The sequence below is a fragment of the Candidatus Kurthia intestinigallinarum genome (genome assembly GCF_003991225.1).
GTDB lineage: Bacteria > Bacillota > Bacilli > Bacillales_A > Planococcaceae > Kurthia > Kurthia populi.
In genome coordinates this window covers 1-115343 of sequence record NZ_JTFC01000026.1, presented here as the reverse complement: position 1 = coordinate 115343, position 115343 = coordinate 1, and the positions used below count along the sequence as shown (strand labels likewise).

Annotated in this window: 108 protein-coding genes, 1 tRNA gene, 3 riboswitches and 2 other annotated features (1 of these 114 running past the window's edge); of the genes, 58 read left to right on the top strand and 51 right to left on the bottom strand. The window is 40.0% G+C overall.

What is annotated here, in order from left to right; translation table 11 throughout:
* The 18 genes from ilvB to QI30_RS06455 all read left to right on the top strand — a co-directional run.
* Positions 1–869, top strand: partial view of a biosynthetic-type acetolactate synthase large subunit gene (gene ilvB, locus QI30_RS06540; RefSeq protein ID WP_126990128.1) — the final stretch only. 883 nt of this gene lie to the left of the window's left edge; the window shows 869 of its 1752 coding nt (coding positions 884–1752); the start codon falls outside the window, past its left edge; the stop codon is at positions 867–869.
* Positions 866–1381, top strand: a complete 516-nt coding sequence (gene ilvN, locus QI30_RS06535; protein WP_126990127.1) for an acetolactate synthase small subunit — start codon at positions 866–868, stop codon at positions 1379–1381. The genes ilvB and ilvN overlap by 4 nt, the downstream gene beginning before the upstream one ends.
* A 46-nt stretch (positions 1382–1427) precedes the next feature.
* The gene (gene ilvC, locus QI30_RS06530; protein WP_126990126.1) at positions 1428–2444 is read left to right on the top strand and encodes a ketol-acid reductoisomerase; all 1017 of its coding nucleotides are present in this window, start codon (positions 1428–1430) and stop codon (positions 2442–2444) included.
* 1 nt (position 2445) lies between these two features.
* Complete coding sequence (locus QI30_RS06525; protein ID WP_126990125.1) at positions 2446–3984, top strand: 2-isopropylmalate synthase; 1539 nt, start codon at positions 2446–2448, stop codon at positions 3982–3984.
* A 72-nt stretch (positions 3985–4056) separates the two neighbouring features.
* On the top strand, positions 4057–5151 hold the full coding sequence (gene leuB, locus QI30_RS06520) for a 3-isopropylmalate dehydrogenase (protein WP_126990124.1): 1095 nt from the start codon (positions 4057–4059) through the stop codon (positions 5149–5151).
* Positions 5152–5167: 16 nt separating this feature from the next.
* Entirely contained in the window at positions 5168–6574 is a 1407-nt protein-coding gene (gene leuC, locus QI30_RS06515; RefSeq protein WP_126990123.1) for a 3-isopropylmalate dehydratase large subunit, read from the top strand.
* Positions 6575–6586: 12 nt separating this feature from the next.
* A complete protein-coding gene (leuD, locus tag QI30_RS06510) occupies positions 6587–7177 on the top strand; it encodes a 3-isopropylmalate dehydratase small subunit (protein ID WP_126990122.1) in 591 nt (196 codons plus the stop codon).
* 217 nt (positions 7178–7394) lie between these two features.
* Positions 7395–7655: a hypothetical protein gene (locus tag QI30_RS06505; protein ID WP_126990121.1), complete on the top strand. Its 261-nt coding sequence runs from the start codon at positions 7395–7397 to the stop codon at positions 7653–7655.
* A gap of 526 nt (positions 7656–8181) precedes the next feature.
* The gene (locus QI30_RS06500) at positions 8182–9036 is read left to right on the top strand and encodes a tetratricopeptide repeat protein (protein ID WP_126990120.1); all 855 of its coding nucleotides are present in this window, start codon (positions 8182–8184) and stop codon (positions 9034–9036) included.
* A 43-nt stretch (positions 9037–9079) separates the two neighbouring features.
* Positions 9080–9781 (top strand): hypothetical protein, encoded by a 702-nt coding sequence (locus QI30_RS06495; RefSeq protein ID WP_126990119.1) that lies wholly within the window; start codon positions 9080–9082, stop codon positions 9779–9781.
* A gap of 156 nt (positions 9782–9937) precedes the next feature.
* Positions 9938–10663 carry a (Fe-S)-binding protein gene (locus QI30_RS06490; protein ID WP_126990118.1) on the top strand — a complete coding sequence of 242 codons (726 nt, stop codon included), beginning with the start codon at positions 9938–9940 and terminating at the stop codon, positions 10661–10663.
* A 3-nt stretch (positions 10664–10666) separates the two neighbouring features.
* Positions 10667–12097 (top strand): LutB/LldF family L-lactate oxidation iron-sulfur protein, encoded by a 1431-nt coding sequence (locus QI30_RS06485; protein WP_126990117.1) that lies wholly within the window; start codon positions 10667–10669, stop codon positions 12095–12097.
* Positions 12097–12801, top strand: coding sequence for a LutC/YkgG family protein (locus QI30_RS06480; RefSeq protein ID WP_126990116.1), 705 nt, complete (start codon positions 12097–12099; stop codon positions 12799–12801). Before QI30_RS06485 ends, QI30_RS06480 begins: the two co-directional genes overlap by 1 nt.
* A gap of 173 nt (positions 12802–12974) precedes the next feature.
* Entirely contained in the window at positions 12975–13367 is a 393-nt protein-coding gene (locus tag QI30_RS06475; protein ID WP_126990115.1) for a thiol-disulfide oxidoreductase DCC family protein, read from the top strand.
* Between the two features lie 146 nt (positions 13368–13513).
* The gene (gene acnA / locus QI30_RS06470; RefSeq protein WP_126990114.1) at positions 13514–16222 is read left to right on the top strand and encodes an aconitate hydratase AcnA; all 2709 of its coding nucleotides are present in this window, start codon (positions 13514–13516) and stop codon (positions 16220–16222) included.
* Positions 16223–16375: 153 nt separating this feature from the next.
* Entirely contained in the window at positions 16376–16627 is a 252-nt protein-coding gene (locus tag QI30_RS06465) for a M14 family zinc carboxypeptidase (RefSeq protein WP_126990113.1), read from the top strand.
* A gap of 45 nt (positions 16628–16672) precedes the next feature.
* Positions 16673–16906: a hypothetical protein gene (locus tag QI30_RS06460; protein ID WP_126990112.1), complete on the top strand. Its 234-nt coding sequence runs from the start codon at positions 16673–16675 to the stop codon at positions 16904–16906.
* Between the two features lie 57 nt (positions 16907–16963).
* Positions 16964–17389, top strand: coding sequence for an acyl-CoA thioesterase (locus QI30_RS06455; RefSeq protein ID WP_126990111.1), 426 nt, complete (start codon positions 16964–16966; stop codon positions 17387–17389).
* 167 nt (positions 17390–17556) lie between these two features.
* On the opposite strand, the gene QI30_RS06450 is transcribed toward QI30_RS06455, so the two are convergent.
* Both QI30_RS06450 and plsY read right to left on the bottom strand, forming a co-directional pair.
* A complete protein-coding gene (locus QI30_RS06450) occupies positions 17557–17850 on the bottom strand; it encodes a HesB/YadR/YfhF family protein (RefSeq protein WP_126990110.1) in 294 nt (97 codons plus the stop codon).
* Between the two features lie 19 nt (positions 17851–17869).
* Entirely contained in the window at positions 17870–18472 is a 603-nt protein-coding gene (plsY, locus tag QI30_RS06445; RefSeq protein ID WP_126990109.1) for a glycerol-3-phosphate 1-O-acyltransferase PlsY, read from the bottom strand.
* A 262-nt stretch (positions 18473–18734) separates the two neighbouring features.
* On the opposite strand from plsY, the gene parE reads away from it, so the two are divergent.
* Together parE and parC are read left to right on the top strand one after the other, a co-directional pair.
* Positions 18735–20684, top strand: a complete 1950-nt coding sequence (parE, locus tag QI30_RS06440) for a DNA topoisomerase IV subunit B (RefSeq protein WP_233600543.1) — start codon at positions 18735–18737, stop codon at positions 20682–20684.
* 2 nt (positions 20685–20686) lie between these two features.
* On the top strand, positions 20687–23107 hold the full coding sequence (gene parC / locus QI30_RS06435; protein WP_126990107.1) for a DNA topoisomerase IV subunit A: 2421 nt from the start codon (positions 20687–20689) through the stop codon (positions 23105–23107).
* A gap of 50 nt (positions 23108–23157) precedes the next feature.
* Here the strand turns inward: parC and QI30_RS06430 are convergent, their stop codons facing one another.
* Positions 23158–23955, bottom strand: a complete 798-nt coding sequence (locus QI30_RS06430) for an alpha/beta hydrolase (RefSeq protein WP_126990106.1) — start codon at positions 23953–23955, stop codon at positions 23158–23160.
* 279 nt (positions 23956–24234) lie between these two features.
* On the opposite strand from QI30_RS06430, the gene QI30_RS06425 reads away from it, so the two are divergent.
* Positions 24235–25575, top strand: a complete 1341-nt coding sequence (locus QI30_RS06425; protein WP_126990105.1) for a gluconate:H+ symporter — start codon at positions 24235–24237, stop codon at positions 25573–25575.
* Positions 25576–25652: 77 nt separating this feature from the next.
* Here the strand turns inward: QI30_RS06425 and QI30_RS06420 are convergent, their stop codons facing one another.
* Positions 25653–26498 carry a MurR/RpiR family transcriptional regulator gene (locus QI30_RS06420; RefSeq protein WP_126990104.1) on the bottom strand — a complete coding sequence of 282 codons (846 nt, stop codon included), beginning with the start codon at positions 26496–26498 and terminating at the stop codon, positions 25653–25655.
* A 137-nt stretch (positions 26499–26635) separates the two neighbouring features.
* On the opposite strand from QI30_RS06420, the gene gnd reads away from it, so the two are divergent.
* The 8 genes from gnd to QI30_RS06380 all read left to right on the top strand — a co-directional run bounded on the left by gnd (position 26636) and on the right by QI30_RS06380 (position 36531).
* A complete protein-coding gene (gene gnd / locus QI30_RS06415) occupies positions 26636–27532 on the top strand; it encodes a phosphogluconate dehydrogenase (NAD(+)-dependent, decarboxylating) (RefSeq protein ID WP_126990103.1) in 897 nt (298 codons plus the stop codon).
* Between the two features lie 298 nt (positions 27533–27830).
* A complete protein-coding gene (locus QI30_RS06410; RefSeq protein WP_126990102.1) occupies positions 27831–28613 on the top strand; it encodes a transglutaminase domain-containing protein in 783 nt (260 codons plus the stop codon).
* Between the two features lie 80 nt (positions 28614–28693).
* Positions 28694–29434 (top strand): arylamine N-acetyltransferase family protein, encoded by a 741-nt coding sequence (locus tag QI30_RS06405; RefSeq protein ID WP_126990101.1) that lies wholly within the window; start codon positions 28694–28696, stop codon positions 29432–29434.
* Between the two features lie 299 nt (positions 29435–29733).
* Entirely contained in the window at positions 29734–34362 is a 4629-nt protein-coding gene (locus tag QI30_RS06400) for a metallophosphoesterase (RefSeq protein WP_126990100.1), read from the top strand.
* A gap of 249 nt (positions 34363–34611) precedes the next feature.
* On the top strand, positions 34612–35004 hold the full coding sequence (locus tag QI30_RS06395; protein ID WP_126990099.1) for a response regulator: 393 nt from the start codon (positions 34612–34614) through the stop codon (positions 35002–35004).
* A 69-nt stretch (positions 35005–35073) separates the two neighbouring features.
* On the top strand, positions 35074–35817 hold the full coding sequence (locus QI30_RS06390; protein WP_126990098.1) for a tyrosine-protein phosphatase: 744 nt from the start codon (positions 35074–35076) through the stop codon (positions 35815–35817).
* A gap of 67 nt (positions 35818–35884) precedes the next feature.
* Positions 35885–36142: a hypothetical protein gene (locus QI30_RS06385; RefSeq protein ID WP_126990097.1), complete on the top strand. Its 258-nt coding sequence runs from the start codon at positions 35885–35887 to the stop codon at positions 36140–36142.
* A gap of 188 nt (positions 36143–36330) precedes the next feature.
* Entirely contained in the window at positions 36331–36531 is a 201-nt protein-coding gene (locus tag QI30_RS06380) for a hypothetical protein (RefSeq protein ID WP_126990096.1), read from the top strand.
* Between the two features lie 23 nt (positions 36532–36554).
* Here QI30_RS06380 and QI30_RS06375 read toward each other — a convergent pair whose 3' ends face one another.
* Positions 36555–38615, bottom strand: coding sequence for a sigma-54-dependent Fis family transcriptional regulator (locus QI30_RS06375; protein WP_158620976.1), 2061 nt, complete (start codon positions 38613–38615; stop codon positions 36555–36557).
* Positions 38616–38772: 157 nt separating this feature from the next.
* On the opposite strand from QI30_RS06375, the gene QI30_RS06370 reads away from it, so the two are divergent.
* The 18 genes from QI30_RS06370 to QI30_RS06285 all read left to right on the top strand — a co-directional run bounded on the left by QI30_RS06370 (position 38773) and on the right by QI30_RS06285 (position 57627).
* Positions 38773–39939: an acyl-CoA dehydrogenase family protein gene (locus tag QI30_RS06370; protein WP_126990094.1), complete on the top strand. Its 1167-nt coding sequence runs from the start codon at positions 38773–38775 to the stop codon at positions 39937–39939.
* An 8-nt stretch (positions 39940–39947) separates the two neighbouring features.
* Positions 39948–40988, top strand: a complete 1041-nt coding sequence (locus QI30_RS06365; protein WP_126990093.1) for a CaiB/BaiF CoA transferase family protein — start codon at positions 39948–39950, stop codon at positions 40986–40988.
* Between the two features lie 22 nt (positions 40989–41010).
* Positions 41011–41775, top strand: coding sequence for an SDR family NAD(P)-dependent oxidoreductase (locus QI30_RS06360; RefSeq protein WP_126990092.1), 765 nt, complete (start codon positions 41011–41013; stop codon positions 41773–41775).
* Positions 41776–41864: 89 nt separating this feature from the next.
* The gene (locus QI30_RS06355; RefSeq protein WP_126990091.1) at positions 41865–42611 is read left to right on the top strand and encodes a threonine/serine exporter family protein; all 747 of its coding nucleotides are present in this window, start codon (positions 41865–41867) and stop codon (positions 42609–42611) included.
* Positions 42612–42623: 12 nt separating this feature from the next.
* Complete coding sequence (locus QI30_RS06350; RefSeq protein ID WP_126990090.1) at positions 42624–43082, top strand: threonine/serine exporter family protein; 459 nt, start codon at positions 42624–42626, stop codon at positions 43080–43082.
* 153 nt (positions 43083–43235) lie between these two features.
* Complete coding sequence (locus QI30_RS06345) at positions 43236–43388, top strand: transcriptional regulator (RefSeq protein ID WP_126990089.1); 153 nt, start codon at positions 43236–43238, stop codon at positions 43386–43388.
* A gap of 128 nt (positions 43389–43516) precedes the next feature.
* Positions 43517–43701: riboswitch (cobalamin riboswitch) on the top strand.
* A gap of 107 nt (positions 43702–43808) precedes the next feature.
* Positions 43809–45359, top strand: coding sequence for a prenyltransferase/squalene oxidase repeat-containing protein (locus QI30_RS06340; protein ID WP_126990088.1), 1551 nt, complete (start codon positions 43809–43811; stop codon positions 45357–45359).
* Positions 45360–45426: 67 nt separating this feature from the next.
* On the top strand, positions 45427–46422 hold the full coding sequence (locus QI30_RS06335; RefSeq protein ID WP_126990087.1) for a DUF4430 domain-containing protein: 996 nt from the start codon (positions 45427–45429) through the stop codon (positions 46420–46422).
* Between the two features lie 8 nt (positions 46423–46430).
* The gene (locus QI30_RS06330) at positions 46431–47348 is read left to right on the top strand and encodes an energy-coupling factor transporter transmembrane component T (RefSeq protein WP_126990086.1); all 918 of its coding nucleotides are present in this window, start codon (positions 46431–46433) and stop codon (positions 47346–47348) included.
* Positions 47285–48958 carry an ABC transporter ATP-binding protein gene (locus tag QI30_RS06325; RefSeq protein ID WP_126990085.1) on the top strand — a complete coding sequence of 558 codons (1674 nt, stop codon included), beginning with the start codon at positions 47285–47287 and terminating at the stop codon, positions 48956–48958. The genes QI30_RS06330 and QI30_RS06325 overlap by 64 nt, the downstream gene beginning before the upstream one ends.
* Complete coding sequence (locus QI30_RS06320) at positions 48948–49661, top strand: ECF transporter S component (RefSeq protein WP_233600538.1); 714 nt, start codon at positions 48948–48950, stop codon at positions 49659–49661. The genes QI30_RS06325 and QI30_RS06320 overlap by 11 nt, the downstream gene beginning before the upstream one ends.
* A gap of 54 nt (positions 49662–49715) precedes the next feature.
* The gene (locus QI30_RS06315) at positions 49716–51200 is read left to right on the top strand and encodes a S8 family serine peptidase (protein ID WP_126990084.1); all 1485 of its coding nucleotides are present in this window, start codon (positions 49716–49718) and stop codon (positions 51198–51200) included.
* An 11-nt stretch (positions 51201–51211) separates the two neighbouring features.
* The gene (locus tag QI30_RS06310) at positions 51212–51970 is read left to right on the top strand and encodes a hypothetical protein (protein WP_126990083.1); all 759 of its coding nucleotides are present in this window, start codon (positions 51212–51214) and stop codon (positions 51968–51970) included.
* Positions 51971–52011: 41 nt separating this feature from the next.
* Positions 52012–52219 (top strand) — a binding site (T-box leader).
* A gap of 92 nt (positions 52220–52311) precedes the next feature.
* Entirely contained in the window at positions 52312–53709 is a 1398-nt protein-coding gene (gene trpE / locus QI30_RS06305) for an anthranilate synthase component I (protein ID WP_126990082.1), read from the top strand.
* Positions 53706–54293: an anthranilate synthase component II gene (locus QI30_RS06300; protein ID WP_126990081.1), complete on the top strand. Its 588-nt coding sequence runs from the start codon at positions 53706–53708 to the stop codon at positions 54291–54293. Before trpE ends, QI30_RS06300 begins: the two co-directional genes overlap by 4 nt.
* A gap of 59 nt (positions 54294–54352) precedes the next feature.
* A complete protein-coding gene (locus QI30_RS06295; protein WP_126990080.1) occupies positions 54353–55669 on the top strand; it encodes an MFS transporter in 1317 nt (438 codons plus the stop codon).
* A gap of 12 nt (positions 55670–55681) precedes the next feature.
* The gene (locus tag QI30_RS06290; RefSeq protein WP_126990079.1) at positions 55682–56110 is read left to right on the top strand and encodes a GatB/YqeY domain-containing protein; all 429 of its coding nucleotides are present in this window, start codon (positions 55682–55684) and stop codon (positions 56108–56110) included.
* A gap of 137 nt (positions 56111–56247) precedes the next feature.
* Positions 56248–57627: a tetratricopeptide repeat-containing diguanylate cyclase gene (locus tag QI30_RS06285; RefSeq protein ID WP_158620975.1), complete on the top strand. Its 1380-nt coding sequence runs from the start codon at positions 56248–56250 to the stop codon at positions 57625–57627.
* A 38-nt stretch (positions 57628–57665) separates the two neighbouring features.
* Here the strand turns inward: QI30_RS06285 and QI30_RS06280 are convergent, their stop codons facing one another.
* From QI30_RS06280 to QI30_RS06255, 7 genes are all read right to left on the bottom strand, one after another.
* Positions 57666–58847: a hypothetical protein gene (locus tag QI30_RS06280; RefSeq protein ID WP_126990077.1), complete on the bottom strand. Its 1182-nt coding sequence runs from the start codon at positions 58845–58847 to the stop codon at positions 57666–57668.
* Between the two features lie 348 nt (positions 58848–59195).
* Positions 59196–59342, bottom strand: coding sequence for a hypothetical protein (locus QI30_RS20355; RefSeq protein WP_158620974.1), 147 nt, complete (start codon positions 59340–59342; stop codon positions 59196–59198).
* A 155-nt stretch (positions 59343–59497) separates the two neighbouring features.
* Positions 59498–60292: an ABC transporter ATP-binding protein gene (locus QI30_RS06275; protein ID WP_126990076.1), complete on the bottom strand. Its 795-nt coding sequence runs from the start codon at positions 60290–60292 to the stop codon at positions 59498–59500.
* Complete coding sequence (locus QI30_RS06270) at positions 60292–61323, bottom strand: FecCD family ABC transporter permease (protein ID WP_126990075.1); 1032 nt, start codon at positions 61321–61323, stop codon at positions 60292–60294. The genes QI30_RS06275 and QI30_RS06270 overlap by 1 nt, the downstream gene beginning before the upstream one ends.
* The gene (locus tag QI30_RS06265; RefSeq protein WP_370323600.1) at positions 61320–62288 is read right to left on the bottom strand and encodes a FecCD family ABC transporter permease; all 969 of its coding nucleotides are present in this window, start codon (positions 62286–62288) and stop codon (positions 61320–61322) included. Before QI30_RS06265 ends, QI30_RS06270 begins: the two co-directional genes overlap by 4 nt.
* Positions 62289–62350: 62 nt before the next feature.
* A complete protein-coding gene (locus QI30_RS06260) occupies positions 62351–63400 on the bottom strand; it encodes an iron-siderophore ABC transporter substrate-binding protein (protein WP_126990074.1) in 1050 nt (349 codons plus the stop codon).
* 349 nt (positions 63401–63749) lie between these two features.
* Positions 63750–65045, bottom strand: a complete 1296-nt coding sequence (locus tag QI30_RS06255) for an NCS2 family permease (protein ID WP_126990073.1) — start codon at positions 65043–65045, stop codon at positions 63750–63752.
* Between the two features lie 126 nt (positions 65046–65171).
* A riboswitch (purine riboswitch) is annotated at positions 65172–65272 on the bottom strand.
* A 574-nt stretch (positions 65273–65846) separates the two neighbouring features.
* On the opposite strand from QI30_RS06255, the gene QI30_RS06250 reads away from it, so the two are divergent.
* Positions 65847–66581: an MBL fold metallo-hydrolase gene (locus QI30_RS06250; RefSeq protein WP_126990072.1), complete on the top strand. Its 735-nt coding sequence runs from the start codon at positions 65847–65849 to the stop codon at positions 66579–66581.
* Between the two features lie 37 nt (positions 66582–66618).
* Here the strand turns inward: QI30_RS06250 and QI30_RS06245 are convergent, their stop codons facing one another.
* The 4 genes from QI30_RS06245 to QI30_RS06230 form a co-directional block, all read right to left on the bottom strand.
* Entirely contained in the window at positions 66619–66897 is a 279-nt protein-coding gene (locus QI30_RS06245) for a hypothetical protein (protein WP_126990071.1), read from the bottom strand.
* 341 nt (positions 66898–67238) lie between these two features.
* Positions 67239–67580, bottom strand: coding sequence for a DUF4440 domain-containing protein (locus QI30_RS06240; RefSeq protein ID WP_126990070.1), 342 nt, complete (start codon positions 67578–67580; stop codon positions 67239–67241).
* A 10-nt stretch (positions 67581–67590) separates the two neighbouring features.
* A complete protein-coding gene (locus QI30_RS06235) occupies positions 67591–68262 on the bottom strand; it encodes a response regulator (RefSeq protein ID WP_126990069.1) in 672 nt (223 codons plus the stop codon).
* A gap of 9 nt (positions 68263–68271) precedes the next feature.
* Positions 68272–69870: an ATP-binding protein gene (locus QI30_RS06230; protein ID WP_126990068.1), complete on the bottom strand. Its 1599-nt coding sequence runs from the start codon at positions 69868–69870 to the stop codon at positions 68272–68274.
* A gap of 80 nt (positions 69871–69950) precedes the next feature.
* Here QI30_RS06230 and QI30_RS06225 point away from each other — a divergent pair, with 80 nt between their 5' ends.
* Positions 69951–71009 (top strand): DctP family TRAP transporter solute-binding subunit, encoded by a 1059-nt coding sequence (locus QI30_RS06225; protein ID WP_126990067.1) that lies wholly within the window; start codon positions 69951–69953, stop codon positions 71007–71009.
* A gap of 16 nt (positions 71010–71025) precedes the next feature.
* On the opposite strand, the gene phaC is transcribed toward QI30_RS06225, so the two are convergent.
* Positions 71026–72132: a class III poly(R)-hydroxyalkanoic acid synthase subunit PhaC gene (phaC, locus tag QI30_RS06220; protein ID WP_233600537.1), complete on the bottom strand. Its 1107-nt coding sequence runs from the start codon at positions 72130–72132 to the stop codon at positions 71026–71028.
* A 136-nt stretch (positions 72133–72268) separates the two neighbouring features.
* Positions 72269–72802, bottom strand: coding sequence for a polyhydroxyalkanoate biosynthesis repressor PhaR (locus QI30_RS06215; protein WP_126990066.1), 534 nt, complete (start codon positions 72800–72802; stop codon positions 72269–72271).
* Between the two features lie 168 nt (positions 72803–72970).
* Here QI30_RS06215 and phaQ point away from each other — a divergent pair, with 168 nt between their 5' ends.
* From phaQ to QI30_RS06200, 3 genes are all read left to right on the top strand, one after another.
* Complete coding sequence (phaQ, locus tag QI30_RS06210; RefSeq protein WP_126990065.1) at positions 72971–73369, top strand: poly-beta-hydroxybutyrate-responsive repressor; 399 nt, start codon at positions 72971–72973, stop codon at positions 73367–73369.
* Positions 73370–73431: 62 nt separating this feature from the next.
* Positions 73432–73944, top strand: a complete 513-nt coding sequence (locus tag QI30_RS06205) for a PhaP protein (RefSeq protein WP_126990064.1) — start codon at positions 73432–73434, stop codon at positions 73942–73944.
* Between the two features lie 246 nt (positions 73945–74190).
* The gene (locus QI30_RS06200; protein WP_126990063.1) at positions 74191–75486 is read left to right on the top strand and encodes a dicarboxylate/amino acid:cation symporter; all 1296 of its coding nucleotides are present in this window, start codon (positions 74191–74193) and stop codon (positions 75484–75486) included.
* Between the two features lie 709 nt (positions 75487–76195).
* Here the strand turns inward: QI30_RS06200 and QI30_RS06195 are convergent.
* The 12 genes from QI30_RS06195 to QI30_RS06140 form a co-directional block, all read right to left on the bottom strand.
* Positions 76196–76942: a cyclase family protein gene (locus QI30_RS06195; RefSeq protein ID WP_126990062.1), complete on the bottom strand. Its 747-nt coding sequence runs from the start codon at positions 76940–76942 to the stop codon at positions 76196–76198.
* An 82-nt stretch (positions 76943–77024) separates the two neighbouring features.
* Positions 77025–77125: riboswitch (SAM riboswitch) on the bottom strand.
* Positions 77126–77179: 54 nt separating this feature from the next.
* On the bottom strand, positions 77180–78145 hold the full coding sequence (locus QI30_RS06190) for an NAD(P)H-dependent flavin oxidoreductase (RefSeq protein WP_126990061.1): 966 nt from the start codon (positions 78143–78145) through the stop codon (positions 77180–77182).
* Positions 78142–78459, bottom strand: coding sequence for a CHY zinc finger protein (locus QI30_RS06185; protein WP_126990060.1), 318 nt, complete (start codon positions 78457–78459; stop codon positions 78142–78144). The genes QI30_RS06190 and QI30_RS06185 overlap by 4 nt, the downstream gene beginning before the upstream one ends.
* 12 nt (positions 78460–78471) lie before the next feature.
* Positions 78472–79215, bottom strand: a complete 744-nt coding sequence (locus tag QI30_RS06180) for an energy-coupling factor transporter transmembrane component T family protein (RefSeq protein WP_126990059.1) — start codon at positions 79213–79215, stop codon at positions 78472–78474.
* Entirely contained in the window at positions 79163–79990 is an 828-nt protein-coding gene (locus QI30_RS06175; RefSeq protein ID WP_126990058.1) for an energy-coupling factor ABC transporter ATP-binding protein, read from the bottom strand. The genes QI30_RS06180 and QI30_RS06175 overlap by 53 nt, the downstream gene beginning before the upstream one ends.
* A complete protein-coding gene (locus QI30_RS06170; protein ID WP_158620973.1) occupies positions 79975–80730 on the bottom strand; it encodes an energy-coupling factor ABC transporter ATP-binding protein in 756 nt (251 codons plus the stop codon). Before QI30_RS06170 ends, QI30_RS06175 begins: the two co-directional genes overlap by 16 nt.
* Complete coding sequence (locus QI30_RS06165; protein WP_126990056.1) at positions 80724–81464, bottom strand: SDR family NAD(P)-dependent oxidoreductase; 741 nt, start codon at positions 81462–81464, stop codon at positions 80724–80726. The genes QI30_RS06170 and QI30_RS06165 overlap by 7 nt, the downstream gene beginning before the upstream one ends.
* Before the next feature lie 4 nt (positions 81465–81468).
* Positions 81469–81783, bottom strand: coding sequence for a MaoC family dehydratase (locus tag QI30_RS06160; protein ID WP_126990055.1), 315 nt, complete (start codon positions 81781–81783; stop codon positions 81469–81471).
* 6 nt (positions 81784–81789) lie between these two features.
* A complete protein-coding gene (locus tag QI30_RS06155) occupies positions 81790–82104 on the bottom strand; it encodes a hypothetical protein (RefSeq protein WP_126990054.1) in 315 nt (104 codons plus the stop codon).
* Positions 82101–83228 carry a thiolase family protein gene (locus QI30_RS06150; RefSeq protein WP_126990053.1) on the bottom strand — a complete coding sequence of 376 codons (1128 nt, stop codon included), beginning with the start codon at positions 83226–83228 and terminating at the stop codon, positions 82101–82103. Before QI30_RS06150 ends, QI30_RS06155 begins: the two co-directional genes overlap by 4 nt.
* Positions 83213–84565: an AMP-binding protein gene (locus tag QI30_RS06145; protein WP_126990052.1), complete on the bottom strand. Its 1353-nt coding sequence runs from the start codon at positions 84563–84565 to the stop codon at positions 83213–83215. Before QI30_RS06145 ends, QI30_RS06150 begins: the two co-directional genes overlap by 16 nt.
* Before the next feature lie 21 nt (positions 84566–84586).
* Positions 84587–85156, bottom strand: coding sequence for a biotin transporter BioY (locus QI30_RS06140; RefSeq protein WP_126990051.1), 570 nt, complete (start codon positions 85154–85156; stop codon positions 84587–84589).
* 394 nt (positions 85157–85550) lie between these two features.
* Between QI30_RS06140 and QI30_RS06135 the strand changes: the two genes are divergently transcribed.
* Positions 85551–86585, top strand: a complete 1035-nt coding sequence (locus QI30_RS06135; RefSeq protein ID WP_126990050.1) for a PTS transporter subunit IIC — start codon at positions 85551–85553, stop codon at positions 86583–86585.
* Positions 86586–86649: 64 nt separating this feature from the next.
* Positions 86650–87150 (top strand): MepB family protein, encoded by a 501-nt coding sequence (locus tag QI30_RS06130; RefSeq protein WP_126990049.1) that lies wholly within the window; start codon positions 86650–86652, stop codon positions 87148–87150.
* Positions 87151–87200: 50 nt separating this feature from the next.
* Here the strand turns inward: QI30_RS06130 and QI30_RS06125 are convergent, their stop codons facing one another.
* Complete coding sequence (locus QI30_RS06125) at positions 87201–88907, bottom strand: sensor domain-containing protein (protein WP_126990048.1); 1707 nt, start codon at positions 88905–88907, stop codon at positions 87201–87203.
* A 147-nt stretch (positions 88908–89054) separates the two neighbouring features.
* The gene (locus QI30_RS06120) at positions 89055–90029 is read right to left on the bottom strand and encodes a tyrosine recombinase XerC (RefSeq protein ID WP_126990047.1); all 975 of its coding nucleotides are present in this window, start codon (positions 90027–90029) and stop codon (positions 89055–89057) included.
* Positions 90030–90748: 719 nt separating this feature from the next.
* Here QI30_RS06120 and QI30_RS06115 point away from each other — a divergent pair.
* Both QI30_RS06115 and QI30_RS06110 read left to right on the top strand, forming a co-directional pair.
* Positions 90749–92734: an SDR family oxidoreductase gene (locus QI30_RS06115; RefSeq protein WP_126990046.1), complete on the top strand. Its 1986-nt coding sequence runs from the start codon at positions 90749–90751 to the stop codon at positions 92732–92734.
* A gap of 11 nt (positions 92735–92745) precedes the next feature.
* Positions 92746–93480 (top strand): SDR family NAD(P)-dependent oxidoreductase, encoded by a 735-nt coding sequence (locus QI30_RS06110; protein ID WP_126990045.1) that lies wholly within the window; start codon positions 92746–92748, stop codon positions 93478–93480.
* Positions 93481–94182: 702 nt separating this feature from the next.
* On the opposite strand, the gene QI30_RS06105 is transcribed toward QI30_RS06110, so the two are convergent.
* Positions 94183–95142, bottom strand: a complete 960-nt coding sequence (locus QI30_RS06105) for an MBL fold metallo-hydrolase (protein ID WP_233600536.1) — start codon at positions 95140–95142, stop codon at positions 94183–94185.
* Positions 95143–95265: 123 nt separating this feature from the next.
* Between QI30_RS06105 and QI30_RS06100 the strand changes: the two genes are divergently transcribed.
* Positions 95266–96333 (top strand): AbrB family transcriptional regulator, encoded by a 1068-nt coding sequence (locus QI30_RS06100; RefSeq protein ID WP_126990044.1) that lies wholly within the window; start codon positions 95266–95268, stop codon positions 96331–96333.
* A 77-nt stretch (positions 96334–96410) separates the two neighbouring features.
* On the opposite strand, the gene QI30_RS06095 is transcribed toward QI30_RS06100, so the two are convergent.
* From QI30_RS06095 to QI30_RS06065, 7 genes are all read right to left on the bottom strand, one after another.
* Positions 96411–96701, bottom strand: a complete 291-nt coding sequence (locus QI30_RS06095; protein WP_126990043.1) for a hypothetical protein — start codon at positions 96699–96701, stop codon at positions 96411–96413.
* 113 nt (positions 96702–96814) lie between these two features.
* Positions 96815–97588 (bottom strand): tryptophan synthase subunit alpha, encoded by a 774-nt coding sequence (gene trpA, locus QI30_RS06090; RefSeq protein WP_126990042.1) that lies wholly within the window; start codon positions 97586–97588, stop codon positions 96815–96817.
* Complete coding sequence (gene trpB, locus QI30_RS06085) at positions 97588–98775, bottom strand: tryptophan synthase subunit beta (RefSeq protein ID WP_126990041.1); 1188 nt, start codon at positions 98773–98775, stop codon at positions 97588–97590. The genes trpA and trpB overlap by 1 nt, the downstream gene beginning before the upstream one ends.
* Positions 98775–99371 carry a phosphoribosylanthranilate isomerase gene (locus QI30_RS06080; protein ID WP_126990040.1) on the bottom strand — a complete coding sequence of 199 codons (597 nt, stop codon included), beginning with the start codon at positions 99369–99371 and terminating at the stop codon, positions 98775–98777. Before QI30_RS06080 ends, trpB begins: the two co-directional genes overlap by 1 nt.
* The gene (gene trpC, locus QI30_RS06075; protein WP_126990039.1) at positions 99368–100150 is read right to left on the bottom strand and encodes an indole-3-glycerol phosphate synthase TrpC; all 783 of its coding nucleotides are present in this window, start codon (positions 100148–100150) and stop codon (positions 99368–99370) included. Before trpC ends, QI30_RS06080 begins: the two co-directional genes overlap by 4 nt.
* Positions 100150–101175 carry an anthranilate phosphoribosyltransferase gene (trpD, locus tag QI30_RS06070; protein ID WP_126990038.1) on the bottom strand — a complete coding sequence of 342 codons (1026 nt, stop codon included), beginning with the start codon at positions 101173–101175 and terminating at the stop codon, positions 100150–100152. Before trpD ends, trpC begins: the two co-directional genes overlap by 1 nt.
* A 126-nt stretch (positions 101176–101301) precedes the next feature.
* Positions 101302–101523: a binding site (T-box leader), on the bottom strand.
* A 171-nt stretch (positions 101524–101694) separates the two neighbouring features.
* Positions 101695–102342 (bottom strand): alpha/beta hydrolase, encoded by a 648-nt coding sequence (locus QI30_RS06065; RefSeq protein WP_126990037.1) that lies wholly within the window; start codon positions 102340–102342, stop codon positions 101695–101697.
* Between the two features lie 274 nt (positions 102343–102616).
* Here QI30_RS06065 and QI30_RS06060 point away from each other — a divergent pair.
* Positions 102617–102690, top strand: a tRNA-Lys gene (locus QI30_RS06060).
* Positions 102691–102746: 56 nt separating this feature from the next.
* On the opposite strand, the gene QI30_RS06055 is transcribed toward QI30_RS06060, so the two are convergent.
* The 11 genes from QI30_RS06055 to QI30_RS06010 form a co-directional block, all read right to left on the bottom strand.
* A complete protein-coding gene (locus QI30_RS06055) occupies positions 102747–104570 on the bottom strand; it encodes a hypothetical protein (protein WP_126990036.1) in 1824 nt (607 codons plus the stop codon).
* A 119-nt stretch (positions 104571–104689) separates the two neighbouring features.
* Positions 104690–104818, bottom strand: a complete 129-nt coding sequence (locus tag QI30_RS21070) for a hypothetical protein (RefSeq protein WP_255411555.1) — start codon at positions 104816–104818, stop codon at positions 104690–104692.
* On the bottom strand, positions 104815–106494 hold the full coding sequence (locus QI30_RS06050; protein WP_126990035.1) for a glycoside hydrolase family 13 protein: 1680 nt from the start codon (positions 106492–106494) through the stop codon (positions 104815–104817). Before QI30_RS06050 ends, QI30_RS21070 begins: the two co-directional genes overlap by 4 nt.
* Before the next feature lies 1 nt (position 106495).
* Positions 106496–107506, bottom strand: coding sequence for a LacI family DNA-binding transcriptional regulator (locus QI30_RS06045; protein WP_126990034.1), 1011 nt, complete (start codon positions 107504–107506; stop codon positions 106496–106498).
* Positions 107507–107518: 12 nt separating this feature from the next.
* Complete coding sequence (locus tag QI30_RS06040) at positions 107519–108334, bottom strand: carbohydrate ABC transporter permease (protein WP_126990033.1); 816 nt, start codon at positions 108332–108334, stop codon at positions 107519–107521.
* Positions 108335–109192: a carbohydrate ABC transporter permease gene (locus QI30_RS06035; protein WP_126990032.1), complete on the bottom strand. Its 858-nt coding sequence runs from the start codon at positions 109190–109192 to the stop codon at positions 108335–108337.
* A gap of 79 nt (positions 109193–109271) precedes the next feature.
* Positions 109272–110579, bottom strand: a complete 1308-nt coding sequence (locus QI30_RS06030; RefSeq protein WP_126990031.1) for an ABC transporter substrate-binding protein — start codon at positions 110577–110579, stop codon at positions 109272–109274.
* A gap of 70 nt (positions 110580–110649) precedes the next feature.
* The gene (locus QI30_RS06025) at positions 110650–111735 is read right to left on the bottom strand and encodes an ABC transporter ATP-binding protein (RefSeq protein WP_126990030.1); all 1086 of its coding nucleotides are present in this window, start codon (positions 111733–111735) and stop codon (positions 110650–110652) included.
* A gap of 18 nt (positions 111736–111753) precedes the next feature.
* On the bottom strand, positions 111754–113397 hold the full coding sequence (locus tag QI30_RS06020) for a glycoside hydrolase family 13 protein (RefSeq protein WP_126990029.1): 1644 nt from the start codon (positions 113395–113397) through the stop codon (positions 111754–111756).
* Between the two features lie 359 nt (positions 113398–113756).
* Positions 113757–114239, bottom strand: coding sequence for a hypothetical protein (locus tag QI30_RS06015; RefSeq protein WP_126990028.1), 483 nt, complete (start codon positions 114237–114239; stop codon positions 113757–113759).
* A 4-nt stretch (positions 114240–114243) separates the two neighbouring features.
* Positions 114244–115343, bottom strand: a 1100-nt coding sequence (locus tag QI30_RS06010) for a sensor histidine kinase (RefSeq protein WP_233600535.1), incomplete at its 5' end; no start/stop codon positions are given.

The window sequence follows — 115343 nt, the reverse complement described above, 5'->3', positions numbered from 1 at the left end:
TACTAAATATCGGTGCCCGCTTCGATGACCGTCTAACAGGGAATTTATCAAAATTCGCACCAAATGCTACTGTGATTCACATCGACGTGGACCCAGCAGAAATCGGTAAAAATGTACCGACAGATGTACCAATCGTATCCGACGCGAAAGAAGCATTAAAAGCATTATTAAAACAAGATTTTGATACAGCAGATTTCTCTGAATGGACAACGCAACTGAATGACTGGCGTACACAATATCCGTATTGGTACGAGGAAGATGAACAAGGCGTACTGTTACCACAGCAAGTACTAGCAGCAGTCAATGAGTTAACGAATGGGGAAGCAATTGTGACAACGGATGTTGGGCAACACCAAATGTTCGCCGCACAGTATTTCTCATTCAAAAAAGATCATCGTTGGGTAACATCCGGTGGACTTGGTACGATGGGATTCGGTTTCCCAGCTGCCATCGGAGCGCAATTCGCCTTCCCTGATGAGCAAGTTATCGCAGTTGTTGGCGACGCAGGATTCCAAATGACGCTACAAGAGCTAGGGTTATTACAGGAATTTAATTTACCAGTAAAAGTCATCATGCTAAACAATGCCTGTCTAGGTATGGTACGACAGTGGCAACAATCATTTTACGATGAACGTTACTCATCGTCATTAATGCCGGTACAACCAGACTTCTTAAAGCTAGCAGAGGCATATGATGTAAAAGGCTTTATCATCGATGATCCAGCAACAGCGAAAGCGCAACTACAAGAGGCCTTAGATTACGACGGTCCAGTATTAGTTGACTGCCGCGTAAAACAATTAGAGCTTGTAACACCAATGGTTGCACCAGGTGCAGGGCTAGCTGAGATGATTGGAGTGGAAAAAGAATGAAACGTATCATTACGGTAACAGTAATTAATCAAAGTGGGGTACTTAACCGCGTAACCGGGCTATTGATGAAGCGTCAATTTAATATTGAGAGCATCACAGTAGGCCACACCGAACAGCCGGGGATTTCAAAAATGACATTCATCGTGAATGTAGAAGATGAAGGCAAAATTGAACAACTCGTTAAACAATTGTCGAAACAAATCGATGTGATTAAAGTAAATGACATCACAGATAAATCAACGGTTATTCGCGAGTTAGCATTAATCAAAGTCGTAGCGCCACCGAATTTACGCGGTGAAATTAACTCCATCGTTGACCCATTCCGTGGGCAAGTGATCGATATTGGTAAAAATGTCGTAACGTATCAAGTAGTCGGCTCACCAGAGAAAATCGATGCGTTCATCGAGCTTGTGAAGCCATATGGCATTAAAGAATTAACACGTACTGGTGTTACAGCGTTCGTTCGTGATTCGCAACTTCAGCAGAAGACACAACTATCGCTTTTACAATAAACTAACATACTAAAAAAAACTTACATTCATTAGGGGGAAAAGCATTATGGCACAAATGTATTACAATCAGGACATCAACGAGAAAGTATTAGAAGGGAAAAAAATCGCAGTAATCGGTTACGGTTCACAAGGTCATGCACACGCACTTAACCTAAAAGAATCTGGTTTTGACGTACGCATCGGTATCCGTCCAGGGAACTCTGCAGATCGCGCGAAAAATGATGGCTTAGACGTAAAATCAGTAGCAGAAGCTGCACAAGAAGCAGATGTAATCATGGTTCTTCTTCCAGACGAAACACAAAAAGCAGTATACGAAGCGGAAATCGCACCAGGTTTAGTAGCTGGTAACGCTTTAGTATTCGCTCACGGTTTCAACATCCACTTCGAACAAATCGTAGCACCTGCTGATGTGGACGTATTCCTAATCGCACCAAAAGGACCAGGACATTTAGTTCGTCGTACATACCAAGCAGGCGCTGGTGTACCAGGATTAATCGCTGTCTATCAAGATGCCACTGGCCAAGCAAAAGATTTAGCCCTTGCTTACTCTAAAGGAATTGGCGCAGCTCGTGCAGGCGTTCTTGAAACAACGTTCAAAGAAGAAACAGAAACAGATTTATTCGGTGAACAAGCGGTACTTTGCGGTGGCGCAGTTGAGCTAGTAAAAGCGGGCTTTGAAACATTAGTAGAAGCAGGTTACCAACCAGAAATCGCTTACTTCGAATGTTTCCACGAATTAAAATTAATCGTTGACCTAATGTACGAAGGCGGTATCGAAAACATGAACTATTCAGTATCTGATACAGCTGAGTGGGGCGAATACGTTTCAGGTCCACGCGTTGTAACAGCTGAATCAAAAGCAGCAATGAAAGATGTATTAACAGACATCCAAAACGGTACATTTGCTCGCGAATGGATTCAAGAAAACGAAACAAATCGTCCACAATACACTGCGAAAAAACAAGCAGTTAAAGATCACCAAATCGAACAAGTTGGCGCTAAATTACGTGAAATGATGCCATTTGTAGGTCAAAAAGCTTCTGCTGAAGTAGTAGGTAAATAAGATGACGAAGATTGATATCTTTGATACAACCCTTCGTGATGGAGAACAGTCAGCTGGTATTAACTTAAATACTGGAGAAAAACTTGAAATTGCGAAGCAGCTAGAACGTCTAGGTGTCACCATTATTGAAGCAGGATTCCCGGCTTCATCACCTGGCGATTTCGAAGCTGTATCACGTATCGCAACAACAGTGAAAAATTCGACTGTGACTGGATTAGCTCGTGCGATGCAAAAAGATATTGATGTGACATGGGAAGCACTTAAACATGCTGAAAACCCTCATATCCATGTGTTTCTTGCGACGAGTCCAATTCACATGAAATATAAGTTAAATAAAACACCTGAAGAAGTGATTGAAGCGAGTGTTGCTGCTGTAAAGTATGCAAAGCAATTTTTCCCGCTTGTTCAGTGGTCTGCTGAAGATGCCTTCCGTTCGGATAAGGAATTTTTAGTACGCATCATCGATGAAGTGATCAAGGCAGGTGCTACAACGATTAACGTACCAGATACAGTAGGCTACGCAAGTCCTGCTGAGTACGGTGCATTATTCAAATACTTGATTGAAGAAATTCCAAACAGCGACTTAGTGAAATTCTCATCTCATTGTCATGATGATTTAGGAATGGCTGTAGCGAATTCGATTGCAGCAATTGAAAATGGTGCACGTCAAGTAGAATGTACAATCAATGGTATCGGCGAACGTGCAGGGAATGCCTCACTAGAAGAAATCGGTGTCGCCCTACACATTCGTAACGATATTTATCAGACGGAAACAGGTCTTAATCTTTCGGAAATTACACGTACATCTCGCCTTGTTAGCAAATTGACAGGTTCTCCTGTTCAGCCAAACAAAGCTATCGTCGGGAAAAATGCTTTCGCTCATGAGTCAGGCATTCACCAAGACGGTGTACTGAAAAATCCAGAGACGTATGAGATCATTACACCGGAGCTTGTCGGTGAAAATAAAGTGCCACTTGTGCTAGGGAAACACTCAGGTCGTCATGCGTTCAAAGAGCGGGCAATCGAGATGGGCTTTGATTTAGCAGATGATCGTCTACAAAACGCATTTGTTGCATTCAAAGAGTTAGCAGATAAGAAAAAAGAAATTACCGAAGAAGATTTATTGACGTTATTAACGGATGAGACGCTAGAAGTAGCTGATATTCCGAAATACGTTTTACAATCTGTGCAAGTACAATATGGTACGGAAAATATTCCGACTGCAACGGTACGCGCAACGAAACCTTCGGGTGAAGAAGTAACGGTTGCTTCTACTGGCTCAGGTTCTGTTGAAGCCATCTTCAATACACTTGAAAAATTAGTCGAGGAACCGGTGAAAATTTTAGATTATCGCGTATCATCTGTTGGCTCAGGCCGCGATGCATTAGGTGAAGCAGTGATTAATATTGCTTACAAAGATGGTAAATATCGTGGGCGTGACGCTGCACAAGATGTTTTGAAAGCTTCTGCTGAAGCGTATCTTGATGCGATTAATCGTGAAATTATTCAAGCGCAATTACGCGTAAAAGAATTAGCATAACTACTTGAGACTGCCTCAAACGGGGCAGTCTCATCTATTACATACTGTTTAACTTTGAAGGGAGACATTCTTATGGAAAAGAAAATTACGGCTTTACCAGGTGACGGCATCGGTCCAGAGATCGTGTCAAGTGCTGTACAAGTACTACAAGCTATCGCACAAAAATACAATCATACATTCCACATCGCAGTAGGTGCTATTGGTGGTGCGGCAATTGATCAATTCAATGATCCGCTACCTCAAGAAACAATTGATTTATGTGAGGCGAGCGATGCGATTTTATTAGGTGCAGTTGGAGGGCCAAAATGGGACAATAACCCATCAGATTTACGCCCAGAAAAAGGCTTGTTACGCATTCGTAAGCACTTTGATTTATTCTCTAACCTACGTCCGGTTCAAGCGATTCCATCGATGTTACACTCGTCTCCTTTAAAAGAAGAAAACGTGAAGGACGTAGATTTACTAATCGTGCGTGAATTAACAGGAGGTCTCTACTTTGGTGAACGTAACCGCGATGAGGAAAATGCGTACGACACACTCACATATAGCCGTAAAGAAATCGAGCGCATTGTCGACAATGCCTTCCAGTTAGCTCGTCTACGCAACAAACGTTTAACATCGGTAGATAAGGCGAATGTACTCGATACATCTCGCTTATGGCGCCAAATTGTTGAGGAGAAAAAAGCGGATTACCCAGATGTAGAAGTAGAACATAGCTTAGTTGACTCAACAGCAATGAAATTAATTACGAACCCCGCTTCCTATGATGTCATCGTAACGGAAAATATGTTTGGTGATATTTTATCAGATGAAGCCTCTGTTATTACAGGTTCACTAGGGGTGCTACCTTCTGCATCTATGCGTGGCGATAACTTTGGTTTATACGAACCAGTCCATGGCTCAGCACCAGATATTGCAGGTCAAGGCATTGCGAATCCTGCTGCAACGATTTTATCTGCGGCGATGCTTTTGCAATATACGTTTGAATTATCAGATGAAGCAAAAGAAATTGAGCAAGCTGTTGCGCGCGTATTTGAGCAAGGGTTCTTCACAGGCGATATGGCGGCAAAAGGAACAGCCGCATTATCAACAGATGAATGGACAGAAAAAGTTATTGCAGAAATTAATCCATCGTATGTACCTGATACATTAGCAAATCTACTATAAGAAAGGATGACGACATATGGGAAAAAATATTATTGAAAAAGTTTGGGATAATCACATCGTTTATGAGGAGCCTGGTAAACCGGATTTATTATTCATCGACCTACATTTAGTCCATGAAGTAACGAGTCCACAAGCATTTGAAGGCTTACGTTTAAACAATCGCCAAGTGCGTCGTCCAGATTTAACATTTGCAACGATGGATCACAACGTACCAACGCAAAATTTACCAGTCATCAATGACCCGATTGCTAAAAAGCAAATTATGACACTTGCTGATAATTGTAAGGAATTTGGTATAGAGCTAGCAGATATGGGCCACCCAGACCAAGGGATTGTCCATGTTATTGGGCCACAACTGGGCTTAACACAGCCGGGCAAAGCAATTGTTTGTGGCGACTCGCATACATCGACACATGGTGCTTTTGGTGCCATTGCTTTTGGAATTGGAACATCTGAAGTAGAACATGTACTCAGCACGCAAACTTTATGGCAAAATAAACCGAAAACGATGGAAGTACGCGTTGAAGGTGAATTAGGCTTTGGTGTTGCGGCAAAAGATATTATTTTAGCCATTATTGCGAAATTCGGTATTGATATGGGGACGGGACATATCGTTGAATTTACTGGTGATGCCATCCATAAGCTATCAATGGAAGAACGTATGACGATTTGTAATATGTCGATTGAAGCGGGTGCAAAAGCGGGATTAATTTCACCAGACCAAATTACCGTTGATTATCTTAAAGGGCGTAAATTCGCGCCACAACAGCAATTTGAAGAAGCTGCGACACATTGGTTATCACTAGCGTCTGATGCAGATGCCACATACGATGAAGTTCGCATTATTCAAGCATCTGAAATCGAGCCAATCGTGACATGGGGCACAAACCCATCTATGGGGGTTGGCGTCTCACAAACGGTGCCAACAGCAGCTGACTTCGCAGAAGAATCAGATAAACAAGCACTTGAAAAAGCATTAACATATATGGATTTAGAAGCAGGCACCCCAATTACGGACATCGCCATTCAACATGTCTTTATCGGTTCGTGTACAAACTCTCGTTTACATGATTTACGTGCAGCTGCAGCAGTTATCCAAGGACAGAAAGTGCATGATGGTGTACGTGCAATCGTTGTACCAGGTTCTTATTCTGTCAAACAGCAAGCAGAAGCAGAAGGGTTAGATCAAGTATTCTTAAATGCAGGCTTTGAATGGCGCGAATCTGGTTGTTCGATGTGCTTAGCGATGAATGAGGACGTGGTACCTGCTGGTGAACGCTGTGCGTCAACATCTAATCGTAACTTTGAAGGCCGTCAAGGTGCGGGCTCACGTACGCATTTAGTATCGCCTCCAATGGCCGCAGCAGCCGCAATCGCTGGTCATTTCGTTGACGTTCGAGAAATTATGAAAGCATCTGTATAGGAGGAGAGCCGAATGAAACCAATCAATCAAGTAAACAGTGTATTAACGCCATTAAATCGCAAAAACGTAGATACCGATCAAATCATTTCAAAAGAATTTTTAAAACGTATTGAGCGCACAGGCTTTGGTCAATATGTTTTTTATCACTGGCGTTTCGATGCACAAGGAAATCCAATTGAAGATTTCGTCTTAAATCAGCCGCAATACAAAGGGTCAAGCATTTTAGTCGCACATGATAACTTTGGCTGTGGCTCTTCTCGTGAACATGCACCATGGGCCATCTTAGACTATGGTTTTAATGTGATTATTGCACCGAGTTATGCGGATATTTTCCATAACAACTGCTTTAAAAATGGTATTTTACCGATTGAATTATCGATTCCAGAAGTGGAAGAGATTTTAGCGACAGCAGAAGCAAATCCAACGGAAGCTATTGTTAATTTAGCGCAGCAAACGGTAACGGTAGGTGACAAAGTGTATCATTTCGACATTGATGGCTATTATAAAGAGACATTATTAAATGGTTGGGATGAAATTTCGTTAACAATTCAATATGATGAGTATATTAAGAAATACGAACAATCTCATAAGGCATTTGTGTAATAACGCATAAAGCAAGCAGGAAACGGATACAACGGTTTCCTGCTTTTTTTGTAGGATTGTAAACAAGAGAAGACGGTTTTTATGTGTATTTTTGCATTGAAATGGAATAGATTCACTACTATATGCATGATATTCCTAAAAAAGGAAAAACACTGTGTTTTACGAAAAAAGAAAACGGCAATAGTAGACTATCTTATGAATAAAAGGAGTGTACAGCATGAACAACTTTGTAGAAGCAATTCAATCGTTACAAGCAGCAAGTATTCAACGAGATAAAACATCAAAAGGGATTCGATATGAGATGGACGGTCACTTAATGATGAAACTACATCGTAATCAATTAAAGCCAATCGAAGCAATGATTAATGAGCGCGGTATTGTTGAAAAACGATTAGTCGATAATGCAGATCGCATTGAGATGCATCAATTCGAGCAAGTCATTTCTTCAAAAGCAAGAGATTTTGCTAAATTATTTTAATATTATTACAATCAAATAAGGGATAAAGGGCTGTCAAATCTAGGGGACGATGAGGTGGCCTTTTTATTATTGTCTTATAACAGATTAATTAAAAAATTATAAAAAATACTGTACAAATAAACTATTTCGATGGTAAAATAGAAAATGTTAAAACATACGGCATCATCTATTAAGAATATTTATTACATTTTTATAAACAATCGATTTTATGGGAGAGATCGAGCGTTATTGATGCCGATATGGAATATTTCTTCTGAATAATCTGTATCATAACAGCTTGACAGAGCTTTTACAAAAGGGGTGTAAGCATTCTGTCAACGGAAGAAATACTGAAATGTCGTATCGTACGTTAAGATAAGGGGTTATCTTAGCCTATACATAGTGTTTAAAAGGGCAGATACGATATGTTCAGCGTTCAAACAAAGGGTTTTACAATAGAACACATAAAAAGGAATCGCTTCGGGCGGTTCTTTTTTTTAGTGCAAATAAAGTGCTATACTCAACTTATTGAGGAGTGAGCGGACGTATGGAATTTAATAAGCAAACACGCGAGCAATTACTACAACAACAACTCGCGGCTATACATAGTGATACCCATGTGTTAATTAAAAAAATGCAGCAAGAATTGCAAAATCCAAGCGGTGATCAAAGCGAGCCTGTCTTTATTGATGATGTACTAGTAGCAGAGGCAGTGAACTTGTTACAGCAAAGTGTAGCGAATCAAAAAGAAGCGCAATATGAGTTGGGACACTTATATCGTGGTATAGGTATGATGGCGCTTAGTGTGAGTTGCTTTGAGCTTGCGGCAGACAACGGCTATTTAGCGGCAATGTACTGGTTAGGAAACTTTTATTATGAAGGCATTGGTGTTGATGAAAATATTGAAAAAGCCTTTTCGTATTATGAGTATGCGGCGAAGGCTGGGCTTGCAGATGCGATGAATAATTACGCAGATATGTATTTCCGCGGCGAAACAGTGCCGCAAAACGATGAAATCGCATATCATTGGTTTTCAAAAGCGGCAATGCTTGGTGTATCTGAGTCGATGTTTACGCTTGGGTATATGTTTGAAAATGGTGTCGGCGTTGAACTAGATGAGGAGACTTCTCTTTATTGGTTTGAACAGGCAGCAAATAATGGCGATTTATATGCGGCAAATTATTTAGGGCATAAAGCAATGCAACGTGCGGCATTTGATGAGGCGTTCATCTGGTATTTACAAGCAGCAACAGGGCAAGATGTCGAAGGAGAATACAATGTGGGCTTTTGCTATGAAGAAGGCATTGGGACGATGCAAAATTTACAAAAGGCGAAATATTGGTATCAACGTGCGGCATTACAAGGTGATACACAAGCAAAAGAAAAACTAGCGCGTTTTTAAGAAAATGAAAGCGGGAATAGCAGTTAAAAGGGAGGTGGCGCATATGCGACACCATATCGAACAACTACTTATGCTAGAGCAGCAGCTATCACTCCAGCTTCGAGACGATTTTGAACGGCAAAATATGAATGAAGCTAAAACGGTATTGCAATTGCCGCGTTTTCAGCAAGTGAGTATTGTGCGACAAATTTTAGCAGACTGTGCGCATGTGCATCTTGCATTATATGAGCCGACAGCAAACTCAGAAATGTGCACTAAAATTGATGCATTGCGTCAGGCATTGCATACGCAGCAACTACCACAGCATATGGTAATGATTGATGCGCTTTGCTACTTTGAGCAGTGGTATGAGGCAGAGGATGCAAGGTTGTTAATGGATAAACCAGCCTATTATGAACTGAAATGGGCGATTGCCTATACGATGACCTGGCTCGATGAACCGCAAACATGGGCGAATTTAAAAAAGTATATTGCGCCGATTATCGAGAGATTTGAACAGCAGTATCCAGGCTATGATTTTATGCTACAGGCGGAGCGCGCATTAAGCGATTTAGCGGATATTGACCAGCTTCTTTTAGTAACGGTAGATAGCCAGCAAACAAGACGCTTTTTAGCCGTTACAGCGCCAGAACGGCTGAATCAGCTTGTGAGGCGCGTGTATCAGCATCAGCCATTCATATTGCTAACACTGAATCTACAACAGCAATTACACCGCGCTTATGAGGCACAGCTTATGCATAAATGAAGCAGGAAACGTAAAAAGCGTTTCCTGCTTTTTGTATTCCGAAAAGTAGGCATAACGATAAGAACTATTCTTTTTTGGAATAGTAAGTATTCCAATGATTGACAGCGTTATACTTAGTCATATAGCCAATTATCCATTTTTGAGGGGGAATGTTTGATGAAAGTGGCATTATTTGCGACATGTTTAGTCGATGTATTTCAAACAAATGTAGGGAAAGCAACGGTACAATTACTCGAGTCACTTGGGTGTGAGGTGACCTTTCCAAAAGGGCAGGTTTGCTGTGGGCAGCCAGCATATAATTCTGGGTATGTAAAAGATGCTAAGGAACCGATGCGCCATATGATTGATACATTTTTACATGAAGAATGTATTGTGACACCATCTGGCTCATGCGCAACGATGTTTAAGGAATACCCGCATATTTTTGCGGATGATCCCATTTATGCAAAGAAAGCACAGCTTGTAGCTGATAAAACGCATGAATTAACAGAATTTTTAGTCAACGTATTGGGCGTAACCGATGTAGGAGCTAGTTTTCCCCATCGCGTGACGTATCATTCATCTTGTCATATGACGCGTTTACTCGGCGTCAAAGATGAGCCACGTATTTTATTACAGCATGTCAAAGGGCTAGAGCTTGTAGAACTGCCGAATGCGCATAATTGCTGTGGTTTTGGTGGCACATTCTCTGTGAAAATGGGCGACATTTCAGAGCAAATGGTCGATGAAAAAGTAGATTGTGCACTGCAAACCGATGCAGACTATTTAATTGCCTCAGATGGAGGATGCATGATGAATATTAATGGGCGTATGCATCGTCGTGGTGAAAAAATGACAACGATGCATATTGCGGAAGTTTTAACGCAGCATGAGGGGGTGTAGCGAATGGCGATTCAATTTAACCAACATAAATTTAATGATAATGTAGAAGAAAATTTACAAAATGATTTTATGCGAGGTGCTGTTGCATCTGCACAAAATCATTTGTATACAAAGCGCCTAGATGCTGTGGAGGAATTAGGTGACTGGGAAGAGTGGCGAAACCATGCGCAGGAAATTCGCCAGCATGTGCTAGAAAACTTAGATTACTATTTACACGAGCTTGCAAGCAATGTCGAAAAAGCAGGTGGTCATGTACATTTTGCTCGCGATGCAGAAGACGCCAATGCGTATATTCGTAAGGTCGTACGCCAAAAAAACGCCAAAAAAATTGTGAAATCAAAATCAATGGTTACCGAAGAAATTAGCTTAAATGAGGCATTAGAGGCAGAGGGTTGCCAAGTGCTTGAAACGGATTTAGGGGAGTATATTCTTCAATTAGAAGGCGATAAGCCATCACATATTGTTGCACCGTCATTGCATAAAAATAAAGACCAAATTAAAGAGGTATTCGTTGAAAAGTTGGGCTATGACCCACAAAATACATCCGAAGCGGGCGAACTAGCACGCTATGTGCGCGGTATTTTACGGGATGAATTTTTAACGGCAGATTTAGGGGTGACGGGCTGTAATTTTGCTGTTGCAGATAGCGGCTCGATTTGTTTAGTTACGAATGAAGGCAATGGCGGCCTTGTCACAACGATTCCAAAAACGCATATTGCAGTCATGGGGATGGAGCGTCTTGTGCCGTCGATGGAGGAGCTCGATGTATTAGTAAGTATGTTAACACGTAGTGCAGTTGGGCAAAAATTATCGAGCTATGTCAATATTGTCACAGGGCCAAAGCATCGCGATGAAGTAGATGGTCCTGAGGAATTCCACCTCGTTGTATTGGATAATGGTCGTTCATCGATTTTAGGTGGAGACTTTGAAGAGGTGCTGCAATGTATTCGCTGTGGTGCATGTGTTAATACTTGTCCGGTGTATCGTCATATCGGCGGGCATTCGTACAATTCGATTTATTCAGGGCCGATTGGTGCGGTACTGACACCATTATTAGCAGGCTATGATGATTATAAAGAATTACCTTATGCCTCTAGCCTATGTGGTGCATGTACCGATGTATGTCCGGTGAAAATTCCGTTACATGAATTATTATTAAAGCATCGCCAAGTTATTGTCGAAGAAGAAGGACGTGCGCCAGTAGCGGAAGGTGCGATGATGAAATTATTTGAATTTGGTGCCTCGCGTTCGCCACTATATCGTCTCGGCACAAAAGTTGCGGCAACGGCCATTCGCCCATTTGCAAAAGATGATATGATTTCAAAAGGACCGGGACCATTAAAAGCTTGGACGGATATACGGGACTTTCCAGCGCCTAAAAGGGAAAGTTTACGTGATTGGTTTGATAAACGTGATAAAGGTGGGAAAGCATAATGGAAAAAACACAATTTTTAGCAACACTTGCCTCTCGACTACAGCGTGATGTCAATACGACAAAAAAACCAGCGCGTAACTGGCAACATCGACCACAGGAGCAACATTATACGCCAATGAATAATGCGGAATTACTCGTGGCATTTAAAGAGCAGTGCACACGCATTCATACAGATGTTATGGAAACAACACGCGAAAATTTATCCGAAGCGGTGGCGCAAGTTGTCAACAAATACGGTGGTCCGTTGTCTGTCTGGGATGATCCACGCTTTGCAGAGTATGCCTTAACGCCGTTATTCACCACAATATTGCCAGCGCAAAATACGGCGGTGTATACATGGAGTAATCAAAAAACGCGTGAAGAAAATTTTGCAGAAGCAAATGCTGCGCGTATTGGCCTCGTATTTAGTGAATATGCGTTAGCGGAATCGGGAACGGTTGTGTTGTATTCAGCAGACGGGGCCGGGAAAGCGGTTGGCTTATTACCACATGCATTTGTCGCCATTATTCCACAAAGCTCATTACTACCACGTATGACACAAGCATCCCAAGCAATTCAGCAACGTGTAGATCGTGGTGAGTTATTACCACATGCTATCGATTATGTTTCAGGTCCTAGTAATTCAGCGGATATTGAAATGAAACTAGTCGTTGGGGTTCATGGACCAGTAGAAGCGACCTATATTGTGTTAACAGATTGTTAACGTTTTCCATCTTCCCTTCTATTATAATAGAAGGAAGGTGGATTTTTTTTGTATAATTTCGTATAATGAAAGTGGATAAAATGCTCGTAAATTTTGAAAATTCACTACTTATGTAGTAAAAATCAGTCAAACGAGTGTTTTAGAGGCCATAATATTGAAGGAAGGCAGCATGAATGAGTAGACCAATTTTATTTTATGATGGTGACTGTGGATTTTGTTCTTCCGCTGTTCAGTTTATTTTAGACCATGAAACTAGTGAAAGTTTTCTATTTGCACCGCTACAAGGCGAATTAGCGGCACAGGAATTACCGGGAGTGCTCGTAAAGGATTTAAATACAGTCGTTGTCAAGCATCAAAATGTCATTTATACAAAGTCACAGGCAATCTTTTTCGTTGCGCGTTATTTGAAAAAGCCATATCATTTTATGCATTTTGGAAAATACATTCCTAAAGCATTCAGTAACCAGATGTATGATATTGTTGCGAAAAATAGATATTCCTTATCGAAAGTTAGTAAAACATGCAAAATCCCATCAGAAAATGAACGGAAACGCTTCATCCACTAACAAGGTCATAAATAAAACTTATCACAACGCATAAAAATAATTTTATTTACTTATGTGCTGTCGTTCGGTATCATTGGTTTTGGAGAAAAGTAGTACAAAATTTGTAACCTTTTCATTATGAACATATTAGAGGGGGACCATCAATAATGGCAAACTTACACAACAGCCGCGCATCTTTCGAAGTTAATGGTAAAACGTACAACTATTATAACCTTAACGCGATTGAAGAAGCAGGCGTAGCAAAAGTATCTAACTTACCTTACTCAATCAAAGTATTACTTGAATCAGTATTACGTCAATATGACAACTACGTAATCAAAGAAGAGCACGTAGATAACTTAGCAAAATGGGGTACAAAAGAAGCAGACACAACTGGTGAAGTACCATTCAAACCATCTCGCGTAGTATTACAAGATTTCACTGGTGTACCAGTAGTAGTAGATTTAACTTCTCTACGTACAGCAATGAAAGACATGGGTGGTAACCCAGACGAAATCAACCCTGCAATCCCAGTTGATTTAGTAATTGACCACTCTGTACAAGTTGATAAATACGGTAACGCTGGTGCACTTAAAGCAAACATGGACCTTGAATTCGAACGTAACGCTGAACGTTACAACTTCTTAAAATGGGCTCAAACTGCTTACAACAACTTCCGTGCAGTACCACCAGCAACTGGTATCGTTCACCAAGTAAACTTAGAGTATTTAGCTCCAGTAGTACACGTTAACGAAAACGCTGACGGTACATTCGAAACATTCCCTGACTCAGTAGTAGGTACTGACTCTCATACAACAATGATCAATGGTATCGGCGTTCTTGGATGGGGCGTTGGTGGTATCGAAGCTGAAGCTGGTATGTTAGGACAACCTTCTTACTTCCCAGTTCCAGAAGTAATCGGTGTAAAATTATCAGGTAAATTACCTTCAGGCACAACTGCAACTGACTTAGCACTTAAAGTAACTCAAGAATTACGTAAAAAAGGCGTAGTTAACAAATTTGTTGAGTTCTTCGGTCCTGGCGTTGTAGGTCTTCCATTAGCTGACCGTGCTACAATTTCAAACATGGCTCCTGAATACGGTGCTACTTGTGGTTTCTTCGCAATCGATGAAGAATCATTAAACTACATGCGTTTAACAGGTCGTGACGAAGAACACATCGCTGTTGTAGAAGCTTACTTAAAAGCGAACAACATGTTCTTCGATCCAACTTTAGAACCTAACTACACTTCAGTAGTAGAAATCGATTTAAATGCTATCGAACCAAATCTTTCTGGTCCTAAACGTCCACAAGATTTAATTCCATTATCAAACATGAAAAAACGCTACCACGAAGTAGTTGTAGCTCCATCAGGCGTACAAGGTTTCGGCTTAACTGAAGAAGAATTCACTAAATCTTCTACAGCTAAATTCGCTGAAGGCGATGTTGAAATCCCTGCAGGTGCTGTAGCAATCGCTGCAATCACTTCTTGTACAAATACTTCTAACCCATACGTTTTAATCGCTGCTGGTCTTGTAGCTAAAAAAGCGGTTGAAAAAGGCTTAACTGTTCCTAAATGGGTTAAAACTTCATTAGCACCAGGTTCAAAAGTTGTAACTGGTTACCTAAATGATTCTGGTTTAACTGAATACCTAGATCAATTAGGTTTCAACACTGTAGGTTACGGCTGTACTACATGTATCGGTAACTCAGGTCCATTACTTCCAGAAATCGAAGATGCAATCAAATCAAATGATTTATTCGTAACTTCAGTACTTTCTGGTAACCGTAACTTCGAAGGCCGTGTTCACCCACTTGTAAAAGCTAACTACTTAGCTGCTCCTCCATTAGTTGTAGCTTACGCATTAGCTGGTACAGTTGATATCGACCTACGTGAAGATTCATTCGGTAAAGACAAAGATGGCAACGATGTATTCTTCGATGATATCTGGCCTACAACTGATGAAATCAACGCTGTATTAAACCAAGTTGTAACTCGTGACCTATTCCAAAAAGAATATGAAACTGTATTCACTGCTAACGAAGCTTGGAACGCAATCGAAACTTCAACTGACACTTTATATGAGTTCGATACTAAATCAACTTATATCCAAAACCCACCATTCTTCCAAAACTTATCTGCTACTCCAGAAGATATCGAAACACTTTCTGGTTTACGCGTATTAGCTAAGTTTGGTGACTCTATCACAACTGACCATATTTCACCAGCAGGTGCAATTGGTAAAGAAACACCAGCAGGTAAATACCTGATTGAAAACGGTGTTGAAATCCGTAACTTCAACTCTTACGGTTCTCGTCGTGGTAACCACGAAGTTATGATGCGTGGTACATTCGCAAACATCCGTATCCGTAACCAAATCGCTCCAGGTACAGAAGGTGGTTTCACTACTTACTGGCCAACAGGTGATGTTGAGTACATTTACGATGCTGCAATGAAATATGCTGAAACAAACACTGGTTTAGTAGTATTAGCTGGTAAAGACTACGGTATGGGTTCATCTCGTGACTGGGCTGCCAAAGGTACTAACTTACTAGGCGTTAAAACAGTTATCGCTGAATCATACGAACGTATTCACCGTTCTAACTTAGTATTCATGGGTGTTCTTCCATTACAATTCTTAAATGGTGACAACGCTGAATCACTAGGCTTAAAAGGTGACGAAACATTCGCAGTAAACATCGCTGAAGGCGTTAAACCTCGCGATATCTTAACTGTAACAGCTACTAAAGCTGACGGTTCTGAAGTTAAATTCGACGTATTAGCTCGTTTTGACTCAGAAGTGGAAGTAGATTACTACCGTAACGGCGGTATCCTACAAATGGTATTACGTAACAAATTAGCTGAAAACAAATAATTTAAAGCGTATGCTTGTAAGAAGATAAGGTGCAAACCTTATCTTCTTTTTTTATATAATTTTTATAAAAAATAATAACTCGCTAGTCTATATAAAATAAAAAATAACCTATAAAAACAATTAAGCAGGGTATCAGCTGAAAAACGCGCAAAAGTGTTAGCCTATAATGGCAATAGTAAAAACTTTGCGCGCTATAAAGCGAATATTTGTGGTGTAGATTTGAATCGTAACTACAATGTTGTATGGAAGCAAACGTCTACAACACCTAGAGCACGCTCTTACCAGTTTTATAAAGGCCCGAATGCTGTGTCAGAGCCTGAAACAAAAGCCATGGTGAAGTTTGTGAAAGCGCATAATTTTAAAACCTATATTGCCTATCATTCATCAGGGGAAATATTGTACTAGAAATACAAACAAAATACGACGCAATTAGCACAGCATCAACCACTCGTGACGCAGATTCAACAAATGACAGGATATCGCCCAGACAACACTACAGGCGTTGTAAATGGTTCTGGCGCTGGACAGGATTGGTTTGTGGCGACGACTGGAAAACCTGGTATTACGATTGAAATTGCGCCATATGACGGCAATCAGCCAGTTCCTAACAGTCAGTGGTCAAGCATATGGAAGAAAAATAAATACGTTGGCTTACTTGTTGCCAAAGAAGCCGCAGCGCGTTAATTCAAGTCTTTTCTTTTGCTGGTAACTGCGTCATAATGGGTGCTGAGGTGACCAATTATGTTTACAAGTATAAAGGAAATCGAAATTCGCTATGCAGAAACAGACCAAATGGGTGTCGTTTATCATGCCAATTACGTCGTGTGGCTTGAATTAGGACGTTCACAACTCATTACGGATCTTGGATATTCTTTCATTGAAGTAGAAGAAAAAGGCTATGTATCACCAGTTATGAACGTCAATATTAACTATAAAGCAGCCCTTCGCTATGGGGAGCCGGCTTTTGTTAAAACATGGGTAAAATCACAAGATAAATTGCGAACAGTCTACGCTTACGAAGTACTACATGAAGATGGTACCGTAGCTGCGACAGCGACAACAGAGCATATTATTGTGAAAAAAGAAAATTTCCGTCCTGTATCATTTAAAAAAATAAATGAAGAATGGTTCAATAAATATATTGAAATTGCGGAACAACAAGCTTAAATGCTTACATAGTAAAAAAGGGCCGGAACAAAAAACGCCCCATTTTTTTTAAGCGTTCACAACAAAAAACCGGAACCGCACTACTGCGCGATTCCGGTTTTTCTTATACTCCTAGAAGTGGTCATTTTTACACGTATGTCAAAGTCTCTTTTTATGTAGAGAAGATGCTATGGTTTTACATAGTCATACGTTAACTCTTCTAATTCAGTGTTTACATCAACATGTAAATCGTGGTCATTAAAAAACCATAAATCATCGTTTTCGATAAAGAAATGAATACCATCTACATCATTTATGACAGCTTCTTCAATCGGATCATCAAATGTGACACCAATTGAATAGCCTTCATGAAATGGATTCGATCCGCCATAGCGCGCGAAAAACTTAATCGAGCTTGAAGGCTCGGCATCCATTTCTTCTTTGAACCAATTTAATGCAGCGTTTGAAATAACAATTTTCATGATGGAAAACACTCCTTTGTTATAGCCAAGTGACTTTTGGTTCGGTGCCAGCTTTAATGCGTTGAATATTTGAACGATGACGATAAATAACAAAACCAGCTAATAACGTAATGATTAATAATAATAGCCAATCGTCTGTCATGAAAAAATGTACAACGGCATAAACAAAGGCAACAACGCCACCAAACATCGAAGCAAGGCTAACCATTTTGAACACTTTTAAGCATACCAAGAAAGCAAGGACAATTAAAAGGAAAACGGGCCAGTGATAGCCTAAAAGAACGCCAGCTGATGTAGCAACCGCCTTACCTCCGCGAAATTTTGCGAAAATCGGGAATACATGTCCGACAACGGCTACAAGACCTGCAACTAACGGTGGTACACCACTACCAGCAAAAACACTTAATGTAGGTAATAGCGTAGCTGCTGTTCCTTTTAAAATATCGATGACCATCGTAATAGAACCAGCTGGTTTTCCAAGTACACGAAATGTATTCGTGGCGCCTAAATTACCGCTGCCGTGTTCGCGGATATCTGTTTTAAAAAATGCACGGCCAATCCATAAGCCCGTTGGAATAGAACCCAATAAATAAGCTAAGATAAGGACAAGAAATAAGTTCATGCAAAGAGCTCCTTTTAAATTTTAGTAGTAGGTGCTAATAATATATACTAATTATTTTAGCATATATGATAAACAGGTTACAATTGAACATTTGTCTTTCATATTCTATTCTTATTTTGCTTTCAATTCAACGTTTGTAGTACAATAATGCGTGAGTCAATTCGTGACGTGAGCAGTTGACAGTGATATAATGAGTGTTAAACTAAGGAAATACGAACGGGTGTTTGCTCTAGGGGGAATTTTTTTGACAACAAAACAAACAATGACATCTTATAATGAAGATGCGATTCAAGTATTAGAAGGATTAGAAGCGGTTCGAAAACGACCAGGGATGTATATCGGTTCTACGGATGGACGTGGTCTACATCACCTTGTTTACGAAATTGTCGATAACGCAGTCGATGAAGCATTAGCAGGATATGGTAATCATATCATCGTAAAAATTCATGAAGATCAATCGATTACGGTCATTGACCATGGACGTGGCTTACCTACAGGGATGCACAAAACTGGCAAACCAACACCAGAAGTTATTTTTACGGTGCTACATGCCGGCGGTAAATTTGGTCAAGGTGGCTATAAAACAAGTGGTGGTTTACATGGTGTAGGTTCATCTGTTGTAAATGCCTTATCAAGTGTATTGGAATTAGAAATTCATCGTAACGGTGAAAAATATTATATGCGCTTTGAAAATGGCGGGAAGCCAGCTACAACATTAGAACATATCGGTTCAACAAAAGATTCTGGGACAATGGTGCATTTCAAACCAGACCCAGAAATTTTCTCTGTTACAAAATTCAATTTCGACATTTTAGCAGAGCGTTTGCGTGAATCTGCCTTTTTACTAAAAGGTTTAAAAATTGAACTAATTGAAGAAGCAACAGAAAAACATGAAGTATATCACTATGATAATGGGATCGAAGCTTTCGTATCTTATTTAAATGAAGATAAAGACGTATTACACCCCGTTCACTATATTGAAGGAACTCAAGATGAAATTGAGGTCGAGTTTGCATTCCAATTTAACGATGGCTATTCAGAAACGATTCTGTCATTTGTCAACAATGTTCGTACACGCGATGGCGGTACACATGAGACCGGTGCAAAAACAGCGATGACACGCGTCTTTAATGATTATGCTCGCAAAATTGGTTTGTTAAAAGAAAAAGATAAAAACTTAGATGGTTCAGATATTCGAGAAGGCTTAGCAGCGATTATTTCGGTGCGAATTCCTGAAAATCTTTTACAATTTGAAGGCCAAACAAAAGGTAAATTAGGCACAAGTGAAGCACGCGGTGCAGTCGATGGTGTGATTCAACAAAAATTGATGTACATTTTAGAAGAAAACGCAGATCTATCTGCATCACTTGTTCGTAAAGCAATTCGTGCACAACAAGTGCGTGAAGCGGCGCGTAAAGCACGTGAGGATGCGCGTAACGGCAAGAAAAACAAAAAACAAGCAAATATCTTGTCGGGTAAATTAACGCCTGCACAATCAAAAAATGCGTCGAAAAATGAATTGTATTTAGTCGAAGGGGATTCTGCGGGTGGTTCTGCGAAACAGGGGCGTGACCGTACATTCCAAGCGATTTTGCCATTACGTGGGAAAGTTGTGAATACTGAAAAAGCAAAAATGCAAGATATTTTAAAAAATGAAGAGATTGCGACGATTATTCATGCAATTGGAGCAGGGATTGGTACAGATTTTAAAGTAGAAGATTCTGCTTACGATAAAGTAATCATTATGACCGATGCCGATACAGATGGTGCGCATATTCAGGTGCTATTATTAACATTCTTCTTCCGTTATATGCGCCCGCTTATTGAAGCAGGAAAAGTATATATTGCACTGCCACCTTTATATAAAATATCTAAAGGTAGTGGCCGTAAAGAAGTCATTGAATATGCTTGGACAGATGAGGATTTAGATGGTGCCATTGCAAAAGTTGGGAAAGGCTACATTCTACAACGCTATAAAGGGTTAGGGGAGATGAACGCTGACCAATTATGGGATACAACAATGAATCCTGAAACACGTACATTAATTCGTGTAACAATTAATGATTTAGAGCGCGCTGAACGCGGTGTTTCGACATTGATGGGTGATAAAGTAGAGCCCCGTCGTAAATGGATTGAATCCAATGTTGACTTCAGTATGGAAGAAGACAGTAATATTTTAGAAAATGAGTTTATTGCAGAGGGAGAGGTTTAGTAATGGCTGAGAGCTATCAAAATCTTCCTTTAGAAGATGTGATTGGAGACCGTTTTGGTCGTTATAGTAAATATATTATTCAGGACCGTGCACTACCAGATGCACGCGATGGATTAAAACCCGTGCAACGTCGTATTTTATATGCGATGTTCAATGAAGGGAATTTAGCGGATAAACCATTCCGTAAATCGGCGAAAACAGTCGGTAACGTAATTGGTAACTACCACCCACATGGTGATACAAGTGTGTACGAGGCAATGGTTCGTATGAGTCAAGATTGGAAATCAAGCATGCCACTAATTGAAATGCACGGTAATAACGGTTCACTTGATGGTGACCCACCTGCCGCGATGCGTTATACAGAGGCGCGTTTATCAAAAATTTCAATTGAATTATTACGTGATTTACAAAAAGAAACAGTTGATTTCATTCCAAACTTTGATGATCAGGATTTAGAGCCAACTGTATTACCTGCGCGCTTCCCAAATTTATTAGTGAATGGCGCAACCGGGATTTCTGCGGGTTATGCAACGGATATTCCACCACATGCACTTCATGAAGTCATTGACGCTGCATTATTATATTTGAAAAAACCAACTGTGACAGTTGATGAATTAATGAAGGTATTACCGGGTCCAGATTTCCCAACAGGTGGTATTATTCAAGGTGCAGAAGGCATTAAAAAGGCATACGAAACAGGACGCGGTAAAATTATCGTACGTGCGAAAACAGACATTGAACAATTAAAAGGGTCAAAAGAGCAAATTGTCATTACAGAAATTCCGTTTGACGTGAATAAAGCGCATCTTGTGAAAAAAATGGACGACTTACGTTTAGATAAACGTCTAGATAATATTTCGGAAGTGCGTGATGAATCAGATCGCCAAGGTCTTCGTATCGTTATTGAAATGAAAAAAGATGCACCAGCAGCACCGATTTTACCATTCTTATTTAAAAATACGGATTTACAAGTAACCTATAACTTTAATATGATTGCGATTCATAACCGTCGACCAACAATGATGACATTGCCATTAATGTTGGAAGCGTATGTAAATCACCAAAAAGATGTTATTACACGTCGCGCGCAATTTGACTTAAAAAAAGCCAAAGCACGTCTACATATTGTAGAAGGGCTAATGAAAGCTTTATCTATTTTGGATAAAGTTATTAAAGCAATCCGCGCATCAAAAGATAAAAAAGATGCCAAACATAATTTAATAGAACAATTTGCGTTTTCTGAGACACAAGCGGAAGCAATCGTATCATTACAACTGTATCGTTTAACTAATACTGATATTACAGAGCTTGAAGAAGAGCATCTACAATTAACAAAACGAGTTAGCGAACTTGAAGAAATTTTAGGTGATAATAAAAAATTAATTGCCGTATTACGCAAAGAATTGACAGCGATTAAAAAAGATTTTAAAACAACACGTCATTCCGTTATCGAAGCAGAAGTGCAAGAAATTAAAGTGGATATGGATGTTTTAATTCCAAATGAAGAAGTAGTCGTATCTGTAACAGAAGATGGCTATATTAAACGTACGAGTCCACGCTCATATAAATCATCTAACGGAAAAGAATTAGCGATGAAAGAATCGGATCACGTATGTTATCAAGCTTTCATTAATACGCAGCAGCATGTCATGCTCTTTACGAATAAAGGTCGTTATATTTTACAACTCGTTCATGATCTTCCAGACATTCGTTGGAAAGATCTTGGACAACACATTTCAAGTATTGTACCGCTTGATGCAGACGAGCAGCTGATTTCGGTTGAAGGTGTAACGGATTTCAAGGCAAAACGCTCCGTTGTGACAGTTACAAGAAATGGTCAAATTAAACGAACAGCACTAGAAGAATATTTAATTACACGTTTTAATAAAACGTATAAAGCAATGAATGTGAAAAAAGGCGATGAGTTAATTTTTGCACAAATTGTTGATGATAGCGCGAAAGATGTTATTTTAGTAACCCATGACGGCTACGAGCTTCGCTTCCCAATGGAAGAGGTAGCACCAACAAGCACGCGAACAGCAGGTATTAAAGCAGCAAACTTAAAAGATGGGGATTATATTGCATCGGTTGTTATTGTCGATGCAGATGATCAGGGCGATGTATTTATCGTGACACATCGCGGGGCAGTTAAACGTATGCGTATTGCTGATTTTGAATTAACAGGTCGTGCAAAACGCGGTTTAACGATTTTACGAGACTTAAAATCAAAACCACATCGTATTGTTGATGTGCGTCGTGTAGAAAAAGATGATTTAGTCGTAATTGAAACGAAAAAAGGTCAGCCGGAAACGTTAGCGGTATCGAAATATCGTCATGCAGAGCGTTATTCAAATGGTCAATTTGTGATTGATTGTGATGCTGATGGAGAAATCACGCATATCGCACTAATCAAACAACAATAAATACACAAAAAACCCGGAAACAATTGTTTCCGGGTTTTTTGTGTGGAAAATTAACGACGACGTTTTCTTTTTTGTTTTTCTTCAATTGGCTGCGCGTAACGATCTGGATCAATCCCTTTAACGAAATAGAGAGATTGCTCGACGATACGCGGTGCATCGTAGTCAACTAACGCATAGTGATAGCTATCTTGTAACATAATTAAATGTTTTTCTTTTGAAGAAGCTGTTGCGATTAAGTGATCAACCGTTTGAGGTGGAAGCACATGGTCATCTGTTGAATGCATAACAAGGAGCGGTGCTTGAATACGATTTGATTGCGCAGCCACATCTTTTGTAAATATAATCATTTCACGAGCTAATGCAACAGGGTATTTATCATAGCGATAAACGGTTGCGCGTGGATTTTTGATGTCAGCTGTCCCGATAGGACCGTATGTGTCGCTTGATTGAATGATCGCCTCAACGTTATCAAGCATTTTGGCAGGTAATTGATAGGCTGCATTTAATAGCAGTAAGCCATCTACGTGATATTGTTGTGCAAGATGTTGCGCGATTGTGCCGCCAAAATCGAACCCGCAAATAACTTGGTGCTCTGTGCGTTCTTGTAGCCATTCTAAAGCGGCCGTTGCGCTATGGACAAGCTGTTCAATCGTCGTATTGTATAAATCCTCGGGTGTTGTACCATGCCCCGCTAAAATAGGCATTTTTACCGTGTAACCGCGTTTGGCAAAAGCCTCTGCCCACGGTTGTACAGATTGTGTTGTACACGCAAAGCCATGCAATACTAAAATTCCTACATGATTTCCTATCTGTTCGAATGATTCTGAATGCTGTGCTAATGATGTCATAGTTATCACTCCTTATTCGATTACTCTTATCATACCGTTTTTTTAGAAATGAGTAAAATTTTGTTATTTGACAATATGAAAAAATAGTTCATGAATAGTAGAAATAAATAAGGGAATATAAAAATCGTACACAAGAAACAGATTTTTTTCTTGAAGCACAAGAGTGCAATGAATTTTTTTTAATTATTTATATTGAAAAAAGAAAATTTTTTTCGTATAATAACGTTAATGAAAATGCTTACATTTTTAAAAATTACAATTCCAAAGGAGATGAAGTAATTGGACGCTTATTTATTACTCATTACATTATTAGCCATCGTCATCGTCATTGTCGGCGTTTCAGTCTTCAAATGGCACGCGTTCATTAGTTTAGTTGTTGCTAGTTTATTCTTGGCGATTTTCTCAGGCATGTCCTTTGATAAAATTGTTACCGCTTACGAAACAGGTGTTGGCGGTACATTAGGTCACTTGATTGGTATTATCGCGTTAGGTACGATTTTAGGTAAGATGCTTGCCGAATCAGGTGCCGGACTGCGAATCGCAAATTTCTTTATTAAAGTATTCGGAGAAAAACGTTTGCCATGGGCAATGTTTTTATCAGGTTTTATTATCGGAATTCCCGTATTCTTTGAAGTCGGAATTTTAATCCTTCTTCCATTAATTATTTCCATTGCGAAAGCTTCTAAGAAAAACTTGTTACTGATTGGGTTACCTGCAATCGCTGGTTTATCAATCGTTCATGGTTTAGTTCCTCCACACCCAGGGGCTGTCGCTGCTATTGGTATTTATGGTGCTGATATGGGCAAAGTATTATTGTACTCATTAATTATCGCCATTCCAGCAGGTATTTTAGGCGGTCCATTATTCGCCAAATTCATTAGCAAGCGTGTGAAACCAGAAGGCAAACCAAAAACAATCATTATAGAAGATAAAGATGACTCACAAATGCCATCAACTGGTATGTCATTCTTCATCATCTTACTACCCGTTATTTTAATGGTATTTGGTACAATGGCTGGTTATTTAACAAAATTAATTGGTGCTGGTAAAGGCACAGAACATGTATTTGCTTTTATTGGTAGTCCGTTAATCGCCTTATTAATTTCAGTATTTGCTGCGTATTATTTCTTAGGACATCGTTTAGGTATTACGAAGAAACAAATGAAAGAATTTACAGAAGACTGTATTATGCCAGTCGGCTCTATCGCACTTATCATTGGTGCTGGTGGCGGTTTTAAACAAATTTTAATCGACTCTGGTGTTGGTGCGACAATCGGGAACCTTGCACAAAACTTTGATTTATCACCGCTTGTATTAGCTTTCGTTATTGCGGGGCTTATCCGTATTGCGACAGGTTCAGCAACAGTTGCATTAACAACAGCAGCAGGGATTGTAGCGCCAATTATTGAGCATATGACGGGTGTCAACAAAGAATTACTTGTTATTGTAACAGGTGCAGGTTCATTAATGTTCTCACATGTTAATGATGCCGGCTTCTGGATGGTAAAAGAATACTTAGGTCTAACAATTAAAGAAACATTTAAAACGTGGACAGCGCTTGAAACTATATTATCATTCTCAGCGTTTATTCTTGCACTTATCGTTAACGCATTTATTTAATAAAAAAGGCCGGAACAATTAAGTATTGTTCCGACCTTTTTTTCAACCTCTTCAGTAAAACGCTTACATTCTTTTTTTTAAATACGGGTATTTAAAATAGCGTGACGTACCTTTTTCATTGCATCTGTCGACGTATCCTTACGTAGCACCATAATATTGACGTACAGCGCATCAATTAAGCTGAGCTGTGCAATACGGCTAGAAAGTGCTTCAGAGCGGTATTCCGTCTCCTCGGAGCTTGTGAAAAGGGATACTTCGGCAATTTGTGCCAAGTTTGATTTTGGGAAGCCTGTAATCGCCACGATTTTAGCGCCCGATTCATGTACAACGCGTGCAATATTCAGTGTGTCACGATTTTTCCCAGAGTGGGAGACGATAACCGCTACATCGGTAGGTTTCATTTGACTAGCCGCCATCAGTTGGAAATGCGAATCAATAAATGAATAACATTTTACACCTGTACGTACAAATTTATGGTAAGCATCCATCGCGATAATCATCGAGCCACCTGTACCGAAGAAATAAACTTCAGAAGCGGTATGTAACAGGTCTACTGCTGACTCTAGTGATTGTGCTTCTAAAATATTTTCGGTATTTTCAAGCGTTTGAATATTCGATTTGAAAATTTTTGATGTAATTGTTTCTTCCGAATCGCCCTCTTGAATTTCTTCATGAATTTGCTTTAAAGGGGCGATTGCTTCTTGTGCTAAGGCAATTTTCATTGCTTGATAGCCTTTAAAGCCAAGGCGTTTACAGAAGCGGAAAACTGTCGCATCTGCCACATGAAGCTGCTCTGCAACGCCATTGATTGTATTTTGGATAATATGATCTGGGTTTTCTAACACGAAGTCAGCAATCTTTTTCTCTTTATCGCTTAAGCGAGGATACATGGATTGAATTTTGCGTAATGTGTTTTGCGTCATACGAAAACTCCTTTATATGAAAGTAAATTTATTATAGCATAATCAACTTTAGAAAAAATATTTCTTATTAATAGTTTTAAAATGAAAAAAAATTCGGTATAATAAAAGAAAATAACGAGAAAAAAGGAGAATGCCTTATGAATATTGGTTTAGTTGGCCTTGGAAAAATGGGCTTCAATTTAGCAGAAAACTTAATGGATCACAAACACACGGTAACAGCTTTTGATGTGAATCAAGAAGCAGGCGAAAAATTTACAGCAGTAGGTGGCACATATAAAGCATCTTTAGAAGATATGGTTGACGCATTAGAAACACCACGCATCGTTTGGTTAATGGTACCAGCAGGTGATATTACGGTACAAACAATCGAAACATTAAAAGGTTTATTATCAGAAGGCGATATTTTAATTGATGGTGGGAACTCACATTACAAAGAAGCAATTGCATTTGCGGATGATTTAAAACAACAAGGCATTCACTTCATGGATGTTGGTACATCAGGTGGTACATCAGGCGCACGTAATGGTGCTTGTATGATGATTGGTGGCAATGCAGAGGCATTTGCTACAATCGAACCTTTCATCGCTGACATTTGCGTAGAAGGCGGTTACCTATACACAGGTGAAGCGGGTTCTGGTCACTTTTTAAAAATGATTCATAATGGTATCGAATATGGGATGATGGCAGCAATCGCAGAAGGCTTTGAAGTACTTGAAAAATCAAATTATGATTATGATTACGAAAAAGTAGCGCATGTCTTCAATAACGGTTCTGTTATCCGTTCATGGTTAATGGAATTAACAGAAAATGCATTCTCAAAAGACCCTAAACTAGAAACAATTAAAGGAGTTATGCATTCTTCAGGTGAAGGTAAATGGACAGTTGAGACAGCTCTTGAGCTAGGGACAGCCGTTCCGGTTACAGCATTATCATTAATGATGCGCTACCGTTCACAAGAAGATGATACATTTACAGGTAAAGTTGTTGCAGCACTTCGTAATGAATTTGGCGGCCACGCTGTAGAACGTAAATAATTGATTAATTAAACGAAGTTATGACGTACATGTAAAAACAACCGCTCCTAGGAGCATAAAAAAACCGGAAACGTGCTGTGGCGCGGTTCCGGTTTTTTTGCGAACGTTGGAAGAATGACATGTTTTGTCCTAGTCTTGTTTTTTTATTAAAAAGAACAGGGGAAATCATCGTTTAAGTAAAAAAATATCAAATTTATATCATTTTAATACGGTTTTTTGCACAATTTGTCCTTTTTTGTTGAATTCCTTTTACACTAATAAGGTATCAACAGAAAAGAGGCATTACGTAACAAATATTATGAAGAAGTTATTAATTATTGTAGTAAGTTGCTTAAGTTTATTGATTGCAGGAACAGTAGAATTAACATCGGTGCGCGCCAAATCACCGTCGACTATGACGGAATTAAAAGCAAGTGTTGAAAAACATTTAATCGATTTAGATAAAACATTTACAATCAAATATATAGGAAATGGCGATGACTTTGCGAAATATGTCAATCAGCTCATTCCAAATGCGATTGCAAAGAAACCAGAAATTGATTCGGTTGTAAAAAGTTATACCGTGACATCTTATCGTAGTAAAAATGGCGGCGAAGCGACGTTTAACGTCAAGTATTATACGAGCAAGGCAAAGCAAGCGAAGGCGCTAGATAAAATTAAGCGTGTAGCGAAAAAAATTAAGAAAAAATATCCGAATTCACCATATAAGCAAGTGAAAAATGTCCATAACTATGTCATTGGGCAAACAAAATACGATAGTCGTGAGGCAGATCGCTATTCGATTTATGGCGTGATGTACGATGGTCGTGCGGTATGCCAAGGGTATGCGATGACAACGTATTATTTATTAAAAGAATTAGATATTGATGTACGCTATGTAACAGGATTTGCGGGCGGGGAGAATCACGCATGGAATAAAGTAAAATTAAATGGCAATTGGTACAACCTAGATACAACATGGGATGATTCAGCTGCTAATAAGTATCATTACTTCTTAATTAGTGATGCGAAATTAGCAAAAAATCATCAATGGAATACAAGTGCTTTCCCAAAAGCATTAAAAACATATGCAGCAAAATAACAAGTCGGAGGGTATGTATTCCTCGGCTTTTTTTAATTTGCGTTATACTGTAGAAAGAAACTAATAAAGCAGGTGATAATATGTTAACAGAAGCATTTTTAGCGCGTATACGCTTGTCTGGAACAAAAATTGATATGAAACACTTGCCGCTACTATTACGACATGTCGCGGACTATATACCGTTTGAAAACTTGGATATTATCGAAGGGGCATCAGAGGTATTATCGGAAGAAGGGACAGCGAAGAAAATCTTACAGCAACAACGCGGTGGACTGTGCTACGAAATTAATCCGCTATTAGCTACGGTTTTAACGGAAAATGACTTTCATGTGCAACTAATTTCGGCAGTTATTTACGATGCACTGCATGAAGAATTTTCAAAAACTGGCTATACGCATACATTGATATTGCTAGAGGAACACGGGGAGCAGTACCTTGTTGATGCAGGGTTTGGTAATAATGTTCCATTGATGGCAGTGCCTTTAGATGGCCGTACAGTGTCATCGACGAACGGTGACTACCGTATTGAAGGGAATGATTTATATATGAAGCGTCGTTATCGTGATGAACAATTTGTTCTTGCGTATCGCTTTAATATAAAGCCGATTACACAAGCACAACTACTTGATTCGCAGCAAATTATTGAAAACAGCGAGGACTCGGTATTTAATAAACGACCATTGCTAACGAAATGTACGGAAGATGGTACAGTTACGTTAGCAGGCAATGATTTAACGATTATGAAAAATGGCCATAAAACGCTGAGTACTTTGACGGATACGGAAAAAGAAGCGGCAAAAAAACAGTATTTTTATCAATAACCGTACACGAAAAAGAGATTGATAATAAATCAATCTCTTTTTATATTACTTTTTAATAAAATAAACATATCTCGCTAGTATATATAAAAATAAAAAACATTTCATTAAAGTAAAAAATCCACGCTTTTAAAAACCATCTTTTCATCAAAATGAACTTATTTCAAAAAAATTACTTAATGTTAGTTCGAATGTTTATTCTTTTTAGCACTTATTTTAATACTATTTTGGTAAAAATAAGGGAATTAATATGACTTTTCATTTATAATAGAGAGGATTTGTGACAATAGGAGGTTTATTCATTGAAAAAAATAGTTAAAAATATATTAACTGCTTCAGCTATTATTACGTCTACAACGTTGATTGCAACAGAAGGACATGCAGCAAATGCGCAACAAACTATACCATTTAATACATTAAATTTATCATCCATAATAAATCCCAATAGCACTTCCTCTTTTATACATACCCCACCAGAAAGTGCCGGACCATTACAAGATTTAACGATTTCAACAACGTTTAACTCATCTTCTGTATCAAATGTGGTATTAAATTACCATACAGAGCTAGATAACGAATGGAAACAACTTGAGATGGTTCAAGTAAACAACAAATATGAAGCCGTTTTAACTCCTGACTTACGCCAAGGTCAAAATATTACATATTATATGACCGCAACTGTAAACGGAGACCAAGAATATTCAGATGAATTTACGGTTTATGAAAATCAGCCTGAATATAAACCTGAAAAAGTGCCGTCATTACTCATTACAGAAGTAATGGCTCGTACGACAAAAATCGGCGACACAGAGGCCTATGAATATATTGAGGTCTATAATAATTCAACAAGTACGATTAATTTAAAAGATTATAATATCCAATATCGTTATCCTTCAAAGGGAGCGAAGGGTGATTTAATATGGCCCGTACAGCAAAAAGGAGATTTGAATTTAGAACCTGGTAAAGCAATGGTCTTTTGGATTACAAATGATGGCAACCGTCAACTAAGTATTCAAGATTTTAATGCACATTATCAGACAGCACTAGAGGAAGGGAAACAAGTTGTGCGTATTGAAGGAAGTGGTTTAACAAATGGCTCTTATCGTGGTGTAGCGATTGCGACAAATACGCGTACAGATATTTCAACAGCGTTTTACAATCAAGATGAGAAAAATCTTGATGTTGGACTAAATCAAGCAATTGTTTATGCATATCCAATCGATGGCAAAAAAAGAATGCGTATTATTTCATCGAAAGAGACAGCAGGTACACCAGGTATAGTGGAGGGTTTCCAAGTGCCAACGCAATCGGTAACGCTTGCGCAGTCCTATTACCCACCAGTTATTTATGATAATACAGAAGCTGAAAACTTTTCGACAGAAGAGGATGCGCATTTAGCATTTGAGCTACGTGCAGATACCGATGTCAAAACGGCCACATTTTATTATAAGCGTAATGGTGATGCAGATTACCGTCCATTAAATATGAAAAAAGGTACGGATGGATTGTATCATGCGATTATTCCACGTGCGGATTTAATTGGGCATTCTTTATTTAAATATTATGTAGTAGCATCGGATGGCGACAAGCAGACGAAAACGTCACCTCGTGCTATTGAAATTTTAGGAAATGAAAAAATTTCAGGACTACAAATGAATGTGGAAAATAGCACATTGCTAACGAAAACTGTCAATATTAAGGCGATGCATTCAAAAACACCAACAGCCTCTAAAATGACGATTGATGGTACAGATGTGACATCGAAAATGACATATGAATTACCAGCGGGTGCCTACTTTGCATTTGAGACGAACCAAACCGCAAATTATTATAAAAATGCAGTAACTATTGGCAAAACGGTATTAAAAACGTTCGATGACCGCTATGATGATTTTACAGCGATTACCGTACCAGTCGAATCAAAATATTTCACAAAAGGAGACAATCGTACATTTCAAGTGCGTGCAGGATCAAAGGATTCTGCATTTGATACATCAGGTGCCAATTTAAATGATATACTCGTTCGAAATATGCGCCTTGTTTTAAATGATGGTACGACATTGTATCCGAAAAATTATATGGACCCGACAAAAATTATTGAAATTGGAGATGCGGGGAATACACCAACTTTTATTGAACCGATTTTTGAAATTCCAGATAATGCATATAATGCGAAAACGTATCAGCTAGATACAACGACGCTAAAAGATGGTGAGCATACGATTGTTTCGAAAAATGGCAAGTCAAAAAAGACAGCTAAAGTCATTGTTGATAATACAGCGCCAACGATTAATAGCTCGATTGCGAATAAAGAAACGTATAAAGGTGCATTCACAATTAATGCCGAGATTATTGATGCCAATGCGACAGATGGTGCAACTGCAACACTAGACGGCGAGCCGATTGAGTTACCATATGATACATCGAGTGCTGCTTTGAGTGCGGGAGAGCATACGATTGTTTTCCAAGCAACAGATCGCTTAGGCAATAGCGCAAGCAAAACCGTGAAGTTTACGACAAAAGAAGAAATGCCGTATGAACCACTATTAGTCGGTCCAACAATAAATAGCACAACAGAAAATACAGCACCGTTATTAAATGTGAAAGTAAGTGATCCAACAAATGATAATGTCGATGTTGCCTTTAATCGCGGCTACTCCTATGAGGCCATTAACAATAATGTGACTGTGGTCGAAAATAATGCCGAAAAAGAGCCGCCAGATGAGCTTGCATCATTAGGTGAGGTCGAAGTATATGATAAAGAAGCGGTTGCAGCAACAGATGGGAATTATGTGACGACAAAAAGTATCGAGAAATTCCCATATCATCGCTTTAAATTAAATTTAGATGCTAATGTTACAGCAGAAGATGAAATAGAAGTGAACTGGGAAGGGAAATCACTCGTTGGTCGAAAAGTAACGATGTATATATGGAATTATGACCGCGCCAAATGGGAAGCGAAAATTTGGAAAATCGCTGAAAACGAAAAGAATTTTAAATTAAATACGGTTGTAAAAGGCACACAATATACACGCTATAACGAAGTGCAAGTGATGGTACAAGATGAAATTGCGAGCACAAATCAATTTGATTACTCATTTGTATGGATGAGTGATACACAGTACTATTCAAAAAGTTATCCAGCTATTTATAAGCGCATGACGGAATGGGTGGCACAGCAAGCAAATCCATTAAACATTAAATATGTTTTCCATACGGGGGATTTAGTAGATACCTATGATAGTGCTAAACAATGGAAAGTAGCTGATGCAGCAATGCAGACACTTGATACAGCAGGCGTACCTTACGGTGTATTAGCAGGGAATCATGATGTTATGAGTGTGACACATAAAGAATCGGATTATACAAATTATAATAAGTATTTTGGGGAATCTCGCTTTGTAAATAAAAATTATTACGGTGGTTCTTATAAAAATAACCGTGGACATTATGATTTGATTAGTGAAAAAGGAACAAGCTATATCATGATGTATATGGGCTGGGAAATTGGTGAAGAAGAAGTTGCTTGGATGAATAGCGTGCTGAAGAAATACCCAGAGCGCAAAGCGATTTTAAACTTCCATGAATATTTAGGTACTGATGGCAAGCGAACAGATACAGGAAATTATTTATTCGATAAGGTCGTAAAACCGAATAAAAATGTCTTGGCTGTATTGTCGGGTCACTTATCCGATGCGGAAATATTAATTAGTCCGATTGATGATGACGGCGATGGCCGAACAGACCGTAAAGTACATCAATTATTAATGGATTATCAAAGTGGCGCTGAAGGTGGTCAAGGCTTCTTGCGTCTACTAAAGGTTAATCCGATTAGTAATAAAATCAACGTAGAAACTTATTCACCCTATTTAAATAAAAACAATTACTATGACCCAGAAGATTATCCAGAAAAAGATCAATTTGAAATGGCAATCGATATTGCACCAAGAGAAAAGATGGTCGCAACAGATTCGATTCATTTCAATGTGTATACAAATGAGCCAATCAATAAATTATATGATGTAGCAGATGGTGAAACGGTACAAGCGCGCTGGCGTGGACTGCAGTCAAACACCAACTATAGTTGGTATGTCAAAGTAACGGATGAATTTGGAGGCGAAAAACGCTCACCTGTTTGGAACTTCACGACAGGTACTGGTTCAGATACGACCGATTATGCAAAAAATATTACCGTTAAAACGGCAGATGGACAGGTGATTGCGAGCCAAAAAGCAGAATCAGGGTATGAAATTCCACTGCCGAAGCAAGAAGATGCGGTGTTAGAGGGATTATATAATGATGCGGCATTTACGACAAAAGTGAGTCGTAATGAAAAATTTTCGGAGGATAAAACAGTCTATGCGAAATTTGTAACCGCGCCTCCACAACCGACACTTCAAGTAACAAAAATTACGTATAATAGTGCAAAATTATCTTGGGAAGCTTCGGATGGGGCAACTAAATATGAAGTATACCGCGCATTAAAGAAAGATGGCGAGTATGAAAAGGTTGCGACAACAACTGCAACCGCAATAACGGATAAAAAATTAGCGACAGGTACGACGTATTATTATAAAATACGTGCATTAACAGAAATAAATGGAATTGTACTAAAAAGTGAATTATCATCGGCGTTTGCGGTGAAGCCACGCCCGGCAACCTCGACCCTAGCTGCATTAACGAAAAAAGGATTGACAGTTTCAGGAAGTTATAAAAAAGTAACTGGTGCCGAAAAATATGTTGTCTATCGCTCAACTAATGATGGGCTATTTAAAAAAATCAAAACACTTGATACGAAAACAGTAAAATTCACAGACAAAACTGTGAAAAAGGGCAATACCTACACGTATAAAGTGCGTAGCTATCGTACAGAAAATGGCAAGAAATATTATAGTAGCTATTCAAACATACGCTCGATTCGTATCCATTAACAACTAAATAATAGTAAAAAAAAGAAGAGATTGTCCTATGTTGGGATAATCTCTTCTTTTTTTAGTATAATATATTTGTTTTTTTAATAAAAATGTATATGATAAAAATAGATACAAAGTACTTTGTTTGATATATTAAGTAATCAATTTATCATATTTGTAATAAATTAATGCTTTTAAGTAAGATATTATTGATATTTTTATGCTATTATTAACTAATGCTAAAAGGTTACGTAGGAGGAATTTAACATGCGTATCGTTATTTGTGACGACAACTATTCAACAATTAATTTTGTACATAACTCATTAGAGCGTCTGGCGAAAACTTCAGATTGGAAAGTAGAATTCGTTTTAACGACAAGAAAACATACATCTGTACAACAGTTTTTAACATTACACCGTGCAGAGGTCTATTACATAAGTGTAGATTTAGAAAACGATGAGGGTTTTGCACTTGCTGAAGAAATTCGACAACGTGATCCGCAGGCTGAAATTGTTTTATTATCTACATCTGCGACAACGCTTGCTACAGTAGATGATACGGTTGTGAAAAGCTATCAAATGCTACTTCAAGAACAAACAGCACATTTTGAAAAGCGCTTATTAGAAGGGTTTACGGCATTATATAATCAAAAAGGCTAACAATTGGTTAGCCTTTTTTTTTGCATTTTTAAAATATTTATGACATAAATGACATAGGAGGTGTTAAAAATGGAACAATTATCAAATTTTAGAGATATGGGTGGCGTACAAACGATAGATGGCCATGTTGTAAAGGAACGCCTGTTATTTCGCTGCGGTGCATTAGCTGATGCAACAGCTACGGATATTGCGACATTGCAAACTATGAACATCAAAACGGTGATTGATTACCGCGATGATGTCGAAGCAGAAAAACAACCATCGCCTATTCTACCTGGTGTTAAGATGACCCGTATTCCCGCAAGAAAGGATACAACAGACGCGATGAAACGTATGTCGATGGAAGAAGTTTTTTCAAATCAAGCGGTACTTGAAAAAATCACACCGGACTTATTTGCTGATTTTTATGCGGAATTACCATTTGATAATGAAGTATATCGTGTATTACTTCAACAAGTAGCTGCTAAGAATGTCCCGCTCCTACATCACTGCTCAGCTGGTAAGGACCGAACAGGCGTCGGCGCGGCGCTGATTTATTTACTATTAGGTGTTAGTGAAGAAAAAATTATGGAGGAGTATTTATTAACGAATGCCTATATTGAAGAGCATCCACCGCGCTGGTATGTATTTGCGATGAATCATCTAGGTGATCATTCCACATTAAAAGCACTTGCAGGTTGTGATTCGCTCTTTTTAACACGTGTATTTGACACCATCAAAGCGCGGTATGGTACATACGAAGCGTATTTCCTAGCAGAGCATCAGCTAAATGCGGCACAAATTTCCGAGATTCGACACTTTTATACAAAATAAAGGACCTTCCTCTACGTATAATAGTCGTAGAGGATTTTTTATTATTACATAATAAAGGAGCATGACAATGAAACAGCTACTTATTGGAGTCATCACAGTAATCGTATGGGGCTTTACGGCATGGTTATGGGTACCGGTTATGACAGAATTATTAGCACCACTTAACTGGGGCGTGCATTTTGTTGGCGCATTGATGTTTGGCGCACTAATCGGTTTATTTGCATTACCATTTTTATTTGGGCAACAACGGGTAAAACCTTGGAAAGCAATGACTGCTTTCATTGCAATTGGTACGATTATCATGATGATTTTAGCAGAAATATAAGTATGAAAGAACAGAAGTCATTCGCTGATTTCTGTTTTTTATGTTTGAAGGCACAGAAAAATGTCATGAAGCGTTATATTTGTTACATACGCGTAATAAAAGTCGTAATTTTTAGATATTTTAGTTTATTTATCGAAAAAAAGAGGAAATTTAAATAGTAAGTTATGAATTCGAAGGAGGAGATTAAGGTGACATTAACAATTATGATTTCAGCGATAGTGATTTTTGCTATTTTCCCATTTCTTTTTATGTGGCTTTACCAACGCCAACAAGCAAAAGATTTAGAACGTGCGATGAGCTATTTAAAACATTCCGCTATTCAATATCATAAAGAAGAAAAGTCCAATCCATCTTCTCAGCCAAAATTTGCAACAAAAAAAGCGTCCTAAGCAAGGCAGGGCGCTTTTTTATATTAAATTTGATACTCGTTCATTTTATTGTAAAGCCACGTGCGACTATAGCCAAGTTCTTTACACGTTTTTGATTTGTTGCCGCCATTGCGAGCAAGTGCCTCAACAATGAGTTGCCGCTCCTTATCGGCTAAGATAGATGCCATTGATTTGTCGTGAGTAATACGGGGCTGTACAACAGTTATCTGTTCACTGCTAAATAACGGCAATGTCTCACGTGTAATCCAGCCATCCACTGCTAAGTTAGCGGCACGCTCGAGCACATTATGAAGCTCTCGTACATTGCCGGGCCACGTATATTGCATTAAAGCAGACAATGCATTTTGCATAATGCCTTGCACATAAAAACCATCCGCGGCTAAGCCTTTTAAAATGGTTTCGACAATAGCCGGAATATCATCTAAACGGTCCCGAAGCGGCGGAATTTGAATCTGCATAATATTTAAACGGTAATATAAATCTTGCCGGAAAGTACCTTCTGCAATCATTTGCTCTAGATTGCGATTTGTTGCGGCGATAATTTTCGTCTGCAGCATGACTTTCTTCGCACTACCAACAGGCGAGAATTCTTTTTCTTGTAAGACACGTAAGAGCTTCGCCTGTAAATCGAGTGACATATCGCCAATTTCATCTAAAAATAAGGTGCCATTTTGCGCAATTTCAAATTTCCCCTTTTGACCACCACGTTTCGCGCCCGTAAAAGCCCCGTCTTCGTAACCAAAAAACTCCGATTCCATTAACTCTTTAGGAATGGCGGCACAGTTTACTTCTACAAAATGCCCTGTTTGTGCAGAGGCAACGTGAATACCGTGCGCAAATAATTCCTTGCCGGTACCACTCTCACCACGTAATAAAACAGTGGAACGACTTTTTGCGACAGCTTGTGCCTCTTGAATCGCCTGTGTAATGACATCTGAGGTGCCGGCAATACTCGCAAACGAATATTTCGTGCCTTTAATGGATTGAATTTCACTTTCATATTTTGTTACTTGTTTTTCAAGGTCGTTCACCCGTTTAAGCGCGCTTTGGAGCTGCTTTAAGCCACGATACGTAATTTTACAAATGATGCCGAGTGTTTGCTGCTGTGTGTCAAGCGGCATGAGTGTCACAAGGCATTGCATTCCCTGAATTGTCGCGGGTGTATTGACATAGTGGAGCCCTTTATCAAAAACGCCCGCAAAATCCAGGTCTGGCAGTAATGAACGAATCGGTTGCTCAAGCAATCGCTGCTGCTCTGTGTGAAAGAGCTCACAACTACCATTATTGACCATCGTAATACGTCCTTGCTCATCCGTTAAAATTAGGGCATCATACGCAAGTGCCATTATCGACTGAAGCTTTGCTTGCCATTCTTTCGATAATTTCAATTCATTCGTTAACGTTTCAAGATTCGTCCAATCCTCAACGACGATGACCATGCCGATATGCTGCTCTCTACGCTTTAGTGGAAAGCACTGCACAAGTAGTGTACGAGAAGGCAGTGTTAGCTTTTGGCGAATCGGCGCTAATTCCTCTCGTAGCATATTATCCGTAATAGAAAAAATCGCTTCGCGTTCTGCTTCACTTAACTCTTTATACAGTTTTTTTGCATTTTTATTTTGCGATAAAATCGTTTTATTTAAATCAAATGTCGCTAGCGCAAACGGCAAATGCTCAATAACGAGTCGCCATTGATTTTCAAGGCGTTCATATAAGTGATCATAGGCTGTCAAAATTTGTGCTGTCGACAATAAACCAATCGGCTGATAGGCTGCATTCAAAATCGGCGCATGCCCGACATTATTGTTCATTAACGCTTCCTTAGCCTCTTCAATTGTTGCATCATCCTCTAAATAGACAACATCGCGTTTTACAAATGCTTCGATGTGATGTGACAGCGGTAATTGCTCATTAATCGCGCGCAATAGCCGGTTACGCGTCAAAATGCCAATCAGTTCCTGTGCTTCGTTAACAACAGGTAGCATATTAGCAGGTGCTTCTAAAAATAAATGAATCGCTTGCTGTAAAGTTGTCTCGCGCGTTAAAAAAGGGAAATCTTCTACCATAAATTCACGAATAAACATATGTACACCTCCATACTCTTTACAATATTGTACAGAAAAGTGAACAACTTTACAAAAATGTGCTCGAAAGTGAACAGTTTTTGTTGCAAAACAGGCATTATTTGTTGGCATGGTTCTTGCATTATATAAAGCACAAGCATAGAAGGAGTGATGAAGTATGATAACAAAACGACGTCAAGAAGATGATGATTTACTATTATTCCGAAAATCGATTCAAGGATTTGCGGATAAACATATTGCACCTTATTACGAAGAATGGGAAGATGCGGGCAGTGTACCACGTGATTTATGGACGAAATTAGGAGATGAGGGGCTTTTATGTATCGATATCCCTGAAGAATACGGTGGTACAGGCGTCTCGTATCGTTATTCATCACTTGTGATCGATGAATTGACACGACTAGGCTATACGGCTATCGCCATTAATTTATCAGTTCACTCAAATATCGTGGCCCATTATGTACTAGGCTCAGGGACAGAAGAACAAAAACAACAGTATTTACCGAAGCTTGCATCAGGTGAATTAGTTGGGGCCATTGCGATGACAGAGCCCGGTGCGGGGAGTGACCTACAAGGTATTAAAACTACCGCAACATATGATGAAGCGAGTGATTCATACCGTATTAGCGGCTCGAAAACGTTTATTACGAACGGCCAGCTAGGCGATTTTATTATTGTCGCAGCATTGACCGATACATCTGTGAAAGCATCAAAAGGAACATCATTATTCATTTTAGATGACCCAACAGTTGCGGGCTTTGAACGCGGTAAAAACTTAAAGAAAATCGGCTTACACTCATGTGATACGTCTGAGTTATTCTTTGATGAAGTTGTGTTGCCGGCTTCGCATATTTTAGGCGTTAAAAATGAAGGCTTTGCGGTGTTAATGAATGAGTTGCCGCGTGAGCGCTTAACATTAGCTGTTTGTGCACAAGGTGCGATGGAAGGCGCGATGGAGCAAACCATCCGTTATGTACAGGAGCGCGAGGCATTTAAGAAAAAAATTAGTGATTTCCAAAATACGCGCTTTAAAATCGCGGAAATGCAGACGAAAGTACGTATGCACCGCGCCTTTGTTGATGAATGCATGACGTTGATTGAGCAAGATACACTGGATACAGCAACGGCAAGTATGGCGAAGCTGACGTGCTCAGAGGCACAAGGTGAAGTTATTGATGGCTGCCTACAATTATTCGGTGGCTACGGCTATATGACGGAGTATCCGATTGCACGTGCCTTTGTTGATGCGCGTGTACAACGAATTTATGGTGGTACATCCGAAATCATGAAACAAATTATTGCCAATGATATTTTAGGAAAGTAGGTGGCGCGATGCAGGGACCACTCGCAGGATTGAAAATACTCGATTTTTCGACGTTATTGCCAGGGCCATTTGCGACAATGCTACTCGCTGATTTAGGTGCAGACGTATTACATATTGAAGCACCAAATAAAGCAGATGTTGTAAAGGAACTCTTACCACAACTTGATAGCGGGGTTTCTGCGAGTTACGCCTATTTACATCGTGGCAAAAACACGCGGACACTTGATTTGAAAACAGTGGAAGGCTTGCGCGAAGTTGAGGATTTGTTATTAGAATATGATATTGTAGTTGAACAGTTTCGACCGGGCGTTATGGCGAAATTCGGGTTAGATTATCAGACGCTAAGTACACGATTTCCTGAACTAATTTATTGCTCAATTACTGGTTACGGGCAGTCGGGACCACTTGCGGAACATGCCGGGCATGATATTAATTATTTAGCCTTATCTGGTGTAGCCAATAGTTTACGTCGAGCCGGAGAGCGACCTGTAGCGAGTAGCTTACAGCTTGCAGATATAGCAGGTGGCGCGCTTCATGCGGTCATCGGTTTACTTGCAGCAGTCATTGAACGCGGGACAACAGGTAAGGGACAGCAAGTCGATATTAGTATGCTCGATGCGGCGTTGTCACTGCACCCATTATTTGGTCCGATGCAGCTCGCAACTAATCAAACGATCGAGCCAGAAGCGGAGGCGTTAAATGGTGGTAGCTTTTATGACTACTATGAAACGAAAGATGGCCGCTATGTGGGAGTCGGGTCACTCGAACCAAAATTCCAGCAACGCTTGAGTGAGGTTTTAGCGATTACAAATTGGTTTGAACTCGATGATGTGATGAAAAAACAACGGGTCGCACAGGCCATTTATGCGCATGATTTTTCGGAATGGCAAGCGATGTTAAGGAATGAGCCTGAACTCTGCATCACGCCTGTATTAACATTTTTAGAAGCCACACAGCAACCCCATGCACAAGCAAGAGGGCTTGTTGAAAATATGCAACTTGTGTCACCATTACGTTTTATTAAGACATCTACAGAGAAATCTAAATAGAAGGCTAATAGGGGGATGAACAATGAATATTGAACAAAAGGTAGCGATTGTAACAGGAGCGGCATCAGGACTAGGATTTGCGACAGCAAAAATGCTAGCGGATAACGGCGCAGTGGTACAAATCTTTGATGTCAACGAAGAAAATGGTCAAAAAGCAGCGACAGAAATCGGCGGCACATTCCACAAAGTTGATGTTACGAGTGAAGAGCAAGTGCAACAAGCGATTGACGCCATTATGGCGAAGCACGGGCATTTAGATATCGCTGTAAACTGTGCTGGTATCGGACCGCCCGCAAAAGTATTTGGTCGTAAAGGCGTGATGTCGCTTGATTTCTTTAAGAAAATTATCGATATTAATTTAATTGGAACATTTAATGTATTGCGCCTTGCGGTAGAACAAATGGCTAAAAATGAGCCGACGGACGAGCATCCAGATCGTGGAATTGTCATTAACACCGCTTCGATTGCCGCATTTGATGGCCAGATGGGACAAGCCGCATACAGCGCAAGTAAAGGTGCCATTGCGAGCATGGCTTTACCGATTGCCCGCGACCTCGCAAGCTTAAATATTCGTATTAATACGATTGCACCAGGATTATTTGAAACACCACTGATGCAAGGAATGCCAGAAAATGCGCTTGCTTCCTTACGCCAAATCCCAGAATATCCAAAACGTTTAGGGGATCCTTCTGAATATGCCTTTACGGTGAAATATATGATTGAGAGTGCGTATTTAAATGCGGAACTCATTCGTCTTGATGCAGCAACACGTATGCCTGCAAAATAATGGGTTATCAAAACCACAAATAACTACTATAATGTTAAGGAGCCAGCGATTTTTTGGCTCCTTACTTTTATTTTATAAGGAGGGACAAGATGGATACATCATCTGTCTTTGCGGCGGACTGCTTTTTACTCGCAGGGCGCTTACTCATGCAAAGCGGCGCAGAAACGTATCGTGCAGAAGATACAATGCTTCGCATGGCACGTTCACAGGGCTATCAGGATGCACAAAGTTTTGTGACACCAACCGGTATTATTTTTTCAGCTGGTCATGAAAGCCCGACACGTATTGCACAAATTCCACGACGCGCAACAGATTTATCAAAAATCGCTGAAATTAATACGATTTCTCGTGCACTAACAGCAAATCAATTATCAATTGAAGAAGCGTATGAACAATTAAAAACGCTTGAAAATAAAAATCTTTTTCGTTCAGAACTTGCACAAGTTATTTACGCAGCAATCGCAAGTGGTTGCTTCGTCATTCTTTTTATGGGTTCCGTTTGGGATATGCCAGCCGCAGCGATTGCGGGGGGCATCGGGCACTGGGTCTGCTTACGCGTAAATGCGATTACAAAGGTGAAGTTTTTTGCCGAATTTACTGCATCCATTGCAGTTGGTTTAATGACGCTACTCGCGCTCTATATAGGCTTTGGCTTTGAAGAGGATAAAATCATTATCGGCGCGGTTATGCCGCTTGTACCAGGCGTCCCGATTGCCAATGCGGTGCGTGACATGATGGCGGGGCATTTTGTATCCGGCGTCACAAAAGGCGCAGAGGCATCTCTTACAGCCCTAGCGATTGGTTCGGGTATCGCCTTTGTACTTATTTTATTTTAAGGAGACTTTGCTATGGATTATGTTTTACAACTTGTGTGTGCATTTGTTGCTACCTATGGCATTGCGATTATTTTCAACGCACCAAAATCAACACTCATTCCGTGTGGACTCGTTGGGATGATTGGGTGGCTCATTTATTACGCGATGATTCAGCAGCAAGTAGACAGTGTCACCGCATCGTTTTGCGGGGCATTTATTATTTCGATTGTGGCCCATTACCAAGCATTTAAACACAAAACACCGATGCTGATTTTTGTTGTAGGGGGTATTATCCCACTTGTACCCGGGGGCTTAGCGTATGAGGCAATGCGTCATGTTGTAGCGAATGAATACAATGAATCTCTACAGTTCTTTTTAAAAACCGGAATTATTACCGGTGCAATCGTAATGGGACTTGTAATCGCCGAAGTATTAGTACAGATGTATCGCAAAATGATGACGCGCTTAAAAAAGGCCAGAACACTCAATTGACAAGAGCTTAGCCATAGAGGCAGGGCTCTTTTTTTATTTATTTTTAAATTTTCTGATAAATATCATTGACGACTGTTTCAAACTGTTATATATTATTTTTATAAAAGATATTTGTTATATAACAACTAACACATTCAGAGAGGATTGGTAAAAATGGATATGTATCGTGAAGGGTATCGAATTTATTGCGAGGCTTGTGAACAGTATGGACTGCAGTCGATGAATTTTCATTTGTACGTAAAAAACTTAACAGAGGAGCAACTACATGCCTATAATACGCATAAAAAATGTGAAGTCGCCGTCTAGCGTACGACCGCTCTATTCGCCTAACCTCAACTTATTTCATTCGTAAAATAAGTCGAGGTTAGGCGATTTTATTTATTTTCTCTAGAAAAAAAGCGTTTACATCCGAACGTTTTTATGGAATACTATAGAACAATTGAATATGTAGAAGTGCCCATGAGGGATAATAGGGAAGATTGGTGAAAAGCCAACGCAGCCCCGCTACTGTATGTGTGATGAACTAGCACGATGCATTGTTACTTGATATAAAGTAATGAGAAGCAGCTAAAGTAAAGTGACCACGAGCCAGGAGACCTGCTTCTACATCGTTAACAAACTTCGAGGGGAAGTGCTGTTTTGCAAGCTTTTTTGGCTTATTATATATAGTTGTCCTCCCTAAGAATTGTTGCGTGAAAATTCTAAAAATCAGGGGAGGATTTTTTTATGTTCAAAAACAAATGGGTAGCATCTTCAGTTGTGGCAGCACTTACATTAAGCGCTGTGCCAGCTTGGAGTGCACAAGCACAAGAAGTCACACCAATCGCTAGCAATACAGCATCGGCGGTATCATATACGGCAGCATTAAATGATGCGTCGGCATTTACGTACGCGATGGCAAAAACACCAACAACCGATTTAGGGAGCTCGGTACTGACATTAGCGAAAGCCAATTTCCCTGTAGCGAAAAATTATTACGATACATACTATCAAGCCGTAGAAGCGGAAGCAAAAAATAATTTTGCAAGCTTTTCTGCTGTTAGTAAATACGCAACAACTGTGCTTGCGGTGACAGCCATCGGCAAGGATGCAACGAATGTAGGCGGCGTTAACTTAATCGAAAAAATGGTCGCTTATGCGCAACAACAAAAAGCAAAAGGCGATGTAGATACGGCATTTGAGCTATTAGAAATGGATTACTACTGGCTATTAACAGCGCTTGATGCCAACGATTATGCGGTGCCTAAAGCGAATGAAGCGGATTTCTCACGTGAAGCAATCGTAGACTTCCTTGTAACTAAAGCTTATTCAGACGGTGGCTTCTCATGGGGCTCATCAAGTGAATGGGCAACGGGTGCCGATGTCGATTCAACGGCAATGGCGATCACAGCACTTGCGCCCTATAAAACACAACCAGCTGTAGATAAGGTCATCACAAAAGGCTTGGCATTTATGCAGTCACAATTAAGCGACCAGGCCGGCTTCTATAGTGAATGGGCAAAAGGAGATAGTCCAGAATCTGTTTCACAGCTTATTATTGCGCAATTAGCACTTGGCATTAATCCACAGCAACACGAGCAGTTTGTGTTAGCGAATGGTGCATGGACGGTATCAAACTTATTAACAAGTTATGATAAAGCACAGCATGCGTTTAAAAACTCAGCACAAGGTACAGTGAACCAAATCTCAAACGTACAAGCTGCACAAGCACTAACCGCATATGCACAACAAACACCATACTATGATTTATCAGCAGTGGACGCAACAAAATTTAACTATGATACAACTGCACCGGTAGCCGCAAAGATTTCTGCAGTGTCGGATAAATCAACAATGCTAAAAGGCACAGCTGAGAAATATGCGACGGTGACAGTGAAATCTAGTAAAAAAGTGCTTGCAACGACATTAGCAGATGGCACAGGACGCTACGATTTAGCGATTGCGAAGCAAAAAGCTGGCACTAAATTAGTCGTGACGGTAACAGACGCTGCGGGCAATACCTCAAAAGTTAAAACGGTAACAGTAGCGGATAAAACGGCACCGGCTGTGGCGAAAGTGAATACGGTAAAAGCAGGTACGAAATATGTGACTGGTAAAGCTGAAAAAGATGCAACAGTAATCGTTCAAGTAAACGGCAAAAAATATCGCACGAAAGCATCATCAACAGGCAAATTCAGCGTAAAAATTCCAAAGCAACAAACGAAAAAAGCATTGTTAGTAATGGTGAAAGATACGGCTGGCAACAAATCAAAAACGCTGAAAGTACGTGTAAAATAATGAGTTTTGTCACTGTAGGGGGCTGGAATTTCCAGCGCCCTCTTTGACGTATAAGGAGGATTTTTAGATGAAACGCTTATTAGGAGGAATGTTAGCCGCTTCGATGCTACTTAGTGCGTGCAACGTGCAATCCGTTGATGAATATGAAAAAGAAAAAGCGCGCTTAGAGAGTGAGCAAGCTGCAACTGCATCATCGACAGTAAATGAAACGAGTTCGGCACAACAAGAACCCGTAGAGGCTGCAAACAAACAGAAATCGAGCGAGGATGCACAAGAACGAAAGGATAAAGCAGAAATAAAGCCGGATGACAAGGAAGCTATCGATAAGCAGGTTGATAAAGAAAAGATTATAGAAGATACAGATAAGGTAGCTACACCTGCAGCGCCAGCAAAAACAGAGGAGCAGCAAACGAACGACGCGAAACCAGCGGCAGAAGAAAAAACGGCAACGCCAAAAGAAGCCACTGCACAGGATGAAAAATCTACTACTTCAGCGGCCGATACTACTAATAAACAGCCCACGTCAGCGGATAAAACAACAAGCGAACATCAAAAGCCTGCAACAACTGCACCTGTGAAGCAACCGACGCCTGATAATACCGCGAAACCGAAGCCGACAACACCACAAAAAGAAGATAAAAAAGAAACGGTGACGGTGTCAGTACGCGTGGATACATTGCTGCAGCAGGAGCATTTCAATCGCTTACCTGAAGCACTGCAAAGCACAAAATATGTTCCGTCAAACGGCATTATTTTAAAAGCAGGCACGTACACGATTGAAAAAGGAGATAGTGCCTGGACGGCAACGCGAAAAGCCTTGCAAAAACATGGCATCCACTTCGAATATGAAGGCGAAGGGGAATCAGGCTATGGTTCTGTTTATGTAGAAGGCATCAATCATATTTATGAAAAGCAAGCGGGTAGCCTATCTGGCTGGATGTTTGCCGTTAACGGTAAAGCACCTGGTGTCGGGGCATCAGCATATGATATAAAAGATGGCGATAAAATTACGTGGCATTATACGACGAATTTAGGGCGCGATATTGGCCTTGCAGATCAGTAGGTGGCGCTATGTATAGTTTAAATACATTACATCCAATCGTATTATTTAGTTATTTTGCGGTCATTACGGGATTGACGATGTTTTATATGCATCCTGTGTTACTAATTATCTCACTCATTTGTGCCATTTTACTAAATGTTGCCATTGATGCACGCGCATTTACGGCGTCTTTAAAATGGTTTGTGCCATTTGCGCTAATTGCAGCGCTCATCAATCCATTGATTAGTCATGACGGGGAAATCGTGCTGTTTTACGTCAACTACCAGCCAATTACACTTGAAGCAATCATTTATGGCTTGGCGATGAGTTGTATGCTACTGGCGGTACTATTTTGGTTTAATGCGTTCAGCAAGCTCATGACGACCGATAAATTCATTTATTTATTCGGTAAAATCTCACCGGCAGTTGCATTGTTAATTTCGGTGACGATGCGCCTAATTCCGCGTTTCAAGCAACAACTTCATTTAATTATGAATGCCCAAAAAGCGATTGGTATGGACCCAAGTGTTGGGAACATGTGGCAACGCATTAAAAGTGCGATGCGCGTATTATCAATTTTAGTATCATGGGCACTTGAAAATGGCATTGAAAGTGCAGATTCGATGAAGGCGTGTGGCTATGGGCTTTCAGGGCGTTCAACATTTTCGATTTTTATTTTTACGAAACGCGATGGCTCGCTACTTGCATTAATTGCCTCATTTTTTGCTATCCAACTGTTTGCTTCTTGGCACGATTGGAATGATTTTTATTTTTACCCAACGTTTAGTGGGCTCTCATGGCAGTGGCCACAGCTCATCGTTTATAGTAGCTACGCCGTCTTAGCGTTACTACCATTATTACTTGAATTACAGGAGGTGCGCAAATGGCGTTCATTAACTTCAAAGATTTCGATTTCACGTATCCACTCGCCAAACGACCTGCATTAAAACAGCTGAATTTAGCAATTGAACAAGGTGAATTTGTCGTTTTTTGTGGGGTTTCAGGCTGTGGGAAAACAACATTATTAAAACAATTAAAACAAGAACTTGCACCCCATGGCGAACGAAGCGGGGACATTTTCTTAAACAATCAAGCACTCGATTCGCTGACCGAACGTGAGCGAGCTGAGAAAATTGGCTATGTGCTACAAAATCCAGAAAATCAACTTGTTACCGATAAAGTGTGGCATGAGCTCGCATTTGGGCTCGAAAATTTAGGGGTCGAGCCGAGTACGATTCGACGACGCGTTGCGGAAATGGCGAATTTCTTTGGTATCCAAGGGCTATTTCATGCGGATACGATGCATTTATCGGGTGGTCAAAAACAATTACTTAATTTGGCTAGTGTTATGGTCATGCAGCCAGAGGTTTTAATTTTAGATGAACCGACATCGCAGTTAGACCCGATTGCGGCAACGGAATTTATTCAAACGCTGCAAAAATTAAATAAAGAGCTCGGCTTAACGATTTTATTAGTCGAGCATCGCCTAGAAGAAGTATATCCACTTGCAGACCGCGTCGTCATGCTTGAACAAGGTGAAATAATCGCCAACGGTACACCGAAAGCCGTTGCGAGTGAGCTACAAGCAATTGACCGCGAGCACCCGATGCTACTCGGTTTACCGACGCCATTGCGTATTCATCATGCCTTGCAGCTACAAGATGACGCTCCGCTAACGATTCGTGAAGGACGCGCATGGCTAACAAAGCATTTCGTACAAGGAACGGCGCGTATGCCAAACTCAGCTGTATCGCATGACCCCATTTTAGAAGTGAAAAAAGGCTGGTTCCGCTACGAAGCAAAAGGCCATGATATTTTAAAAGAATTTGATTTGACGCTAGAGCGTGGGGAAATTTTCACGTTGCTTGGTGGAAACGGTTCGGGCAAATCAACGGCAATGCAAGTGATGGCTGGCTTAATGCCGCTTTATCGTGGACAGGTGTTACTTGAAGGGCGTGTGCTTAAAAAATATCGCCAAAAAGAGTTATATCGTCAGTTTATTGGGGTGCTACCACAAAATCCACAAACGATTTTTGTCGCAAAAACCGTACGCAAGGAATTTGAAGATTTAGCGTCAATTTGGACCATACCGGAGGCACAAAAACAAGCTAAAATCGCCGCGATGGTCGCACAGCTCGGAATTGAACATGTGCTTGAGCATCATCCTTTTGATTTAAGTGGTGGTGAGCAGCAAAAGGTCGCGCTCGCGAAAGTGCTGTTAAACGAGCCAAAAATTTTATTGTTAGATGAGCCAACGAAGGGTATGGATGGCGCCTCAAAACGCGTTTTCGCCGAAATTTTACAGCAGTTAAAAGCGCAAGGCTTAACGATTTTCATCGTGACTCATGATGTCGAGTTTTCAGCGGAGTTTGCGGATCGCGCAGCCTTATTTTTCGATGGTAATATCGTGTCGGTAGATGACCGCGTCGCCTTTTATAGCGGCAATCATTTTTATACGACCGCTACGCACCGTATGAGCCGTCACGTCGTTGAGCACGCGATTACGCCATCGCAACTCATTCAATATTATGAGGAGGGTGTGCTCGTTGAAAGCTAAACAACTCGTTTCACTTAGTATTATTTTTATCGCCATTCCACTATTACTAATAGTCGGCGCAACATTGTTAAAAGATAATAAATACAATATTATTTCGATGATCGTCGTGCTATTAGCTTGCGTGCCCTTTTTCTTACAATTTGAACGCCGCAAGCCACATGCGCGCGAAATTATGATTATCGCGGTCATGTCAGCCATTTCCGTCGCAGGGCGCGTTGCTTTTGCGTGGGTACCTGCGTTTAAACCGGTGACGGCGATTACGGCGATTACCGGTTTTAAAATGGGGCCAGAAGCGGGCTTTTTAACCGGGGCTGTGTCAGCCATCGCATCAAATATGCTATTTGGGCAAGGGCCGTGGACACCTTTTCAAATGTTTACATGGGGCATCATTGGTTACATTGCTGGTTGGCTCGGTAAAACTTCTTTAATGGAGACAAAAATCGGTCTTATTTTATACGGCATTATCGCCGGGGTATTGTTCTCATTCATTATGGATATTTGGACGGTTATGTCGTATGATGGCGCATTTTCGTGGACGCGTTATTTACAAGCAGCTGGGACGGCACTACCATTTACAATTGCTTACGCTGTATCAAATGTTGTCTTTTTATTACTGTTAACGAAACCTATTGGTGAAAAGTTAGAGCGTATTCAAATAAAATATGGTCTAATTGGCAATAAAGTGAAAGAATCTGCACGCTAGCAGATTCTTTTTTTGTGTAAATTTCGTATAATAAGGCTAATAGGAGGGATGGCAATGCGACGACGAATCATTTCGATAGCAGCAATCTGTGCGGTTTTAACTGGTCCTTCATTCGGAGCGGTTGCGCAGGCACAACCGCTTTATACAGAAGAAGTACCAACGAAACATCTAAAGAAATTAACAATTCCGGTGGCGTGGGCCAATGGTTATTCAGGTAAAGGTATTCGTGTGGCGATTATCGATACAGGGGTTAATAAAAACAGTAAACTATTATCAAATGTTAAGGAGCGCTATAGTTTTACGACTGACAATCCTTATACGAAAAAAATCAATGAAGGCGATGTGCTCGACCGATTTGAAGAGGGGCATGGTACGGGCGTTGCGGGCATTATTGGCGCAAAGCCTATTAAAGACAATGAAGATTTTTCGATTTTCAGTGTTGCCCCGAAGGTAACCATTGCATCGTATAAATATAAAGATGGCACTGAGGACGGCGATGTTAAAGAATTAATTGAAGCGGTAGACCAAGCCATTTCGGACAAGGCAGATATTATTTCAATTTCATCGGGGCTTCAAAGTGATATTCCAGCTCTTCATCGCGTCATAAAAAAAGCCTATGCGAAAAATATCGTCGTTGTGGCATCTGCAGGGAATAATAAAATGAAAAGCGTCACTTATCCAGCGCGCTATAAAGAAGTCATTGCAGTGACGTCAATTTCAGCAAAAAATAAACGTAGTACCTTTGCAAACTATGGAAGCGGCATCGATTTTGTGGCACCTGGGGAAAATATTCCAACCATTGCGGTCAACGGCGAGCTTTATACGGCAAGTGGGACCTCTTTTGCGACACCATTTATTACAGGGATGGTAGCATTATTAAAAGAGCAGTATCCGTATAGTACGCCGCAGCAACTAAAAGAAAAATTGATTGCCAGCTCAAAAGATTTAGGTGTGGAAGGCTATGATACGACATTTGGCTATGGTATGCCGCATTATACATATGTCGAACCACAAAGCTCTCTTGCACCGTCATCCTTTAAGGTAAGCGGTATTACGGATCATACAGCGATTTTAAAATTTACGAAATCGGCAGAGGATACATGGGATTCACTTATTATCTCGCTGCATGACGAGGAAATCGCCCGGACGAAAAAAACGTCGTACACATTGAAAAATTTAACGTCGGATGAGGTGCAGTTAGTATCTGTGCGTGCATTAAATGCGCAAGGGGATGCGGCAGAGCCTGTTGAAGCGACTTTTGCTACGAAAGTCGATACGACACCTCCTGCACAGGCAACAAATATTCAATTTCGCGTTGCTACAAACAAAAAAGCGCGTATTTCTTGGGATGTAAAGAACACACCGGACTATGCGTATGCTAAAATTTATTTAGACGGTCAGTATGTAGGGAAGTCGACAACCTCTAGCTTTACAACGAAAAAGCTCGCAACGAAAAAAACGTATAAAGCGAGCGTGGTTGTCTATGACACAAGCGGCCTTTCTTCATCAAAAGTAACGGCTAAGCTGGCCATTCATTAGGGAGTGATAGCGTGAAAGAGAAAACATTCCAACAAGCAGTCGGATTTAGCGTTAAAGATACGATTGCCCTTTATTTTTTATATGAAGTACAAAAAGGACCGAAATATCCGCGTGAAGTGTATTTTAGTTTTTTAGATACATTCCCTGGGCGCTCGGTAGGGTACGAATATGTCGCACGCGTTGCGAAAAACTTAGAAGGGGAAGGCGCGATGTCCTCACATTTAGAAGGAAGAAAAGTATGCTACTCGATTACAGAAATCGGGCAGCAACGCCTTGCGAGATATCGAGAGTTGTATTATCACCGCTTCTACGAAATCGTTCTTGTACTAGACCGCTTCTATTATGAGCTGACGAAAAATGGCGATAAACCGCCGCGTCCGGACCATTTATTACCAGAGGAATTTCGTAGCTACTTTTCAAAATTGATTTCGATTAAAGACATCGTGCGCTATATGATTTTCCGCATGGCGCAGACACGAACGACATTTTCAATGGCAGAAGTCGAAAAGCAAATGCTCGACCAATATGGCTGGGCGCCGTCAAACGGCTATTTATATAATGTTTCATGGGAGCTTGAGGAAGAGGATTATATTATCGGACGTTGGCCAGATGAGCGTCGTACAAAGCGTGAACTACGCGGTACGGACCGCGGTAATGAATTTTTCGAGGTCATTGCTGAATCGCTGACACATCAAATTACGACGAATCGGCGCTATGTGCATTATATGTTGAAATTTTGCCGCCAGTCAGAAAATGCCAAATTAGATTGAAATATCTGACAATGTTTTGTATAATGACTACAATCACGATATAAAACACGTTGATGAGGGAGAGTACGAGCAACCGCATGACTAAGAGCGACCTAGGAATGGTGTGAGCCTAGGAGCATGTCTGCTAGGAATGGGCCTCAGAGTGGTTTCTTGAATGACAGTAGGGAAATCCGGTCGTACACCGTTATGTATGAGTGACAGCGAGTAGCTGTAATCGAGGTGGTACCGCGGATTCCATTCGTCCTCTATCGCGTTCTTAGGAGCGCGGTAGAGGACTTTTTTAATGGATGGATTTCTCTATGACCGAGCAGAGAGAGCTAGTTTAGAGAGGATTGAAACACATGACAGTAGAGCAGAGAGAGAAAGTTTTTATTCAAAAGGATATTCCGGGAGATATGGTGACACCGATTTCACTGTATCATTCGTTATACGGCAAGAAAAAGATTTTATTTGAATCAAGTGCAAAGCATGAGGAAAGCGGTCGTTATTCATTTGTTGCTGCGAATCCCATTAAAGAGTTGATTTCAACGGCAGACGAAGTCATCGTTGTTGAAGCGGACGGCTCACGTAGCCTGCAAAAAAAGCCGGCATTTGATGTTATTCGTGAATTGATTCCGGGGAATGTGCAGCAACTACCCTTTTCATTTTATGGTGGTGCCATTGGCTATGTAGGGTATGAGACAGCCTTTTACCATGAGCAAATTGGGCAGATGCTAGAGGATGAACTCGACATGCCAGATATGCATTTATTATTTTTCGACCGCTTCATCGTTTTTGACCATGTACTGCAAAAGTTATCGGTCGTTGCAATTGACTTATTTGATGAGGGAAAAACGAAAACAGAGCTTGAACATATTGTTGATAGCATGATTCATCAAATCGAGCATCCAACACTGATTGCGCCGCAGGAACTTGACGAAGTATCCTTTACCTCCTCGATTACCGAAGAACACTTTTGTGACATGGTAAAACAGGGACAGGAACATATTAAGCGCGGCGACATTTTTCAAATTGTGCTATCACAGCGTTTTTCCGCTCCGTTTAATGGCAATCCAATGAGCTTGTATCGTAAGCTACGTCTAAGTAATCCATCGCCATATATGTATTATTTGGATTTTGATGGCTATACGATTTTAGGAACATCGCCAGAGAGTCTTGTGAAGGTGAACAAGCGTCTTGTAACAACAAACCCGATTGCCGGTACACGTCGCCGTGGTAAAACGACTGCGGAGGATGAGGCGCTTGAGCGAGAGCTGTTAGCAGATGAAAAGGAACTAGCAGAGCATCGTATGCTTGTTGATTTAGGACGTAATGATGTAGGGCGACTTGCGAAGGTTGGCTCGGTTCATGTTAATAAATATATGAAAATTGAGCGCTACAAATATGTCATGCATATCGTTTCAGAAGTAACGGGTGAATTACGCGAGGATGTGCATCCGATTGATGTCTTACAGGCGACATTACCAGCAGGTACGGTATCAGGTGCACCGAAAATTCGTGCGATGCAATTAATTAATGGCTTAGAATCTGTAAAACGAGGTGTGTATGCCGGTGCGGTTGGGTATTTATCTGTATCGGGTGATTTAGATATGGCACTCGCGATTCGTACAATGGTTGTGACAAAGGGCAAAGCCCATGTTCAAGCAGGGGCTGGGGTTGTTTATAATTCGATTCCCATAAATGAATACGAAGAGACCATCAACAAAGCAAAAGCATTATTGGAGGTGCAAGACGTATGATTTTATTAATCGATAATTACGACTCATTTACGTATAACTTATACCAGCAAGTAGCGGCACTTGGGCGTGAGGTAGTCGTTGTACGAAACGATAAAGTAACCATCGAAGCGATTCGGGCAATGCAGCCAGAAGCCATTATTTTATCACCCGGTCCAGGGACACCAGACGAAGCGGGCATTACACTTGAAGTCATTCGCTCATTGTATAAGGAATTTCCGATTCTTGGCATTTGCCTCGGTCACCAGTCAATCGGGCAAGCATTTGGGGCTAAAATTGTCCGTGCCGAGCGCATTATGCACGGCAAGTTTTCGACGCTAACGATTCATTCACGCGATGATTTATTTGCGAATGCATCCGAAACGCCACAAGTAATGCGCTATCATTCATTAGTCATCGACCCGAAAACGATGCCAGAAGAGCTCATCATAACGGCAACCGCTTCGGACGATTATGAAATTATGGCACTGCGCCACCGCGACTATCCGGTTTATGGTATGCAGTATCACCCTGAATCGATTGGTACAGAGGAAGGCAATGCGATGATTCAAGCATTTTTAAATCAGTTACGTCATGTTCATGTTTAAAGTAAAGAGGTTGTCCGCTTGGGCAACCTCTTTTTAGGCCAAGAAAGGAGTGACATAGTATGCAACAGCAAGAACCGCGCAAAGCGATGCAGCTTTATTTATCGATGCCCATTATAGCATGGGCGCTCTTTGATTTAGCCAATACGATTTTTTCATCGAATATTAATACGATTTTCTTCCCATTTTATATGAATGACACACTCGGCACAGACGAAGTAAAGCAGCAGGTGGCAAGTACTTTTATTTCATACGCCAATGCGGTGGCGAGTATTTTACTCGTGATTTGCTCGCCGCTTTACGGGGTACTCGTTGACCGGACAGGATTAAAAAAACGCTATACGATGTATTTCACACTATTTTCGGTTGGCTTTACGATTTTAATGGGCGTCTTTGGTAAGATAAGCTTTGATAGTGCCCTTTTTGGTGTGCCAATGAGTCTTGCGCTCGTTGTCATTGCGTATGTTTTCGCTAAATTCTTTTATAATTCGAGCCTCGTATTTTATGACTCGATGCTACCGGACCTTGGGAATGATAAAGAAATCCCGCTTATTTCAGGTTATGGTGTCGCACTTGGCGGTGTCGGGACCCTTATTGGGCTACTCGTCTATCCAATCTCCATTAAATGGAGTAATGTGGATACGTTTATTCCAACCGCGCTCTTATTTTTACTGTTTTCATTGCCCTTATTTTTTATCTTAAAGGATAAGCCGAAACCAAAAGTTGAACGCATTCCATTTTTCACAGGCTATAAGGATATTGTAGTAACACTAAAGGATATGAAAAAGCATAAAGCGATTTTTACGTTTATGATTACCTATTTCTTTCTTAATGATGCGCTGCAGACCGCGATTGCGATGATGGCGGTGTATGCGACGATTGTTGTTGGTTTTACATCTGGACAATTTATTTTACTGTATTTAGTAAGTACAATTTCGATGATCATTGGTTCGCTTGTTTTTGGTAATATTACACGAGCTGCAGGTGCGAAACGGGCTGTAACCTTTGTTTGTTTCATTATGATTGCCGCTTTATTAATTGCGGTATTCGCACAGGAGCAATGGATGTTCTGGATTGCGGGCTCTTTATTCGGTGTATCACTCGGCTCAACATGGGTGACTTCACGTACGTTCATTATTCAGCTGTCGCCACCAGAGAAGACCGGCCAGTTTTTCGGCTTATTTGCCTTTTCTGGCAAAGTATCGTCCATTGTAGGTCCTGCGCTATACGGGACGATTACCTTAATGCTAAAAGATTACGGGACACTTGCTAGTCGTGTGGCACTCGGTTCTTTATTAGTGCTTACGATTATCGGGTTAATCGTGCATCTTTTCGTGCGCGTACCAAAATCAACAAAAAGTGCTACAATAGAGTCATAGGAGCTGATAAGCATGATAAAAGATGCTGTATTTGAACAATTAAAACAAGCAATGCGTGACAAGGATTCATTGAAAAAAGGGGTACTACAACTTGTGAAGGCAGCAATTGACCTTCAAGCGAAAGAACAAGGTGCACCGGTTTCAGAGCAAGATGAAATTTCGATTATCCAACGCGAAGTGAAACAAACGGAACAAGCGCTAGAAGGTGCAGAGCAAGCGGGTCGCGATGATTTAATTGCGGATGAAAAACGTAAGCTAGAAATCTTAACAGCGTTCTTACCAAAACAATTGTCTGAAGAGGAAGTTGTTGCAGTATTAACAGAAGCGGGTGTTACAACCGGTATGAATATGGGCGAGGCAATGAAAATTGCGAAACCTGCACTCGCAGGAAAAACTGACGGTAAAACAATGGCGAAAGTCGTTAAGGCATTAATTTCTTAAATTATGTCATTCAGTAAAGGAATTACGCAGTTGCGTGATTCCTTTTTTCTATTCTAGGGTACATATATACAGCGAAGTATTTAATTTTTCATAGACAATAATTTATAAAATAGGAAAAAAGGTGGTGAATGAAAAATATGAATAGCATTTTAAAAGAATCCGTTATTTCATTAAATGACTATTTCGATACAAATCAAGTTGATGACTTTTTTCAACTTGTTGATCAAGTCATAGAGCAATTACTACTAGAAGAGGCGCACGAGCAAGTCATTCATTTTACGCTATGTAAGGCTAGTTTATATTTTAATGTAAGTCACTTAACACTCGCTTCACAAGTTTTAGCAGAGAATGCAACATATATTGAAAAGTATGGTGATGTGGCACAGAAAATCCGCTATTTAAATACACTAGCGGCGATTCAAGGACGAAATGATGATTTGGAGCAGGCCTTTATGTATTTAGATCGCGCCAAGCAATTAGCGGAACAATACGACCGGACACATTTAGTGAAAATTTATCATAATTTGAGTGTCTATTATTTTAATCAGCAGCAGTTTGACGAAAGCTTATTGTATGCCCAAAAAAGTATGGCTTATTTTGCAGCAACGCGCAAAGAGGGCACACAAAACAATCGTGCCCTGATGAATTATGCCAAAATTTTAATTGCGATGGAACGTTTAGAGGAAGCAGATGAGCTACTTGAAATCGTGAAAGCCCAATTACAAGAAGATGATGGAGAAAGCCGTCTAGCATGGGTAAAAACATATGTCGAATGGCTTGGAAAACAACAGCAATTCGACAAGGCTTATGCTGTCTTGAAACAAGAAATTGCACAGCACCCAAACAAGCATAGTTGGAATAAAGAATTATATGAATTACTATGTTCTTTATCAAAAAAAACGCAATCAAAAAGACACTATTTTCAGGATTTAAAACAATTGAAACAAACGATGGATTTGGTGAATGCAGACTTTGTGACAACGCAGCTTCAATCTGTTAAAAAATATGTTGATATTGAGCAACTTCAGAAAATTGCATGGTGTGATCCATTGACAAATGTGCATAACCGTAAATATTTAGAGGAACATTATGAAGTGTTTAGTTTGCGTTATCACCAGCATACCGTGCTCGTTTTTGATATCGACCATTTCAAAGAGATTAATGATACATTTGGTCATATTTCTGGTGATCAAGCAATACAGCAAATGGCAGATGCCGTCAATTATTTTTTTGAACAACAAAAGGCCATGTTTGTTCGTTACGGGGGCGATGAGTTTTATGTGTATTATCAAGGGCCCTCAGAAGCGGACGTTGTGGCGTTTGCGCATTATTTCCACGAGACCTTAATTGCGGAGTCATTTACATACGAGCATATGACGTTGCCGCTATCTGTATCAATGGGCAGTGTCTATGCAGCTGAAACACACACCTATACAGAGTGGTTTGAAGCGGCAGATAGTGTACTATATGAGGTGAAGAGGCAAAAGCGAGGGGAGCTCCATTATAAAACGGTGTAAAAAAAGAACGACGCCTTTAAAGGAATCGTTCTTTTTTATTAGGCAGGGAACATTTCGCTTAAATAATACCCGCAATATTGCTGGACGATATTCGCATTTACTTCTGGTGTAACAATCGCTAGACGTGTTAAGAGTGCGCTATTGTCATTTAATAGCATCACGAGGTCCATCAGTAAGCTGTTTGTGAATGAATACAATTTATAATCGCGCTCTAACTGCGTAATACGTTCTTGTTCAGTGCCCTGATACATTTGTTTTAGCATTGGAATGACTTGATTGTATGATGACATGCTTTGTTTTTCAGCAGCAGTCATTTTTTCATCAAGTGCTTCTGTTGTATACGCCTCTTTTGAACGAACAAGCTCTTTTAAAAGCTCTAATAGCATCCCTTGCTTCGCTGTTAATGACGCCATTTTTTGTAGTAATGAATGCTCATATACCGCTTCATTACCAGTCATCGTCATCTTTTCACCCGTAAGTAGCGCTGTATATTCCTTTTGGACGCTATCTGGATCAACGAATTGCATGAGTTGGCTAAAGAGTGTGCCATATAATTTATTAACCGTTTCTAAATCTTCATCTGTTTTCGGTGCTTGTTGCTCTTTTTGACTAGGTTCTGTACCGAAATACAGGCGACCGACATCTAAGCTCCCAATTTCATCAAAGCGTAACCATGCCTGTGCGAGCTCATTACCGATTGGAATATAAAATGACTCTTCCGCTTCCTGATAATCAGCATGTGATAAGTCGTTTTCTGCGAGTAAGGCATTATAGCTTTCAGTGCTTTCCATTAGACCATAACGATATAGCTGTTTGTATAAACGCAGCTGTGCCTCTTCTTGTAGGGCATTTTCGTCAAAATCAGCGACCGCATGTGCTAGATTACGTAACGTATTCGTATCGTAATAAAGTAGGAATGCGCCTTTGACAGGGAGTTGTGCCTTTAAATCATCTGGAATGCGTTCATACATCGGTAACGTTTGCTCCGTTAAGCCGTAATGCTCCACTTTCGCAATTTCGATATGAAGCGCTGATAAATACGCCGCAATCGCTAAATTTTTATTTTCCATTAAGTAAGAAATCTCGCCAAGCAGACGGTAAATTTGGCTATTACCCGGCTCTTCTTTAATGGCTGCTGTACACATATTAATCGCTTGATTCAAACGAGCTTGATGCATTAGATCGCGCGCGCTAGAAAGTAATTTTTCAACGTTTGACATGTTCTCAAAACCTTTCAATTATGTAGTCTTCCTTATTATACAGAAGCACTCTCGAAAAAGCGAAAAAGAACATATGTTCCATCATGCGAAAAACAGCATTTTTATGAATTTGTTAAAAAATGCTCTTTTCATGCATTATTTTGTCGATTTTGAATTTACGAGATGCGCTTCCCCCGTAAGCTGGATACAAATAGGTAGGTCACAGTTGCATTTTCGTATTAATTCTCGTATGCTAGTAATAGAAGTACGCGTGATGGGTAATCATAGCGACGTAGACGACTAGGTGGCTCCTGGTCGTTTTTTTATGCGCAAAAAACCACCTAGTTGGCTAGACTAGATGGTACACTGTTACAGCATCATACGGAAAAGGCGATACACTGTATCAACTGCACGAAAAATGTCAGCTGCATAGCGGAAAATGGCTAGTTTTCCACTACGTTCCTTTTGCCGTTTCGCTTGAGCCTTTTCAAGACGTGATGGGTAATGTTTCGTCATAGCAACGCACCTCCCTTCGGTGAAGGAGTCAGCGAAGATGCTGCAAGGATTAGTGTATCATACGGGGCTTCTTAAGCGATAATTAAAAAAGTACTGCATGATGTAGTCAAAAACAAAAAAAGAAGGGCTCATGTTAATGCGTGAGCCCTTCTTTTTTATATGTGATGACGACCAATCGGAATGATGAGAGGTGTTTGTGACACAGGATCTGCAATCACCTGACAATCGAGTGAAAAGATGTCCTTTATTAAGGCACTCGTCACAATATCTTTAGGCGCTCCTTCTGCAATTAATTGACCTTCTTTTACCGCAAATAAATAATCAGCATAGCGTGCGGATAGGTTAATATCATGGAGTACCATAACAATCGTTGTCCCGTATTTTTGATTGAGGTCCGTTAATAAATCGAGAATTTCTACTTGATACGTAATGTCTAAATAGGTGGTTGGTTCGTCTAAAAATAAAATGTCGGTTTGTTGAGCGAGCGCCATCGCAATCCATACACGCTGACGCTGGCCACCAGAGAGCTCATCGATATTACGATCAGCAAATTCGGTAATATTCATCATCTCCAGTGCTTCAGCAACCGCTTCGTAGTCTTTTGTGGACCAGCCTTTAAAAAGTGTTTGATGTGGAAAGCGACCTCGTCCGACTAAATCAGCTACTGTAATACCTTCTGGAACAATAGGGGACTGTGGTAGTAGTCCGACTGTTTTAGCTAACTGTTTTGGGGCGATATCATGAATGGATTGACTATCTAGTAGCACCTGTCCTTGAAACGGTTTAATTAGTCGAGCCATTGTTTTTAATAACGTCGATTTCCCACAGCCATTTGCACCGATAATAATACTTATTTGATTTGATGGAATGGCTAGTGTGATATTTTCTAAAATCGTTTTATTGTCGTATCCAGCTTGCAGATTTTCTGTTTGAAATGTATGTGTTGTCACTAAATATCACCCTTTCGATTGATGCGAATTAATAAATAAATCAAATACGGTGCACCAACAATACCTGTAATAACACCAACGGGATACCGTGTTTCAAAGGCGAATTGACCAATCAAGTCTGCACCAAGCACGAGTATAATGCCAATAAGCCCCGCAGGTATAATATTAGAAAACCCAAAACCTACAAGACGCTGTGCGATTGGTCCAGCAAGAAACGCTACAAAGGCAATCGGCCCCGTTGTTGCGGTCGCAAGTGCAATCATGCATACGGCACAAAAGATAAGGATAATACGCGTTTTATTCGTATTCACACCAAGTGCTGTGGCTGCTTGCTCTCCAAGTTCTAGCATTTCTAATTGCTTTGAACAATACAAAATAAAGGGCATTACACAAATAATGCATAGCAGTAACGTAAGAATCATTGGCATTGAGGCGTTATTTAGACTGCCGCTTAACCAGACAAGTGCTGTTGGTAAATCATTCGTTTTTCCGATCAACATAATATACGAAATGGCGGCGTTAAGCATTGCTTGAATGCCGATACCGATTAAAATTAAACGCCCAATCGAAAAGGCATTTTTTTTCGATAATACGTAAATAATGCACACCGTCACAAGGCCCCCGACAATTGAGGCTATCGAAACCGTAAAATGACTCGCATGCAGTACAATAATGCAAAATACAGCCGATGCGCTAGAACCGGCTGTTACGCCAATGACATCTGGATTGGCGAGGGGATTGCGGAGCATCGTTTGAAAAATATACCCCCCAACACCAAATGCAAAGCCTGCGAACAGACCCGCAAGTGTGCGTGGTAGACGAATTTCCGTAATCGCAAAAGAGGCACCGGGTACCGTTTCACCCATTAATACACGGATAATGTCTTGTACAGGGTAAATCGTATGACCAAGCATCATCATTGCACAAGCAAGGCTAAGCGATAGTAGGGTGAGCACTGCTGTGATAAGTATAAATCGCATACGGCGTTTTTTACGAGCAGTTATCATGGATTGAATCGTTGGATTGATCATAAGGCACGCATCTTCGCTTTCATTGTAATTAAAATTAAAATAGGGGCACCGATAAAGGCTGTCAAAATCCCAACCTCTAATTCACCAGGACTTCCGAGGAAGCGGCCACATACATCGGCAATCGTTAAGACACTCGCTCCGGTCAACGCTGCAAGTGGCATAATGAAGCGGATATCTGCACCAATAACAAGGCGTACTAAATGGGTCGCTAATAGGCCAATAAAGCCAATTGGTCCTGCAAGCGCTGTGGCAGCACCACATAATACAACCCCCGCAAAGGACGCGATTAGTCGTAACGAGCCAGTACGGACGCCAAGCCCTGTTGCGACTTCATCACCAAGTGCAAGGGCATTAAGGCCGGGCGCTGTACACAGAGCGATAATCAGGCCAATAACTAGAAATGGAATAAATAATTGCACAGTATCCCATGTACCTGAGCCGACACTACCGACTTGCCAGAAGCGGAATTTATCCATAACATTCGTACGTGGAATCATAATCGCCGTTACGAGCGATGATAAAATCGCACTTGTCGCGGCACCTGCTAATACGAGCTTCAGTGGCGTTGCACCACTTGCACCCATCGAGCCGATACTAAAGACGAAAATCGCTGTTAAAATGGCCCCGATGATAGCCAGCCAAATATAGCTACTCGCGCTATTTATACTTAAAAAAGCCATGCCACTGACAACGAATAAAGAAGCACCCGTATTGACACCTAAAATACTCGGGTCTGCAATTGGATTTCGTGTGACGGCCTGCATTAACGCACCCGATACGCCAAGCGCGGCACCACACATTAAACTGAAAACCGTCCGTGCAATTCGCTGGCGTACAATGGTTGCCTCATGCGATGTGACCTCGGGATGGAATAAACCATCGAGTATCCCCGCGAAGCTAACCGTACGTGAGCCGAATCCAAGCGACAGCACAATACTTATGAGAAACAAAATAAGCAAAAGCATGCTTACCAAAAGAATGTGTTTTGGCAGCAGCATTTGCTTATTTTTAAGTTGTAGCGTCGTCATTATTTAACGTTTTTCGCCACATCTGAAATTTTTGATGCATATTCATCAATTGTATAAGGAATTGATAAAGGACTTGGTGTTCCTGCAGCCGCAAGTGGTGTATTGTCTTCTATAACCACAACGTTACCAGCTTTAATCGCAGGTACTTTTCCAAGAATCGGGTCTTTTTGAAGTGCTTTTAATGTTTTATCTGTACCGTATGTGACAAGGATGTCTGCATCATTTAACGCATCCGCATTTTCAGCGCTTAGTTCAACATAGAAACTTGCATCATCTTTAATTTGCGCCTTTACACTTTCAGGATAGCTCATACCTAGCTCTTCTAGCATTTCACCGCGAGGGTCGCCTGTTGTATAAACGTAGAACTTAGAAAAGCCCGTAGCATCAAATGCAACGAATGCTGCTTTTTTGTCTTTTAAATCAGGGTATTTAGCAGCCGCATCTTGGATTGTTTTTTCCGTATCCTTGATTAATTGCTCGCCTTCTTTTTCCATGCCCATTGCCATGGCGTCATATTTAATCATGTCGCGCCATGACGTTACCCAAGGCTGATCTTGATAGGCGACAACCGGAGCGATTTTCTTTAATTTATCGTAATCTTCCTGTGTTAAACCTGAGTAAGCTGCTAAAATCACATCTGGCTGTGAATCCGCAATCGCTTCGAAATCTAAGCCCGCTGTATCTTGGTAAATCGTTGGGTTTTTCTCGCCTAGTTCTTCCGCTTTTTCTTGTGTCCAAGGAAGCATCCCTGTGTCATTATCTTTAATACCGTAGTTTGCGGCAGAGAAGCCTACTGGAACGGTTCCTAATGCAAGTGCTACATCTTGGTTACCCCAAGCGATTGTTGCAACGCGTTCCGGTTTTTTCTCAATTGTTGTTGTACCTAATGCATGTTTAATTTCGATTGGGTACTGTGTATCATTTGAAGCTCCTGACTCTTTATCAGCTGTTTTGTCATCTGCATCTTTATTAGATGAACAAGCACCTAAAATAAGCGCGAATAAAGCAGCCATAACGAGCATAAGCAACGATTTTGTTGTTGTTTTCATATGAGCGCAACCTTTCTTTTACTATGTAATTTGTTGAGAATTATTCTCACTTAATGAAATATAAAGGGGAATGAGCGAAATGTCAATGCGCGTCACATTACTTTTTTCTCTATTTTTCGACAAAAATACGCAAATATCCATTATTTCACCTATAAATAGCTCTTTTCGTGCGCAAATATCCAAATACTAGATGTGGCAATAAAAAAAGTGGCTGGGACAAAACACGCATTTTCCTTTTTTAGCGTTCGCAACGAAAAACCGGAACCGCGCTACAGCGCAGTTCCGGTTTTTCTTATGCTCATATGAACGGTTGTTTTTATACGTATGTCCCAGCCTCTTGCATAACCAATTATACAATAAAGGCAAAGTATCCTAAGAATAGAACACAAAGTACATACATAATTGGGTGAATTTCTTTAAAGCGTTTTTGGGCCATTAAACAAATTGGGTATAACACAAAGCCCATACCAATACCGATTGCAACACTTGATGTAAGTGGCATCATAATGATTGTTAGGAAGGCTGGAATTACAATTTCAAGTTTTGTCCATTCGATTTTACGAATTTCCATGGCCATTAAGGCACCGACAATAATTAATGCAGCAGATGTTACTTCTACAGAAATCACACTGATGACTGGTGAGAAGAATAGCGCGATACCAAAACAAATCGCAATGACAACAGCCGTAAATCCTGTTCGTCCACCAACAGCAATCCCTGCAGATGATTCAACGCTTGTTGCAGGGGTTGATGTACCAAGAACTGCACCAATCGCACCCGCTGCAGAGTCGGCGATTAAGCCTTTCCCGATGTTCGGGATTTTATTGTCCTTCATCATACCTGCTTGGCTTGTTAAACCGATTAACGCGCCCGCTGTATCGAAGAATGCGACAATTAAGAAAGTGAAGATAACAACTAATACTTTCACAGTAAAGATTTCGTCCATGTGGTTAAAGACAACACCAAATGTTGGCTCTAAGCTAGGAATGCTGCCAATGACTGATTTTGGTACGTCGATTAAACCAAAGATCATACCAAGAACAGTTGTGATGACCATACTATAGAAAATACCACCGTTGATGCCGCGTACTAACATAATAACCGTTAATACTAGGCCAACAATCGCTAAAATCGTCATAGGTGATGTTAAGTCACCGATTGAAACGAAAGTTGCTTCATTTCCGACAATAATACCACCATTTTTCAAACCGATAAATGTAATGAAGAAACCAATACCAGATGCAATCGCATATTTTAAATTCAATGGAATAATGTTAATAATTTTTTCACGGATTTTTAATAAGCTTAAGATCATAAAGATAATACCGGCGATAAAGACGCCTGTTAACGTCACTTGCCAGTCAATGCCCATCCCGATACAAACCGAGAATGTAAAGAATGAATTTAAGCCCATACTTGGGGCAATGGCGATAGGGAAGTTGGCTAAAATCCCCATTAAAAGGGTACCAATAATTGCGGTTAATGCTGTAGCTGTGAATACCGCACCTTGGTCCATGCCTGATTGGCTAAGGATAATCGGGTTCACGACAAGAATGTACGCAATCGATAAGAAAGTCGTAATCCCGGCAAGTGATTCCTGCTTGTAAGAAGTCCCGCGTTCAGCAAATTTAAAAAAGTTTTTCATGTGTTAAGCTCCTGTTTGCCAGATTAAAGATGAATAGGATGCGATAAACGATTTATTTTCTTGGAAAAACAAAAAAACTTTGACTATGGCATAGTCAAAGTTTCTCTACAAAATGAAATAAACGTATTACAGTATCCCATTCCTTGTAGACAAGCTATTATTGGTAGCTGGTAGAAACTTTCAAGCCATATTCTTGAAATTATACAAGGGTTATTCTCTTTTAAAAACAATAGAGAAATAATAACAATGATTATTTATAACGTCAAATGTAAGAAAATTCATTCATTTTATACTTTTTAATAAAATGAGATTCGTTTTAGGGGAATCGAATTATTTTGATTATTAAAGAGATATAAAGACGAACGATTATTGCGTGATATGCGATTTAACATACGGATTTAAGCATTTTAACTTTTTTTAGTGATTATATGATTTGTATTTGTTGAAAGCTCAAAATAGTAGCCTTAGAAGCGGAGGAATGAATTTCTAAATAATATGCGAAGAAATAGTATGCAATGATCTGCGAATTAGATTGTTTGAACAATTGTTATTGTTGTACAGATAGGGAAAATATAAAGACGCTGGCTTTAAAAGGATGGGGAGCGGTCGATATACATACTACCATCTGTTCTTTTATTTTAGTTTACATAATATATATTATAGGAAGTTATAAAAATTAGAAAAAATAGAAGTAATTTCATATGTTTATTTCATATGTTTTATTGTATATTATAATTAAATTGATTTTCACATGGCCGATTGTCTTTTTTATAAATTTTTGTCGTTGGAGTTGGTCTATATATGAAGATTTTCCCCCTTGGTGTTGGGAACGCCTTTACGAAACGTTTTTACCACAACAATTTCTTATTTGATTTTGATGGTGAAGCCTTTCTTGTTGATTGTGGTACATCCCTACGTTTTTCGTTAAAGGAAGCTGGCATCCCATATGCTGATTTACACAATGTTTTTATCTCACATTGTCATTTTGACCATATTGGTGGTCTTGAGGAGCTCATTACACATCGTCTCAAAGAAAATTTGACGACGAAAGTCTACATACTTCGCGATATGTATGAAGATGTGTTATCCGTACTAGCACCTGGTTTAGGGCTTCAACAAATCGAGGAATTTTGTGAATTTATTTTATTGGATGGTCGTACACCATATCAAGTAAATGGATTTACGATTGAATTATTACCGACGACTGGCCTACATATTAAAAATATGCTGAGCACAGGCGCACGCATTACACAGCCAGACGGTACACAAATTTTATATAGCTCTGATATTAAAAATTTGATGCATAGTCCATTTAAATCGGTTGTTACACGTAATACACGTCTAATTTTACAAGATATCAGTTTCACAAAAAATGGTGCTCATAGTACATTTGAGGAAGTAATTGCTTATTATCCACGCGAAGTGCAGCATTATATCGTCGCGATGCATTATGATGATAATATAGAAGATTTTTATGAACTGATTAAAAAATCACCAATTCGCCTTGCACGCCAGCACCAGTGGATTCATGTTTAATAAAAAAAGCGTCTCGAATTAATTCGAGACGCTTTTTTTATTCGTACCACGGCTTCGTATACAGTTCCCCACCAATATTTTGCTGAAAAAAGGCATTGATATATAGCAGGCAAATGCACACGAGGTCATCATACTCCGCTCCGTCAATCACAATATCCGCAATAGAAATCCACTCACCTATCCGTCTAAATGGTAGCTCCTGCACGACATCTTGATGCTTCACATAAACAAGCGTCTGATACCCTGAAAAAAACTCATACGTGTCCTCTCCTGATCGCCAAGAAAAATGCTTATCGCCGTTTTTCTTTGTATACACAATTTTCTTATCATTAATCCATACCTGCTGCTTCTCCTGTTTAAAGGAAAAGGCGAGGTTTTTCCTTTAAACAGCATATACGTCTCATTTAATAACGACTGAAATGTATGATTAATGAGGCGTTTCCAAAGGACCGTTCTCTTTTTCGCCGTATATAAAAGTTTCCCATTATCAGCTTCTATATGAAACGTATACACACTTGGCTCCAAATGTTCCTTCCGACGGATGCGCATAACGACAAAGACATCTCCTTTCGTCAAAATGATATTTTTTTGCGTTAAGTAAATTAAAAACCCGTACTTTTGCGTAAAGTACATCAAAAAAATACTATTTTAAAGTGACTAGGCATTCGTAAGAGTTCCTTGATGAAAATGCATTTTCCACTGGCCATCTACCCGCTTCCAAATCGAACTTCGTAAAGAATGCTGTGCATTTACCGCATTATACACGCGATACGTCGCAAGTATAATGTCCTCCGATAGCAGCTTTATGTGAAAATTATCGATTGTCATACAGACATCACCAAGCACTATTTCTTCTATTTGTTCCTGCTGATACAATACCTTCCCTGAGCTACCAATTTCAAAAAAATCATCTGCCAAAAACAAACGTAAAGCCTTGCTTGAACGGCGTACTTCCGGCTTCAATAAGGCAAGCTCTAACGCTAAAATCGTATCATGCATGCATACCCTCCTATAATAAACGATATTGATTCACTGGCCGTCCAATCCCGCCATACTGAATCTCAATGACTACACGCTTTTGCTTTTCTAAAAAATCTAAATAACGACGTGCGGTTACCCGTGCGAGCCCAACACCATGCGCCACTTCCTCTGCTGAAATGGCTGCTTGCTGCGTGCCGATATAAGTAACAATCTTATCAAGTGTTGCCTTATTCAAGCCTTTTGGAAGTTCCTTAGATAGCGCTGCATCTTGTGTTTTATGTAATAATGCATCAAGCTCCTGCTGGGATAAGGCATCCTTCGCAGTAAACTTTTGCTTATAGCGCGCATAATTTTCAAGCGCTTCCTTCATCCGTTCAAATGAAAAAGGCTTCATAATATAATCAAAGACGCCTAGATGCACAAGCTTTTCGATGGTTTCGCGGTCATTAGCAGCCGTCACGGTTATCACATCAACCGGAAGTTCACGTGCCCGAATTTGTCGTAAGCTCTCTACCCCGTCTTGTCTAGGCATATACACATCCATAAAAACAAGGTCTGGCTTTAACATTGCTGCCTTCTCTACCCCTTCGATCCCATCATGTGCGGTATCAATTACTTGAAAGCCCTTCACATTCTCAATAAATTGTTGATTTACTTGACGAACCATTGGATCATCTTCTACTAATAATACGCGTAACATTGCTACCCCCTACATCTCAAACGTCACGACAATACTTGTACCGGCGTTTGGTGTACTTTCCACATCAATTGTTCCCTGTGCCTTTTGAATAATATCTTGAATTAAATATAACCCAATCCCATGATTTTTGGAATGTTTCGTCGTAAAGCCATTATCGAATATACGCGCTATTTGTTCCTCGCTCATACCAATACCATTATCCTCGACCAAAATCGTCATTACTTGATCGTTTTGGTCAATGCTGATGAATAACTTTTTATCGTCATGTGCCGCTAATTGTAGTGCATCAAAGCTATTTTCGATTAAATTACCGAGCAATACGACAAAATCATGAAAATCAAGCGCCTTCGGTAAATAATCAAGCGAGCTCTGTGCATCAATCTCGACTAGAATGCCGAGCTCCTTGCCGTGATTGACCTTACTTAATAATAAGCCAGCTAAATTTTGATTTTGAATGCGCTCATGCAAAAAATCCTGTAGCTGGTCTTGCTCTTTTTTGGCACCTTGAATATACTGCAACGCAGCTCGGTAATTGCCGAGTTGCATGAGTCCCGCTACGGTATGCATTTTATTTTTATGTTCATGATTTTGAATACGTAGCGCCTGCACAAATTCCTTTACGCCCGTCAGCTCCTCCGCAAGCTTTTTCACCTCTGTACGATCTTGGAAAATAGCAATCGCCCCTACTGTCTCCCCTTCTACTTCAATCGGTACACGATTCGATAAAATGGTATGCTGATTAATGAGTAATTCCTTATTGTAAATCGGTTGATTAAAATCTAAAATCTCCGGCAAGCGCGAATCCGGCAAAATATCATAAATGTTTTGCCCAATCAAATCCCCTTCATCGACACCTAAAATTTGCTTCGCTTTCGTATTAAAAATCGTCACGATAAAATGATTATCAATCGCAATGACCCCTTCATGCATCGCATTAAAAGTTTCCGAACGCTCAATATAGAGCTTCGCAATTTCGTGCGGCTCATAATCGAGTAAATCCCGCTTCATGCTACGGCTTAGTAAAAACGCTCCCCATGCGCCAAATAAGAGCGATAAGCATGTCGCAACTAAAATCTCATCGCGTAAATTATGGACGATATCCAAAAATGTTGGTAGTTTATAACCAACAAGTACCACCCCTACTTGCTCATGCATAGTATTCATCACTGGCACAAAGGCACGTGCGACGGTCCCTAAGTCTCCCTTTGCGGTCGTTGAGTAATAATGCTCGGTAAAGGCATCCTCTATGTCATTGGACTGCGAGCGTAAACCAACAAGGGATTCCTTTGGGTGGCTTAAACGCACCCCGTCCATCGTCAATACGACAATATAGTCGGCCTTATTGGTCGTCCGTACATCACGTATCGTTTTTTTGAGTTTCGTTGCCTTTTGCTGATTCGTTAAGGCATCATTTTCTAAAACCGTTGGCAATTCAGGTAGTTTCCCAACCGTTTGTGCCACAAGCATCGCCTGCTCCGTTATCCGTTCCTCTTCAGAGTTCAAAATATTACTAATAATAAAAAGGCCTGAAATTAAAAAAGAAAAAACGATAATAAAAAAGGTTAAGGCGGTAATTTTCCCCGTCATGGATACACGTTTATCAGTCATTCGTGATTGCCTCCCTTAAATGCCTCTATTTTAGCATGTTTCCTATGGTAAAATAAGGGCTGTATAACAGGAGGCAAGCGATGCGCACATATATTTTATCAGCAGTACTTATTTTATTACTCGTTATCAGCATTTTTACGATTCCGAATCTCTCAAAACAAACGACCTATAGAGATAGCGAGCAGCAAGGACTTGATGAGCAAATCACGATTCATTTTAGTCATGTCGTTGCTGAAAATACACCAAAGGGACGCACTGCACTTTATTTTAAAGAACTTGTCGAGGAAAAATCTGGCGGACAAATACATGTCGAGCTTTATCCAAATGGCATGCTATATAATGACGAAAATGAAATGACGGCCCTACAGCATAATGATGTGCAAATGATTGCGCCGACCTATTCAAAAATTTCGAACGATGTGCCTGAATGGGGCGTGCTTGATTTGCCGTTTTTATTTGAGAATGAAACAGATGTTACACGTGTTTTAAGCAGCGAGGTCGGTGATACATTGCGTCAAGCGCTAGAGAAACAAGGCATTCATGGACTAGGCTTTTGGCAAAATGGCTTTAAGCAAATGATCGCAAAAGACGCACCTGTTCAGACATTAGCGGATTTTAAAAGCAAACGAATGCGGACCATGGCGAGCAACGTGCTTGCAATGCAGGCAAAGCTACTTGGTGCTACACCACAGGCGGTATCATTTGATGAGGTCAATAGCGTGATCTCTAAGGAGGCCATTGATGTCCAGGAAAATACATTATCGAATATTTACTCCAAAAGCTTTTATAAGGAAGAGCCGTATATTACCCGCTCTAACCATGGCATTTTAGGCTACGGTGTATTGATGAATCAACGCTTTTGGGATAGCCTGTCAACTGAATCAAAAGGCATTATTACGCTATCAATGCAGGAAGCGAGCGCCTGGAATGAAAAAATAGCGCGCAAAATGAATATGGATGATGAACAGCGTATGAAAGCATATGGGACGCATTTTTACACATTGAGCACGCATGAAAAAGCTCGCTGGAAGCGTACATTACAGCCACTCTATCATGAATTTCAGCAAAAGGACTATCGAGACATCCTTGATGCAATCGAGCGACAATTGCATCAAAAAACGCCTACATCATCGCAGTGATGGAGGCGTTTTTTGATTATTTCGAGTGATCTTTTAGCCATTTGCTAACGAAAGGATAAATCTCTTTCTGCGCATAGCGGCCTGTACATACCGACACGTGACCTGTTGGTACTTCGTGAAGTGTGTTTACTTTACTTGAAACTTGTTTGTTTAGCGCCTTAATTTGCTCTGGCTGTACGATATTATCGCGTGTTGCGCAGATGTTTAATAAGTTCGCCTTAATATTTGAAAGCTTCACTTCTTGACCGCGAACGGCTAGTTCACCTTTAACGAGTTTATTTTCTTGATAGAAGTCGCGAATCCACTGACGATAAGCTTCCCCTGGGAATGGTACGCCATCGTTTAACCATTTTTGCATAAGCTTCCACGTTAACACGGCATTGTCGTTTTCGATACGACTTGCAAGACCAACATATGTGCCAAGCGAGTTAGAGATTGGGCTTAATAAGCGATTTCCATAGTCAATCATTTCAAATGGAATATTCCCAAGTGTATCAACCATTTTATCTAATTGGAATGTGTCTTTGTTTAACCAGTTCGTATAAAGACCAGCGTCTTCAAAGTCTGTTGGTGACGTCATTAAAACAAGATTTTTAATCGGTAAAATGTCATTATAAAGCGATGTGAAAATCGTCGACATCGTACCGCCCATGCAGTACCCATAAATTGTTAGTTCCTTTGCGCCTGAATCTTTTAATACTTTTTTCGCTGCGCGTGGGATGTAGTCTACGATATAATCGTCAATTTTCATATGACGATCCTCGTGACCGGCTGTACCCCAATCAAGTAAGTACACATCATGGCCATCGTTTACTAAGTACTCAATTAAGCTATTTCCTGGGTATAAATCTAAAATATATGAGCGATTAATTAATGCGTAGATGAATAAAATTGGCACTTTATTCGTCTTTTTCGCATGTGGTGCATAATGGTATAATTTTGACTTATTTTTTGTCCAAATAACTTCTTTCGGCGTTTGACCTACTTGCGGGTCTGATTCCGTTGTTACAACCTCTGTAAAACGTTTAATCTTCTCTAAATCCTGTGGCAACACGGCTTCTTCTGGTAATTTCATCGCTTCGATCCATTGTTCGAACGACGCTGTTGGTACTCCATTACTCACAACAAAACCTCCAATATCAAAATAAGTAGTATGTTTCAGTATCCTTTAGCGGAAAAGTAAAGGATATCCAAATGGCTTCATTTATTCTAGGAGTGGCTCTATGTTGATGAAAATGTAACACATTCGTTTAGGAATATTATTTTTTCGTCTGTGATGTGTTTTTTGCAGCAGGTGTTGCCGCTGTTTTCACTTGTGCATTCGGTGCTGGTGTCAGAGGCTTTTGCGGCACCGCCTTTGGTGTTGGTGTTGGCGTAGCAGCTGCTTTTGCCTCTACTTGCTTCGTTAATAACTCAATGACCGTATCTAATTTCTTATCTAGACGGTTCACCGTTGTTTTTAACTGCTTAATTTCTTTTGCGTGGCTATCATGTGCATCCTCTTGTACGTCTAATTGATCTTCTAAATCAATTAACTTCGACTCTACATTAATAACAAGTGAAGCAATGCTCGCAATTTCGTCGCGTGATGGGACGTTTACTTGTTTTAAATAAGATTCTGTCATGCCATTCACAAGCCCTTGATATTGTAAATATTGCTTTTGTACTTGCCCTAACCCTTCTGCGAATGCGGGTTGTTCAAGTGTTGATTGAATCGAGTCGCGGAATGCGCTCTCTGTACGGTCGTACATCTCTTTCCAGATACCGAACGCATCAAATGTTTGATTCGTCACGTAAATTCCTCCTCTATCAATAAAATCGTTTTACATTTTTCACTTTACCATAATCTTCAATTATTTCAATTAATTTTACTGTTTGGAAAAAGTTTTTTGAAATGCTTGACACAAAATGCACATAGGTGTAAATTACACTTATAAGTAATTTGAAGATAGGTGATAGCAATGAATTCGAAAAAACCACAAATGGGCGCACCAAAAAACATTTTAGTGCCCATCATCTTGCTCCATTTGCGTGATATTAACGCCTATGGATATGAGCTAATGGAAAAGCTGACAACATTCGGTGTTGATTCTGTCGACCGAGGAAATTTTTATCGTATTTTACGACAGCTTGAAAAAGATGAGCTTGTCACTTCCGAGTGGAATACGGAGGAAAATGGTCCAGCGAAGCGTATTTACGCCATTACTGAAGAAGGTCTGAGCTACTTAGACTTGTGGGCCGGTTCATTTGGCGAATACCAAAAACTCTTAACGAACTTCTTCAAATTGTACAATCCGTTCCTTTTCCCTAGCACGCCAGCTAGTAAAAAGACGGATGAAGCGGATGACACCAACGACTAGCAGCCAAGACTCCCCGCTCATGCTTTAAAAAAACATGACCACTATTAGGGAGGAAATTTAACATGGCAAACGAACTATTAACAAAAAGCGTAGATCTTATTTGGGACAACTGGTTAAACAGTGTAAAGGCAATCAATACGGTGCAAGAAGATGCAGAAAAACGCGCAGTAGAAGCATTCGCTGCACAAAAATCAGCATTCGATCAAGCACTTACTTCTTATAAGAATGTCGAAGAAAAATCAAACCAAGCGATTAAAGATTGGCAAAAACAAGTGACTTCTTCATTTGAAGCATTCACAACACCTGCACAGTCTGCACAATTGTCTACGTGGATCGACACGTTAAAAGAAGCAACAGAGCAAGCGCAAGAATTATCTTGGAAACCGAACCACGCTGTCGTGGATTACATCCGTAATGCGCAAACAGAATGGGAAAAAGCAATCAACACAACGCTTTCTGAGCAAAAATCAGAGCGCCAAAAAGCATTAGCAAACATTGAAGATTTAACAGCGAAACTAAAAGAAAATCACAAGTCTTTACTTGATTCAATTCCTGCCGTTCCAGTTGTAAAATAATGAATGTAAGAGTCTGTTATGGTACAGGCTCTTTTTATTTCCATCTATTATATAACCGCGATAAAGAGTAGATTCTATTCTTTATCGCGGTTTTTTGTCGTTTGAGAAGATATTTCATTGTCAGAAAAGTCAAAAGACCAAAAAGACCAAAAAAACCATTATGACCACAATATTCACAAGCACAGAAATTCGTACTACATTAGGTCTTGTAAGCGTTTTATTAACTACATACAAAGGGGTGTACGTATGAAAAGAGTCAACTTACGTAACTTAACGGTTCAAGTGGTGCTGGCCATTATCCTAGGGATTATCGTAGGGGCGATTTTTCCAAGTTTTGGCGCACAGCTGAAAATTTTAGCAGATATCTTCATTAAATTGATTAAAATGCTTATTGCACCAATTATCTTCCTAACGGTAGTGACGGGTATTGGTAGCATGGGTGATATGAAAAAAGTCGGCAGTATCGGCTTAAAGGCACTTATTTATTTCGAAGTGATGTCTACGATTTCACTTGCGATTGGCTTTATCGTAGTCCATATTATTAAACCAGGTGTTGGTGTTAATACAGATGCACTTAAATCAAGTGGTGCAGATATTAGTGAATATACAAAGGCTGCTGCAAATCAAGATCATGGTATTCAAGCATTCGTTATGAGTGTGTTACCAGAAAACTTCTTTGGAGCAATTGCGAACGGTGAGTTACTACCAGTGCTTGTCTGTGCGGTATTCTTCGGCCTTGCAGCCGCTTCTATCGGTGATCCAGTGAAACAAGTTATTACATTATGCGAGCAAGCCTCTCAAATTTTCTTCAAAATTGTTGGGATGGTAATGAAATTCTCACCACTTGCTGCATTTGGTGCAATGGCCTATACAATCGGCAACTTCGGTATGGGTTCATTATGGAACTTAGGAAAATTAATGCTTGGCGTATACATTACAATGGCATTATTCGTTATCGTCATTTTAGGTCTCGTATTACGATATGCCGCAAACGTCAATATTTTCAAATTCCTGAGCTATATTAAAAATGAATTATTAATTGTTTTAGGGACTTCTTCATCTGAATCTGCCCTACCACTCATTATGAAAAAATTAGAACGCTTCGGCTGTTCAAAACAAGTTGTCGGTCTTGTTGTACCAACAGGTTATTCGTTTAACTTAGATGGTACCGCCATTTATTTATCAATGGCCGCAATGTTTATCGCACAAGTATATGATGTACATCTATCCATTTGGCAACAACTTTATTTACTACTGATTTTAATGGTGACTTCTAAAGGGGCTGCTGGTGTAACCGGCTCTGGCTTTATTACCCTTGCTGCAACACTTGCCGCATTCCCAATGATTCCAGTCGCAGGAATTGCCCTTTTAATTGGTGTTGACCGCTTCATGTCAGAAGCACGTGCCATTACAAATATTATCGGTAACTCGGTAGCAACCGTTGTTGTTGCGAAATGGGAAAACGAATACGATCCGAAACAGCATGATGTCCTCGTCGCTGAATTAAAAGAAGAAAAGCGCTTGCGTCACGAACATGCTTAAGTTATAAATGGTCTTGCAAACATTGCAGGACCATTTTTTTGTTCGCAAAAAAATCGTCAGATGCCCAAGGAGCGGTTTTTGGCTACGACATATTTTTTAATAAGTGTCATTCATATGTGTATGCACCTATAAATGTAATAAGCATTTGATTGAATGACGAAAAAACATATAGAATTACTAAAGCTAAGCAGATAACTACTATTAGTTTGTACAAGTCATTTGTAAAAACAGGCATATTTCGGTCCTCTAGCGGGGGTTTTTATGTATTTTAAGGCATAAAAGGGACATTTCCACACATAGCAAGCTGCATAAATGAGCTACACAGTACGGATTGTCGTTTTTTGAATAAATAATGTGAGATGCTCGTTCGTATAGTATTTCAAGCGCTCTAAAACGGTACTTTTTTATGCAAAATGAACCCTTAGAGACCCCTTTCTAGCGTAAAATGCCCTTTTTCGGGCGTTGAAAATAATAATGATTTTTGACGATGGCGTGGAATAACAGTTTTTGTTGACAGATTACGCGGTATCGTTAGTAAACGTTTTAAATTTTACCGGACCATTGTCCTGAATTGGCACATATTTTTAAGTATGTCGTAGCCAAAACCCGCTTCCTGAAGATTTCGTTCATTTCAAATGAAGCAAATAAAAAAGAGGATGAAAAAATCCATCCTCTTTTTAGCGACAAATGAGTCTTGCACGAATGAGTGCTACGGTAGTATCGCAAATGAGCGTACCGGAAATCCTGTTGCTTTATCAGGTTTTGCGACGATATTGAATATGACCGCGCCTTTTGCGGGTAATTGATCTAAATTCGTCAACAATTCAATCTGATAAGCATCTTGCTGTAACACATAAAGCTCTGCCTTGAGCGCTTTATTTTTATAAAATTCCTCACTTGAATCCGTATCAAAGGTTTCATGACCGACTGCGCGAATGTGTCGCTCTTCAAATAAGAAACGGAGTGCTTCAACAGACCAGCCTGGCGTATGAGCCACATCGTCTGCATCCTTATTATTAAATGCCTCGCTATCATCAATGCGCTTTGACCAATCGGTACGTAGTGCGACAAATGAGCCGCTATCGATTTCCCCGTACTGTTCCTCAAATGAAAGGATTTCTCGTACGGTAATCGTAAAATCAGGATTTTTTGCGACGTCTGTTGAAACGTCGATGACAACGAGCGGTAATACAAGCTCTTTTAACGTAATATCATTTAAATAGCGGCCGCCTTCAACAAAATGAACTGGCGCATCAATATGCGTGCCATATTGTCCTGCAAAGGTAAATTGTTGTGCGAAAAAGCCTGCTGAATAATCGAATAACGTTTTCTTCTCAAGCGGCGAGAAGGCATTGAAGCGGGGGGTATCGGCACTAAAGTTATGCGTTAAATCCACCCATGTACGCTCCTTTAAAAGTGATAGTGCCTGTTGAATCGATTGCTGTGTGGTTGTCATACCTCATCTCCCTTTCGATTTAAATAACAAAAAAACCTCTTCTCGATAAGAAGAGGTTGGTGTCGAATGGGATGCCGTTCTCTTCTCATCTTTTAGCAAATGATGCTACAGGAATTAGCACAGTACAAAATGTCTGTTGCTGCGTCTTCAATGGGCCAGTCCCTCCAACGCTCTTGATAAGAAAGTGATTTAGTTGTTGATACTTATATTAAAGTAATCCACTAGGAATTGCAAGTGTTATTTTGAAATTTCTGAAAAACGCGTTACTACTGCTTTATATTCCGCTTCGATGCGTGCAAATAATTCCGCCACAGTAGGCACATCATCGATCAAGCCAATGACCTGTCCAGCAAAGGCCATACCATTCTCCTCACCATCATGGATTAACCGGCGATTCGCTTGCCCGCTAATATGTTCCTTTAATGCCTCATAGGTCGGTGTCTGTTGCTCAATGGCTAAAATTTCATCCGCAAAAGCATTATGAATAACACGTGCAGGACCACCAATCGAACGTTTAACGACGACAGTATTTTGCTCTGTGCTATCGAGTAAAAGTTGCTTGTAATAGTCCGAAGCATCGACGCATTCCTTTGTAGCAATAAAACGCGTACCCATTTCAATACCCTCCGCACCGAGCGCAAGTCCTGCCGCAAGACCACGACCATCCGCTAAACCACCTGAAGCAATAACAGGAATCGAAACCGAATCAACGACGCGTGGTGTAAGGACCGTTGTGCCTAAGTCATCACGTCCTAAATGGCCGCCGCCTTCTTGACCTACGACGATGACGGCATCGGCGCCAAGCTCCTCTGCCTTTTGTGCTTGGCGCACACCCGCCACAAGTACAAGCTTTTTAATACCCGTTCCTTCTAGCATCGCTAAAACCGTAGCGGGATTTCCACCTGTAATGGATACAACCGGCACTTTCTCGTCAATCGCTACTTGTATAAACGCCTCATAACCTGTTCCGTGCATCCCCATCGCAAAATTGACACCAAAAGGCTTATCCGTCAGTGAACGCGTACGCTTAATTTCATGTCGCAGTGCTTCCGGATCAGGTAAACTTAACGCCGTAACCTGACCTAATCCGCCCGCATTTGAAACCGCAGCCGCTAAATCAGCATAGGCCAGATAGGCTAGGCCGCCTTGAATAATCGGTAGTTGAATTCCAAAAAGCTCTGTAATCCGTGTGTTCATCGTCATTCCTCCATTTCAAAATACAAGTGGTAATGCCCCTCACAACGAGGGTTCCATGCAGCGTGACAATGTGGACATGTATCATGTGCTAAATAGGTCGCAATCGACAATTCTTCATGACAACGCCCACAAAGAATTGCTTTTTCATCCCACTCCACTTTTGTCCATCGCGTAATCGGGTGATCTGCTTCCTCCTCATGACATTGATAGCATGGATAATATGTATGACAGCATTTCATTTTGATAGCGATAATATCCTTTGATGTATGATAGTGGACGCAGCGTGTTTGCTCATCTACAAGTTGACCACGAAGATTCATAATTGTCACTCCCTATAATAATAATACAATGATTGATACAAATATTGGAAATAAAATGCAGTAACCATCCTTTTTTTGAAAAGCAAGAAGACGAAAATGTGTTCGATTAAACCCCTGTCGAAATCCGCGTGCTTCAATCGCAATGCTTAAACGTTCTGCTCGTGTAATGAGTGCTAAGAGTAGCGGAATCACTTGTTGCACTGGGCTATACAACCGTTGTCTAAACCGTTTTATTGTGATGCCTCTCGCCTGTTGACTTAGACGAATCCGTTCCCATTCTTCGATAATTAATGGGAAAAAGCGTAATGCCAGAACAATCATTAATGCCCATTGGCCAACAGGAATACGCCATTTTTCAAGAGGGCGCAACATTGTTTCAAGTCCAAGTGCAAGCTCAAGTGGTTTGGTAGTCGCTGTTAATAAAACACCACTTAAAATCATCATTAAAAGCTTAAGGACATAATGTAGGCCCATTAAAAATCCTGCTAAATAGGTTATACCTGAAAACATACTATGATAAAGCAACGTCAGCAATAAAATTAGGAGTAATGGGCGTATTGAATGTAGCGCATAGCTAAAAGGGATTTGTGCAAAATGATATAACAAGCCGACTACGAATGCCGAAAAAACAAGTTGTATCCACTCGTGAATTTGGGTGAAACCGATTAATAGAAAGCTTAACCCTATTATTTTAGTTCGTGGATCAAGACGATGTAGAATGGACGTGCGTGCTACATATTGAATAACTTGTTCCATTAGGTATCGCCTCTTTCATAATTTGTATGAGTGCGGGCATTGAACGTGCGCGTGGCAGCGGAGATTGTAAGCGTTGTTCTATTAAGTGAAACATCGCAATAGGTGGTGGAAAATAAACTCCTTTTCGTTTTGGAACCTCAAAGAAAAATTGCTCCGTTTCAAACAGTTGAGGGGCCTTATCTTTAGCCATCAACAAGACATCATCTGCAAAAGTTAACACATCCGTTAATTCATGAGTAATCGCAATAATCGTATGTCCTTGCTGTTGCCATTTTTTCAAAATCGACAGCACTAGTGCGCGTTGCACTGGATCAAGTCCAGCTGTTGGTTCATCTGCTAGCAAAATAGTTGGCTCCATCATAAATACAAGAGCAAGTGCTAACCGCTTTTTTTGTCCCCCACTAAGTTGATAAGGTAACATCGGTAAAATAGATGCATCTAGCTGTACAAGATTTAACACTTCCGCTATCTTTGCATCTGTTTTTTCACGAGACCATCCAAAATGACGTGGAGCGAAACGTAATTCTTTCTCAACCGTTGACTCGAAAAATTGTTGATCTGCATGTTGGAATAAAAAACCTATTTTCCCGTCTAGATGAATATGTCCTTGCTGTATCGGTATAAATTGTTGAATGGCTTGCAATAGCGTTGATTTCCCTGCTCCGTTTTCTCCTACTATCGCCGTCCATTTATTGTCAGAAAATTGAAATGAAGCATCGCGTAAAATAACATGTGATGAACGCTCTAGTGTAACATTCTTTAAAGTGATGGCCATATTTGTTCAACACACTCCTCATACGTTTGGATGCAAATCGGTAAATGACACGTTCTTTGAAATTCAATGATAAAAGGCATTGCGTATGTCGGATAATGTGCTGCAAATGTAGGTAAGTCTCCATCAAATACGATACGATGATTTTGCAAGTAACAAACGCGATTTGCAAATAAATATTCTTCAACAATATGCGTCGTCATAACAATTGTATAGCGTTTTTTTAATGTTTTTAGTAGCGTGTAAAAATCACTACGTGCATGGGAATCTAACATAGCGGTCACTTCATCTAATAGTAAAATTTTCGGGCGCATCGCTAGCACAGCTGCTAATGCAACACGTTGTTTTTCGCCACCAGAAAGCGTCATTGGATGGCGTTCTATAGCCCAGCGCATACCAACCTCATCTAATGCCTGATAAGCGCGGGCGGTCATTTCCTCGCGTGGCACTTGTAAATTTTCTAATCCAAAAATAACTTCATCCATGACTGACGTCGTAATAAACTGATCATCAGGATGCTGAAAGACAATCCCGATTTCCCCTGGCTTAACTGGATTACCTTCATACAGTATTTTCCCAGATTGTGGCGTTAAAAGGCCTGCAAGTAACGATAGGACCGTTGACTTCCCGCTCCCGTTCGCTCCGAGTAGGACGAGACAATCTTGCTCGTAAACGGTGAAGCAGAGATTCTCGATACCATGACCTGGCGTATGATAGTATGTAGTGTTTTCAACGGTTAACACGGGGACCACCTCACCATGTCTGCAGCATAGCGTGTATACTTCTCACCATTCACGCCAAAAACTTGACCCGTAAAAAAATCTGTCCGTGCAACTAATTTTTTAACAAAGTAGGCTACATCGTCTGCTGATCCCACACGCCAAAAATCAGGGAACGGAATTTTTTGCTGTTCACTTTTCTGTTTATAGTAGGCAATTACAGGACGCGTCATATCAGTTAAAGCAGCAGGGGCAATCGCATTGACACGAATTTTTTCTGATTTCCACTCTGCTGCTAACGTATAGGTCATCATTGTTAGAGCGCCCTTTGCTGCGCTATAGTTTAATTGTCCCCGCGAACCGAATAAACCAGCTGTTGAAGTCATAACAAGCACGTCACTCATTGGCTTTAATAACGGTTGTAAGGCGGTTGTTATAAGGAAAAAACTCGTCACATGCACATGAAAAACATGATTAAAGTCTTTTAATGTCATATTAGTCGCACGTTTATCTTTAGTATTTCCTGCACAATGAATAATTGCCGTTAATGTATCTGTATAGTGATTAATTTGTCGTAGCATCTCTTGAATTTCCAGTTCATTTGAAAAATCTGCAGCCAGACAGAGCGCTTGTGGAAATAAATCACGAAGGGGAGCAATCGATTGTTCAGATGATCCATGTAAAATTAAAGGCTCCTGCGAAAACTGTTTTGCAAGAGCGAAGCCGATGCCACGCGTAGCACCTGTAATAAAAATCATTCTGTCATTCCTCCTCAAATACTACATGCAAAACGAGTTGTTCTGCATTATAAGCGTGTATTTCTTTTTTTGTTAATCGTACAGTAATCACTGATGGAATAGGCACAGGATAGACAAATTGACATCGCATTGTTGTTGGACAAACCTTATAATGCTGTTGCCATGCGCCTTCTGCAAGTGCCATTAATAACATACCATGTGCAATTGGCTGCTCAAATCCTAGTTGTTGAGCGAAGGTTGCATCATGATGTAAGGCATTATCATCACCACTTAACGCCGAAAATGCTTGAACTTTTTGACGTGTAATTAGCCATTCCATATTTAATTATCCTTTCATCAATGTCATGACAACGGTTGCTACAACCTGTTTATTACGTGAGAGCGCAACCGTTAATTGACAGACAGTTTTTCCTTTTGACGTAATGCTTAAATGCTTATCTGTAATCGCCCAGTTATAAAATGTATCTGCGTATAATGAAGTCATTTTTTCACATTGCTGCGATAAATGGATCCACCCTGTCGGAAATGCTTCTCCTAGTATGGTTGGTAATATACTTAACGGAATTTCTTTAGATAAAGGCATCCCCATTAAACGTTGATATCCTTGCACTTGTGAGAGGGAGGCATGCCATTCATTCATCGCTTCACCAACATCGAGAGCCCCATCCCACCGCCGATTCCAAGAGTAGCAAGCCCACGTTGTCCTTTTTTTAATTCATGAACGAGACGCGTAATTAAAATAGCGCCCGATGCCCCGTATGGGTGACCAAGTGCCAATGCGCCTCCCCCAATATTGACAAGATGTTGTGGAATCTTTAATTGTTGGAGACAAGCAAGTACTTGTGAAGCAAACGCTTCATTAAACTCGACAATATCAATATCTGTCACTTGTAACTGCTGACGGGCGAGTAGTTTTTGTGTTGCTGGTACTGGACCCATTCCTAAAATGTCCGGCATGACACCAGCTGCCGTAGCATCTACAATAGTCGCATAGGCAGTCAATTTATAATGTAGGCATGCCTCGCGTGACATTAACATAACAATTGCCGCTCCATCATTTAGGGGACAAGCATTCCCAGCAGTTACGGTGCCTTCTGGAAGAAAAACAGGATGTAAATGTGCTAATTTTTCAACTGAGGTATCCGCACGTGGACATTCATCAGTCATAACGCCTTGGAGTGGTAAAATCTCTTTGTTAAAGCGACCCGTTCGTTGACTCGTCACTGCTTTTTGATGACTTGAAAAGGCGTAATAGTCCTGTGCTTCTCGCGTAATTTGATAACGTGCTGCAACTTCTTCGGCAGCTATGCCCATATCAGGGTCTCCGTAAGCAGCAGGGGTAAAAGGAGCCCGCGTATAGAGCGTAGGCACTGCCCCAGGTCTTGTCGGTTGAGCCATTTTCCAAGGAGCGCGACTAACACTTTCTACACCACCTGCTAAAATTATTTGTGCTTGTCCACTTTTTATTGCTTCAAAGCCACGCATAATGGCTTCTAGTCCAGAACCACATTGCCTGTCAATTGTGACACCGGGAACGGTTACAGGAAACCCTGCTTGTAATAGGCTCACACGTGCTACGTTACCGCCAGGTCCTACTACATTCCCTATCATTACATCGTCAACTAATGAAGCATCGCCTACCGTATCTTTGATTGCCTGCTTTAATAACGGAGCAACTAAATCACTTGGCTCAAGGGTATGAAATTGCCCCCCGGCCCGCCCAATTGGTGTACGTTTTGCCCAAACAATCACAACTTCTGACATAGAAATGCCTCCTTCATTTTTTGACGTGCGATTTTTCCACTCGTCGTATAATAAAATCGAGGGACGGTCACGATTTCTCGAGGGAATTTATAGACTGCTAAATAGCGCGTACAATAATGTTTTAACGCATCATATGTCAGTGGCTGGTGGCTCCACTGAATCAAGGCCACCACTTTCTCTCCCCAATAGCGATCCTCCAGCCCACAAACCATCACTTCCTCAATCGCCAGATGGTTAGATAATAACTGTTCAATCTCTTCTGGAAAAATATTTAAACCACCAGAAATAATACGATTTTTTGCCCTACCTTTAATGGTAAGATAGCCTGTTTCATCCACCGTTACAATATCTCCTACCTTTAGCCAGCCATTATGAAAAATTTCAGCAGTAGCCTTTGGATTGTCTACATAACCACTAAAAATCATAGGGCTTTTAATATAGAGAAGCCCTTCCTCAACTTCACGAAAGGCTTCATCACGAATTGTATAATCAACCGTAGGAAAGAAGCGGCCAACCGTATCAGGCTTTGTTCCGTCAGAATAGCTAATATAACTTGCTTCAGAGGAACCAAAAAATTCATATTGCGCAGTATGTGGAAAAATCTTCGCCAGTCGTTTTTTGGAATCATCTTGCCATTTTGCACCAGAACTAATAATGGCATCAATCGTAGCTTGAAGACCGGTCTGTACCATTGCTTCAAGCATTGTGGGTACGACAAATAGCGCGGTATTCGGATATTTTTGACACGTCGTAAGAACCTGTTTGGCATTAAATTTAGTTTGTAAATGAATGGTCTTTCCTTCAACCAATGCTTGCATCGCCGCAAATAGTGTCATCGAGTGTACAAGAGGACCAGGGGCACAGTAATGCTTCGTATTTTCAAGAGAAAAAGCTTTCGCTGTTACACGAAAGCTTTCCATCCAAGAGAGATGCGACCGTTTATAGGCTTTCGGCATGCCTGTTGTACCCGAAGTAAACCCAACAAAAAGGGATGATGCTTCCCGTAATTCATATGTATCATTTGGTTGTTCATTTAATGGCGCGGTAATAATACAGTCTAACAAATGATTTTTGAGAATTTCTTGTTTCTCATGCGCACTCCATTTCGGATCGAGTAGATAAGGTACTACCCCTGCAGCAACTGCACCTAAAAATGTTTTAAGAAAGTCATAACCATTGGGCATATCAAGCGCAACCTTTTTCTGCTGTGAACACTGAAATGTATGTGCTATTTGTGCGATATCTCGCTGTAATGTCTGATAATCAATTTTTTTATCCCCCATTACGATAGCGATGTTTTCTTTAGGTTGTCCCAAAATAGGTGTTATACAATGCATATCATCCCTCCTTTTTAATGATTAATGCGTTCGTACGACGTGTCGTAAAGCAACGGTATTAATTGGACTAACAGCTTTTAGTTGTACAGCGACAACCGCAGCAAGTACGGCTTTTATACAGTCACCTGGTAAAAATGCTAAGCCACCCATTAATGCCCCAACAATTGATGTATGTGTAATCATTGCCATAATAGGTGCGCCAACAATATTAATGAAAAGCACCCCGAATACAAGCGTAACTCCAATAACTTTCCAAAGATTTAATGTCGACCATGCCTTTTCAGTGAAATATCCGATGAAAAAGGCGGCGAATGGCCAACTCAAAATATAACCGATGGATGGGCCCATTAACGCGCCAATTCCGCCACGTCCGCCCGATAGTAATGGTAGGCCAAGTGCAACGAGTACAATAAATAGCACCATACTAATTGTCCCTATTTTTTTACCAAGGAAACACCCTGCTAAAATTACGCCAAATGTTTGAAGTGTAATCGGTACTGGAATAAAACCAAGCGGAATTGGTGGAATCATTCCTAATACCCCTAGTAATGCCGCGAATAACGCCGCGTAAACCATTTCTTTTGTTGTCATTTTCCTATCCCCTTTGCAAGAATCTAAAGTAATCATACAAGGTATTGCGTTTTTAGTAAACATAAAATTTTAAATGGTTAACTCAAATAAATGCAAAAAGTAGCGAAATAGCGAAAATAGACTAGATAAGTCAACATAAAATAATACAAAGTTAACTAAATTGAAAAATTTAGCTATTTTTATATGCGATATATTGCATAAACCAATAAAAAATACCCGTCATTTTAACGTTAATATGCTAATAGAAAACGCTTACAAGCTAACTGAGGTAAATTGTCAGAAAATTATAGAAAATTCAATATTGACGGACAATTAAATTCTTTCTATACTAAAAACACTTAAAACAAGCGCTACTTACTTCTTAAAAGAAACGTAGTCGAAGGGAAATGATTTTATGAAAGATTTTTTTAGTAAACTTCTTACAGGCATGAGCCTTGGGATTGTTGTTTGTTTAATCCCTAACGCCCTTGTCGGAGAAATTTTAAAACTGATTATCGCACATTATCCAAACGTTCCTATCCTTCCAACGATTTTAAATATATCAGTGCTCGCAATGAGCTGCTTACCACTTGTTATCGGCGTGATGGTCGGTATCCAATTTAAACTAACACCGATTCAAATGTGTTCAATCGGCCTTGCTACAATGGTTGGTTCTGGTGTTGTAAGCTTTACAGATGACGGTATGAAAATGGCCGGTATCGGCGTTGTAATCAATATCGGGATTACCGCTGCACTTGCTACGGTATTCGTTCAATTCCTAGGTACAAAACTAAAAGAATGGACGCTACTGGCGATGCCTGCACTATCAATGTTTATTCCAGGGTTTATCGGTATGATCATCTTGCCATATGTTAAAAATGGTGCTGACTATGTCGGTGTCGGTATTGAATATGTAACAGAGCTACAACCGATCTTAATGGGTGCTTTGCTTGCAATGATTTTCTCTATTTTAATCTTATCGCCGATTTCAACAATTGGTGTCGCAACGGTGATTATGCTGTCAGGCATCGGTGCTGGTGCCGCAAATCTTGGTGTCTGTGCATCAGGCGTTGGGATGGCGATTGCATCGTACCGTGCGAATAACTTCGGTACAGCACTTGCTCATATCGCTTCCGCAAAAATTCAAATGCGTAACTTCTTTATGAAACCAAAAATTGCCTTTCCAGCCATTCTAACAGCAGGTATTTTAGGTGCACTTGCTGGCGTCTTCCGCATCGTCGGTGACCCATACTCAGCAGGCTTTGGCCTTGCGGGCTTCGTTGGTCCATTAAAGTATTTATCGCTTGAAGGCTGGACAAGCTATAATGTCATTGTGACCGTTATGCTATTCATCGTTTTACCAGTCGTATTAAATTTAACATTCCTAAAAATCTTTGACAAAAAGCTAAATTGGATTAAATCAGAAGACTATAAAGTTGATTTTGAATAATAAAAAGCTAGCGCAACATGCGCTAGCTTTTTTGTTACAATAGAACGAGAGATGAGGTGACCTAATGAAAGATTTTCAAACAATTATTACGCAATTAAATGAGCAAATTTATACACCGAATGATTTAATTGTAATCGCCCTTCAAGAGGAGCCGCAAAATGCTGCATATGGCGCGGGTACATTTCAAATCGCTTCAAAGACTATTCGTTTTAGAGTGGCAAAGCAGACACCGAAAAAACGGGGGCAATTTGTCGCGTTTTGGGAAAAAGATTGCCACAATGAAAATCAAGCCTTCGCCTATGGAGAAGCACCTGATTTACTTGTTATAACAACGTTTAAAAATGAGCACCATTATGGCCAATTCATCTTTCCAAAAGCAGTGCTTCTTAAACAAAACATACTACGAACGGATTCACATCCAGGGAAAATGGCGATGCGCGTTTATCCTAGCTGGGATCAGCCAACGAGTAAGCAGGCAATCAACACACAAAATTGGCAGCTTCCTTATTTTGTTGATATGCACGACATAACACACGAAAAAATTCATTCATTATATAAACTATAAAAAACGCAAGCATCCATTGAGTGATGCTTGCGTTTTCTATATGTATAAAATTAAACGTCCATTAATAATTTTTCAAATTGCTCTGTTGGCAATGCTGGATGGAAGTAATAACCTTGAATCATATCACCTTTTGCTTTTTCAATAATGTTTAGCTCCTCGATGGTTTCCACACCCTCTACAACAACAGCCATATTCATAATATGAGCTAGATTAATAATAGCTGTTACCATCGATTCATCATTTGTTCCTTTCTTAATGCCGCGTACAAATGATTTATCAATCTTTAATGTATCAATCGGGAATTTTTTTAAATAACTTAGCGCAGAGTACCCTGTACCGAAATCATCTATCGCAATCGAAACGCCAAGGTTTTTTAAATCCTGTATCGTTTCGGCGACAACGTCAGAGCCGTTCATAAATGATAATTCCGTAATTTCAATTTCTAAATGTTTCGCCGAAAGCCCCGTATCACGCAGTACTTGCTTCACGATACAAACAAAGTTCTTTTCTTGTAAATGGAGCGGAGAAATATTGACGGCTACACGTAATTCGCTATTAGGATACGCATCAATCCAGCGTTTCATTTGCGAACAAGCTGTGACAAGCACCCATTCACCAAGCATCGGCATTAACCCGACTTCTTCAGCAAATGGAATAAATTGAATCGGTGGGATAAAACCATATTCCTCATCATACCATCGCATTAATGCCTCCATTCCGACAAGACGATGTGTTTTCGCTTCGAATTTTGGCTGATAAAATAACATCATCTTATCAGTAAATAAGGCATCACGTAGACGTTTCTCTAAGTCTAGCTGCTCCTCAATCATTAAATTCATATCGTAGTGGAACACTAAGCAACGATTGCCTTTTTCTTTTTTCGTCTCAAGCATGGCTAAATCGGCATATTTAATTAAAATATCGAGTGTATCTGCGTGCTCCTCGTAAAAAGAAACACCAATATTAATCGTTGAATAAAATTGAAAATGTTCAATTATAAAAGCTTGTTCAAATAACTCTAAAATAGCATCAATCATGACTTCATAATGTTGTTTAGTTGTTAAAATAACAAATTGCTTGCCGTCATAACGGAATAAGTCGCCATTTTTTGCGATAATTTCTTGAAAGCGCTTCGTTAGTTCTAATAAAAATAAATCGCCAATAAAATGCCCGTACCCATCATTTACCTGTTTGAGACGTGTAATATTTAATAAAATGAAAACAGACGCTTTTTCTTGCACTGTACCATGACGAATACATTCTTTAAAGTGAATTTTTAATGAGCGTGCATTACGTAAGCCGGTTAATTCATCATGATAAGCAAATTGTTTTAAACGTGCTGTATTTTTTTGTTCGGTAATATCTGTAGCAATGGCAATGTATTGATATGGTGTATTTGTATTATCCATAAACGGAACAATAACTGTTTTTACCCAGTAAAGGTGACCATCCTTCGCACGATTACATATTTCACCATGCCAAATATCCCCGCTATGAATGGTCGTCCATAGATTTTTAAAAAAGGCGGGTGAATGATATCCGGAATTTAATAGACGATGGTCTTGATTAATCAATTCTTTTTCTGAATATTTAGAAACTAAAGAAAAGTTTTGGTTTACAGATAGAATTTTCCCTACGTTGTCTGTAATCGCGACAACAGATGATTCGTTAAAGGCGGTTAATAAATTGTTGAGTGTTAGTTGATCGGATTTTACAAAATTTAAAATGGATGATGGTGTATTAGAAAAGTCGTTCATTTAGTGTCCCTCCAACTCAAAAAAAACGAAGTATCATAAAACTATTTTACCACAAAAGCCATAGGGATTTATTCATAATTGAAAGGCTACAAAAAATGATGAATAAAAATAGTTCATTCATCATTTTTGATCGTTTCAATTGTAAGTTTATTTCTCTATGTTATTCGGATTATGCTCGATATTCAACGGATTATTCTCAAATACTTGCTTAATCATTTCATCTTCTACATGCGTATAAATTTGTGTAGTAGAAATATTAGAATGCCCTAATATTTGTTGTAAGCTCCGAATGTCTGCACCATTCTGATACATAATTGTCGCGGATGTATGACGCAATTTATGGGGCGTTAAATTCGCCTTATGTAGCGCCGATGAGTCATTAATTTGTTTGACGATTTTTGCAAGGCGTTGTCTCGTAAGCCTATTACCCTTTTGTGATAAAAATAATGCGTCATCTGTTGTTTTTTCTGCGATTTTTTTTCGCTCATGCTCGATATAAAGAGCTAAAGCTTCCACACAGCTGTCATTCATATAGACACGACGCTCTTTACCACCTTTGCCGACAATCGTCACATAGCGGTCTTCTACATCTCCTAGAGAAAGACGACATAACTCTGTTGCACGTAGTCCTAAGTTTAATAAAAATGTCATCATACAATGATCGCGGTAATAATGGGTTTTCGATGGAATATGTGATAAAAATTGTTTCGCTTCAGGTACCTTTAAGTAGACGGGCTGCTTACGATTGATTTTCGGCGTTTCCAAATCTTCTGCAGGGTTTTCATCGATTAAGTGTTTTTTTGTTTTTAAGTATTTAAAAAAAGATTTTAAAGTCGCTACTTTTCTCGCACGTGTGGCAGCACTATTTTGTCGCACTTCCTCACAGTAAGCTAAAAATAAATACATATCCTCTAAACTAATACCGCGCACAAAATCAATATCGAGCTCTGCAATTGAAATCGCTTCAAGATCTGTTGTTGGTAAATCCTCTTGCACAGCATAAAGGAATCGGAAAAATAATGTTAAATCATACTCGTATTCATCACGTGTACGTTTTGATTTCCCTTTAATCGCTGTTAAATAAATTAAAAAATCACGTAGCCACTTCGGTTGTTTCTTCATTTTGTCACCTCATTAACACTTATTTTACCACAAAAAAGGTTCCCAAATATAAATTTGGGAACCTTTTTTAGAAAAACCACACTTTTCCGTCCGATTTCTCACTAAATAGCCTAAAATCCATCATTCTGCAACTTATCGATACATAGGATTTCAAGCATTCACACAGACATTTTTTGCCACATCCACATATCATATTTCCAATCATTCATTTGCAAATACATACTATTGGATAACCAAAATGACTCGTAGCAATAATTAAATGATGCACCATTTTGTTTTGATGCTGATATGAAAACTACTTCACCACACCATTGTGATTTTTGCATTTCGTACTTCGCTTGATTTTTTCTAAAAATTAGCTATATCACCAGCGTTATTTAACGAACAACTACCTATATATTTAAACTATACGCAACTTCGTTTGAAAATTCAGATTATTTAGTTTTGAAATCACTTCATTATTTTCTCATCATTTTCCACCCCATTAGTTTTTTTGCAAAAATATCCCATTTTCTAGCCTAGTCCTATTTAAGCCTTGTAGTCTGATTCTGTTGCGCAGTTGCAACAGATATCACTTTCGTAAAAACATTTCCTATTTTTTATCGATTTTGTATGCAAAAATAAGGCCTCTTTTTCCAATTGAGTGTTATTTATAAAAAATGATACAGTTAAATTGTTAAAACAATGGCATATACGCAACAGTGAAAGGAGGTTCTTCAATGATTCAAGCACTCCCTACATTCCCTATTCATAAAACGACCATAAAAGAATTACTAACACGGAGTAGACATCCGCATTTCGTTTATGGTGCGCTTACAAATCGCAGTAATAAAATAGAAGGCTATTTTACGCACCGCCATTTACTACAATACATTGAGCAGCAATATGATGACCTCGATGATAATCCGAATAACCTCCAATCTTTTTCACGCTTTGTCGCAAAAGATTTTATGATTATTCACCATGAATCGATTCCAACAGCCTTTCCACTTCATACGACACTGTTAATCATTGAGCAGCCAGCGAAAACATTTGGCTATATTGATGAACGGCATTTTTATCAAGCTGTTGCACAGCAGCAACAAATTCGCACGCACCATTACGATACAATTTTCGATGCGATGTCGAGTGGTCTCGTTGCTGTTAACAATGAAGGCATTATCACGATGTTTAATCACGCAGCCGAAGCTCTTTATTCGCTAAAGCACGGCGAGGCGATGGGGAAATTTTTACTGGATGTTAGTGAATCGGATGGATTACTGCGCGTGCTTAAAACCGGTAAAGGACATGTTGAAAAATATGCGCTGCAAGATCGGTGGTTTATCACCTACCGCGAACCGATTTATAACGGTAAACAGCTAATTGGGGCGGTTAGCGTATTTGATGATATTTCGAAAATAGAGTCATTAACGTCAGAGCTTCAGCTGTATAAGGAGCTTGTACAGGAAAATGATGCACTGATGGCCAATAGCGAGCACGGGGTTGGCATATTAGATAGTAAAGGCACGGTGCTAAGAGAAAATGAGCAGTTTCATCATTTCTATGTGGCAATTTTATATAATGAGCAACTTCGCACAAAATTATTTACACTCCTACAGCAAGTCAGTCATATGCAAAAGCCAAGTTATACGACAAATTTTCATTTAGATGACGGACGCACATTAAACCTACGTTTCGCACGCATTCCAGATGATGCCCAAAAACGTATCATCATTCGTATTCGTGACGAAACGACGGAATACAATTTCAATGTAAAGGCCGAACGTCTACGCAATTCGGTGCATCATTATTTCTCGGTACCTTATAACGAACGTTTGGTTGCTACAACACCTGACATGCAGCGAGTTATAGAAAAAATCGACAGTGCCGCTAAAGGAAGTGCACCGGTCATGATTTTAGGTGAGCATGGGAGTGGTCGTTCAATTATCGCCGCTGAAATTGTTCGTAGAAGCGACCGAAATGATGAGTTATTTATCGAAATTGATTGTATGAAGGAATCACGGGAGCGCCTCGAGCATTTAATTTTTGCTAAAAAGCGTTTCTCGTATTATTTCATTCAAGTCGTGAAAAATGGCACATTATTTTTTAAAAACACCGATTATCTGCCACTTGATATGCAAAAGCGTTTGGCACAGCTCATTATCCATCAATCGGAACGAGAAGCAGCGGTCAATGTAGCGAAGGAACAGTTTGGACAGGTAGATGTGCTTGTTAATAACGCGGGCTGGGATAAAATTGAGCCATTTTTAAAAAGCGAGCCTGCTACGTGGGAAACGATTATGAATATCAATCTAATGGATCAGATTCATACATGTAAGACAATTTTGCCGTTAATGATTGAGCAGGGTTATGGCAAGGTTGTAAATATCGCGTCCGATTCTGGTCGTGTTGGTTCAAGCGGCGAAGCGGTCTACTCGGCAGCAAAGGGTGGTGTCATAGCGTTAACAAAAACGTTGGCACGTGAAATGGCTCGTCATAAAATTAATATCAATGTCATTGCACCGGGACCCGCGGATACGCCGTTATTTAAAGAAATCGTTGAGTATAACCAAGGCATTACGGAAGCGTTGATTAAGGCGATTCCCTTTAGACGCCTAGCACAGCCGCAAGATATTGCAAATGCGGTCGCGTTTTTAGCGTCGGATGAGGCAGAATACATTACAGGGCAAATATTATCCGTTAATGGTGGCCTTGCGATGGTATAGGAGGTGCTTAGATGCATGAAGTTATCTTAGTAACAGGAGGAGCGGATCGTATTGGCAAAGCCATTGTTGAAAAAATAGCCGCATCGGGTCATATTGTGGCCATTCATTATCATCGCTCTGCTGAAAAAGCACAGCAACTTTTCGAGCAATTAACAGCACAAAATGTACGTTGTAGTATGTTCCAAGCTGATTTAGCGAGCTATGAGGATGTTGTGCGATTGCATGAGGAAATTTTGAGTGAGCTCGGCCATGTTTCAGCGATTGTTAATAATGCAGGCTATGCGCAGATGAAATCCTTTTTTGATTATGCACCAAATGAATGGCAGCGTGAAATTGACATTGATTTAATAGCAGTTTTAAATTTGGCACATGTCTTTATCCCTGCCATGCGTAAGCGAAAATATGGTAAATTTATTTCAATCGTTGGCGATTCAGCACGTACCGGCGACCGTAAACTAATCGTATCAGCAACTGCACGTGGTGGCGTTATTAGCTTTATTAAATCACTCGCGAAGGAAGTTGGACGAGACCAAGTGCAGTGTAATGTGGTGTCTCTTGGCTTAATTGACCAGCAGGATTTAGCGTTTTCTGATGACATTTTGCAAGCCGTTAAAAAGAGCTATGCAGCAAATCGCCTCGGCTCCCCCACTGATGTGACAAGTGCCATTGCCTTTTTACTTAGTGAAGAGTCGTCTTGGGTATTAGGCCAAACAATTTCAATTAACGGCGGTCAAACGATGTTTTAAATATAAAAAAAAGCATTGCTAGTTATTATAGCAATGCTTTTTGTTTACATAATATTATTATTTTAAAACCAGCTTATTTGTTTGACACATACGATGACACCAGCAAGTCTCGAATATGTATGTCCCATTTTTTATCGACTATTAAGATGCTAATTTAATGGTTATTTCAATTGTCATTTATTATATTGACGAGCTACAAGTGGTTTATTATGGCAACATCAATCATTAAGTTACATATTTTATAAACGATACAACGTTTGAAATCATGGTATTGCTTCACAGCTTATACTGTATATAGAAACTACGCTATTGCTATTCAAAAAGTCCAGTTAATTTAATCATTGAATCATTTGTATATCCCTTCCTTCTAGTTACGTGCTTTAATGTTTCCCAAATTCATGTAAATTAAAGCGCATAATCAGCGTATTCTTTTACAGCATTAATTATTTTATACAAAAATAGATAACTTTTAATAACCATTAAATATCAAATAAAAACAATGGTTAACTAACGTTAATTCATGATATTCTCTGTTGCAAAAGAGGAAGGAGCTTATTATAATTTATTACTTTTTTTTGATTTTTTATATAGACTAGCGAGCTTTTGTTTATTAAATTAAGTATGCTGTAAATAGTGTAAACCCGGTATCCACAATAAAAAGCAGGAATCACGTCAATGCGTAATTCCTGCTTTTTTCATCTTTTAACCATTTCGTTCAAATACATACAGTCCATTTTCAAATGTCGCCGTAATCTTTTGCTGTTGCTGTAAATAATCCAACTGCCCTGCAATTTCAGATAATACGAGTGAAAATTGGCGCTCATACAAACGATTATAAAATGCCTGTGTCGCCTGTCTTCCGGTCATCGGTTGCTCTAAAAGTGTTAGTAGGTGCTGGGCTTTATCATTTAAACGGCTTATTTTCTGTGTCGCGATTTCTGAGACGTTCGAAAAGCTCGGCTGATGCCCTGCATATAAGTGACGAATTGGCATATCCTTAATCGTTTCTAGCGACTGTCGTTGTAATAAGTTCGCGGGCATATACTCCCCTGTCACAAGTGGATCAATGATTGCATTGGTCGATGTATTTTTTAAAATCGTATCCCCTGCATACAACTCCTGTGTCTGTGCATCATAATAGCCGATTGAATCAGTTGAATGACCGGGTAAGCCAATAATGTCAAAGCGCCCTAATTTATCCCCGGCAGCAATCACGCGATAATCCGCTTCGATGCGTTTTTCAGAAGCTTTTTGTAGCGTCGCACGTTGTTTTTCTAAACGTGGACGAGCATCCGCAAGACAATCCATACGTGTATAAAACTGCTCATAAAAAGCGATGCGCATCGATAAAAAATTCGTATCAAACAATAAGCGCGGAATGGCTTCTTCATGCACATAAACCGGTAGCTGCTTCTTCGCTAAAATAAGCGGCAATAATCCGACATGGTCCTCGTGATGATGCGTTAAATAAATCGCATCTAAGTCACTAAAGTCATAGCCACGCTGCATGAGCATTTGCTCTGCATACTGAAAAAAAGCATCATGTGGAATACCACCATCTATTAAAATTAATTGTCCATTATTTTCTGTTACAAAGCAGTTAAACGATTGTAACCCGCTTTTTGACTCCTCAAAAATAATCGGTATTTGTACCATGTTCATCCCCCGCCTCCCAAATCATTATTCATATTGTATCACGAACACATTAAATTTTAGGACATCATTCACGGTACGATACGCATTTTTTGCTATACTGAACGTAACGATGCAAAAAGGAGTTTTTTTATGAATAATACCGTGTCATTCCTTGTCACAGCATGCATCGGTTTAGTCGGCGCATTTCTATTTCAATTTTTACACATTCCGGTGCCTTTCCTATTAGGTCCGATGGTCGCCGTTTTAATCTTGTCTCATGTAACAAAATGGCGCTTTTATTGGCCCAAAGCCCTGCGTAATTATAGCTTAATTGCGATTGGTTACTCGCTTGGTGCGGCCTTTACTGGTGATATTTTAAAAAATATGTATACACATATTCCGATGATGACATTTGTGACATTACTTACTTTTAGCGTTAGTTTATTGTTTTCATGGCTACTTACAAAATTCGCTAAAGTAGATTATCCTACCGCCCTAACAAGTAGTGTACCAGGTGGTTTAACACAAATTTTAGCACTCGCAGAAGATTTAAAAGGTATTAATCTAACGGTTGTCGCTTTCTTTCATACGATTCGCGTTATTTTAATCGTCGTTTTAGTACCATTTATTGTGCATATCCCTGCACTACAAGGAACTACTAGCACACTACCAAGCCTAGCAATGGGAACGAGCACGACACTTCCTATATGGCTACTCGTTGTCCTTTACATCTTCGCCTGCATTGTTGCCTACCGTTTATTCAAACGCTGGCGTATCCCGGCAGCAACCATGCTTGGGCCAATTGTTGTCACCATTATTTTAAATGTCTTCGTAGGCATTCCTGCATTTGATATTCCTGAATGGTTTATGATGCTCTGTCAATTAATTGTCGGCACGCATATTGGCTTAATGCTGCACCCGGAACATTTAACACATAAAAAAGTCATGCTCCCACTCAGTGTAGCGAGCGCCCTAGCGTTAATTGCCGTTGCATTTTTAATGGCGGTCTTTTTTATGCCAGTAGTCGAAAACACTTCGATTGTTACAGGTTTTTTAAGTTTAGCGCCTGGCGGAATTGATCAAATGGGTATTGTCGGCCATGAGGTACATGCTGATGTATCGATGATTACGATGTATCAAGTATTCCGTATGCTCATCATCTACCTTTGTGTGCCACCGATGATTACGTATGCCGTCAAACGCTATCGTGCAAAATAAACGATTCACAAAAAAAGAAGAAATCGCGCCAACGCACGATTTCTTCTTTTTTATACGCATTTTTCCGACTGCAAATCTTATTTTGCGATTTTGGCCGCTAGATACCCTTTATTTTGCCCCTTATGCTGAAAAATCCATTTTTCTTTTTTTATAGGGTCTACCTTATATGGACCAACGGGTGTAATTGTTTGTTGCTGATAGCCTTGTTGATTAATTGTTCCTTGGAAGGTCTTTTTTTCTTTCTTAAATAGTACACTTTCTTGCTTCGATTCATACTGTACTTCCTCCGCCTGTACTGCTATCGAAAAACAGCTCATAGCGATTAAAAAAGCCAATGTTGTAGACTGCCAAAGGAATCGTTTTATCAAGCGGTTTACCTCCAAATCTTTTACACTCATTTATAAAGTAGTTTTTAATTTAAAAGTATTATATCACAAAAAAGCGTTTTTTTATCCAAAAAATAGTCTAAAAGATTTATTCATTATTGATTAGCAGGTGCTTTTAGTAGCACTTCAATATCGTCTAAGCGCTGTTCATGAAATGCTTTTACGATGGCACTACCAACAATGACGCCATCCACCGAGCGATTCATCGCCTCTACATGCTCACGCGTTGAAATACCAAAGCCTGCAAGCACCGGAATCGTTGCTATACGTTTTAGCGCACGTAAATGGTCATGTAATGCCTCATCAAAGCCATCTCTCGTTCCTGTAATGCCATTTACGGTCACCGCATAAATAAAGCCCTGTGCTGCAGCGGCTAATTTTTCAATACGCGCTGCCGGACTTGTTAACGAAATTAACTGCACAAGCGCAATGTCTTTTCCTGCTAATGCATCTGTTACTAAATCCGCTTCTTCAAGTGGCATATCTGGAATAATTAAGCCTTTAATATTTGCGGCTTCTGCAGCGTCAACAAATGCTTCAATGCCATAGCGAATAATTGGATTTAAATATGTCATGACAACAAGTGGAATATGCACTTCGTCTTTAAACGACGCAATCTCTGCTAAAATAGTACGTAAATTAGCGCCCTCTTCTAGTGCACGTAAGCCGGCTGCTTGAATCGTCGGACCATCCGCTACAGGATCACTAAATGGAATGCCCACTTCAATCGCCGTTGCCCCGTGCTGCTGTAAAAATAAAATTTGCTGTTTAATCGTGTCTAAACCGCCATCCCCAGCCATAATGTACGGGATAAATGCTTTATCATGCGCTCTTGTTGTCGCTTCAATTGCTTGCTGTAATGTTGTCATTATTTCCCCTCCAATGCTTGTTGCACCGTTTGGACATCTTTATCGCCACGGCCTGATAAACAAATAACTAAAATCTCATCTTTTGCCATTGTTTTCGCTAAATTTGCTGCGTAATAAATAGCGTGACTACTTTCAAGCGCTGGAATGATACCTTCTGTGCGTGATAATAACTGTAATCCTTCTAGCGCTTGGTCATCATCAACTGAATCATATGTTACGCGACCAGAATCATGTAAGAAGCAGTGCTCAGGCCCAACCGCTGGATAATCAAGTCCTGCAGAAATCGAATATGCCTCTTGGATAAAACCTTCATCATCTTGTAAGAGATACATATAGGCACCGTGTAAAACGCCCTCTTTTAAATCTGCAAAGGCCGCTGCATGCTCACCCGATTGAATGCCCTTGCCTGCCGCTTCAACGCCGTATAGCTTCACATCCGCATCATCTACAAATGGCGTAAACATGCCAATCGCATTACTCCCACCACCTACACATGCTACAACCGCATCGGGTAGACGCTGTTCTTTTTCTAAAATTTGTGCACGTGTTTCATCGCCAATGACACGTTGGAAATCACGGACAATCGCTGGGAATGGATGCGGTCCAAGTGCCGAACCTAAAATATAATGCGTGTCCTCAACATTTGAAACCCAGTAACGAAGCGCTTCATTACACGCATCCTTTAGCGTACCTGAGCCCTGGTCAACTGATACGACCGTCGCACCAAGTAATTCCATACGGAACACATTTAGCGCTTGGCGACGTACATCCTCTTTCCCCATAAAGACGATGCATTCTAAGTCAAACAGCGCACACACCGTCGCTGTCGCTACACCATGCTGGCCAGCACCCGTTTCTGCCACGATTTTCTTTTTGCCCATACGCATCGCTAGTAAAGCCTGTGCCAACGCATTATTAATTTTATGCGCCCCTGTATGATTTAAATCTTCTCGTTTTAAGTAAATTTTTGCGCCACCTACTTTTTCAGTTAAGCGCTTCGCAAAGTATAGAGGATTATCGCGTCCAACATAGTCTTTTAAGTAATAATTAAGCTCCTCATAAAAAGCAGGATCTTGCTTCGCTGTTTCAAACGCTTGCTCTAGTTCCTCTAAAGCGGTCATCAATGTTTCTGGTACAAACTGGCCACCGAATTTACCGTAGCGTCCTTTTTTCTCTGTTGTTGTCATTATGCATTCTCTCCATTCTTTACTGCTGTTATAAAGGCGCTTATTTTCGCCGTATCTTTCACACCATTTGTTTCAACACCGCTCGACACATCAACCATATAAGGGGCGACACACGTCAGAGCCTCTGCAATATTATCGATTGATAAACCACCTGCTAAAATCAGCTGTGGATAGCGCGTCGTTAGAAGATTCCAATCGAATGTTTCACCGCTGCCCGCTACCGGCGCATCCACTAATACATAGTCTGACTCAAATGCTTGTAGTGCCTCGACGTCAGCGGCTGTGCGCACGCCAACAGCTTTAATCGTTGGATAGCTAAGCTGCTGAATGACGGCATTCGTTTCCTGGCCATGTAGCTGAATAACGTCTAATGGTACGGTTTTGGCAATTTGCTGCATCACCTCAACCGTTTCATCAACGAAAACCCCTACTATTAATACATTACGCGGGATATGTTGCGCTAATTGCTGTGCTTGTGCAACAGTTACTTGCCGTTTACTTTTTGCAAATACAAAGCCAATCGCATCGGCACCTGCCTCTACAGCTGCTCGTACATGTTCAGGCTCCTGTAGACCGCAAATTTTCACCTTTGTCATACATTCACCGGCTTTGTTACTTGAAGTGATTGCAACGTCGCTGTAACATCTCCACTACGCATAAGCGTTTCTCCGACTAAAATAGCACTCGCACCGACTGCCGCCACAAACGCCGCATCGTCTGGTGTTTTCATACCACTTTCACTTACTAATACACGTCCCTCATCAAATGGGAACTTCGCCGCTAGCTCCTTTGTATGCTCAAGTGAGACCTCAAACGTTTTTAAATTACGATTGTTGACCCCAATAATACGCGCATCAATCGCTAAAGCACGTATTAATTCCTCTTCATTATGTACTTCAACAAGTACATCTAGTCCAAGCTCTGTTGCATACGCGAACAAGCGAGCTAATGTTTCTTGTTCAAGTGCTGCCACAATTAACAACACAACCGAAGCGCCACTGGCATAGGCATAATCAAGTTGGATTTCATCAATAACAAATTCCTTACACAGCACGGGAATAGCCACCGCTTCTGTAACCTGTTGTAAATCTGCAAAAGAGCCTTTGAAAAACGTTTCATCTGTTAATACTGAAATACATGCCGCGCCCGCTGCCTCATACGTCAATGCTTGCGCTACCGGATCAATACCATCGTTAATAATACCCTTTGATGGTGATGCACGTTTTACTTCTGAAATAACTTGTACGGTCGAGCTTTTAAATACCTCTAAAAGTGAGGGGCGCTGTTTTCGCGCTGTTACTACTGGCTTTGGCTGCTCCTTCAGTGCGGCTACCTCACGTTCTTTTTGAGCTAAAATTTTCGTTAAAATTGTCATTAGGCTGGCTCCTTCACATGTTCTTTGCTATAGGCTACAACGGCTTGCAATTTTTCAAACGCTGCACCTGAAGCGATAATTTTACGCGCCTTATGAATGCCCTCTTCAATTGTTGAGACACTGCCATAGGCGAAAAAGGCAATGCCGGCATTTAATAGTACGGTATCTAAGTAAGCACCTTGTTTATTTTGTAAAACATCACAAACGATTTGTGCATTCTCCTTACCATTGCCACCCTTAATCGCAGACAATGGCTGTTCCTCTAAGCCAAGTGCCTCCGGTGTAATCGTCACCTCACGAACTTGACCGTGCTCTAAAATAGCGAGGCGATTTTCTCCTGCAAGAGAGGCTTCATCTAAGCCACCTGCACCGCAAACGACAACACCGCGTTCTCGTCCTAATAAATGCATCACCTGCGCATAGTCTGTTACGAAATCTGGTCGATTAATGCCTGTAAACTGCGTTGTTAATACGACTGGATTTGCGAGCGGTCCAACTAAATTGAAAATTGTTGGCTTGCCAATCTTTTGGCGAACTTGACCGATTCGCTTTAATTTCGGATGAACTTTTGGAGCGAAAATAAACGCAAGACGCTCATTTTCAAGTAATTCCTTTAATTCTGCTGTCGTGAAGTCTGCATGAATACCAAGCTCCTCTAATGTATCCGCACTGCCTGCTAAACTCGAAATTTTACGATTACCATGTTTCGCAACATACACATCACCCGCTGCTAAAACGAATGCCGCTGTCGTGCTAATATTAAAACTCCCAATACCGTCGCCACCTGTTCCGCAATTATCTAAATAGTTTTGCGTCGTTTCATTTAATGATAATGCCTGTCCTTGCATGACCTGTGCCAGTGCGGCAAGTTCGGTTGCTGTTTCTCCTTTTTGTGACAAGGCGATTAAAAAGGCTTCAATGTCTTCTAGTGGCGTCCTCTCATCAAATAATTGTGTTGCCGCTAACGTCATTTCCTCTGCTGTTAAATCCTGTCCTTGCTGTACATTTGTAATAAGTTGTTTCATACACTTGGCTCCTCTCATAATTAACGAAATATTCAAACATTAAATTCGAAAATATATTCGAGATAGTGTGAGAAATTTGATTGGCTAAAAGCAATAAAAAAAGCCCTCACGAAAGAATAACTCTTTCATGAGGACGATTGCTACCGCGTTGCCACCTCAAGTTGAAGCATATCGCTTCCACTTTGCCTGATTGCTCAGCATCCGTTAACGGGGATGATGCGTCATTTGCTACTATCGTTCACAAATGCTCTCATAAGTCCATTCACAATTTTGCATGATCAGTTTCCACCAGCCACTGACTCTCTATCCATACGACCAATTGCTACTACTCTTACTCTTCAATTTCTCTCAACTATGCTCTGCTATTCTATGCTCTGCTAAAGGGAAGCCTTGCTCTCAAGGCTTTCTACCCTTCCGCTCGAATAAGTTGTTCTTAGCTTATACCAATATTTCCGTTGCTGTCAAGTATTTGTAAAAAAAAGAAAGATGCAAGCTTTTGCTTCCATCTTCCCGGTAATGTTATGCGTTAAATTGCTTTGTAAAGAAACGTGTAATTTCTTGTTGAATCGCTGGTGTCACACCATGACCATCTTCAAATGAAACGAACGTTACATCCGCTCCTTGGCCTTTAAAGAAGTCACGTGATGCTTCTCCCCATTGATATGGTAAGACATAATCCATCGTGCCATGTGTAATTAACATCGGTAAATTCGTTACATCATTTTTGAAATATTCATCACGTACATGCGCTGGTAAATACGCGCTTAACGCCACAGCACCCGCTAATTTTTCTGTACCTAATACAAGTGCTAATGTTTGTGCTAAAATACCACCTTGGCTAAAGCCCATAACGAATAATTTTGTCGCATCGACTGGGTATTCTTGTACAACTTCTTCAATAAAATCACGAATATGCACCACAATTTTATCGAAAATTGCTTTATGTGGTTTACCGAACTCTTCTACTGTAAAAAACGCATAACCTGGTGGTTGTACAACCGGTCCACGTAAGCTAAAAATATGACAATTATCTTTTAACTCATGTAATAATTGCGGTAAATCTTGTTCATTACTTCCCATACCGTGCATTAAAAATACAGCCGGATATAATTTGCCTTTTTCCACATTATTTGGAGCGCTGTGCTCAAAAGTAAATGGTGATTTCATTTTAAAATCTTCCTTTCAACATACAAACGTTAATATTATCGTAGCACAGTAATGACCAAACGAAAAACATTTATTCTTTTCAATTTAACAAAAATGAGCGTCACAACGTAGGAAACAGAAAATACGCATTTTTAACAGATATTATCGATAAAATAAAGGAAAATAGCTTGACTAAATCACCATTTTTATGATTGAAACCCTTGCATTCAAAAATCATCGTGCTATACTATTAATTGTTCGAGGGAACATTCACTAATTGTTCTTCCTATTTCTCGGATCTGTGGCGCAACTGGCTAGCGCACCTGACTCTTAATCAGGGGGTTGTGGGTTCGATCCCCACCAGGTCCATCTAAAAAAGAGGACATACACAATCGTGTATGCCCTCTTTTGTTATCTCTATATAATTAATCATGCCCTTTTAAAAGGCGTTTAGCGAACCGACGATGCTCACGGTCCGGCGATTTTTTCACGATTTTTTTCAAATCCTCTTCAAAATCAGGTAAATAGCTCGATACCTTCCATACATCAAAAGTCGTCAGTACACGCCATTCTAGCATCTCATCGTCTAACTGTAGCGCATGATGCATTAACGTTTTACCGACACCATCATGTGATGCTAATGCATCAATCACTAATTCAATGCATTCACGCTCCACCGGATTAAGCAGAGACAGTTCAAACTGCTCTACATAGTCTACAACCGCAATAAATTGACGATAATCCCCTTGTACAATTAGCGCTTCATATAAATACGGTTCGAAATTGCCATTCACAATCTTTTTATAAACGAGTGGGATATAGTCATAGCCACTTGCATGCGCAATATCGATAGCCTGTGCCATGTTACGCCCCTCCGCAAAGGCCTTATCAATTTTCGGTTGCCAATTCGAACTCATTAAAATAGATTGAATACCTGATGTCACTAGGTTTTTCTCCACAGGCTGCCAAGTTGACGATTCAAAGACTTCCTCCCAGTCATACTCCGCAAATGATAGCGCGATTTTCGCAAGTGGATGAACTTGTTCATAGCTCGTAATATGCGTTTTAGCATGGCGCACATAATCAAGTAAGGCATCTGGTAACTCATCATATAGCTCGGCAAGTTCTTCTATAACGACTAATGGCACAAGTATAGCCGTTGCACGTTCAAATAAAGCTTCACTTACGACATCCGCCTTTAGTGCCGTTGCAAGTGAACTTTTTTGTGCAATCATCGCCACTGTAACAACATCTAGATCACTTGTAAGTGGGATGTCATATAATAGCCATTGCTGCATCTCTTCTGTAATTGGTTCATTTAGTAAAATAAGCGCCGCACGCTGTCCATAGTTCTTTGTATGTTTCATATTATCAAACAGTATTTCATTCGCATCAGCACCATGCCCCATTATCGCTGCCGCCACAAATGCGGTAAACTCCTCATGACGTCCAATTACACGTAGCATTTCTAAATCTTTTTTAACCGTTGTACGCCCTAATAGTAACAGCGCAAAATCAACGACATAGCGATGCGCTGCATGCTCCATAAACCATTTTGCCTCTTTATAAAGTGCGTCCTCGTCTACTTCTAATTGTGCGAGCTGTTCTTTAAAAGCAAAGGCATATTCTGGAAAATCATCATCCATAACCACTTCGTAAATATCATTTCGCGTTTTATCAGCTGGCTTTTCAAGTAGCCAATCAACTTTTTTTACTAAGCGCTTCGCAAATGTGTCCTCATAGCCTTGCTCCTCTAATGAAAATAAGCGATCACAATATTCACCAGGCGCTAAGCGTTCATCATCCTCTAAAAAATAATAGTCATCATCGGGCAATACAATATTTTCAAATGACCCGTTTTTTTCGTACGTTTCTATTAAAAATGGAATAATTTTCGTGCGATGCTTCCACACATAAATTTGTATCTCACGCTTTTGTTTTATTATCTTTTTACCATTTATATAAAATGTACAATCAAGTGTTGTCGTACCACCGACCTTCGCCTTCACATCCAGACCATCTTTTTGCCCCTTAACCGTTTCACTTAGACGTAATTTTCCTAACTTTGTTGGTCGATATTTTTCATCAATGACTTCATCATCAATGACTAATGTGGTGCAATCAAATGTCGATTGGACGACTATTTGATGCCCTTCAAAGTCAATTTTAAATTGCTGGTTTGCCTCTGCTTTAATATCTTTTTTAGCATTTTTCCATGTACGGCTTATAAAGCGTTTGAATTCTGACATAATCGCCCTCCATTCCTATTAGTTTCACTATACCGAAATAGACGATAAAACGCATGTATTAACCATATCTACCAAAAAAAGAGACTAGGCGGGAACCTAGTCTCTTTCTCCGAATGACTTTAAGAATTTAATTTCATGGCTGCCGCTACATATTTTGCCGCATTTTCCCCCGCAATCTTACCATAAACTGCACCTGACATTAACCCTGAGCCACCAGGATAGTTCTCGTAAAAAATTTTGCCAATCATCTTATCCTATTTGTCTTCAAAATTTTATAAATACGTGCCTCATATGGCTGTAATGTTAATTTTGCTGTTACGTCATGTGCTACCTTATGGGTTGCTAGTTGTAACTGATCGGCATCATAGACAATCCCTTCAACCGCTTCTATCGTAGCTGCTTGCGGTGACAAATTGCTTAACACTAACCAGCGTTCCTGTTGCCACGTACGCGTATAAGCATAAACTTGCGGATGCTCTGCTAATACTAAATCATAGCGTCCATACACAAGTGCCTCCTCACGTTTTCGCAGTCGAATGATGTCTTTATAGTAATGTAATATCGACTGCGAATCGTTTTCTTGCGTAGCGACATTAATATCACGATAGTTTTCATTCATCGGAATCCATGGTTGTTGCTTTGAAAAACCGCCATATATTTCCGCATCCCACTGCATTGGCGTACGTGAATTCCCACGATTCGTTTTCCATACGCGGGCTTTCGCCTGCTGCTCATCCATTCCCGCTTCTATTAAGCGCTCATATTGATTCGTCGTTTGAATATCATGGTAATCGGAAATATTATCAAAAGCTGCATTCGTCATGCCAATTTCCTGCCCTTGATAAATAAATGGTGTGCCCTTCATAAAGAAGTACATCGTTGCAAGCGCCTTTGCACTCTCGCGCCAGTACGTCGTATCATTACCCCAGGTCGATACGGCACGTGGCTGGTCATGATTTTCAATAAACAATGCATTCCATCCACTGTCTGCCAGTGCATGTTGCCACTTTGTTAGGCCTTCTTTTAATGCTAGGACATCAAGGTGCTGCTCTTCAACACTCCATAAACCAAGTGTTTCAAACTGAAAAATCATATTAAAGTAGCCATTATCCTCATTCACCCACGCATCAATATCCTTGATACCAACCCCATTGGCCTCGCCAACGGTCATGACATCATGTTTTCGGAAAGTTTTTTGATTAAGTTCTATCAAAAACGGTGCAATGCCATCAACATTCATATACTGCGACCATGCTTTGACGTATGGTTCATCATTTAGTGCTGGTGCATTTTTAAATGTTTGATCTTTTTTAATATGACTAATAGCATCAACACGAAAGCCATCGATGCCTTTATCGAGCCACCAATTAACCATATCAAAAAGAGCCTGACGCACTTCTTCATTTTCCCAGTTCAAATCGGGCTGTTTTTTCGAAAAAATATGCAAATAATAATCATCCGTTGCCTCATTATATTCCCAGGCAGGTGTATCAAAAATCCCTTCCCAGTTATTTGGCTCCGCACCGTCTTTGCCATCACGCCACACATACCAATCCCGCTTTGGATTATCCTTACTTGCGCGTGACTCAATAAACCATTCATGCTCATCTGACGTATGATTAATAACTAAATCCAAAATCAGTTTCATGCCACGTGCATGTACCCCTTCAAGCAAGGCATCAAAATCCGCCATCGTGCCAAATTCATCCATAATCGCCTGATAATCACTAATATCATAACCATTATCATCATTCGGTGATTTGAACATTGGTGACAACCAAATGACATCAATCCCTAAATCCTTCAAATAATCTAAACGTCTTGTGACCCCATTTAGATCACCAATGCCGTCCTGATTGCTATCTTGAAAACTACGTGGATACACTTGATAGCATACCGCTTCTTTCCACCATGTTTTTTGCATTTCAACACCTCTTCGCACAAGATTCACGCACAATGAGCTTCGTTTCAACGAAAGCATGTTGCGCCTTTTTTGTCGGATTTTCAATGCGTTGGCATAAAAATTCCGCTGCTTTATAACCCAATTCAAAAATATGAATTTCCACCGTCGTTAATGCGGGTCGCACATAATTCGATAAGGCATGGTTATTAATACTAATAATCGATACATCATCTGGTACACGAATCGCTAGACGTTCTAAATGCGTAATTATTTCATAGGCCATCAAATCATCCTGTGTCAAAATCGCTGTTGGTCGATTTTTAAGCTGCATTAATTTAAGTAAGGTTTCTTCAACATGATCGGTATTATGCTGATAATACGCCGCATCTACCTCTAAGCCATGTTTCGCGTAACTTTGCTCAAAGCCTTTTACACGGTCGCGCGTCACGCCATAATGAATGTCACCCCCAACAAAAGCAATGTCTTCATGGCCCAAAGCAATTAAATAATCGACAAGCTCCTCTGCTAACGCGACATTATTATTATCAATATAGTCCGTTTCTAACCGATGCTCCGGTGGTGTGCCAACGACAACAAATGGAAAATTTTCAGCTCGTAAATATTCAAAAATCGGATCCTGGTCTTTCGCATAAAGGAGAATAATACCATCTACCTTTTTACTTTGTACCATCGCGCGCACTTCATCTAAAATTTCACGTTCTGTTCCCCCTGTAGATAGTGATAAGCCATATTTCCTTGCATGTGCTGTAGCACTAATACCGCGAATGACTTCGGGGAAGAATGGATTTTGGAATGCGAGCATCGCCGAATGCCCCATCACAACGCCAAGCATCATCGTCTTTTTAGCCGCTAAATTACGCGCCTGGATATTCGGATAATACGCCAAGTCCTTCATGACCTCACGAACTTTCCGCTTCGTTTTCAAACTAATTCGCGGATGATCCGCAATAACACGTGACACCGTTGACGGCGACACATTGGCTGCCTTTGCTACGTCTATAATTGTCGCCATACATAAACTCCTTTACTTTACAGCACCATCGGATACCCCTTTGATGATTTGTTTTTGTGCGAAGAAGTACGCGATAATAACCGGTACAATCGCAATCGTTAAGCCTGCTAATGCTAAATGCCACTGCTTCGTATATTCCCCGAAGAAGAAGAACATTTTTAGTGGAATCGTCTGCATACCATCTGCATTAATCACAAGTGATGGTAATAAGTAATCATTCCAAATCCAGATGGTATTTAAAATCGCCACTGTCACAGTAATTGGCTTCAGCATCGGGAAAATAACATGCCAGAAAACCTGCCAGCGATTGGCGCCGTCAATTGTTGCTGCCTCGTCAAGCGACTTTGGAATTGATGTCAGCGCCCCATGATAAAGGAAGATTGATAAGCTAGCGCCAAAGCCTAAATACATGAAGATTAAACCGCCACGATTTAGCATTTCAAGCTGACCAAAAATCGTCACTAAGGGAATCATCACTGACTGGAATGGAATGAGCATCGCCGCAACGAATAAGAAAAAAATAACTGTCGATACTTTGCTTTTCACACGGGATAATGCATAGGCTGCAAGTGCAGAGAAAATAATAATGACAACTACACTACCAACCGTAATAATCAATGAGTTAAAAAATGTCTGCGCAAAATCAAGTTCCTTAAACGCTTGCACATAGTTGGCCCACGTAAAATCTGCAGGCGGCTTTAATGTATCGCTAAAAATTTCTTTCTTCGTTTTAAATGAATTGACGAGCATTAAGTAAAATGGAGATAACCAAATGAGCGCCAAAATAATGCCGAATATTTCAAGCGGTAATAAATACGCTTTTTTCATTTACATCTCCACCTCTCGTTTTTTATTCCAATACACTTGTAGCAGTGAAATAACGGCTACAATTAAGAAGAAAATAACCGCTTTTGCCTGCGCATAGCTCATATCAAGTTGCTTATACGCCGTATTGAAAATATTCATCGCCACCATCTGCGTTGAATTGTACGGCCCACCACCAGTTAATGACAGGTTTTGATCGTACAATTTAAACGTATTCGATAAAGTTAGGAACATACTGACCGTAAAGGCCGGTGCCACAAGTGGGAAAATAATACTGTGGAATTTCTGCCAGCCATTCGCCCCGTCCATATCCGCCGCTTCAATTAACTCTGGTGAAATGCCCTCTAAGTACGCAATATAAATGACCATAATATACCCAGACATTTGCCAACTCATTAAGATGACCATGCCCCAGAAGCCAGTTGTTGTCGTCGATAACCAGCCCTGCAAGCTTTCAATGCCAAATGCCTGTCCAATACCATCAAAGGCTTTCGTGAAAATAAACTGCCAAATAAAGCCTAAAATTAAGCCCCCAATTAAATTTGGCATGAAGAAAATCGTACGTAATAATTTATTTGTTTTTAATTTAGCTGTCACAAGCATTGCTAAACCTAGCCCAAAGAAATTAATTAAAAAAATCGATACGACCGCAAATAATACCGTGAATTTTAGTGATTGAATAAATTCTTCATCGTCGAATAACTTCAAATAGTTATCGAAGCCCACAAATTCTTTTACCTCGATACCATTCCAGTTCGTAAATGAGTAATAGACACCTAATAATAACGGCGCAACAACGACTGCTACTAATGCAAATAACGCTGGCGCAATAAACGCCCAATACCATAAGCCTTTTTTCATCGCTCTACCTCCTAATAAAAATAGGACCGCCGTTTGGAGCAATACGGCTCGTACGGAACAGTCCTATTCCCATCATTCATTATTTATTACGATCTGCATTCCATGATTTCTCAACTGATTTTTCAAGTTTATCCCATGTTGTTTTACCACTTAAATATTTTTGAATCTCAACACCTAGCTTATTTTGACCCCAATCTGTTGGATAACCCATGAACACCCAGCCAATTGTTTCGCCTTTTTCTGAGTAATCATATACCGCTTTTGATAATGGATCTGAGATTTTTGATGAATCATACCCTTCATATGCTGGTACAAATTTAAAGTCTTCGATAACCGCTGTTTTTCCTGCATCTGATGTGTATAACCAATCGATAAATTCTTTTGAAGCTTCTACTACTTTTTCATCTTTATTACTATTCACGCCCCAGTACATCGGTACGCCAACAGGTAATTTCGCATCAGCATAGCCTTCTACTGGAATTGGCATTAAGCCGATATTATTATTCGCTAACTCCTCATCAATACCCGCGATTGTTGAGTATACCCAGTTCCCTTGTTGTACGATAGCTACCTTACTATTTGAGAACAATTCTTCCATTTGTTTCGAGTAATCTAAACTAACCGTCGGTGCTACAGAGTATTTATTTTGTAAATCTAAAATTTGTTTAAATGCATCTCCGTATTTAAACGTTACATCTTTTGCGTCATAAGCTTTCATGACATCATTATCAAATTCGGGCGCTAGGAATGTATTCGATAAATGTAAGCCTGTTACCCATGTTTCTTTACCGGGTAACGCGAATACAGCTTCGATACCTAACTCATCTTTTTTCGCATCTAAGTCTTTCGCTGCTTTTTCAAGAGAAGCATAATCTTTAATTGATGCCGGATCAATGCCTGCTTTTTCAAAGATTGCCTTATTGTAAATGAAACCATAGCCTTCTTGGTTGTAAGGTAAACCTAATACTTTACTGTCTTTTGTTGCGCCTGCTAATGTTCCCTCAAGCGCCGCACCAGCTGCTTTTGTATCCGATAAATCTGCTAACTTATCATTCCAGTCTTCAACATCCTGCGGTCCACCAATATTATAAATTGCTGGTTCATTGCCAGATGCAAATTTTGAACGTAGCGCTGCACCGTAATCTTCACCGCCACCAACTGTTGTGATGTTAATATCTACATCTTTATTTTCTTTTTCATATTGCTCAGCAACTTTTTCGAACTGGTCTTTAAACTCTACTTTAAATTGGAATACATCCACGACCGTTTTGTCACCGTCTTTCCCACCGCCAGAGCTCGAATCTCCGGCGTTACCACATGCTGCTAGCGACATTGCACCTACAATTGATAAAGCTAATAATCCCGACTTCCATTTACGTTGTTTCATTTACTTCGCCTCCCATTTGTTTGTTTATTAAGACGTTCTCACAGTTTGCGAAAACGTTTGCACAACTACATTAAAAAATACGATTTTCTGTTTTTGCATCAAAGAAGTGTACATGTTCCGTATGGAAATAAAGCGGTAATGAAGCGCCCATCATAATTTCCCGTTTTGCATCTGCACGACCAATTAGTGGTTGCCCCTCTAAATCGCCATACACCATTTGCTCAGCACCTGTGAGCTCCACCGTATCCACATGCACCGGAATTTCTAGCGCCATCTCTCCGGTCGGTGCCTGACTTGTAATATGTTCCGAGCGAATGCCCATAATGACTTCTTTACCTTCATATGCCTTGATTGCCTCTACATACATCGGCGAAATATCAAAGGCATGGTTTGTAATAATAAATTTGCCATCTTGGATGATCCCTTTAAAGAAATTCATCGCTGGACTGCCAATAAAACCGCCAACAAAAACATTATTCGGTAATTCATACACTTCTTTTGGTGTACCGATTTGTTGAATAAAACCATCTTTCATAATGACAATACGGCTTGCCATCGTCATTGCTTCCGTCTGATCATGCGTCACATAAATGGTTGTCGTTTTTAGACGACGATGTAATTTAATAATTTCAGTACGCATTTGTACGCGGAGCTTAGAATCTAAATTCGATAGCGGCTCATCCATTAAGAAAATTTTTGCATCTCGGACGATTGCACGTCCAAGCGCTACACGCTGCCGTTGCCCTCCCGATAATGCTTTGGGCTTTCGTTTTAATAAATGTGACAAGTCTAAAATTTTCGCCGCTTCCTCAACGCGCTCTTTAATTTCCTTTTTCGGGAATTTACGCATTTTCAGCCCAAATGCCATATTATCAAATACCGTCATATGTGGATAAAGCGCGTAGTTTTGGAATACCATCGCAATATCACGGTCCTTCGGCGGCATATCATTCATACGCTTTCCATCGATTAAAAAGTCACCCTCTGAAATTTCTTCCAACCCAGCAATCATACGTAGTGTTGTACTTTTTCCGCATCCAGATGGGCCGACAAAGACGATAAATTCTTCATCTTCAACAGATAAATTAAAATCTGTAATGGCTCGTACTTCTTTATCATATAATTTCCCGACATGTTGTAAATCCAATGTAGCCATTTCATCACTCCTCACATTTTAAACCTCAAATACCGCAGCTCCATATGGCTCGATGTGTATAATTTCTCCGTCAATGCGCACACCACCATTTGTAATAATTGCCTTCGTCAGCTGCGTGACGTCTACGGTAGCAAAATTTTGTGCAAACGTTTGCTCAGAAAAGTTCGCAATGACAAGCCATGTGCGTTGTTCATCTTGTCGTTTATAAACAAATAATTGCGGATGCTCTTTTAGCAATAATTCAAACGTTCCATGCTGTACAATATGTTCATTTTTTCTTAGCTGAATCAATTGTTGATACGTATAAAAGATTGAATTTGGATCTGCAAGCGCCGCTTTGACATTAATTTGTGTGACATTATCATTCATACGAATCCATGGCGTCCCCGTTGTAAAGCCACCCGTTTCATCCCATTGCATTGGTGTTCTCGCATGGTCGCGACTTTTTCGTGCAATGTCTTGCAACGTAAGCTCTGCTGTTTTACCATTCGCTAGCTGTTCCTCATAATAATTTAATGTTTCAATATCGCGATACTCATCAATCGACTGAAAATCAACATTTGTCATACCGATTTCCTCTCCCTGATAAATATACGGTGTTCCTTGCATCAAATGCAGTGCTATCGCGAGCATTTTTGCAGATTGCACGCGGTACTTCCCATCCTGCCCGAAACGAGAAACAACACGCGGCTGATCATGATTATTCCAATACAAACTATTCCAGCCTGTGCCATGAAGCTCTCGTTGCCAGCGCTCAAAAATTTGTTTTAACGCTACCAAATCCAGTGGCTTATGGTGCCATTTAGGCCCCTCACTATCTACGTCCATATGTTCGAACGTAAAAATCATCGACAATTCCTTGTCATGTGGATTTGTGAAAACGCTTGCACTTTCAGGCGTAGTTCCAGGCGTTTCACCTACCGTCACATAATCGCCATCTGCTAACACCTCTTTATACATTTCTTTCAAGTAATCGTGAACCTTTAGTAAATTCATATAGTACGGGCTACCATCACCATATAATTCGCCGTCTTGTTTTTCCCCATCCGGGAAACGCTCATCCTTCGCAATTAAATTAATCACATCCATGCGAAACCCAACAATACCGAGTTTCAACCAGCTCTTCATCATATCATAAATGACTTGACGCATTTCACTATTTTCCCAGTTTAAATCAGGTTGTTTTGTTGAAAACAAATGTAAATAATAATCATCCGTTGGTTCATTATACGTCCAAGCCGATCCTGAGAAAAAAGAACCCCAGTTATTCGGTTGTTCTTTGAAGATATAATAGTCACGGTACTTTGAAGTGCGTGAACTTCTTGCCTCTTCAAACCATTGATGCTCATCTGAAGTATGATTAACTACTAAATCCATCATAATGCCAATACCATGTGCTTTTGCTGCTGTCACTAATTGCTTAAAATCATCTAACGAGCCAAATTCTTTTTGAATTTTCTGATAATCTCGAATATCATAACCATTATCATCATTCGGTGAGTCATAGATAGGCCCCAACCAAATAATATCAATGCCGAGTTTTTCTAAATACGGAAGGCGTTGCATAATTCCTTGTAAATCTCCTATCCCATCGCCATTCGAATCTTGAAAACTTCTTGGATAAATTTGATAAACGGAGCTTTTTTTCCACCAAGCTGTCATGAATGCACCTTCCTTCTTAAACCATATAATAAATGCTTGAAATAGAAAAAACAAGCATTTTGAAGAAAAAATATTTCACATTTTACAAATTATAGTTTGTGAACATTAAAAAAGAAACCGCTTACAAGCTATTTCCATACTCTATTCCCATTCATTTTATTTTATAATCCTTTTTAAGGAGAAATATTTTTTCAGTTTTAAAAAACACCTATCTCCACTTGGCTAATCTAAAAATGAATATAAAATAAAACCACCTTTCTCCGGTTGTATACCAGAAAAAGATGGTTCAGAAAGAATTTGATATCGACTTCTAGAAAAATGTCAGTGAGATTCAATTTAAAAAGTAGGTCAGTACCCTTTTAATTTGCTTGAAGTTTCTTTAATAATTTTACTGTATGTTCATGCTGTGATAACTGCTTACCATAGGGCTGCCACACGGCTAAATAGTTTTTTTCATTTATTGTAAATACAAATGATTTTTCATCCGCCGTTAGAGGCTCGTCATTTTTCAGTGCAAAAACATCTACTGCATACAAGAATGTATCGTCATAAAAATATTGCATGCTATAAGTAGCATCTTTTTCAAATTTCTTCATTGTTTTTCGTTCGACTTCTGCAATATTGACTAATGGCGTTGGCTCTGCATAAAGCACGGCCTCTTTGCCAGTAAAAGTCGCTACTGTTTTATCATCCTGCATGACGACAATTTTATTAATTTGTGCCTGGTGATCTAAAATTACGGCGATATCTTTGTCTTCATTACGATTTTGTTGGATTGTCATAAACGCACTAATCCCTAGTACAATCATCAATACCGCCATAAAAATTCCTTTTCTTCTCATCCAATCATCCTTCTTGGTATACGATAACAAGTGGTACTGTAAAGATCAAAGCAGTCCCCTTATGTCGTTGCTCAACCATCAATTTACCATTCACAAACTCAATGCGCTCATTCATACCCTTTAAGCCATTGCCTGCGGATTCATTAATCGACGTTTTTAAACCTACGCCGTCATCTTCCACCATCAGGACAATATCTTTCGTTGATTGCTCAACCGTGATTGTACAATGCTTTGCTCCACTATGGCGCACAACATTATTGACTGCTTCTTTTAAACACATACTCAGCGTATTTTCTAAAATAAGCGGTACATCGTATAATTTACGGTCCCCTTCGATTTTACAATTAACACCAGCCATTTGTAATAATTTTTCAACTTGATACAGTTCATCAGATAATTGTACTTTCTTCATATCCGATACCATTTCACGCACTTCTTTTAATGCCATACTCGCCGTTTGACGAATATCTTTTAATTCTTCTTTAGCTTTATCTGGATTTTTATCGACTAGACGTAACGCTAAATCTAATTTCAAACCGATCATCGATAATTTTTGCCCAAGTGTATCATGTAAATCACGGGCAATTCGTTGACGTTCTTCATAAACACTTAACTCTGAAATACGTTCATTCGCTGTTTGCAACCGGCCTTCTAACTCTGTATTTTGTTTACGACTGTATAAATAAAACGGTCCCAAAATAGCCCCAAATACGACAAGCACCATATAAGGAATTTGTTGAATATACAGCTCTGTTTCAATAAAGAAACCACCAAGAATTGATCCAACGGTAATCCCTAAATGGATGCCATACATAATATAAAAGCCAACTGTGCTACGAATACGCCCAATAAACATCGCTGTGAAAAAGGCGAAATAAAAATAACCAAATAATACCGCCATTACAGCATTAATGATCATCATAAAGGACAGCCACATATACACGAGACCATTCGTTAATACCGATGCAAAATATGTACAAATTAAAAACGTAAATAAGATGGCAATCGTAATGCTTAACGTAGACGCCTCTGAATTATGAAAAATCCAGGCAAATGGAATGAAACATCCTACAAACCAAATACTAAAGCTTAAAAAAGGGCGAT

Bases quoted from the DNA above. Each gene is read 5' to 3' on its own strand.
- ilvN (WP_126990127.1), top strand. From the start codon at position 866: ATGAAACGTATCATTACGGTAACAGTAATTAATCAAAGTGGGGTACTT.
- QI30_RS06420 (WP_126990104.1), bottom strand. From the start codon at position 26,498: ATGACGCAAAACACATTACGCAAAATTCAATCCATGTATCCTCGCTTA.
- QI30_RS06180 (WP_126990059.1), bottom strand. From the start codon at position 79,215: ATGGAACAAGTTATTCAATATGTAGCACGCACGTCCATTCTACATCGT.
- acnA (WP_126990114.1), top strand. From the start codon at position 13,514: ATGGCAAACTTACACAACAGCCGCGCATCTTTCGAAGTTAATGGTAAA.
- QI30_RS06505 (WP_126990121.1), top strand. From the start codon at position 7,395: ATGAACAACTTTGTAGAAGCAATTCAATCGTTACAAGCAGCAAGTATT.
- QI30_RS06375 (WP_158620976.1), bottom strand. From the start codon at position 38,615: ATGTTTATTCGTGAATTTATGGTAGAAGATTTCCCTTTTTTAACGCGC.
- QI30_RS06115 (WP_126990046.1), top strand. From the start codon at position 90,749: ATGATTCAAGCACTCCCTACATTCCCTATTCATAAAACGACCATAAAA.
- QI30_RS06480 (WP_126990116.1), top strand. From the start codon at position 12,097: ATGGAAAAAACACAATTTTTAGCAACACTTGCCTCTCGACTACAGCGT.
- QI30_RS06050 (WP_126990035.1), bottom strand. From the start codon at position 106,494: ATGCAAAAAACATGGTGGAAAGAAGCGGTATGCTATCAAGTGTATCCA.
- QI30_RS06370 (WP_126990094.1), top strand. From the start codon at position 38,773: ATGATAACAAAACGACGTCAAGAAGATGATGATTTACTATTATTCCGA.
- QI30_RS06250 (WP_126990072.1), top strand. From the start codon at position 65,847: ATGAAGATTTTCCCCCTTGGTGTTGGGAACGCCTTTACGAAACGTTTT.
- phaQ (WP_126990065.1), top strand. From the start codon at position 72,971: ATGAATTCGAAAAAACCACAAATGGGCGCACCAAAAAACATTTTAGTG.
- trpD (WP_126990038.1), bottom strand. From the start codon at position 101,175: ATGAAACAACTTATTACAAATGTACAGCAAGGACAGGATTTAACAGCA.
- QI30_RS06265 (WP_370323600.1), bottom strand. From the start codon at position 62,288: ATGCTTTTGCTTATTTTGTTTCTCATAAGTATTGTGCTGTCGCTTGGA.
- QI30_RS06055 (WP_126990036.1), bottom strand. From the start codon at position 104,570: ATGTCAGAATTCAAACGCTTTATAAGCCGTACATGGAAAAATGCTAAA.
- QI30_RS06065 (WP_126990037.1), bottom strand. From the start codon at position 102,342: ATGAAATCACCATTTACTTTTGAGCACAGCGCTCCAAATAATGTGGAA.
- QI30_RS06410 (WP_126990102.1), top strand. From the start codon at position 27,831: ATGAAGAAGTTATTAATTATTGTAGTAAGTTGCTTAAGTTTATTGATT.
- QI30_RS06125 (WP_126990048.1), bottom strand. From the start codon at position 88,907: ATGAACGACTTTTCTAATACACCATCATCCATTTTAAATTTTGTAAAA.
- QI30_RS06080 (WP_126990040.1), bottom strand. From the start codon at position 99,371: ATGACAAAGGTGAAAATTTGCGGTCTACAGGAGCCTGAACATGTACGA.
- QI30_RS06110 (WP_126990045.1), top strand. From the start codon at position 92,746: ATGCATGAAGTTATCTTAGTAACAGGAGGAGCGGATCGTATTGGCAAA.
- QI30_RS06130 (WP_126990049.1), top strand. From the start codon at position 86,650: ATGAAAGATTTTCAAACAATTATTACGCAATTAAATGAGCAAATTTAT.
- QI30_RS06175 (WP_126990058.1), bottom strand. From the start codon at position 79,990: ATGGCCATCACTTTAAAGAATGTTACACTAGAGCGTTCATCACATGTT.
- trpE (WP_126990082.1), top strand. From the start codon at position 52,312: ATGACAGTAGAGCAGAGAGAGAAAGTTTTTATTCAAAAGGATATTCCG.
- plsY (WP_126990109.1), bottom strand. From the start codon at position 18,472: ATGAACTTATTTCTTGTCCTTATCTTAGCTTATTTATTGGGTTCTATT.
- leuB (WP_126990124.1), top strand. From the start codon at position 4,057: ATGGAAAAGAAAATTACGGCTTTACCAGGTGACGGCATCGGTCCAGAG.
- QI30_RS06020 (WP_126990029.1), bottom strand. From the start codon at position 113,397: ATGACAGCTTGGTGGAAAAAAAGCTCCGTTTATCAAATTTATCCAAGA.
- QI30_RS06500 (WP_126990120.1), top strand. From the start codon at position 8,182: ATGGAATTTAATAAGCAAACACGCGAGCAATTACTACAACAACAACTC.
- QI30_RS06200 (WP_126990063.1), top strand. From the start codon at position 74,191: ATGAAAAGAGTCAACTTACGTAACTTAACGGTTCAAGTGGTGCTGGCC.
- QI30_RS06190 (WP_126990061.1), bottom strand. From the start codon at position 78,145: ATGACGATGAACACACGGATTACAGAGCTTTTTGGAATTCAACTACCG.
- QI30_RS06105 (WP_233600536.1), bottom strand. From the start codon at position 95,142: ATGAACATGGTACAAATACCGATTATTTTTGAGGAGTCAAAAAGCGGG.
- QI30_RS06230 (WP_126990068.1), bottom strand. From the start codon at position 69,870: ATGACTGATAAACGTGTATCCATGACGGGGAAAATTACCGCCTTAACC.
- QI30_RS06340 (WP_126990088.1), top strand. From the start codon at position 43,809: ATGTTCAAAAACAAATGGGTAGCATCTTCAGTTGTGGCAGCACTTACA.
- QI30_RS06315 (WP_126990084.1), top strand. From the start codon at position 49,716: ATGCGACGACGAATCATTTCGATAGCAGCAATCTGTGCGGTTTTAACT.
- QI30_RS06045 (WP_126990034.1), bottom strand. From the start codon at position 107,506: ATGGCGACAATTATAGACGTAGCAAAGGCAGCCAATGTGTCGCCGTCA.
- QI30_RS06185 (WP_126990060.1), bottom strand. From the start codon at position 78,459: ATGAATCTTCGTGGTCAACTTGTAGATGAGCAAACACGCTGCGTCCAC.
- QI30_RS06155 (WP_126990054.1), bottom strand. From the start codon at position 82,104: ATGAATGAATGGCATGCCTCCCTCTCACAAGTGCAAGGATATCAACGT.
- QI30_RS06355 (WP_126990091.1), top strand. From the start codon at position 41,865: ATGGATACATCATCTGTCTTTGCGGCGGACTGCTTTTTACTCGCAGGG.
- QI30_RS06135 (WP_126990050.1), top strand. From the start codon at position 85,551: ATGAAAGATTTTTTTAGTAAACTTCTTACAGGCATGAGCCTTGGGATT.
- QI30_RS06235 (WP_126990069.1), bottom strand. From the start codon at position 68,262: ATGTTACGCGTATTATTAGTAGAAGATGATCCAATGGTTCGTCAAGTA.
- QI30_RS06145 (WP_126990052.1), bottom strand. From the start codon at position 84,565: ATGCATTGTATAACACCTATTTTGGGACAACCTAAAGAAAACATCGCT.
- QI30_RS06260 (WP_126990074.1), bottom strand. From the start codon at position 63,400: ATGAAAACAACAACAAAATCGTTGCTTATGCTCGTTATGGCTGCTTTA.
- QI30_RS06290 (WP_126990079.1), top strand. From the start codon at position 55,682: ATGATAAAAGATGCTGTATTTGAACAATTAAAACAAGCAATGCGTGAC.
- QI30_RS06485 (WP_126990117.1), top strand. From the start codon at position 10,667: ATGGCGATTCAATTTAACCAACATAAATTTAATGATAATGTAGAAGAA.
- QI30_RS21070 (WP_255411555.1), bottom strand. From the start codon at position 104,818: ATGATTGGCAAAATTTTTTACGAGAACTATCCTGGTGGCTCAGGGTTA.
- QI30_RS06385 (WP_126990097.1), top strand. From the start codon at position 35,885: ATGAAACAGCTACTTATTGGAGTCATCACAGTAATCGTATGGGGCTTT.
- QI30_RS06030 (WP_126990031.1), bottom strand. From the start codon at position 110,579: ATGAAACAACGTAAATGGAAGTCGGGATTATTAGCTTTATCAATTGTA.
- QI30_RS06405 (WP_126990101.1), top strand. From the start codon at position 28,694: ATGTTAACAGAAGCATTTTTAGCGCGTATACGCTTGTCTGGAACAAAA.
- QI30_RS06270 (WP_126990075.1), bottom strand. From the start codon at position 61,323: ATGATCAATCCAACGATTCAATCCATGATAACTGCTCGTAAAAAACGC.
- QI30_RS06330 (WP_126990086.1), top strand. From the start codon at position 46,431: ATGTATAGTTTAAATACATTACATCCAATCGTATTATTTAGTTATTTT.
- trpA (WP_126990042.1), bottom strand. From the start codon at position 97,588: ATGACAACATTACAGCAAGCAATTGAAGCGACAACAAGAGCGCATGAT.
- ilvC (WP_126990126.1), top strand. From the start codon at position 1,428: ATGGCACAAATGTATTACAATCAGGACATCAACGAGAAAGTATTAGAA.
- QI30_RS06390 (WP_126990098.1), top strand. From the start codon at position 35,074: ATGGAACAATTATCAAATTTTAGAGATATGGGTGGCGTACAAACGATA.
- QI30_RS06025 (WP_126990030.1), bottom strand. From the start codon at position 111,735: ATGGCTACATTGGATTTACAACATGTCGGGAAATTATATGATAAAGAA.
- QI30_RS06350 (WP_126990090.1), top strand. From the start codon at position 42,624: ATGGATTATGTTTTACAACTTGTGTGTGCATTTGTTGCTACCTATGGC.
- QI30_RS06280 (WP_126990077.1), bottom strand. From the start codon at position 58,847: ATGTCAAACGTTGAAAAATTACTTTCTAGCGCGCGCGATCTAATGCAT.
- leuC (WP_126990123.1), top strand. From the start codon at position 5,168: ATGGGAAAAAATATTATTGAAAAAGTTTGGGATAATCACATCGTTTAT.
- QI30_RS06035 (WP_126990032.1), bottom strand. From the start codon at position 109,192: ATGAAAAAAGGCTTATGGTATTGGGCGTTTATTGCGCCAGCGTTATTT.
- QI30_RS06255 (WP_126990073.1), bottom strand. From the start codon at position 65,045: ATGAAAAACTTTTTTAAATTTGCTGAACGCGGGACTTCTTACAAGCAG.
- QI30_RS06195 (WP_126990062.1), bottom strand. From the start codon at position 76,942: ATGACAACCACACAGCAATCGATTCAACAGGCACTATCACTTTTAAAG.
- QI30_RS06490 (WP_126990118.1), top strand. From the start codon at position 9,938: ATGAAAGTGGCATTATTTGCGACATGTTTAGTCGATGTATTTCAAACA.
- QI30_RS06300 (WP_126990081.1), top strand. From the start codon at position 53,706: ATGATTTTATTAATCGATAATTACGACTCATTTACGTATAACTTATAC.
- QI30_RS06120 (WP_126990047.1), bottom strand. From the start codon at position 90,029: ATGAAGAAACAACCGAAGTGGCTACGTGATTTTTTAATTTATTTAACA.
- QI30_RS06040 (WP_126990033.1), bottom strand. From the start codon at position 108,334: ATGAAAAAAGCGTATTTATTACCGCTTGAAATATTCGGCATTATTTTG.
- QI30_RS06365 (WP_126990093.1), top strand. From the start codon at position 39,948: ATGCAGGGACCACTCGCAGGATTGAAAATACTCGATTTTTCGACGTTA.
- parC (WP_126990107.1), top strand. From the start codon at position 20,687: ATGGCTGAGAGCTATCAAAATCTTCCTTTAGAAGATGTGATTGGAGAC.
- QI30_RS06430 (WP_126990106.1), bottom strand. From the start codon at position 23,955: ATGACATCATTAGCACAGCATTCAGAATCATTCGAACAGATAGGAAAT.
- QI30_RS06285 (WP_158620975.1), top strand. From the start codon at position 56,248: ATGAATAGCATTTTAAAAGAATCCGTTATTTCATTAAATGACTATTTC.
- trpB (WP_126990041.1), bottom strand. From the start codon at position 98,775: ATGACAACAACAGAGAAAAAAGGACGCTACGGTAAATTCGGTGGCCAG.
- QI30_RS06325 (WP_126990085.1), top strand. From the start codon at position 47,285: ATGGCGTTCATTAACTTCAAAGATTTCGATTTCACGTATCCACTCGCC.
- QI30_RS06100 (WP_126990044.1), top strand. From the start codon at position 95,266: ATGAATAATACCGTGTCATTCCTTGTCACAGCATGCATCGGTTTAGTC.
- QI30_RS06455 (WP_126990111.1), top strand. From the start codon at position 16,964: ATGTTTACAAGTATAAAGGAAATCGAAATTCGCTATGCAGAAACAGAC.
- QI30_RS06205 (WP_126990064.1), top strand. From the start codon at position 73,432: ATGGCAAACGAACTATTAACAAAAAGCGTAGATCTTATTTGGGACAAC.
- QI30_RS06295 (WP_126990080.1), top strand. From the start codon at position 54,353: ATGCAACAGCAAGAACCGCGCAAAGCGATGCAGCTTTATTTATCGATG.
- QI30_RS06015 (WP_126990028.1), bottom strand. From the start codon at position 114,239: ATGAGAAGAAAAGGAATTTTTATGGCGGTATTGATGATTGTACTAGGG.
- parE (WP_233600543.1), top strand. From the start codon at position 18,735: ATGACATCTTATAATGAAGATGCGATTCAAGTATTAGAAGGATTAGAA.
- QI30_RS06525 (WP_126990125.1), top strand. From the start codon at position 2,446: ATGACGAAGATTGATATCTTTGATACAACCCTTCGTGATGGAGAACAG.
- gnd (WP_126990103.1), top strand. From the start codon at position 26,636: ATGAATATTGGTTTAGTTGGCCTTGGAAAAATGGGCTTCAATTTAGCA.
- QI30_RS06450 (WP_126990110.1), bottom strand. From the start codon at position 17,850: ATGAAAATTGTTATTTCAAACGCTGCATTAAATTGGTTCAAAGAAGAA.
- QI30_RS06160 (WP_126990055.1), bottom strand. From the start codon at position 81,783: ATGGAATGGCTAATTACACGTCAAAAAGTTCAAGCATTTTCGGCGTTA.
- QI30_RS06495 (WP_126990119.1), top strand. From the start codon at position 9,080: ATGCGACACCATATCGAACAACTACTTATGCTAGAGCAGCAGCTATCA.
- trpC (WP_126990039.1), bottom strand. From the start codon at position 100,150: ATGACAATTTTAACGAAAATTTTAGCTCAAAAAGAACGTGAGGTAGCC.
- QI30_RS06140 (WP_126990051.1), bottom strand. From the start codon at position 85,156: ATGACAACAAAAGAAATGGTTTACGCGGCGTTATTCGCGGCATTACTA.
- QI30_RS06240 (WP_126990070.1), bottom strand. From the start codon at position 67,580: ATGCATGATACGATTTTAGCGTTAGAGCTTGCCTTATTGAAGCCGGAA.
- QI30_RS06360 (WP_126990092.1), top strand. From the start codon at position 41,011: ATGAATATTGAACAAAAGGTAGCGATTGTAACAGGAGCGGCATCAGGA.
- leuD (WP_126990122.1), top strand. From the start codon at position 6,587: ATGAAACCAATCAATCAAGTAAACAGTGTATTAACGCCATTAAATCGC.
- QI30_RS06475 (WP_126990115.1), top strand. From the start codon at position 12,975: ATGAGTAGACCAATTTTATTTTATGATGGTGACTGTGGATTTTGTTCT.
- QI30_RS06165 (WP_126990056.1), bottom strand. From the start codon at position 81,464: ATGATTTTTATTACAGGTGCTACGCGTGGCATCGGCTTCGCTCTTGCA.
- QI30_RS06395 (WP_126990099.1), top strand. From the start codon at position 34,612: ATGCGTATCGTTATTTGTGACGACAACTATTCAACAATTAATTTTGTA.
- QI30_RS06345 (WP_126990089.1), top strand. From the start codon at position 43,236: ATGGATATGTATCGTGAAGGGTATCGAATTTATTGCGAGGCTTGTGAA.
- QI30_RS20355 (WP_158620974.1), bottom strand. From the start codon at position 59,342: ATGACGAAACATTACCCATCACGTCTTGAAAAGGCTCAAGCGAAACGG.
- QI30_RS06335 (WP_126990087.1), top strand. From the start codon at position 45,427: ATGAAACGCTTATTAGGAGGAATGTTAGCCGCTTCGATGCTACTTAGT.
- QI30_RS06225 (WP_126990067.1), top strand. From the start codon at position 69,951: ATGCGCACATATATTTTATCAGCAGTACTTATTTTATTACTCGTTATC.
- QI30_RS06150 (WP_126990053.1), bottom strand. From the start codon at position 83,228: ATGTCAGAAGTTGTGATTGTTTGGGCAAAACGTACACCAATTGGGCGG.